General features: G+C 44.5%; 94 protein-coding genes, 2 tRNA genes and 2 pseudogenes (1 of these 98 cut by a window edge). 64 read left to right on the top strand and 34 right to left on the bottom strand.

All coding sequences use genetic code 11. The features are described 5' to 3' along the window. Positions 1 to 1,257, bottom strand: a pseudogene (locus ICN10_RS10030) (hypothetical protein); the annotation flags it as partial. Positions 1,258 to 2,492: 1,235 nt separating this feature from the next. Between ICN10_RS10030 and ICN10_RS10025 the strand changes: the two are divergent. Both ICN10_RS10025 and ICN10_RS10020 read left to right on the top strand, forming a co-directional pair. After that, positions 2,493 to 3,452: a LysR family transcriptional regulator gene (locus ICN10_RS10025; RefSeq protein WP_216215060.1), complete on the top strand. Its 960-nt coding sequence runs from the start codon at positions 2,493 to 2,495 to the stop codon at positions 3,450 to 3,452. A 330-nt stretch (positions 3,453 to 3,782) separates the two neighbouring features. Continuing rightward, on the top strand, positions 3,783 to 4,379 hold the full coding sequence (locus ICN10_RS10020) for an HdeD family acid-resistance protein (protein WP_216215058.1): 597 nt from the start codon (positions 3,783 to 3,785) through the stop codon (positions 4,377 to 4,379). An 808-nt stretch (positions 4,380 to 5,187) separates the two neighbouring features. Here the strand turns inward: ICN10_RS10020 and ICN10_RS10015 are convergent. Beyond that, a complete protein-coding gene (locus ICN10_RS10015; protein WP_216215056.1) occupies positions 5,188 to 5,457 on the bottom strand; it encodes a hypothetical protein in 270 nt (89 codons plus the stop codon). A gap of 1 nt (position 5,458) precedes the next feature. After that, entirely contained in the window at positions 5,459 to 5,608 is a 150-nt protein-coding gene (locus ICN10_RS10010) for a hypothetical protein (RefSeq protein ID WP_216215054.1), read from the bottom strand. 415 nt (positions 5,609 to 6,023) lie between these two features. Here ICN10_RS10010 and ICN10_RS10005 point away from each other — a divergent pair, with 415 nt between their 5' ends. Continuing rightward, complete coding sequence (locus tag ICN10_RS10005; RefSeq protein ID WP_216215052.1) at positions 6,024 to 6,941, top strand: pirin family protein; 918 nt, start codon at positions 6,024 to 6,026, stop codon at positions 6,939 to 6,941. A gap of 211 nt (positions 6,942 to 7,152) precedes the next feature. On the opposite strand, the gene ICN10_RS10000 is transcribed toward ICN10_RS10005, so the two are convergent. The 4 genes from ICN10_RS10000 to ICN10_RS09985 form a co-directional block, all read right to left on the bottom strand. Next, complete coding sequence (locus ICN10_RS10000; protein WP_216215050.1) at positions 7,153 to 7,767, bottom strand: hypothetical protein; 615 nt, start codon at positions 7,765 to 7,767, stop codon at positions 7,153 to 7,155. 234 nt (positions 7,768 to 8,001) lie between these two features. Further along, on the bottom strand, positions 8,002 to 8,163 hold the full coding sequence (locus ICN10_RS09995) for a hypothetical protein (RefSeq protein WP_216215048.1): 162 nt from the start codon (positions 8,161 to 8,163) through the stop codon (positions 8,002 to 8,004). Between the two features lie 345 nt (positions 8,164 to 8,508). Then, the gene (locus ICN10_RS09990) at positions 8,509 to 9,045 is read right to left on the bottom strand and encodes an isochorismatase family protein (protein ID WP_216215046.1); all 537 of its coding nucleotides are present in this window, start codon (positions 9,043 to 9,045) and stop codon (positions 8,509 to 8,511) included. 60 nt (positions 9,046 to 9,105) lie between these two features. After that, the gene (locus ICN10_RS09985) at positions 9,106 to 9,471 is read right to left on the bottom strand and encodes a hypothetical protein (protein ID WP_216215044.1); all 366 of its coding nucleotides are present in this window, start codon (positions 9,469 to 9,471) and stop codon (positions 9,106 to 9,108) included. 497 nt (positions 9,472 to 9,968) lie between these two features. Here ICN10_RS09985 and katG point away from each other — a divergent pair, with 497 nt between their 5' ends. Beyond that, positions 9,969 to 12,143 carry a catalase/peroxidase HPI gene (gene katG, locus ICN10_RS09980; RefSeq protein ID WP_216215041.1) on the top strand — a complete coding sequence of 725 codons (2,175 nt, stop codon included), beginning with the start codon at positions 9,969 to 9,971 and terminating at the stop codon, positions 12,141 to 12,143. A gap of 223 nt (positions 12,144 to 12,366) precedes the next feature. Here katG and cls read toward each other — a convergent pair whose 3' ends face one another. After that, positions 12,367 to 13,842, bottom strand: coding sequence for a cardiolipin synthase (gene cls / locus ICN10_RS09975; protein WP_370626226.1), 1,476 nt, complete (start codon positions 13,840 to 13,842; stop codon positions 12,367 to 12,369). A gap of 582 nt (positions 13,843 to 14,424) precedes the next feature. Between cls and ICN10_RS09970 the strand changes: the two genes are divergently transcribed. The 3 genes and pseudogenes from ICN10_RS09970 to ICN10_RS09960 all read left to right on the top strand — a co-directional run bounded on the left by ICN10_RS09970 (position 14,425) and on the right by ICN10_RS09960 (position 17,883). Then, positions 14,425 to 15,012, top strand: a complete 588-nt coding sequence (locus ICN10_RS09970) for an HdeD family acid-resistance protein (RefSeq protein WP_216215040.1) — start codon at positions 14,425 to 14,427, stop codon at positions 15,010 to 15,012. A gap of 444 nt (positions 15,013 to 15,456) precedes the next feature. Beyond that, positions 15,457 to 16,317: pseudogene (locus ICN10_RS09965) on the top strand (pirin family protein). Positions 16,318 to 16,527: 210 nt separating this feature from the next. Then, positions 16,528 to 17,883: a hypothetical protein gene (locus ICN10_RS09960; RefSeq protein WP_216215038.1), complete on the top strand. Its 1,356-nt coding sequence runs from the start codon at positions 16,528 to 16,530 to the stop codon at positions 17,881 to 17,883. A 111-nt stretch (positions 17,884 to 17,994) separates the two neighbouring features. Here ICN10_RS09960 and ICN10_RS09955 read toward each other — a convergent pair whose 3' ends face one another. The 4 genes from ICN10_RS09955 to ICN10_RS09940 form a co-directional block, all read right to left on the bottom strand. Continuing rightward, the gene (locus tag ICN10_RS09955; protein ID WP_216215036.1) at positions 17,995 to 19,125 is read right to left on the bottom strand and encodes an NAD(P)/FAD-dependent oxidoreductase; all 1,131 of its coding nucleotides are present in this window, start codon (positions 19,123 to 19,125) and stop codon (positions 17,995 to 17,997) included. Continuing rightward, complete coding sequence (locus ICN10_RS09950) at positions 19,079 to 20,764, bottom strand: LodA/GoxA family CTQ-dependent oxidase (protein WP_216215034.1); 1,686 nt, start codon at positions 20,762 to 20,764, stop codon at positions 19,079 to 19,081. Before ICN10_RS09950 ends, ICN10_RS09955 begins: the two co-directional genes overlap by 47 nt. Before the next feature lie 130 nt (positions 20,765 to 20,894). Beyond that, a complete protein-coding gene (locus tag ICN10_RS09945) occupies positions 20,895 to 21,455 on the bottom strand; it encodes a flavodoxin family protein (RefSeq protein ID WP_216215032.1) in 561 nt (186 codons plus the stop codon). Between the two features lie 283 nt (positions 21,456 to 21,738). After that, the gene (locus ICN10_RS09940) at positions 21,739 to 21,966 is read right to left on the bottom strand and encodes a DUF2798 domain-containing protein (RefSeq protein WP_216215030.1); all 228 of its coding nucleotides are present in this window, start codon (positions 21,964 to 21,966) and stop codon (positions 21,739 to 21,741) included. A gap of 100 nt (positions 21,967 to 22,066) precedes the next feature. Between ICN10_RS09940 and ICN10_RS09935 the strand changes: the two genes are divergently transcribed. The 3 genes from ICN10_RS09935 (at position 22,067) to ICN10_RS09925 (ending at position 23,912) form a co-directional block, all read left to right on the top strand. Then, a complete protein-coding gene (locus ICN10_RS09935) occupies positions 22,067 to 22,447 on the top strand; it encodes a hypothetical protein (protein ID WP_216215028.1) in 381 nt (126 codons plus the stop codon). Between the two features lie 60 nt (positions 22,448 to 22,507). After that, complete coding sequence (locus tag ICN10_RS09930) at positions 22,508 to 22,936, top strand: hypothetical protein (RefSeq protein WP_216215026.1); 429 nt, start codon at positions 22,508 to 22,510, stop codon at positions 22,934 to 22,936. Positions 22,937 to 23,165: 229 nt separating this feature from the next. Further along, entirely contained in the window at positions 23,166 to 23,912 is a 747-nt protein-coding gene (locus ICN10_RS09925; protein ID WP_255536852.1) for an isochorismatase family protein, read from the top strand. 168 nt (positions 23,913 to 24,080) lie between these two features. Here ICN10_RS09925 and ICN10_RS10215 read toward each other — a convergent pair whose 3' ends face one another. Both ICN10_RS10215 and ICN10_RS09915 read right to left on the bottom strand, forming a co-directional pair. Further along, positions 24,081 to 24,212 carry a LuxR C-terminal-related transcriptional regulator gene (locus ICN10_RS10215; RefSeq protein ID WP_370626207.1) on the bottom strand — a complete coding sequence of 44 codons (132 nt, stop codon included), beginning with the start codon at positions 24,210 to 24,212 and terminating at the stop codon, positions 24,081 to 24,083. Further along, the gene (locus tag ICN10_RS09915; RefSeq protein WP_216215022.1) at positions 24,197 to 24,613 is read right to left on the bottom strand and encodes a hypothetical protein; all 417 of its coding nucleotides are present in this window, start codon (positions 24,611 to 24,613) and stop codon (positions 24,197 to 24,199) included. Before ICN10_RS09915 ends, ICN10_RS10215 begins: the two co-directional genes overlap by 16 nt. Before the next feature lie 252 nt (positions 24,614 to 24,865). On the opposite strand from ICN10_RS09915, the gene ICN10_RS09910 reads away from it, so the two are divergent. Next, positions 24,866 to 25,390: a hypothetical protein gene (locus tag ICN10_RS09910; RefSeq protein ID WP_216215021.1), complete on the top strand. Its 525-nt coding sequence runs from the start codon at positions 24,866 to 24,868 to the stop codon at positions 25,388 to 25,390. A 457-nt stretch (positions 25,391 to 25,847) separates the two neighbouring features. Here ICN10_RS09910 and ICN10_RS09905 read toward each other — a convergent pair whose 3' ends face one another. The 3 genes from ICN10_RS09905 to ICN10_RS09895 form a co-directional block, all read right to left on the bottom strand. Beyond that, entirely contained in the window at positions 25,848 to 27,374 is a 1,527-nt protein-coding gene (locus ICN10_RS09905) for a beta-1,3-glucanase family protein (RefSeq protein ID WP_216215019.1), read from the bottom strand. A gap of 282 nt (positions 27,375 to 27,656) precedes the next feature. Then, on the bottom strand, positions 27,657 to 28,238 hold the full coding sequence (locus ICN10_RS09900) for a hypothetical protein (protein WP_216215017.1): 582 nt from the start codon (positions 28,236 to 28,238) through the stop codon (positions 27,657 to 27,659). A 111-nt stretch (positions 28,239 to 28,349) separates the two neighbouring features. Further along, positions 28,350 to 29,303, bottom strand: a complete 954-nt coding sequence (locus ICN10_RS09895; protein ID WP_255536851.1) for an autotransporter domain-containing protein — start codon at positions 29,301 to 29,303, stop codon at positions 28,350 to 28,352. Between the two features lie 103 nt (positions 29,304 to 29,406). Between ICN10_RS09895 and ICN10_RS09890 the strand changes: the two genes are divergently transcribed. After that, on the top strand, positions 29,407 to 30,852 hold the full coding sequence (locus ICN10_RS09890; protein WP_216215015.1) for a sensor histidine kinase: 1,446 nt from the start codon (positions 29,407 to 29,409) through the stop codon (positions 30,850 to 30,852). Between the two features lie 102 nt (positions 30,853 to 30,954). After that, complete coding sequence (locus ICN10_RS09885) at positions 30,955 to 33,054, top strand: alkyl/aryl-sulfatase (protein ID WP_216215013.1); 2,100 nt, start codon at positions 30,955 to 30,957, stop codon at positions 33,052 to 33,054. Positions 33,055 to 33,127: 73 nt separating this feature from the next. On the opposite strand, the gene ICN10_RS09880 is transcribed toward ICN10_RS09885, so the two are convergent. Then, the gene (locus ICN10_RS09880; protein WP_216215011.1) at positions 33,128 to 34,378 is read right to left on the bottom strand and encodes a CaiB/BaiF CoA-transferase family protein; all 1,251 of its coding nucleotides are present in this window, start codon (positions 34,376 to 34,378) and stop codon (positions 33,128 to 33,130) included. A 76-nt stretch (positions 34,379 to 34,454) separates the two neighbouring features. Between ICN10_RS09880 and ICN10_RS09875 the strand changes: the two genes are divergently transcribed. Then, entirely contained in the window at positions 34,455 to 35,444 is a 990-nt protein-coding gene (locus ICN10_RS09875) for a tripartite tricarboxylate transporter substrate binding protein (RefSeq protein ID WP_216215009.1), read from the top strand. A 5-nt stretch (positions 35,445 to 35,449) separates the two neighbouring features. Then, the gene (locus tag ICN10_RS09870) at positions 35,450 to 36,247 is read left to right on the top strand and encodes an enoyl-CoA hydratase/isomerase family protein (protein WP_216215008.1); all 798 of its coding nucleotides are present in this window, start codon (positions 35,450 to 35,452) and stop codon (positions 36,245 to 36,247) included. Between the two features lie 22 nt (positions 36,248 to 36,269). On the opposite strand, the gene hemW is transcribed toward ICN10_RS09870, so the two are convergent. From hemW to rph, 3 genes are read right to left on the bottom strand one after another with little or no spacing between them, the layout of a single operon-like run. Then, positions 36,270 to 37,451, bottom strand: coding sequence for a radical SAM family heme chaperone HemW (gene hemW / locus ICN10_RS09865; protein WP_216215006.1), 1,182 nt, complete (start codon positions 37,449 to 37,451; stop codon positions 36,270 to 36,272). Next, entirely contained in the window at positions 37,444 to 38,034 is a 591-nt protein-coding gene (rdgB, locus tag ICN10_RS09860) for an RdgB/HAM1 family non-canonical purine NTP pyrophosphatase (protein WP_216215005.1), read from the bottom strand. Before rdgB ends, hemW begins: the two co-directional genes overlap by 8 nt. Before the next feature lie 8 nt (positions 38,035 to 38,042). After that, on the bottom strand, positions 38,043 to 38,783 hold the full coding sequence (rph, locus tag ICN10_RS09855; RefSeq protein ID WP_216215333.1) for a ribonuclease PH: 741 nt from the start codon (positions 38,781 to 38,783) through the stop codon (positions 38,043 to 38,045). A gap of 54 nt (positions 38,784 to 38,837) precedes the next feature. Here rph and ICN10_RS09850 point away from each other — a divergent pair, with 54 nt between their 5' ends. From ICN10_RS09850 to ICN10_RS09835, 4 genes are read left to right on the top strand one after another with little or no spacing between them, the layout of a single operon-like run. Next, positions 38,838 to 39,767: a YicC/YloC family endoribonuclease gene (locus tag ICN10_RS09850; RefSeq protein WP_216215004.1), complete on the top strand. Its 930-nt coding sequence runs from the start codon at positions 38,838 to 38,840 to the stop codon at positions 39,765 to 39,767. Between the two features lie 23 nt (positions 39,768 to 39,790). Continuing rightward, complete coding sequence (gene gmk / locus ICN10_RS09845) at positions 39,791 to 40,429, top strand: guanylate kinase (RefSeq protein WP_216215003.1); 639 nt, start codon at positions 39,791 to 39,793, stop codon at positions 40,427 to 40,429. A gap of 44 nt (positions 40,430 to 40,473) precedes the next feature. Then, positions 40,474 to 40,677, top strand: a complete 204-nt coding sequence (rpoZ, locus tag ICN10_RS09840; RefSeq protein ID WP_011902918.1) for a DNA-directed RNA polymerase subunit omega — start codon at positions 40,474 to 40,476, stop codon at positions 40,675 to 40,677. Between the two features lie 15 nt (positions 40,678 to 40,692). Beyond that, complete coding sequence (locus ICN10_RS09835) at positions 40,693 to 43,080, top strand: RelA/SpoT family protein (protein WP_216215002.1); 2,388 nt, start codon at positions 40,693 to 40,695, stop codon at positions 43,078 to 43,080. Between the two features lie 2 nt (positions 43,081 to 43,082). Here ICN10_RS09835 and greB read toward each other — a convergent pair whose 3' ends face one another. Next, the gene (gene greB / locus ICN10_RS09830) at positions 43,083 to 43,583 is read right to left on the bottom strand and encodes a transcription elongation factor GreB (protein WP_216215001.1); all 501 of its coding nucleotides are present in this window, start codon (positions 43,581 to 43,583) and stop codon (positions 43,083 to 43,085) included. A gap of 18 nt (positions 43,584 to 43,601) precedes the next feature. Here greB and ICN10_RS09825 point away from each other — a divergent pair. The 8 genes from ICN10_RS09825 to ICN10_RS09790 all read left to right on the top strand — a co-directional run bounded on the left by ICN10_RS09825 (position 43,602) and on the right by ICN10_RS09790 (position 51,561). Next, positions 43,602 to 43,678 (top strand) — tRNA-Arg (locus ICN10_RS09825). A gap of 89 nt (positions 43,679 to 43,767) precedes the next feature. Beyond that, the gene (locus ICN10_RS09820; RefSeq protein WP_216214999.1) at positions 43,768 to 44,940 is read left to right on the top strand and encodes an ABC transporter permease; all 1,173 of its coding nucleotides are present in this window, start codon (positions 43,768 to 43,770) and stop codon (positions 44,938 to 44,940) included. Continuing rightward, positions 44,940 to 45,725 (top strand): ABC transporter ATP-binding protein, encoded by a 786-nt coding sequence (locus tag ICN10_RS09815; RefSeq protein WP_216214995.1) that lies wholly within the window; start codon positions 44,940 to 44,942, stop codon positions 45,723 to 45,725. The genes ICN10_RS09820 and ICN10_RS09815 overlap by 1 nt, the downstream gene beginning before the upstream one ends. Further along, complete coding sequence (locus tag ICN10_RS09810) at positions 45,722 to 46,651, top strand: MlaD family protein (RefSeq protein ID WP_216214993.1); 930 nt, start codon at positions 45,722 to 45,724, stop codon at positions 46,649 to 46,651. Before ICN10_RS09815 ends, ICN10_RS09810 begins: the two co-directional genes overlap by 4 nt. After that, positions 46,648 to 47,274: a membrane integrity-associated transporter subunit PqiC gene (locus ICN10_RS09805; RefSeq protein WP_216214992.1), complete on the top strand. Its 627-nt coding sequence runs from the start codon at positions 46,648 to 46,650 to the stop codon at positions 47,272 to 47,274. Before ICN10_RS09810 ends, ICN10_RS09805 begins: the two co-directional genes overlap by 4 nt. Positions 47,275 to 47,278: 4 nt before the next feature. Continuing rightward, entirely contained in the window at positions 47,279 to 48,265 is a 987-nt protein-coding gene (locus ICN10_RS09800; protein WP_255536850.1) for a tripartite tricarboxylate transporter substrate binding protein BugE, read from the top strand. A 27-nt stretch (positions 48,266 to 48,292) separates the two neighbouring features. After that, positions 48,293 to 49,078: an SDR family oxidoreductase gene (locus ICN10_RS09795; protein WP_216214990.1), complete on the top strand. Its 786-nt coding sequence runs from the start codon at positions 48,293 to 48,295 to the stop codon at positions 49,076 to 49,078. Beyond that, positions 49,075 to 51,561 carry an ABC transporter permease gene (locus tag ICN10_RS09790; protein WP_216214988.1) on the top strand — a complete coding sequence of 829 codons (2,487 nt, stop codon included), beginning with the start codon at positions 49,075 to 49,077 and terminating at the stop codon, positions 51,559 to 51,561. The genes ICN10_RS09795 and ICN10_RS09790 overlap by 4 nt, the downstream gene beginning before the upstream one ends. A gap of 10 nt (positions 51,562 to 51,571) precedes the next feature. Here ICN10_RS09790 and ICN10_RS09785 read toward each other — a convergent pair whose 3' ends face one another. Genes ICN10_RS09785 through ICN10_RS09770 form a run of 4 tightly spaced genes read right to left on the bottom strand, consistent with a single transcriptional unit; the run spans position 51,572 to position 53,796 of the window. After that, entirely contained in the window at positions 51,572 to 52,108 is a 537-nt protein-coding gene (locus ICN10_RS09785; protein ID WP_216214985.1) for an RDD family protein, read from the bottom strand. A gap of 7 nt (positions 52,109 to 52,115) precedes the next feature. After that, entirely contained in the window at positions 52,116 to 52,745 is a 630-nt protein-coding gene (locus tag ICN10_RS09780; RefSeq protein ID WP_255536849.1) for a DUF3106 domain-containing protein, read from the bottom strand. 26 nt (positions 52,746 to 52,771) lie between these two features. Continuing rightward, on the bottom strand, positions 52,772 to 53,230 hold the full coding sequence (locus ICN10_RS09775) for a DUF3619 family protein (RefSeq protein WP_216214981.1): 459 nt from the start codon (positions 53,228 to 53,230) through the stop codon (positions 52,772 to 52,774). Continuing rightward, the gene (locus ICN10_RS09770) at positions 53,227 to 53,796 is read right to left on the bottom strand and encodes an RNA polymerase sigma factor (protein ID WP_068323083.1); all 570 of its coding nucleotides are present in this window, start codon (positions 53,794 to 53,796) and stop codon (positions 53,227 to 53,229) included. Before ICN10_RS09770 ends, ICN10_RS09775 begins: the two co-directional genes overlap by 4 nt. Before the next feature lie 193 nt (positions 53,797 to 53,989). Between ICN10_RS09770 and ICN10_RS09765 the strand changes: the two genes are divergently transcribed. The 7 genes from ICN10_RS09765 to rpsO all read left to right on the top strand — a co-directional run bounded on the left by ICN10_RS09765 (position 53,990) and on the right by rpsO (position 61,159). Next, positions 53,990 to 55,777, top strand: coding sequence for an acetolactate synthase 3 catalytic subunit (locus ICN10_RS09765; protein WP_216214980.1), 1,788 nt, complete (start codon positions 53,990 to 53,992; stop codon positions 55,775 to 55,777). Then, positions 55,777 to 56,268 carry an acetolactate synthase small subunit gene (gene ilvN, locus ICN10_RS09760; RefSeq protein ID WP_011902903.1) on the top strand — a complete coding sequence of 164 codons (492 nt, stop codon included), beginning with the start codon at positions 55,777 to 55,779 and terminating at the stop codon, positions 56,266 to 56,268. The genes ICN10_RS09765 and ilvN overlap by 1 nt, the downstream gene beginning before the upstream one ends. Positions 56,269 to 56,318: 50 nt before the next feature. Further along, complete coding sequence (gene ilvC, locus ICN10_RS09755; RefSeq protein ID WP_068323077.1) at positions 56,319 to 57,335, top strand: ketol-acid reductoisomerase; 1,017 nt, start codon at positions 56,319 to 56,321, stop codon at positions 57,333 to 57,335. 42 nt (positions 57,336 to 57,377) lie between these two features. Beyond that, a complete protein-coding gene (locus ICN10_RS09750; protein WP_216214978.1) occupies positions 57,378 to 58,025 on the top strand; it encodes a phosphatidylserine decarboxylase in 648 nt (215 codons plus the stop codon). Positions 58,026 to 58,053: 28 nt separating this feature from the next. After that, the gene (gene pssA / locus ICN10_RS09745) at positions 58,054 to 58,917 is read left to right on the top strand and encodes a CDP-diacylglycerol--serine O-phosphatidyltransferase (RefSeq protein ID WP_216214977.1); all 864 of its coding nucleotides are present in this window, start codon (positions 58,054 to 58,056) and stop codon (positions 58,915 to 58,917) included. A gap of 225 nt (positions 58,918 to 59,142) precedes the next feature. After that, a complete protein-coding gene (locus tag ICN10_RS09740) occupies positions 59,143 to 60,690 on the top strand; it encodes a 2-isopropylmalate synthase (protein ID WP_216214975.1) in 1,548 nt (515 codons plus the stop codon). A 199-nt stretch (positions 60,691 to 60,889) separates the two neighbouring features. Beyond that, the gene (gene rpsO / locus ICN10_RS09735; RefSeq protein ID WP_068323724.1) at positions 60,890 to 61,159 is read left to right on the top strand and encodes a 30S ribosomal protein S15; all 270 of its coding nucleotides are present in this window, start codon (positions 60,890 to 60,892) and stop codon (positions 61,157 to 61,159) included. Between the two features lie 3 nt (positions 61,160 to 61,162). Here rpsO and ICN10_RS09730 read toward each other — a convergent pair whose 3' ends face one another. Beyond that, complete coding sequence (locus ICN10_RS09730; protein ID WP_216214973.1) at positions 61,163 to 61,360, bottom strand: hypothetical protein; 198 nt, start codon at positions 61,358 to 61,360, stop codon at positions 61,163 to 61,165. A gap of 66 nt (positions 61,361 to 61,426) precedes the next feature. On the opposite strand from ICN10_RS09730, the gene pnp reads away from it, so the two are divergent. The 21 genes from pnp to ICN10_RS09625 all read left to right on the top strand — a co-directional run bounded on the left by pnp (position 61,427) and on the right by ICN10_RS09625 (position 81,800). Continuing rightward, positions 61,427 to 63,595: a polyribonucleotide nucleotidyltransferase gene (gene pnp, locus ICN10_RS09725; RefSeq protein ID WP_216214972.1), complete on the top strand. Its 2,169-nt coding sequence runs from the start codon at positions 61,427 to 61,429 to the stop codon at positions 63,593 to 63,595. Between the two features lie 24 nt (positions 63,596 to 63,619). Continuing rightward, positions 63,620 to 64,618 (top strand): NAD(P)H-quinone oxidoreductase, encoded by a 999-nt coding sequence (locus ICN10_RS09720; protein WP_216214971.1) that lies wholly within the window; start codon positions 63,620 to 63,622, stop codon positions 64,616 to 64,618. 16 nt (positions 64,619 to 64,634) lie between these two features. Next, positions 64,635 to 65,393, top strand: coding sequence for a triose-phosphate isomerase (gene tpiA / locus ICN10_RS09715; protein WP_216214970.1), 759 nt, complete (start codon positions 64,635 to 64,637; stop codon positions 65,391 to 65,393). 22 nt (positions 65,394 to 65,415) lie between these two features. Further along, positions 65,416 to 65,760 carry a preprotein translocase subunit SecG gene (gene secG, locus ICN10_RS09710; protein ID WP_216214969.1) on the top strand — a complete coding sequence of 115 codons (345 nt, stop codon included), beginning with the start codon at positions 65,416 to 65,418 and terminating at the stop codon, positions 65,758 to 65,760. An 86-nt stretch (positions 65,761 to 65,846) separates the two neighbouring features. Further along, positions 65,847 to 65,931, top strand: a tRNA-Leu gene (locus ICN10_RS09705). Positions 65,932 to 66,039: 108 nt separating this feature from the next. Then, on the top strand, positions 66,040 to 66,399 hold the full coding sequence (locus ICN10_RS09700) for an NADH-quinone oxidoreductase subunit A (protein ID WP_012357790.1): 360 nt from the start codon (positions 66,040 to 66,042) through the stop codon (positions 66,397 to 66,399). 5 nt (positions 66,400 to 66,404) lie between these two features. After that, positions 66,405 to 66,887: an NADH-quinone oxidoreductase subunit B family protein gene (locus tag ICN10_RS09695; protein ID WP_011902891.1), complete on the top strand. Its 483-nt coding sequence runs from the start codon at positions 66,405 to 66,407 to the stop codon at positions 66,885 to 66,887. Between the two features lie 3 nt (positions 66,888 to 66,890). Further along, entirely contained in the window at positions 66,891 to 67,490 is a 600-nt protein-coding gene (locus ICN10_RS09690) for an NADH-quinone oxidoreductase subunit C (RefSeq protein WP_216214968.1), read from the top strand. Positions 67,491 to 67,493: 3 nt separating this feature from the next. Continuing rightward, complete coding sequence (locus ICN10_RS09685; RefSeq protein ID WP_215350019.1) at positions 67,494 to 68,747, top strand: NADH-quinone oxidoreductase subunit D; 1,254 nt, start codon at positions 67,494 to 67,496, stop codon at positions 68,745 to 68,747. Positions 68,748 to 68,769: 22 nt separating this feature from the next. After that, positions 68,770 to 69,276, top strand: a complete 507-nt coding sequence (gene nuoE, locus ICN10_RS09680) for an NADH-quinone oxidoreductase subunit NuoE (RefSeq protein WP_216214966.1) — start codon at positions 68,770 to 68,772, stop codon at positions 69,274 to 69,276. Further along, positions 69,273 to 70,571, top strand: a complete 1,299-nt coding sequence (gene nuoF, locus ICN10_RS09675; RefSeq protein ID WP_216214964.1) for an NADH-quinone oxidoreductase subunit NuoF — start codon at positions 69,273 to 69,275, stop codon at positions 70,569 to 70,571. Before nuoE ends, nuoF begins: the two co-directional genes overlap by 4 nt. A gap of 32 nt (positions 70,572 to 70,603) precedes the next feature. Continuing rightward, the gene (nuoG, locus tag ICN10_RS09670) at positions 70,604 to 72,919 is read left to right on the top strand and encodes an NADH-quinone oxidoreductase subunit NuoG (RefSeq protein ID WP_216214962.1); all 2,316 of its coding nucleotides are present in this window, start codon (positions 70,604 to 70,606) and stop codon (positions 72,917 to 72,919) included. Positions 72,920 to 72,927: 8 nt separating this feature from the next. Then, positions 72,928 to 74,001: an NADH-quinone oxidoreductase subunit NuoH gene (nuoH, locus tag ICN10_RS09665; RefSeq protein WP_215350011.1), complete on the top strand. Its 1,074-nt coding sequence runs from the start codon at positions 72,928 to 72,930 to the stop codon at positions 73,999 to 74,001. A gap of 11 nt (positions 74,002 to 74,012) precedes the next feature. Then, on the top strand, positions 74,013 to 74,504 hold the full coding sequence (gene nuoI, locus ICN10_RS09660) for an NADH-quinone oxidoreductase subunit NuoI (RefSeq protein WP_215350009.1): 492 nt from the start codon (positions 74,013 to 74,015) through the stop codon (positions 74,502 to 74,504). Positions 74,505 to 74,525: 21 nt separating this feature from the next. Next, positions 74,526 to 75,173, top strand: a complete 648-nt coding sequence (locus tag ICN10_RS09655; RefSeq protein ID WP_068323033.1) for an NADH-quinone oxidoreductase subunit J — start codon at positions 74,526 to 74,528, stop codon at positions 75,171 to 75,173. Beyond that, the gene (gene nuoK / locus ICN10_RS09650; protein ID WP_114689749.1) at positions 75,170 to 75,478 is read left to right on the top strand and encodes an NADH-quinone oxidoreductase subunit NuoK; all 309 of its coding nucleotides are present in this window, start codon (positions 75,170 to 75,172) and stop codon (positions 75,476 to 75,478) included. The genes ICN10_RS09655 and nuoK overlap by 4 nt, the downstream gene beginning before the upstream one ends. Before the next feature lie 2 nt (positions 75,479 to 75,480). Next, the gene (gene nuoL / locus ICN10_RS09645; RefSeq protein ID WP_216214960.1) at positions 75,481 to 77,535 is read left to right on the top strand and encodes an NADH-quinone oxidoreductase subunit L; all 2,055 of its coding nucleotides are present in this window, start codon (positions 75,481 to 75,483) and stop codon (positions 77,533 to 77,535) included. A 24-nt stretch (positions 77,536 to 77,559) separates the two neighbouring features. Then, the gene (locus ICN10_RS09640; protein ID WP_216214959.1) at positions 77,560 to 79,026 is read left to right on the top strand and encodes an NADH-quinone oxidoreductase subunit M; all 1,467 of its coding nucleotides are present in this window, start codon (positions 77,560 to 77,562) and stop codon (positions 79,024 to 79,026) included. Positions 79,027 to 79,036: 10 nt separating this feature from the next. Next, complete coding sequence (gene nuoN / locus ICN10_RS09635; protein ID WP_216214957.1) at positions 79,037 to 80,536, top strand: NADH-quinone oxidoreductase subunit NuoN; 1,500 nt, start codon at positions 79,037 to 79,039, stop codon at positions 80,534 to 80,536. A gap of 113 nt (positions 80,537 to 80,649) precedes the next feature. Beyond that, the gene (locus ICN10_RS09630; protein ID WP_216214955.1) at positions 80,650 to 81,249 is read left to right on the top strand and encodes an NUDIX domain-containing protein; all 600 of its coding nucleotides are present in this window, start codon (positions 80,650 to 80,652) and stop codon (positions 81,247 to 81,249) included. A gap of 65 nt (positions 81,250 to 81,314) precedes the next feature. Continuing rightward, positions 81,315 to 81,800, top strand: a complete 486-nt coding sequence (locus tag ICN10_RS09625; RefSeq protein ID WP_216214954.1) for a DUF1178 family protein — start codon at positions 81,315 to 81,317, stop codon at positions 81,798 to 81,800. A gap of 72 nt (positions 81,801 to 81,872) precedes the next feature. Here ICN10_RS09625 and ICN10_RS09620 read toward each other — a convergent pair whose 3' ends face one another. After that, positions 81,873 to 83,393: a CoA-acylating methylmalonate-semialdehyde dehydrogenase gene (locus tag ICN10_RS09620; protein WP_216214952.1), complete on the bottom strand. Its 1,521-nt coding sequence runs from the start codon at positions 83,391 to 83,393 to the stop codon at positions 81,873 to 81,875. Positions 83,394 to 83,554: 161 nt separating this feature from the next. Here ICN10_RS09620 and ICN10_RS09615 point away from each other — a divergent pair, with 161 nt between their 5' ends. Further along, positions 83,555 to 84,676: an NADH:flavin oxidoreductase/NADH oxidase gene (locus ICN10_RS09615; protein ID WP_216214951.1), complete on the top strand. Its 1,122-nt coding sequence runs from the start codon at positions 83,555 to 83,557 to the stop codon at positions 84,674 to 84,676. Between the two features lie 29 nt (positions 84,677 to 84,705). Next, complete coding sequence (locus tag ICN10_RS09610) at positions 84,706 to 85,680, top strand: tripartite tricarboxylate transporter substrate binding protein (RefSeq protein ID WP_216214950.1); 975 nt, start codon at positions 84,706 to 84,708, stop codon at positions 85,678 to 85,680. A gap of 7 nt (positions 85,681 to 85,687) precedes the next feature. Here the strand turns inward: ICN10_RS09610 and ICN10_RS09605 are convergent, their stop codons facing one another. Beyond that, on the bottom strand, positions 85,688 to 86,998 hold the full coding sequence (locus ICN10_RS09605; RefSeq protein ID WP_216214949.1) for an amidase: 1,311 nt from the start codon (positions 86,996 to 86,998) through the stop codon (positions 85,688 to 85,690). A 78-nt stretch (positions 86,999 to 87,076) separates the two neighbouring features. On the opposite strand from ICN10_RS09605, the gene ICN10_RS09600 reads away from it, so the two are divergent. Both ICN10_RS09600 and ICN10_RS09595 read left to right on the top strand, forming a co-directional pair. After that, positions 87,077 to 87,739: a SprT family zinc-dependent metalloprotease gene (locus tag ICN10_RS09600; RefSeq protein ID WP_216214948.1), complete on the top strand. Its 663-nt coding sequence runs from the start codon at positions 87,077 to 87,079 to the stop codon at positions 87,737 to 87,739. Positions 87,740 to 87,788: 49 nt separating this feature from the next. Further along, positions 87,789 to 88,880 (top strand): tartrate dehydrogenase, encoded by a 1,092-nt coding sequence (locus ICN10_RS09595; protein WP_216861081.1) that lies wholly within the window; start codon positions 87,789 to 87,791, stop codon positions 88,878 to 88,880. 8 nt (positions 88,881 to 88,888) lie between these two features. Here the strand turns inward: ICN10_RS09595 and dnaQ are convergent, their stop codons facing one another. The 5 genes from dnaQ to ICN10_RS09570 all read right to left on the bottom strand — a co-directional run bounded on the left by dnaQ (position 88,889) and on the right by ICN10_RS09570 (position 95,398). Beyond that, the gene (gene dnaQ / locus ICN10_RS09590) at positions 88,889 to 89,599 is read right to left on the bottom strand and encodes a DNA polymerase III subunit epsilon (RefSeq protein WP_216214947.1); all 711 of its coding nucleotides are present in this window, start codon (positions 89,597 to 89,599) and stop codon (positions 88,889 to 88,891) included. Continuing rightward, positions 89,599 to 92,697, bottom strand: a complete 3,099-nt coding sequence (locus ICN10_RS09585; RefSeq protein WP_216214946.1) for an efflux RND transporter permease subunit — start codon at positions 92,695 to 92,697, stop codon at positions 89,599 to 89,601. The genes dnaQ and ICN10_RS09585 overlap by 1 nt, the downstream gene beginning before the upstream one ends. Beyond that, positions 92,694 to 94,007 (bottom strand): efflux RND transporter periplasmic adaptor subunit, encoded by a 1,314-nt coding sequence (locus ICN10_RS09580; protein ID WP_216214944.1) that lies wholly within the window; start codon positions 94,005 to 94,007, stop codon positions 92,694 to 92,696. The genes ICN10_RS09585 and ICN10_RS09580 overlap by 4 nt, the downstream gene beginning before the upstream one ends. Before the next feature lie 110 nt (positions 94,008 to 94,117). Next, a complete protein-coding gene (gene rnhA / locus ICN10_RS09575; protein WP_216214943.1) occupies positions 94,118 to 94,570 on the bottom strand; it encodes a ribonuclease HI in 453 nt (150 codons plus the stop codon). A 9-nt stretch (positions 94,571 to 94,579) separates the two neighbouring features. Next, positions 94,580 to 95,398 carry a class I SAM-dependent methyltransferase gene (locus ICN10_RS09570; protein ID WP_216214941.1) on the bottom strand — a complete coding sequence of 273 codons (819 nt, stop codon included), beginning with the start codon at positions 95,396 to 95,398 and terminating at the stop codon, positions 94,580 to 94,582. A gap of 6 nt (positions 95,399 to 95,404) precedes the next feature. On the opposite strand from ICN10_RS09570, the gene gloB reads away from it, so the two are divergent. The 5 genes from gloB to carB form a co-directional block, all read left to right on the top strand. Next, positions 95,405 to 96,214: a hydroxyacylglutathione hydrolase gene (gene gloB, locus ICN10_RS09565; protein ID WP_216214939.1), complete on the top strand. Its 810-nt coding sequence runs from the start codon at positions 95,405 to 95,407 to the stop codon at positions 96,212 to 96,214. Continuing rightward, positions 96,214 to 97,647, top strand: a complete 1,434-nt coding sequence (locus ICN10_RS09560; RefSeq protein WP_216214937.1) for a transglycosylase SLT domain-containing protein — start codon at positions 96,214 to 96,216, stop codon at positions 97,645 to 97,647. Before gloB ends, ICN10_RS09560 begins: the two co-directional genes overlap by 1 nt. Before the next feature lie 23 nt (positions 97,648 to 97,670). Beyond that, positions 97,671 to 99,566 carry a propionate--CoA ligase gene (locus ICN10_RS09555; protein ID WP_370626225.1) on the top strand — a complete coding sequence of 632 codons (1,896 nt, stop codon included), beginning with the start codon at positions 97,671 to 97,673 and terminating at the stop codon, positions 99,564 to 99,566. A 246-nt stretch (positions 99,567 to 99,812) separates the two neighbouring features. Then, positions 99,813 to 101,000 (top strand): glutamine-hydrolyzing carbamoyl-phosphate synthase small subunit, encoded by a 1,188-nt coding sequence (gene carA, locus ICN10_RS09550; RefSeq protein WP_216214933.1) that lies wholly within the window; start codon positions 99,813 to 99,815, stop codon positions 100,998 to 101,000. Beyond that, positions 101,000 to 101,729: the 5' portion of a carbamoyl-phosphate synthase large subunit gene (carB, locus tag ICN10_RS09545; protein WP_216214931.1), read on the top strand. It continues 2,534 nt past the right edge of the window; only the first 730 of its 3,264 coding nucleotides appear in the window; it begins with the start codon at positions 101,000 to 101,002; its stop codon lies off the right edge, out of view. Before carA ends, carB begins: the two co-directional genes overlap by 1 nt.

The raw sequence follows: 101,729 nt of genomic DNA, 5'->3' as shown, positions 1-101,729 counted from the left end.
GAGAACTGAATTGAGTTGATAACCTTGCTTAGCAACAGCGCTATAGGTGTTGAGAATATCGACTAGGGGTGGAGGTGTAGTACCGGGACTGCTTGGGGTGCTGGTGATATTGCGGTACATGAAGGCGCGAAGTCCACCGCTAGCATTATCGGCTTGCCCCACAATCACCGAACCATCGGCCGATACGGCGTTAGCGTATGAATAAGTTCCTCCGGCTAATGTTCCTAAACTTACCATGCCACCAGTCGCAGTGTATATGAAGGCTCTAGCAGATCCAGGCTCATACCAAGGGATGTTGAAACTACTGCCTACAATCACCGAGCCATCGGCGGATACTCCGTTTGCAACTGAAGAAGTAAACCCCGGAAGTGGGGCGCCCAAACTCACCATGCCACCACTGGTGGTGTATTTAAAGGCTGTTGCTATTACTGCTCCGGAAATGATATTGGTGCTAGTGCTGGCACCCACAATCACCGAGCCATCTGCAGATACTGCGGTGGCAGCCGAAGAGGCAAAGGGCCCAGAAAGAACACCCAAACTCACCATACCGCCACTGGTGGTGTATTTAAAGGCTCTTCCTGATCCTGGGGCAAAATCTTCACCAGCAGTACCAATACCGCTAGCGCCTACAATCACTGAGCCGTCAGATGATGCGGCACTGGCATATGAGCTCGTTCCCCCAGGAAGTGTACCCAAGAGCACCATGCCGCCGCTATCATTGTGTTTAAAGGCCCTTCTTCCAGTTCCATCGTTGATATTGATAAAGCCAACCGCCACTAAGCCGTCCGCAGACACACCAAGTCCGCGGGAGTAATTTACAGGAACACCAGATGGAGGGGTTAGGAGGACCCAACCACCGCCAGAGGTATATTTGTGAGCCCAATCAGTAAAATTATCAGTTGCATTTGGTGCTGCAGTGCCTACGATCACCGAGCCATCGGCTGATACTGCCATTGCGCTGGAAAAAAGCCCCCCAGTGGGCGTGCCTAAGCTGACCATACCACCAACAGTGTATTTAAAGGCCCTCATTTGGCCATAAGATAGATAGGGGCCATCGTAGCTATAACCGACAATCACCGAACCATTGGCTGCTACTGCAGTTGCAGTTGACCAGTCCCCTCGAGGCAATACACCTAAATCCGTCATCGTTGCTTGAGCATTGACATAGCCTGCATGCATCAGTGCACAGGTTAAAGCAGTCAATATCAAAGGCGATTTACTCAGATGGATTGATGGTTTTTTTGGTTGTTCACACATGCTTTTTAGTGCCGGGTTGAGTATAAATAAATTTGATAAAAGGGAATGTTGACGACTCTCTTTTTATTAATGATGGGGTGTCGCTGAGTTGAATATAGTTGAGCACACGTAATTCCAAAAGTAGATTTGGTGGGACGGTTAGTTCTATTTGTAAAAGCTTGACTTGGATGAAACATTTCTGAACAGCAGGTCTCGCTGGCCAAAAAAATATCAAAAATAGCGCATTTGTGAGCCTTCATTATTTTTATTAAATAGATTTTTGGGTAATTTTTTTATTAACTAATTCTATAAAGAGCTGAATACCGGTCCAATCAAAATATAATTTATCAGCGAAGTAGCTCCTGGTAATCGCTCTCTATAGCCAAAGTCACCAGAACTAAAATTTTTTCAATTAGAGAGAGGGGTTCTATATGAAGCGTTCCAAATTTACCGATAGTCAGATTATGGATAGCCTAAACGGGTAAGTGCTAGCTTAGCCATCCCAGAGGTCTGCCGGGTACCGGGCATTGGTTCTAACACCTTTTAAAAATTGCGTATGAAGTAGTATGTGGTGGTATGAAGGGTGATCAGGCTAAGAAAAGCAAGGGTATGGACATCAAAATACCCAACACAAGAAGCTGGTTGCCGATCTTCCTAGCGAAGTTTATTAAGGGAGGCTTCTTGCTTAGCGAAAAAATGCAGCCCAGTTAGCCCAGATGCCCATAGGATAAGTATCTTGCTTTTGAGCGAGCTGTTCAGTTTGATAAAAATGGGGGCTGCCCAGAGCACAGTGTCGCTACATGCTGTTACCCAAAATGATGAGGAGCCACTAGAGCCGAGGTTATCCGTATAGTCAGTACCTAGCGTCATGGCTTCGATTGATTACCAGCATGATGCGTAATGCTAGATGAGGACGAGGTGCAACAAGCAAAGTAGCTCGCATATGGTGGCAAGATCTGGGGCTCACCTTGATTGATGGGGTTCACCCGAAAATAATTAACCATCAATTGCGCTAGAAGTATTGGATTGGATCAGCAGACTGGGCAAGTGGCGAACGCTATGAGCGCTAATGGTATCCTGGAATGGGCATGCTTGGACAGCGGCCCAGCTATAGCACTTTGAATGGCGGGGGTTTGATTAATTAAAGTGCATTGCAAGTCATGGTTTAGCGCATAAGGGCCTGAATCTTATAAAAAATTCTATGTGTAATAAAATGTTCTCAAATTTTGTAATCTTTTGTGAAATGAAAAGAACTCATGGAAAAATTATCATATGATCTGAATGACCTTTACTTTTTTAATAAGGTAATTGAGCTTAACGGTTTTACAGCGGCCGCAAAGGCTTTAGGAGTCCCTAAATCAAAGATTTCTAGAAGGTTAACCATTCTAGAGGAATCGCTTGGGTTAAGGCTCATTCAAAGAAACTCTAGGTCTATTGGGCTAACAGATGCTGGCAAAAGGCTTTATGAGTTTAGCCAGCAAATTGTTCTTAATGCAGAAGAAGGTGAAATTGCTGTCCGTAATGGTATCGGCGAGCCAAATGGGGTGGTTAGGGTAAGTTTTCCTGATGAGATCACCAGGTCAGTGTTTTCAAAGATCATCCCAAAATTTTTAATGATGCATCCAAAGGTATCTCTTAATATTGAGGTCTCCAATAGGATTGTTAACTTAATTGAAGATGGTTTTGATCTTGTTATCCGAGGTGGTGTGAGTTCTCTTGAGGAGTCATCATCAATTATCTGCACCAAGATTTCTCATGTTGACTGGATTTTAGTCTGCTCCCCCGGGTATTTAAGGGTTCACGGGCAGCCTGCAAATATTGGTGAGCTAAGTAACTTAGCATTTTTAAATTACTCCTCAGAAAGTAAGAGTATTTTTACTGTTCGCTTTAATAACTCCGATGGAAGCAATAAGGTGGTCAATTTAAAATCTAGGCTTACTTGCAATAATCACAATGTGCTTAAAGAGGGGGCTAAATCGGGATTGGGAATAACTAGCTTGCCGCTCTACTCTTGTTATGAAGAGATCGCCAATGGCTCCTTGGTGCACGTATTGCCAGAGTGGACCACAACTACAGGCGACCTGTTTGCACTGTTTCCAACAAAGCTCGGATTGGCATCGGCAACAAGAGCTTTCTTAGATTTTATAAAGGCTGAGGGCGCTGCATTTATTGATGGCCATATTGCCGACTCAATTAAAAAGGCGGTTAAAGACTAGTCGTATAAATTGCAACACCCTCAATTTACCAATACATTTTAAATTCTTAAAATTTGAAGGTTTTGTATACATCCCAGGGCTAATTTAATTGCTGAGGGTCAGGCAATTAACTTGGATACAACTTAAATTGATCGCTTTCAGTGAATTATTTTTTGATGTGAGTCTATAGATTCTCAGTCCCCTTATCTTGATAACCTATACAAATAGAACGTAGGGTTCTATTTGTATAGGTTATGTTTTTTTGCTTGTTCAACTATAGTCAGGAATATTGAAAATATTGGTTATCCAATATTTTAGAAGTTCTGAGGCTAAATTTGAATAAGGCAAAAAATGAGCATTACTAATAATTTTAAAGATGGTTTAAATAGTATTCATTCATCCATTCTGGGTGATACAGTCAAAAGCTCAGGAACTCTTATAGCGCTTGGAGCTCTATTTGCTATTCTTGGTGTACTTGGGTTGTTTGGGCAAACCTTGGTTTCAGTTGTTTCGGTTAATGTATTAGGGATGGGTTTAGTAATTGCTGGTGGCTTACAATTTATTTATGCCATAAAAGCAAACGGTTGGAAGAGCGTTACTTTTCAGATTCTATTAGCCATAATCTATTTTATTGCTGGTATGAGTATTTGGGCTTTCCCTCTACCTGCATTAGAGGTGCTGACTTTGTGGCTTGGGTTTGCATTTTTTGCCACTGGAGTATTGCGCTTAATTGTGGCATTCCAGTATCGCCATTTTAAAGGGTGGATCTCGCTTCTGATCTCGTCACTCCTATCTATTTTGATGTCAATCCTCATCCTAAACAGCTACCCTAGCGTAAGTTTATGGTTGCCAGGATTCTTAATTTCCATCGAGATGTTAATGCAAGGCTGGGCATTGCTCTACATGGGTATAACTGCTCATAAAATTATGAAGGAAACTGGTTTATAGGGTAAGTAGCGTCTGTAAGTAGGGGGTAGTTTTAGTTTTCAAAATCTAAAGTTGATATTTGAGATCCCTGGCAGAATTTAACGTGACTTAAGTTCAGTTAAAGAACGCTAGGGAGTTTTTTTAATGGTAATAAGATATCTTTATGTGCATTAGGTTGCATTTAAAGTGTTGAAGAAAGCAGACCTTATTTAGTCATAGGTCTTTGGAAAATATGATCGCATGCATTTGAGTTCCGGACAATGATTAAAAAATCTACAAAAAATGATAACCACTCGATGCCGGATTCACGTAGTTGCTCTGAGTGCAAGACGAATTCTAGGAATGGTGGAAGTGTTGATCTTGGTGATTTGAAAAAGATAATTTCAGATAGTGATGGTGGCGCGATTCCGCTTCATACAATTCACGGTGATGTTACTTATCATTTTGTGACTAATATTTACCTGTGTCCGAGCGCGGCCGATAAGATTGAATCTTAAAAAAGCGATTTATTACCTCTATGAGGTTGTAGAGCTTAAATTTCTAAGCATCAGAGTGGGCTTGAGAGCGATAATAAAAAGTGCCGCTGTTAATCTAGCGAGATTTTTCTGAAGATGACAGGGTCAACTTGGAAAATTAAGTCTACTAAATGGCTCTGCAATGGTAGCTATTTTAAGCGGCCTAAATCTAACCAAAAGCAAATCCCGCCATCAGAATTTGATGTAAGTCGATTTATTCTGCGCACCCAGTATCCCCATATATAAGTCAGCCATGGTTAATCCGGATTGATGTGGCTATTCACTGCAATCAATTTCATCAATTGCTCACTAAATTAAGCGGCAGGAGACTTATTTCTTAAACCTTTATTTCTGGATTTCTCATCTGCCAATTGCTTTCTCTTTAACCATGCACCTTTAAGGGAGTTGGTAAGTCCAACCATTGCGGAAGTCGTCCAAGCGATGGAGAAAAGACCAGAGAATGAGATAAAAAGAGCTAGAGACTTCCAGCCAAATGGCAGAACATCACCGATGAAGCCCAATGTTAGATAGCAGCTGCCAGCAAAAAGAATGGCATTTATGGGTGAGGTAATTAATTCAAGCATGTTACAGGATCGCCGCCCAAATCAGAACGCCTGCCATATGCGATAGTGCAAATAGCGATAGGGTTTTGTAAACAGAAATAATTAATGTTGTATATTTTTTCTTCTCGACTAGCTTATTTTCCTTAATCTCAAATGTAGTAATGATCCTCATTACGCAAGAGCCATGAAACACCAAAACTAAAGATAGCCCAATAAGAAGATATCTAAATAAAATTGCGAAATTAATTATGTCTGGATTTATGTAAGTCATATCATTTATAGCATTGGCCAATATTATGCGTAAGGAATAATAGTTAGGACTCGTATTTTCAACGGAGGTAGATACAGTTTCAATTCCATAAAATGAGACTTATTGTTTTGGTTGGGAGGGCAGGAGTCTATCAAGCCCTGGGATGAAATAGTTTTTCGTTAAAGTTGCGCCCATACATCCATGGTCATCATGGGCCATATCAATTTAGAATTTGATACTCATCGTCCTATATTCACTATTGAAGTTTTCTAATTAATGTAGAAAATAAAGACTTCAGTGCTAGATGATGACTGATGTGATGCTCCTAAATCACGTAATGGCAGCGCTAAGACTGCACTGGATAACAGTGCAGTCTTTTCTATTTTTAAGTGCTTATATATTTAAAGATCTACTTAAAAAATTAATTAAAGGGAAATCTATGTCTAATTGCATTCAGTCAATTGAAAATACAGGTGCAAGAGCGATAAATTCATCCGGCTCTCCCTCAAAATTACCCCCAAAGATATCCTTATATCCAGATAGCGAAACTGCATTTTATGACTTTGGATGGCGCACCATGCGACCAATGTTTCGTGGCGGACAATATGATTCTCCACACAGACATAATTTTGGAGTATTGCATGTATTTAATCAGGGTACTATACAGCCGAGTGGTGGCTATCCAATGCACCCCCATGAAAACATGGAAATTGTTACTATTCCAATCAAGGGCCGTTGGGAGCATAAAGATACTGACGGTAATTTGATTCACTTTGGCGATGGAGAGGTGCAAATTATGTCTGCGGGAACTGGTATGGCACATAGTGAATTTAATGCTAGCAATACAGATATCCTCACTACAATGCAATTTTGGCTACATACTAACGAACCAAATGCAGCGCCGAGATATGAGTGGTATCGGTATGCCGATAAGCTCCAGCAAAATCGACTAATGACTATAGTACAGCCACTGCGGAGTGAGGCTGGGGAAAATAACGTTGCACAAGGCGCAAGAATTCTTCAGGAGGCGTGGTTTAGTATTGGCTGTTTTGATCAAAATGCTAATGTGTCCTATGTATTGCAAGGCAAAAACCATGGAGTGTTTGTTTATGTAATGCGAGGAAAATTCTTAATCGAGGGGAATACATTGGGCCCAAATGATGCTATCGGCATCGAAAATATTCATCATGTAGTGGGTAGGGCGCTTAATCCCGATGCGCAATTGCTATTGGTAGAGGTCCCAGTTAATCATTAATCTCATGATTTGGATTGGGTCAACCGATTGTGTTGTAACGTAGTGCTCCCACCTCTACCAATATATATATCGATAAAAATGGGGCAATACATCGCACATTCTTTTGAAATTGGATGCATGTTCCAATCTCTAGAAATTATCTGGGGATGTATTAGACATTTTTATATCGACTTTCGTTTCTTTCCGCTTTAGGAAAATCAACAGATTACACCTAATTTTCACCCAATTTTTTTGCCTTTTCATTCAGATTTTTATGCCAAGCTTCATAGAGCTCCTTGTATGCACGCAAGTCTGAAATGTTTTTTGATAGTGGTCGGGCAAGGATTGCATAGTATGCGACTGGAATCACCAGTGTTGCGATAATTGCCTCAATAATGGTGGGTATTTTGTTTTGCATAATGTCTGCAATGTGCCATATAAAATATAGGGGCGGAAAAAGGATGATTAATTGGATTAGGATCAATGCAATCAAATAGCCCCAATAATGGACCTCAAGGCGACTTATTCCATAAAACAGAATTTTGGGTTTAATGCTGGTCGATGTAATGTTGAAGAAGTGACTTCCTTGAATGAGTCTATTTGTATCAAGAAAACCATCCTTATTAACTGTAAAAATATTTTTTATAAGTTGACCAGTTAGTCGCATCTTTTTTGTAGAAGGGTAAATTCTCTGACTATATAGCTCTACCGCCTGATAGTCATGATTAGCAAGGGCTTCTTTTAATTTTTGATATGCACTTTCCATATCATCTAGAGACAATGTGCTAGGTTTGAGAAGTGAAAAAAATGGGATAAAGAATTTAAGGAGTAGCGGGACCGCAGTCATGATTAAAACCCAAGATTGAGGATGTAAGGATTCCATTTATTGGCTTTGATGATGTATGGCTTTATTGAATTTTAAGAATTAAAACCCGTAAGTTGTTTTAGAAAGCCTATGGTCTGTACCGCTTAATCCAAATTGAAACAATCAGCACAAGATATCCTCAATTAATCAATTTCTCTGTAGTTGATGATTCCTTCAAACTCCAACAGGAAATTAGATGGTAAGAATTGATACTTTTTATTTTCTAAATATGTTGTTAAATGCAGTTTCTACAAGATCATTCATAAGATCTACCGGTCCTGCTGCAGTCTTATCTGCCGCAACGTCCTTCGCAAGATAAATAGTTCCACAGGCATCGCAAGTAACTTGGCTTTCAGACTCCTTATTCCCTTGCTGCATAAAAGGGATCCCCCCACATTTTGGGCAGTTGTTAGCACGGTTTATGTTGCATGGTGTCATAAAAAAATACTCGTATAAAAAATAATTTAGGGGTGATCTATTTTCTCAGGGAGATTCTTTTTTGTAGGTTATTCATGTCCTATAAATAGAACTCTATAAACTGAAATTCTCAAATTTTTCCGAAGTTGATATTTATTTTATGAGCGGCAGTAATTAAACCAGTCCTCTTAAAAATAGGCTAATTGGCGTAATATTTGTTATCACCCAGTAGACTAGAGCAACATAAATCAGTATGCCAAATGTTCTCCTGATAAGTTCAGTAAATTTCATTAAGAGATCCTTGGTTTATTTAACCTTAACCAACCCTAAAACCTCCTTAAAGGATTTATTTTTTGCGGACCTAAGCCATTCATAGGAGATCATTTCAGCCGTAGATAAAATTGCTCCCGACTTCTCTAGTCTTTTAAGGGCGATATCACCATCGAAAGCATTGCGTGATCCCACTGCATCAACAATGATCGTTACAGAGTAATCAGCATCAATTAGGCCTAGTGCAGTTTGCATTACGCAAATATGTGTCTCGCATCCAGCCAGGATGATTTCTGGTCTATTTAAAGGCAATGAGCCAATGAGTCCGTCGAAACACGCATTAAAGTGCTCTTTTTGAATAGTCTTTTCGCAATATCTGGAGACTTCTTCTATGTAAGGCCCAATTTTTTTGGGGCTCTGCTGCGTTCCAATGATGGGTATTTCAAGAATTTTTGCAATTTCTGAAATTCTGACGCACTGATTAATGACGCTATTAGCTTGATGGATTGAAGGCATTAAGCGCTGTTGTAGATCAACAAGCACAAGGGTGGAAGAGTCTTGATCGATTAACATTTGGCTTTACTTTATAAGTTTGATTGAATTCTCAATCTTTTCAATACTTAATACGTTGGGCTACGTATTACATGAGACCTTTTTAGCTACACTTTTTGAATACTGCACTACGCTTGACTTCATTATTTCTTCGTTATAGAGCCTCTGAATCGCATTCATCACTTCTGGACTATTCAATAATTTTTCAGATGGAGGCTTTCCGCACCGTGCTTGTATTGCTGCCGATACAATTAATTTCGCATAACCCAATCTTTGTTCGTAGTTGTCTACTGCAGCTGTTTCTTTTTTCCTAAAGCCATCGGCAAAAAGGGTATTGACCCCATAGATAGCAATGACACCTATAGCCACTGACCCTATCCATAGCTTTAATGCTTTTACCGCGTATATCGGTATAGTTTTTTCATTTTCGCCAATTTTGGTAACCATTTTTTAGCTGTGTAGACAATTAAGTTCAAAACCAATACGCATCAATTTTTGACATCTATTCATCTATTAATTAGTTAGTTGTATTTTTTTTAAATGTGTCCATGATACGAACTATATGAACCAATTTGAATTCCATTTATAAAACTTTTTGTCCTATTTTTAGTGCTGAAATAACGTTCACCTACTAAATATATTGCTCGATGAGGTTTTCAAGATTTATTCCCCTGGGATACGCGCACTGATTGTGAGATTCTGCATATTTTGATGCATTCAATCTGCCCAATAGACTTAACGGGTCAATATTCAATTTTGTTGCATTGCTTTTTTAACGCCACCTTTTTAGCAAAACTTTTTTCTTAAGCTACTTGGATGTGGGGTTCAGTGACTATGTCCCGTAGGCGATCTCTCAACTGCAACAATCCGTCCTGTTAATTACAGCTAAATTTGATATTTATCATGATATTTTATTAATTCCTTAACTATCAATGGAATGTTGTATGTCAAAAAATATCAATTCAGACTCTGTCGGTGGTTGTCCAGTTATTCATGGCGCGAATACAGAAGTTTCTAATAACGTTATGGCTTGGTGGCCAAAGTCACTCAATCTAGATATTTTGCACCAACACGACACCAAGACCGACCCGATGGGACCGTCTTTTAATTACCGTGATGAGTTAGAAAAACTGGATGTAGATGCTCTTAAGGCAGATCTCAAAGCATTGATGGTTAATAGCCAGTCTTGGTGGCCGGCTGATTGGGGTCACTATGGTGGATTAATGATTCGTATGACTTGGCATGCAGCTGGAACATATCGTATTGCCGATGGTCGTGGCGGTGCTGGTACTGGCAACCAACGCTTTGCACCTTTAAATTCTTGGCCAGATAACGCCAATCTTGATAAAGCACGTCGTTTACTTTGGCCTATTAAAAAGAAATATGGCAATAAGCTTAGTTGGGCGGATTTGATTGTATTGGCAGGCAACATGGCATATGAATCGATGGGCTTAAAGCCGTTTGGCTTTGGTTTCGGCCGCGAAGATATTTGGCATCCAGAAAAAGATATTTACTGGGGCTCGGAAAAGGAGTGGTTGCAAAAGTCTGGCGGTGAGGGTAGTCGCTACTCTGGAGGGCGCGACCTAGAAAACCCATTGGCAGCCGTAATGATGGGTCTTATTTATGTAAATCCAGAAGGTGTTGATGGCGTACCTGACCCAATTAAGACTGCGCACGATATGCGCGTGACATTTGCTCGTATGGCAATGGATGATGAGGAGACGGTTGCCCTTACTGCTGGTGGGCATACTGTTGGTAAAGCCCACGGTAACGGAAATCCTGCAAACCTAGGCCCAGCTCCTGAAGGTGCACCTATTGATGAGCAGGGCCTTGGTTGGATAAACCACAAAACTAGAGGAATTGGTCGCGATACCGTAACGAGCGGTATTGAGGGTGCATGGACTTCCCATCCAACCCAATGGGATAACGGCTATTTTGATATGCTTTTGAATCATGATTGGGAGCTCAAAAAGAGCCCGGCTGGTGCATGGCAATGGGAGCCTGTCAGCATTAAAGAAGAAGATAAACCGGTTGATGTTGAGGATTCTGCGATTCGCTGCAATCCAATCATGACTGATGCTGACATGGCCATGAAAATGGATCCGGATTATTTAAAAATTTGTGAGCGTTTTCATAAAGATCCAGCATATTTTTCAGAAGTGTTTGCAAGGGCATGGTTCAAGCTTACCCATCGCGATATGGGCCCCAAAGCAAGATATATTGGGCCAGATGTTCCAGCGGAGGATTTAATTTGGCAAGATCCTGTACCAGCTGGTCGCAAGGATTATGACGTTGCTGCTATTAAGAGCATGATTGCAGTAAGCAATCTTTCCATTTCAGACATGATCAGTACCGCATGGGATAGCGCTAGAACTTTCCGTGGTTCTGACAAGCGCGGCGGGGCAAATGGTGCGCGTATTCGCTTGACACCACAAAAGGGTTGGGAGGGTAATGAGCCTGAACGCTTGGCAAGAGTCTTGGCGGTATATGAATCTTTTGCAAAAGAGACCGGAGTAAGCGTAGCGGACATCATTGTATTGGGTGGAAATGTTGGTATTGAACTGGCTGCGCAAGCGGGTGGCTTTAAAGTTGATGTTCCATTCTTGCCTGGTCGCGGTGATGCCACTCAAGAGATGACAGATATTGAATCATTTGCTGTTCTTGAGCCTTTAGCGGATGGGTACCGTAACTGGTTGAAGCAAAATTATGTTGTCACACCTGAAGAGTTGCTTTTGGATAGAACCCAGTTGATGGGGCTTACAGCACAGGAAATGACGGTCTTAATTGGTGGAATGCGTGTATTGGGTACAAATTATGCCCAAACAAAACACGGAGTCTTCACGGATCGTGAAGGCGTTTTGAGTAATGATTTCTTTGTGAATCTCACTGATATGTCGTATGAATGGAAGCCAACAGGCCGAAATAGCTATGACATAGTTGAGCGTTCGAGCGGTAATAAACGCTGGACAGCCACAAGGGTTGATCTTGTATTTGGCTCTAATTCCATTTTGCGTGCATATGCTGAACTCTATGCTCAAGATGACAATCAAGAGAAATTCGTAAATGACTTTGTTGCTGCGTGGACAAAAGTGATGAATGCTGATCGCTTTGATGTATAAGCTCTAGGGGTATTGCCTAAAGGGGGAATACCCCCCTTTAGGTCTTGTTACTGATTTAGGTAAAAATAATAATTTAAAGTACGGCAAACGCAAACCTATTCATGGTTGTTTTAAAAAATCCTCTATTTCTATTATTGGCTAAATGAGAATCCAATAAGTGCCCCTAAACAGTGTCTCCATATGTAAAGATGACCGAATAAATTTAGAAATTAATTTAATTTTCCTACAAAATGGGCGAAGTCATTTGCGCAGCATTTTCCAAGTAGCGTCGCCAGCATGCTCTCTTAGCCCATTCGTTTGGATTAACAAAATTAGATTGGCTTAAATAAGAATTGATAAGGGTCTGGATCTGACTTGCAAAATCTTTGTTGTAAACGATGAGACTAATTTCAAAATTCAGACGCAAACTGCGTTGATCAAAATTAACTGATCCAAAGATCGTCGCATTATTATCAATTAACATGCATTTAGTGTGTAGTAGACCGCCATGGAACTCTGCAATTCGTACCCCTGAATTCATCAAGCTGGAGTAGTAGCTTTTACTGCTCCAGGCAACAAGAGTAGAGTCATTTAACTTGGGGATTATTAGGGTGACTTTGACGCCCTTTCTTGCGGCACCCATTAGAGCCTGAAACAATCCAACATCTGGGCCAAAGTACGGCGTGGTAATGATGAGCTCTTCTCGAGCATTCATAATCGCCGATAAAAGGGTTTGGTATAAAACATTGTCACGGTAGACTGGACCAGAAGAAAATTCTTGCGCCAAAATAGGGCCTTGATTATCGCTATTGGGTGAATCGTTCCTTGGGTCGCTAAAGTCTTTAAAGTTCTTAATACTAGAGTTGCCAACGGACCAGTCAACGGAGAAGGTTAAGTCAAATTGCCTTACAACTGGACCCTCAATCCTCACCATAGCGTCAACCCATTGACCTACGCCGGCATCCCGCTTAAAGAGACGTGGGTCAACTAAGTTCATGCTTCCAGTCCAAGCAATCGTACCATCGATAACCAAGATTTTTCTATGAAGACGCAAGTCAACACGACGAAACTGGAATCGACCAAACTGAATTGGGAGTGCTTTGGTAACTTGGATCCCAGCCTCTTTGAAGCGTGAAGGCCATTCTGATTTAAACCAATCATTACTGCCAAAGGCGTCTAACAAAACCAAGCAAGAGATGCCTCGTTTGGAGGCTGCAATTAATGCCTCTCCAACTCGGTCCGCATCTCCACCAAGAGCCCAAATATAGAATTCAAGATGAAGGCTTTTCTTGGCCTGGTTTATCTCATCAATCAGTAGCTGCAGAATTTTTAGTGATTCTGTGTGGAGCTCGATTTTGTTTCCACCTATTACCGGCGAACCATTTCTGGATTCTGCCAGTAGGCTCAAGGCTTGACTTTCAGGGCAGAGGCTTTCTCTGGTAGCAATGAATTGCTTTTGCAGAGAGGATGCAATTTTTCCATAGCCATCATTAATATGGACGATTTTCTTGGAGAGATCTCGACCTACCGAGCGTTCGCCAATCAGAATATAGAGAAGGGCCCCAATAAAGGGTAGCGCTGCAATCACCAACATCCATGCAAGGACTACGCCAGGGGATTTGGGGGTAGAAAGTAACCTAAGCCCAAAAAAAATGACAATAACAATATGGGCAAGCGCTAACCAGGCGAGTGGTGGTGCGCTATGTAAGTGTTGCGGGATGTGAGTAAAAATGATGATGACCTTTAAGGTAACTTGGGACTAAGTTTGTGTATATTTAGCAGTAAATAGTTGCTAGCTGAAAGGGTAAAAAATACAATATTTTTATACCTTGGTGGTGTTTTATTGATGCTATAAATAGAACGTTATGTTTCAAAAATTGATTGTAGTAATAAATAATAAAAATAAATATTGGTGAAAGAATTTTTATGCCACAACCTAATGTGGTGTGCCGTTTGCGCAGCTCTCCTTAGAGCTTACAAAATACTGTGAGTAGATGGGGTGAAGATGTAGTCACCAATGAAAAGCGATAAATTTTAAAGACGCGAGTACTGGCGGAGTATTTTTAATATCCACAACTTAGATCGCATGCATGGCTAATGCGCGAGATGCTTATTTGACTAGCATTAACAAATGAATAGAGCTTGCAGCAAGGTTTTAAATTTAGAACATCTCGTTCTGTTTATGCAAAGAAAATTTAGTAAATATTGGCTGATAATTTATTCAAGAAGAAGGTGAATAAGCCATTGTGGTGTTCATCTTTAGAAATGAAATTTTATTAATCCTTACTAGGAGCTATTTTACATGTTGAATAAATTTTCGGAAAATCAAAGTCAGGGCATTAGCAGTATCGATGCTAGTATTTTTGGAAGTACTGCAAAGTCTCCTGGAATGCTAATGGGGCTGGGAGTATTGCTGGTTATTTTGGGTGGAATCGTAGTCGCCGGTGGTGCCAAATCATCTTTACTCTCCGTTGACATGCTTGGCTTATTGCTCTGCTTTGGCGGTTGGCTCCAAGCAATTTTTGCTTTCATGTCCTCAGGTTGGAAAAGTAAAACCATTCAACTAATTCTTGCAATTTTTTATATTGTTGCCGGTTTTTACATATGGGCTTATCCGGTACCAGCATTGGGAATGATTACCCTGTGGTTTGCTGCAGTGTATTTTGTAAGCGGCTTAATGCGCATGGCAGTTTCATTCCATTATCGTTCATTTGGTAACTGGCTTTGGATTTTCTTATCTGGTGCAGTTTCAATTTTATTGGGCACCATGATTTTTAATGACTTTCCATCTGACAGCTTCTGGTTTCCAGGTCTAATCATTTCTGTTGAGCTCCTAATGCAAGGCGCCTCATTATTTATGATGGGTCTTATGGCAAAAGAAGTTTCGTGATTTAGCGAATTACGGGGGTCGTGCTGGTTTCACAGGCGCAACCCTCAATTCATAATGCCTGGAGCGGCTATGAGATTTGCACTTTTTGAAGCGATTGGGGAAAAATCAAATTGTTACCGGTACGGTGGCTTTCTATCGTGTGCGCAAACAATTCTTACAAGGTACGGACGACTAACGACGCCATTCTCAGGAATTATTTTATGTTCCTTGTCAAGTGATACCGCTCTTTTTGGCGAGCTTGTATCTGAGGCTGGTTTGCATGAAATCGCATACAAAGTTCACTATTTTCAAGGGGAACCATTAATTTTCCAGAGCCACCCATTTGATTGAGCCAATATGGTCTAGTTATTGTTATTGCGATAGGAGTGGCTGATTGAGTACCAGAGTTAACTTTAATTTTGCAGCCAAAAAATATTAACGCATCTCTAATCCAGCGAGAGGATTATGAAAAAAGTTGCCTTTATCAAGCGCGCCGGTGATTCTCACTGGGTCGGAAACGGCTTCCCAGTAAAAAACCTCTTTTCTTATAGTGATATTGCCCATCAAATATCCCCATTTTACATCTAGATTATGTCGAGCCTATAACTTTCCCGCCAACTAATGACAGGCTTGGTGTTGGTGAGCATCCCCATCGAGGTTTTGAGACGGTAACCTATAGTGTATGAAGGTGGCGTTACGCATCGAGATTCATCTGGCAATGGCAGCACCATTGGTGCGGGTGATGTTCAATGGATGACTGCTGGCGGCGGAATTACTCATGAGGAATACCATAGCCCTGAATATGCCTCCCGTGGGGGCATGTTTCAGATGATTCAATTGTGGGTTAATCTGCCCGCAAAAGACAAGATGGTTAACCCGAGTTATCAGGCTCTCGATAAGAACCGTATTCCATTGGTCGAGCTTGCCCAATCTCTCGGAGTAGTTCGTGTAATCGCTGGAACTTTTCAAAATGTAAGTGGACCTGCAAAGACTTTTAGCCCAATTAATCTTTGGGATATTGGACTAAAGAAGGGGGCTTGTTGGAACACTCCGGTGTCAGAGGGTTATACCACTGCGATATTCGTTTTAAAGGGCTCTATTGAATTTGAGGATGGACAGATAGTTAATGGGGTTGAGCTTGCGATTATGGAGTCTCAAGGATCGCATTTGAGATTTACTGCGCTAGAGGACACAGTTTTATTGTTTCTTAATGGTCAGCCTTTAAATGAACCAATCGTGGGATATGGACCTTTTGTTATGAATACAGAGGAGCAGATCACTCAGGCGATTAATGATTTTAAATCCGGTAACTTTGGACGCATTTAGTAATAAGCATATAAGTTTTAAGGCTTATGGTCTAAACAGAATCATGAGTTGATGGATGGCTAGATTAGTAAGTGCCACAAGTTACATTGGCCTGTTGTAGCAAGAATAGTCATTTTTGCAGCGGCTCTGCGGTGGATTTGAAGGCTCTATGAATATGAGTTTTTAAAAATTAGTCATTTATATGCTTATAAATTTTAAGGGAGGGGAAATATGAACCAGGGGACTTGCATCGAGGTTACATCAATCGATGGATTGTTAAATGCATTAAGTGATTCACGTAATTGTGTTATTGAATTAGCAAGCACCGTAGTTTCACCTCATGATATTTTTCTGCCGAGTGGGGTAACTTTGCGGGGTAAGAAAGATGCCTATGCTACTTTGGCATTTTCAGAGGGTGGTGGAGTTGGGCTCATGGGTGATAACGTGATTGACAATTTAACTATTCTCTCCGCTGCAACCTCCCGTGCTATTTTTTTAACGGCTGGTGTTAAGGACTATGGCACCCTTAAATTAAGTGGGTTGCATGTAACGGGGCAAGTTGGTTTGATTATGCGGGTTGGGTCTGAAAAAGCAGTTATATATGCTGAATCGGTGCATGTAGCTGCTTGTGATTCTCGCGCATACACGGAGCAACCCCAGAAGTATGGTGTGAACGTGCTTCAAGGGGCGTTTACTGTTTATAACTTTAACCCTAGCCCAACAAGCAAAATTAGCCTTAGCCTTAATAATATAAGCGTCGGCTCTAAACGGGCACCAGTTTTTGGTTCAGGACTATTTGTATCTGGATTTAGGGATGAGCTGGGTTTGGTTGATGTAGAAAAAATGACTACGGGAGCTATTTATTCAACGGGTCTATTAACTGCAGGAACTGCAGACTTTATTACTGGCGGAGTATTTTTGGTTTACGGAGCACATGCAACGTTAATCGAAAACTATTCTGAAGTTGTAACGTACGGCACCAATGATATGGTCTTAGATAATTGGGGTACGGTAGATCAGTGGATTTGCCATAAACCAGTTATATCCTATGGCCCCAGCGGGATTGGATTTGTTAATTTCGGGGTAGTGGGAAGCTTTTTGGCCAAGGATGCTGTAATTACATATGGTCAAGGCGCGCGAGGCTTTAATCAATACGATGGAACTGTAAATAATATCCGTTTCAAACAAATAACCACATATGGCAATGGTTCGATAGGCATTCAAATTAGCAAGCCGATTGGGGCAATCTCTATAGACGAAAATGTAGAAACTTTTGGCGGTGTAGGCAATTCTTTAGTCAAGGGCGTTAATTTGGTTTTGCATGCCGTGGCAATCTCTATTAAACCAGGTGGAGTGGTTGATGCGATTCAGGTTGGCGGTGACGTTGTAACACATGCTGATGGAGTTTCTGCTTTAACTGTAGAAGGCGACGGACTCGTAAAATCACTTAGCGTTGGTGGGGCTATCAAGGCTTTAGGAGGTAACGCAAGCGCAGTCATTCTTCAAAATTCAAAATCTTGCCCTCTTGGTGGGGTAAGTGTCACGTCATCAGGTGGCGCTGTAATTGAGACTGTAGATGGCGCTTAGAACCAGTTTTACTGATATTTATGGGGGCCTTTATTTCTGACATAAATTGCAGTTGGCCGATAAATACTGCAATTTATGTCCTTAAGGGAAAGTAGGCGCCCCAATAAATTTCTAAAGAGTAATTTTAGAGTTTAAATATACCTGCTGCCGCTCATGGATATATTTCTGAAAAAACTGATTTGTCATTTTTGAATAGCTCTCTAAATCATTGAAATTTCCATTTAAGGAATTTTTAATGGCCCTAGCGCCTTTGCAAGCACTTCTAATGGCATGTAAAAGGCCTGAGCTTGACAGGGGATCTAAAGTGCAAGCTGCATCGCCAATCGCTACCCAATGCCTATTAGCTACCGGCCATGTGCTGCTAGAAGTTGCCGAACGGAGGGTGGGCCGCTGGTCCTTGAGTATATTCTCAATGCCATAAATTTCCATTTTATGTCCTAGCACTTTGAGAATGTCTTTAATCTGAGAATTAGAAGTCATCTTGTTGACTGCCATTCTATTTGATGTCTTGTGGGAAGCCTCTTGCCCGCTATGATGTGCAGAAAATAAGCTGATTGAATGACCGCTGTGTGCGCTCGTTGCAGCGTATATCCACCCCTTCGAATGAGAGAGCGTAAAGCTCCAAGGTTTGGTGGATATCTTTGGGGTGCTGATATTCCAAATTTGCGCAGTTTGGTGGAATATGCATTTACGCTCCGCATTCAATTGCCTTGCTGCACTTGCGCGATGGCCGCTTGCGTCTATGATGGCATTTGCCAGTATGGAGTGGGGCGGTTCATCTATTTCAACGCTGTAAATGGATTTTTCATCGCCAGGGCTATGATTTTGTACTTTGTTCCAGCGACACCAGCTTACATGGACGCCATATTTTTTTGCATGTTCATGCAAGAGATTAATAAAGTTTATCTTGGGAATGATCCAATCAGAACCATAAGGGGATGGAAGTGAAGATTTTGAGTAGGCGCCGCCTCCCCAAAGTGATTGAGACGCGACCAGCGGAAGTGCGCCAATTTTCTTAAAGTCAGTCCAGATATCGAGATGCTCAAGCCATGGCTTTGCTGCGCTTGATAGGGTTTCTGCGCTATCTAATACCTTGGCGTTAGCGGGTTCACCTAGTAAGGCAACCCTCAATCCTGATCGGGCAAGCTCAACAGCTGCGCAGGCTCCTGATATGCCTGCGCCAAGAACGGCGACATCAAACCTCATTTGGCCAGCTGATTTTATTGCGCTCTTGTTCAACATATACAACATCCTGGTTCTTATCATTGGTTGGGACGATAAAACCAAGATCTGCCCAGTACTTCACCATGTCGTTGTTGCCTTGAGGTGATTTTTCACCAAGACCTCTTGCCCAGCTATGGCGCTCACCAACCAATTGCTTAGAAAAGCTCTCTTCTGTGAGTACGGTATCAGGTCTTTGAATGGGCCACCAGTGTAGTGTGCATTCATAAAAATCAGATTGCCATGGTACTGCCATCCATTTTGTGATGTCTCCCGGTTGCCATTGAGAGTTAATGCGATATGGCGCTCTCCATGTTGAGGGATCCGTGGCAATGAAGGTGACTTCAATGCCTGGATAAAAAGGGCCGCCAGCGCAGAATTGCAAGGCTGAACGGTCAAGCATATTGGGTTGCTCGCTCACAGGGTAATGTTCTAGTGGCCGGGGTTCTATCGGGTTATCAAGGGTAAATAAACCTTCAGCCCACGCTTTCATTCGCGCATATTGACCTGGCAGTATTGAAAACCAATTACGAGGCTTTTCATTTGAATCAATCCCTTTTGAGCCATAAAGCAATGGCATTAAACCACCGCTTATTGGATTTCCACTCTGATGATCGGCCATCTCAGGGGGTCGTAGTATGGAAAACAATCTTTCACGTTTCCCCTTTGAATTGCTGGAGGCGTCGCTATAAATCGATATATGTTTTGAGTCTGTAAAGCTGCCATAAGCCCCAGCTCCATGACCGCGATAGGCTGCTCCGCTAACCCAAGCTAAATTACTCGAGCGAAGCAATATTGGGTAAACATCACGATAAAAAAGAACTTCATCAGATTCCAGCGTTATCCATCCTTGCGATTGCGATAACTCTTGCATTTGATCATCCAGCGTTACGAGGCTATGAAGATCGGGGGCAAAAGAAGGTGGAGCAATAATGACCGAGGCTCGATCAGCTATGCAAGAACATCCATCAGAGAGATAAATTGTTGCCTCAACCCAGCCGTCGGCAATATTGTCATACCATCCATCATTATTAGCAAAATCGCTAACAGGATTGTTGGGCTGAATACTCGCAGCACTGCCATCGCCACCAAGAACTAATAAGCGACCAAGTACATCGGTACGTATTTCCCCCAAACAAACGGTTTTTCCAAGAAATAACCCGTCATTAAACTCAATAGGTTTGGCGCTTTCTCCCTCAATACTCTTTTGAGCAGGGGTGATATTGAGGGATTTTCTCTGATCTGGTTCAAGATTTGATTCAATTGTGGGGTTGCGGAGGACTCTACTAGATTCATCTGCCCACGCGTCTTCACCTTTAAATTGATACCAGCCACCCTTTTTATTGGCAATTGTTACGGTCCATACAATGCGAGCAATCTTTGAGTGAATTTCTTGAATCACATTTCCGCTTGAATCGTACTCGTAAACTCTAAAACGAGCTGCTTGCCTTTTAATGAGGCCATCGGCATCTTTGTAATGGTTATCTGCTGGTGGTAGTATCCAGTTTGGTGATTCTGGACCTATATAGAATTCATTTGGGCTATTGCCCACACGTGCAATGCCTAATCCAGGGTGAACGCGAAAGTAACCACCATTTATCTTTGCGGATTCATCATACAAAGAATTGGTGGGTATGTCCTGGGGTACGTTAGCGTTCATGTGTCTTAATAATTAAAGTATGGAGTGAGGGTTCTTTTAGTCGCGAGAACGAAAAAATTCAGCTAAGAGCTACATTTCTAAGTCTTATGTCGATAGTTCATTCGTTCGGATAAATATGAAAATAGCTAAATTAGGCCAATTTCAATCTTGCGGCAACGGCAGCAATTCTTTGTCCATACAGGTGCGCCGTTTCCAAATCACCTAACGGTATCGCGCTAGCTGGATCTTGTGGTGGGCACTGAGCCATTAACCCCAAGGATGACCCAAGTCGGTTAATGCCATCAATGACCTTGTGTTCGTTTGCTTCAGCTTGACCGACCCAGATCAAGCCGTTTTGCATACCTAGAGTAAGCATATAGAGCAGGGTGGAGAACTTGTCACCGCTATATCCTGCGGAGATAGTAAATGCACCGCCAACCTTATTTTTCCATCTGCCAGCAAACCATCGCTTACTTGTCGCATCAGCAAATTTTTTAAATTGCCAGCTTACGCCCCCCATATATGTAGGGCTACCCATAATGATGGCATCAGCATGATCTAAAAACTCCCAATCTTGTTCGTCAATATTTCCATCCTGACCAATTGTAATCAATAACGCGCCATTCGCACCCTCAGCAATTGATTTGGCAATTGCTTCGGTATGACCATATCCAGAGTGGTATATAACTGCAATATTTGAAGGTATTGCCATTGCTTCTCCTTAAGAAAATTAAGATATCCCCGATGATCTTAATCTCAATTGCAGAAAAATTCTTGCTGAAAAGGCGGATCAAATTTTTTGCACTAGAGTGGTAGTTAACTCGTAAGTGATTGATGTTTTTGGGATTTAAGTTCAAATGAAATTGACTAGAAATTAAAGATCGCACCAAACTCAACTATGAAACAAATCGTTCTATTTTCCATCCAAAATAATTGTCAGTGTATTGATGCTATTGCCCTAGACTTAAAATAGGAGACATTATTCATTGACGAAATTAATGCTCAGTTACTTTGGAGGTAACCCACCGCACAAAGGGCGCAACAATAAAAATAATGATAAAAGAGGTGGGCCATACGTGAGCAAAGCTATCGAGCCATTCTTTAAAAAAATTACTATTGAAGCCTGATATGGTGAGGAGGGATACAGCTGACATTGCTGCTGACATGATGCATGACATCAATGCGGCAGAAAAAAATGGCAAATATTTTTTTGATAGTTTCATCGGTATTTTTTAGGAATAGAAATCAAAACAAAGTTTTTCTTATATCTTAAATTAATGCTTCAGGCTGTTACCGAAAAATATTTTATCGAATGGAAAAATAATGCTTAAGAAAGCAAAAAATATACTCGCTTTTTTATGCCTACTTGCTATAGTTTTTTCGGTGGGATATGCGTACTTATGGTTTGACTGGAATCCCGTATTTTCTTACCAAGAAGGTTACTTACAAAAATTATCTAAAAAAGGCTTTATATGTAAGACATGGGAAGGGGAAGTGGTCATCGAGCCAGATTTAGGAATTCAGAGAAAATTCCAATTTTCGATTCGAGATGACGATGTTGCCAGAAAAGTGCAGGAGCATCTTGGATCGCCCGTTCACTTGGAATATCAAATACACCATGGGATAACATTTTTTGGTTGCCTTGGAGATACCCTCAATTTTGCAACGGGTGTTACAAGAAAGTCTGAGAATAAACAAGAATAGTAGTTAGGAGCCAAAAAAATATGAATCAACTATCGCTAATTGGTCAATATTGGGTAAAAGATGCTAAATGATGATTTGATTTCTAGCTCATACTTTAGAAGAAACTTTGAGCGCCAAGAGTGGGTGCATGAGTGGATTCGCCCCACAGTGAATTTTTTTGAAACTACAGCATTGGGCTATTCAGTCAATATGCCAATAGTCATCATGCTGGAGATGAAAGGTGGAATTGATGGCTATTTGTTATTGGAGCAGTGTACGATTTCATACAAAACAAGAGCCCCAATACCGGTTGAGAGTGATCCTCGGTTCTGGAAGTGGCTGGCTATGAATTCCATATGGATTACACCTAGCTTAGCAATGAGGAAGAAATTGGGTGTCTATTTAGACCTGCCTGATAAGCTGGTAAACGGGGTTGATCTTGGAGATCGCATTCCCTCTAACTTTCATGAGTTTTCAATTCAACTTGCGGATGCAACATCCAGGGCATAAAACCACTCGACTTTTGCATGGGAAGTGCAAAGTTCTCCGATTATCTTATCGACTAGAGATCTACTCTTTTGGATATTTCTATTGAATTATTGATGCCAATTAGAAACATAGCGTTCTCTTTTTGCCATAGTAATTTATTTAAGTGGTTGTTAGACTAGCTCGAGTACATCAGATGTATTGGTGAATTGCAACAGCATTGATGTTGCTAAATTGGCAAAGTAGAAAAATTATGCTTAATAAAAAAACTTTTGTTGCAAGCATTGTTGCGATGGTTTTAGGCTTCGGATCGACTGGAACGGTATTCAGTCAGTCAATTGATTACAAAAATACAAAAGGAGGAAGTACAAAAATGACTAATAGTTTGATTTTAAAACGGTCCGATACAGTTCTTTTATTGGTTGATCACCAGGTTGGTCTTTTGAGTGGGGTCCGTGATATTGGCACTGCTGAACTCTCGAATAATGTTGCTGCATTAGCTAAAGCCGCAAAAATATTGGGCATACCGGTAATTGTTACCAATGTTGGTCCTGGCGATATGTGGGGTCCGCTTATTCCTGAATTAGCAAAAGAATTACCTGGTGTAAACATTATTCAAAGAACAGCAGTAAATGCATGGGATGACCCCAAGGTCGTCGAGGCGGTGAAGGCTACAGGCCGCAAGCAAATTCTGGTTGCCGGTATTTCTTTGGAGGTTTGCGCTGCGTTGCCGGCCATGTCTGCGTACGAGCAAGGTTACGATACCCGAGTAGTACTTGATGCTTCAGGTACATTTAATCAAGCAAAACGTCAGTCAGGTATTCAGCGTTTAACAGTTGCAGGTATTCCTCTAACTGACTATGCAACTGCGTCGGTTGAGTTGCTGGGTGATAATGCTGATCCGAAGTCTGGAGAGGTATATGGCGCTATGAATATGTCTTTTGCAAATATTGTTTGGCAATTAAATACTGCAGCCAAAGCAAGTGTTGCGAACAAGTAAGATTCATGACTTTTAAAAAAAGGGGCTCTGATGCCCCTTTTTTTAACTGAATTCATGTTGGAGGATTGCATTAAAAACACTGAAATAAGAAAGAGGGTGGGGTGGACTGATTTGAGATTTTTCACACACTTCATTAATGTAGTCATGTTAAATGAGAACTTTTCTCATTTAATCTGAAATGGTTTTCACACTCAGCTTGTTGAACAATCTGGATTTGTAAACCTTGACGGTTGCGGGTGTTAAATTCAGATATTCAGCAATTTCCTTGCTTATCAATCCTTTTGTCAACAAATTGCACACCTGAATTTCCCTGGTAGTAACTTGTAGTGTTCTGGGTCAAACCTCAGCACCTTCATCCTTAAGCAAATTCTTTCAACTGAATCATCAATATCTTCCTGTGTTACTGGTTGAGTCAGGTAATCACTTAGACCTACTCGCATCAATTCAATCGGCAGCTTAAATGTAATTTTGTGCCCTATGTATACAACAGCCATTTCAGGCCATTTTAATTTTATTTGGATTATCGCGTTTAGCGGGTTGGAATCTCTTTTATCCAAATAAACCAAGGCAATAGATGCATTATTTAGCGAAGGTTTAGATGTTTTAATTTCCCTTCTTGAGGCTTGTTTAACTCTCTTGAGTTCAGTGGAAAGTTTGCTGGCTGGAATTGTGGATGAGGTGAGTACATATATATTTTCCATAGAGCTTTAGTCTATTTATGAAGGCATTATTTTCTTCGATACACTTTAATATACGTAGCGTACCCACCGCTAGGCAACTTACCGTTCTAAATTTGATACTTGTTATTCATGTGGTTCTAATTAAGAATGGGCGCTCTCCGTGTGAAATTGATTGCTCTCAATTTAGAGCCATCTAAAAATTAAAGATTGCGCAGGTTACCCTGCGCAATCTTTTTTTATTCTTTAAGTTAAATCTTGGCCTGTTGGGGTTGCATGTTATCCATACTAATTTTGATTTTTTCTTCTTTATTGCTTCTTGCTTTAGGCTTTGTATTTTATTTTTCTACTAGTTATAAAAAACCAGAAAGTGCAGGGTTTCTTGCAATATCTGAGGACCAATTAAATATTCGCGGATACGATAAATTTCTATTTTCCGAGTTTTCAGTCTCACTATTAGATGGCCCGGGATATCAAAATAATATTTCTGATGTATTAAAGTTTAAGGATAGTACTGATAGAAACCTTATTGGAGTCGCTAATTTGCGCGTAATGAAAGGGCATATATTTGCATTTATGAGCAATAAAATTATTTGCAGGCTGTCTGCGTGTGATGCCAATAATTTTCTACTAACTGCTGACATTGAAAACTTAAGTAGAGCTATTTTTCTAGCTCCAATTCTCGTGGTACGAATACTAAATTGTTTTAGTGATCGTGATACTTGCGAGGTCAGATTAATGCCTTGTGATTTGGCTCAAATGTCTCGTGACGAGGGTGTTGAGGGCGCTGTGTTTGCCTGAGTTTGCCAGCTACTTGCTCCTTTTTAAGATGTATGCGCAGACGTCAGGCACACAATTGCAGTTAAATTCTTGATTATTACTAGGTACCCATTTAAGCTTAAAGTTATTTTCCCTCTTGAATGCTTTGAAATATAGACTCTAGTGCGTATAGGTAGGGGTGGGTATTGGATCTCATGATTAACCCAATAATTTGCGTAGTTGAGCTCTTTATTTACCTTCTTCTAGGCCCTAAACTCTGGATCTCTACCCACCACTCTACCCACCACAAATGCGTAGATTTCAGTGGCGTTGAGTGGACTAGTTGGATACGTTGTACATTTCTAACTTCTTAAATCTAAAGGATTTTTAGTTAATAGTGGAGTGCATTGGAGGGGGAAAATCTAGACACCTCTTCCGCCAAATACAAAAAAGAGGCCTAAGGCCTCTTTTTTATTTCTCCAGAATTAATCGATCGCAATTAAGCAAATAATCCTACTTGAATAGTGAGCGATGTTGTGCCGGAAGTAGTTGTAACGGTTGGCTGAAGACTACCCACATCATCATACGGAAATCCATAAGCAAGACCATTAGTATTAAATTGATGAAACTTCTGAGCCCAGGTATTTGATATGGAACTTGTATAGTTTCCACTCAGTGGTGGTGAGAAGCTGGCGCCATTAGTGTCATTCAATGAATAGTTAGCATTAGCCATCGTGCCTCGTTGAAATGCTGCAGCAAGCATCTTTTGTGCGTTTAATTGAGCCGCGCTTGCGCCATCGGTTGCTAATGAGTTAGCGCACTGCCAAACATCATAAGAGGTAATTTGGGTGTTAGTAAATGCGACGCTACCGCCGCTATTCCAACTTGAGGCGCTTGCTAGATTTCCTGATTTGAAGGAAAGGACGCCACCGACAACCATTCCTGAATAGTAGCCAGATGATGCGTCATAAGTAACTACAGGGGTGGTTCCCCAGTTGTTATACCAAGTTTCAATCGTGCTGGTAAAGAAGGTATCGCTTGAAGTGGCAACCGTTTTTGGTGATACAGCGCGCAATGTATTCGCTGTATAAACACTGGATGGATATGCGTCTGCATTAACGCCATTAGTAGGGACACTAACAGAGCTATTGAATAGCGAGTTAGATAGTCCTGCCAAATTGGTCATGATGCCAGTGCGGCTTGTATTCAGAACACCTTGTTCTCCAGCAGTCATGCCGGTACCCGTTGCGGACATCGAGATTGGGAAGCCGAATTGATCTACTTGAGTAGTATTGATGTTGAGCGCTTGATTACTGTCGAATGAAAATTCCAGCCAGTCATATAAGCAGAGGGAGCCAGGAGTTCCTGAAGCCAGGGCGGGGGCTGTATAGCCTGTTGCTGGAAAACCGCTAGTTTGATTTGCATTTACGCCCGCAAGAGGAGTAAATGGGAGAAGCGGTTGTCCGACAGAAATATAAATACGACCACTAAAGGCATTGGTGCCTGTGCCAAGACCAGGCAAATTGGTTCCGTTAAAGCTAGCAAGATCAGCCACTAAAGTAGCGCAACTGCGATCAAGGGGGATTGAGTAATCGGCCCAAACGGTTGGACAATTTGTCAGCGCGCTAACACCTCCAGTGGTCATGCCGGCACATGTGCCTGCTGCATTAGTGTTGTCAGCGGTTGGATTCATGGCCACAGGCTTTTTCTGGCCAGTGGCTGGGTTATAGCGGTAGTAGGTGTCTCCGCCCGCAGCGGTTAGGCCTACTATGTATGCATACATAGGCACAGATGCTGGAATACCAGTAGCACCAACGCTTGCATCAATTACCAGTGGAATTGTGGCCGATGATCCGGCGCAGACGGCAGCACTAGTCCCTTTTGAGGAAGTTCCACCAGTTGAAGATGATCCTCCAGAGCTGCTGCTGCTCGAGGAGCCGCCACCGCAGGCAATTAAGATAGAGCTAGTTCCCAGTGCACCAACACCTTTAAGGATAAGGCGGCGATTTTCATTAATTTTATGCATGTGATTTCTCCTTAGGGCGAGCAGACGCTCAATAAATTAGCTCTATAGCTAATCTTGATCATTCTCTCGTTGGATGAGGAGGTCAATGAATGATTTGATTTAGATCAAATCCCCGCACCTTTTTGGGGAGATTCGATGCTAGCAGCTAAGCCAATGCAGGTTTCATGGATATTGCGACTAAATTAATATCCAAAGACATCTACTTCATGAGGTCAAATGAAAAAAAGCCCAGCAATTACTTGCTGGGCTTTTGTCTTTAAAGTTACTTAAAGAACTATTGCATTACTTCTTCGCAGCTGGTGCGCTTACTACTGCAGCAATTGCTTCTGTGTAAACCACTTTAACTTGATCATTTACAGCGATATCTTTCAATAGGTCAGCATTTTTAACTTTTACCTTGAAGATGTTTCCTTGAGGACCTTTTAAAGAAACAATGCTTTTAGCTGCATCAATCGCTTCAACGTTAGCAGTTGCAGTCACAGTATTAGTAGTGATCATGCCTGGCTTATCACCTTGTGGAGCAGTTACAGTGCTGGTGCTAACTTGTTCACCAACTGCGCCTGGATTTTTAACCTTAACCAACTCAACAGCAATAGCCATTTCATAAACAACGTCAAAACGGTCACCAACTTTAATTTCTGCAAAGTTCTTCACTTCAGGGCCGGCTACGATAGAAGTTTCGCCGTCTTGATTTTTGAGGGTAACAGTGCGAGTTGCGGCATCAATCTTAGTTACTTCGCCGTCATAGATCAGTGCAGCTTCTTGAGCGGCTACACCAGCTACAGGAGCTTTAGGTTTTGTGAGCATGAAGTAGGCGCCGACCGCGATAGCTGCGATAACAACAGCGATGATAATTTTTTTCATAATATTTTGATCCTTAAGGTAAATAAAGCGCACCAGCATTCGGAGGTGATGCGGCAATGTATAAATACTAGTTTGTTAGTTTTAGTATCTATAGTTATTGTATTGCTCTTATTAGAAGCTGGCAGCTAGTCCAATAGAGGTACCGTGCACGTTTTGGCCAAATTGATAGCGAAAAACGACTCTTACGCGGCTAAATATGGGGTCTGAGGCACTTCGATCCAGTTCAATGCCTGTGCCTACCGAGGAGAGTGAGTTAAATCCTAGAGCTCCTCGTAAGTCACCCAAAAACTCAGTATGGGCGAGCTCAAAGACTGCACGCAGAGGTCGATCTAATAATGTGATGGGCGTTGGAATGCGACTTCGAGCCCAAAGCGCCAAACTTTGAGAGTCAGCTGATCCTTGTACGGCAGTAGAGCTATCAAAAGTCTGGACGGGAATATTGGTGTAACGCAATTCCACATCAATCTCTTGATTAGGTTTGTAGTTCTCATAGTCGAGCATGACTGAGCCACCTAAACCATAGGAGTTCATACGACCGCCATTCAGAAATTGCAGATCAACCCCTTTGCGGTTTTCAATTACGCGAGAGGCGATTGAGAGATCGCTTTCTAAATGCCCAAGCATGACGTTCGCAATTGGTCTAAAGCGTAATTCATCGGTAATTGGAAAATCCCAGCCAACACCTCCGGTACCGGTAACACTATTCCAGTGGACGGGAACGGTAACCGAGCTGTTGCCTATGCCATCTGAAAAGGTGGGGTTGTAGCGGTTAACCGCAAGAGTGCCTTCTAAGTAGAGGGGAAAATTAGCACTTATCCGATCGCCGCCACCCAAAGAGATCATTTGTAAATCAGAGTTGTCGCCATCTTTATTGCGGATTGATAGGGAGCCGGTTGTGACATCCGGTGTAAGCGAGTAGCCGGTAATCGTCATGAAGGCATCCGCACGCTTTTTCAGATAATTGTTTGCTGCGTTAGATAAAGCAGATTGTGCGTATGCACCCCTGGTAGAGCCAATCATGAGGCAGAGGGCAACCAACAGGTATGGGGTGAATTGAAGGCGCATGCCAAAAACTATCAATGAAAATCAGAAGGAATTCATTTTAAGCGACATAAGTGCTAGCCCTTGGGGCAATGCTTACTAATTAGTAACATGTACCATAGAGGCTATGAAGCTCATGCTCGCCCTCTATTTCTTTATATTGGCCATTATTCAGATGGGCTTGCTCTTCGGTATTTATCACTATTACCGCTCGCAAAATTTGGCGCGTCCGAATATTTATTGGATGAGCTCGCTGACGCTAAGCGTTTTGGCTTTGCTAGTTTTTGGAGGGGGCATTGTCTCCATTGAAGATATCGCAAGACCCGAATTTAATTTCACCATTGCGAATACTTTTTTTTATGCAGCTGCAGTATTGCAAGCCTTCTTTTGTCAATCCCTTAATAGAGAGGTGGGTAAGCCTTTAAAAATATCCCTTGCCATCTCCATTTTGTTTTTTATAGTCGTTTTTGAGTGGCTGCGTAATGAGTCGACTTTCGAGGTTCGTACAGTATTTATATGTGTCTTAACTGGATTGTTTTATGTATGGCAGATTATTGAGGTACGGATCAAGCGAAAAAAATCACCTTCAAGTCAGCTGATCTATTTGCAATATGCCAGCGTTGCAGAATTATTTTTTGCATTAGGGCGACTTACTATTCTCATCGTCGGTTCGCTAACCATTAGACAGGTAGAGCAGATTCCACAAATTCTGATTCTATTTACGATAGCTCAATTGGTCATGAATACGCTTTCGTATATTGCGATTGGTAGTTACTGGGCTGAGCAAATTGCCTTCTCAAACTTTAGATCAAACCAAGAAAATCAAGAGATTAAAGCGTTGCTGAAAGAGCGTGAGACCTTGATAGGCTCATTGCTTAAGGCCAATAAGACTGCCAGCACCGGCGCTTTGTCTGCTGCTATTGCCCATGAATTAAATCAACCGCTTGGTGCGTCAAGCCTGAATATTCAATTTTTACAAAAGAAGCTTTCAGAAGGGCAATTAAATCCGGCTCTTGAGAAGGAAATTTTCGCAACCTTACTTTCTGATAATCAGCGAGCTGCAGGAATCATTCGCTCCTTAAGATCTATTTTTTCTGATGAAAAAGTGGGCCCCTCTAAGATTGATCTTGCAGAGTTAATTGAAGCGGTTCTCAGTATTGCAAAACCAGAGATCACGGCAAAATCGATTCAGATAGTGTTAACCGTCCAACCCCATTTAATGATTCAGGCTAACCGCGGAGAGATTCAGCAGGTCTTATTAAATTTAGTGAATAACGCAATCGACGCCTTGGTAACTTCCTCTCAGAGAGTTAAAAAGTTGAGTATTGATGCTCAACACATTGAGGGTGGTGTTTTATTAACTGTTGCAGACAACGGCGATGGCATACCCGAAGCATCCCAGAAGCAACTATTTGAACTGCTTTCTAGTAGTAAGTCTTCCGGTATGGGTCTGGGTCTATGGCTTTGCAAGCACATCATTACGCGACACGGTGGCTCCATTAAATATGAGTCCAACTCTGGTGGTGGCGCCAAGTTTGCAGTGCGCTTACCAACAAACATCAACCCGGTTTAAGTATTGTCGTTATTAGCTCTTAGGCTAATTGCCTAGGATGTAGCGCACCATATCATTCGTTATACAGGTATTTTTAAAGATATTTCCCATTTGGACAAAGATATGAAAACCAAACTTTCTCAAATTGCCTTGCTGGCATCTTTTATGACTTCTAGTTTGGCCTTAGCGGCTGGTGGAGGAGGTGTAGTTGCCGACCCTGGCGCCATGCAAGGTAAACACTTTGATACCAAAGGCAAGATGCCATCAAGCTATACGGTTGAACTCCAAAATGGTTTGCGCAAAACACTGCCATTTGAAGATAAGCGGGATTTTGAGGAATCTAAAAGAGGCTTCATGGCAGCGCCAGCCTACAAAACCATTATGGCTGATGCGGGCAACGTTGCTTGGGATATGGGCAGTTACGAATTCCTCTTGCAGGGCAAAGATTTTGATAGCGTACATCCATCCTTGCAACGCCAAGCGATTCTCAATATGGGCTATGGCTTATATGAAGTAGTGCCGGGCAAGATTTATCAAGTACGCGGCTTTGACTTATCGAATATTAGTTTTGTTAAAACGAATACTGGTTGGATTGTCTTTGACCCATTGACCTCAAAAGAAACTGCTAGTGCGGCTATGGAGTTGGTTAATGAAAAACTAGGCAAGCGCCCAGTCGTTGCTGTTGTGTATTCCCATTCACATGCCGACCACTTTGGAGGTGTTCGTGGTGTAGTGGAAGAGGCTGATGTGAAGAGCGGTAAAGTGAAAATCATTGCTCCAGCAGGCTTTATGGATCATGCCGTAGCAGAGAACGTATACGCTGGTAATGCTATGACTCGCCGCTTGTATTTCCAGTATGGCGTCTTATTGCCACGCAGCCCATTTGGTCACGTTGATCAATCGATTGGTAAAAATACTGCAGCCGGTAATTTGGGCTTAATTGAGCCAACCATTTTGATTAATGAGCCATTTGAAAAAATGACTGTAGACGGTGTAGAGATGGAGTTTCAAAATACACCAGGAACAGAAGCACCGGCCGAGATGAATACCTATTTCCCGCAGTTCAAGGCATTCTGGGCGGCTGAAAATATTACTGGCACCATTCATAACATCTACACATTACGTGGCGCTCTAGTGCGTGATGCTTTGGCATGGTCCAAGAACATTAACAATGCTTTGTATCGTTATGGCAATGAAGCGCAGGTAATGTTTGCTTCGCATTCTTGGCCGCGTTGGGGTAATGAGCGTGTTCAAGAAGTCATGCGCACTCAGCGTGATAGCTATGCGCACTTGAATAACGAGGTGCTTCATTTAGCGAACAATGGCGTAACGATTAATGAAGTGCATAACGTCTACAAACAGCCTGAGAGCTTGAAAAAACAATGGGCAGCGCATAGCTACCACGGTTCAGAAGAGCACAACAGTCGTGCTGTGATCAATCGCTACTTGGGCTACTGGGATGCCAATCCTGCCACCTTGATTCCTCTGTCACCAAAAGATTCTGCGCCGCTATATGTAGAGATGATGGGCGGCTCTGCCAAGATCATGGCAAAGGGTAAGCAACTCTATCAGCAGGGTAAATATCGCGAAGCGATGGAAATTGTGAACAAGTTGGTTTATGCAGAACCTAACAATTCTGCCGCTAAAGACTTGCTAGCAGACATTTTTGAGCAAATTGGTTATCAAAAAGAAAGTCCCAGCGTACGTAATAGCTTCCTGGGTGCTGCATATGAATTGCGTCATGGCATGCCTTCTGGTGCGTCACCGAAGACTAATGGTCCTGACATGATTAGAGCAATGACTACAGAGCTGTGGCTCAATGCTCTAGCAATCAGCATGGATAGTAAAAAAGCTGCCGGCATGAAGTTCACTATCAATCTAAGCACTCCAGATAATGGTGAGAAGTTTGTTGTGGAGATGAGTAATTCTGCGCTGACCAATATCAAGGGTTATCAGGATAAAAATCCAAACCTCACTATCACTGTGAATCGGAGCGACTTAGAAAAAGTCATGGGTGGTCAAACTACCTTTGAAAAACTTCAGGCCGAAGGTAAAGCAAAGTTTGAAGGTGATCGTAAAGTCTTTGATCAGCTGCGTAGCACTATGACGACCTTTACCCCAGACTTTGAATTAATGCCTGGCACCAAGGCTAAAGCACCACCAGCCAAACCTAGCAAGGATCCGTTTGAAGCTCCTCCAATTGCTAATTCTGATGGCGCGTAAGCCAATCAGCGGGTAGGTAATAAAAAATGGGCTCCTAGGAGCCCATTTCTTTTATCCGAAACAGAGGAATTTCTCAGGCCGTAAATGCGCCACCAGCTTCCAAAGACTTCAGTTCTTCGCCGGCAATACCCAATTCCGCAAGAAGTTCGCTGGTATGTTCGCCCAGTAAAGGAGGGTGGCGATAAACCTGCTGAGGAGTGCCATTCATCTTGACGGCAAAGCCTATATTGGGAACTTTGCCCTCAATCGGGTGATCAATTTCCATGCGCATCTTTCGATGACGTCCATGTTCACTATCAAATGCCTCTGGGTAAGTGTTGATTGGTCCAGCTGGTATTCCTGCTGCCAGAAGTGCATCAACCCATTCATCACTGGTTTTCTTGACAAATGATTTTTCCAATTCAGCGGCGAGTTCTAGGCGATTTGCTAAGCGAAGAGGGTTTGTTTTAAACCGTGCATCTTCAAATAGTTCTGGACGCTCAATCTTGTCACAAAGAAGCTTCCACAATTTTTGATTCGTAGCACCCATCACAAAATAACCATCTGATGCTTTCATGGCTTGATAGGGTGCGCTCATATGATTTGCTGTGCCCAGTTTATATGGCTCAACACCAGTGCCCCAGTATTGCGCTGTATCCCATATAGAAAATGCCAATGCAGAGTCAAAAAGTGAGGCATCAATAAACTGACCTTCACCTGTTTTAGTTTTGCCAATATAAGCAGATAAAATTCCGTAGACTGCAAACAATGCGCAGCCAATGTCGGCGACCGGTACGCCAGCTTTGACTGGTGGCCCATCAGGGTATCCGGTAACACTCATAACGCCAGACATAGCTTGCGCCATTAAATCAAAGCCAGGGCGATCAGCCCAAGGACCCGTTTGTCCGAAACCGGAGATGCTGGCATAGACCAATCCAGGATTAATCGCTTTTAATGAAGGGTAGTCAATGCCCAATTTTTTCATCACGCCTGGACGGTAATTTTCAACCAAGATATCAGCCGTTTTGACCAACTCAAAGAAAACTTTTTTGCCTGCTTCGGTTTTGAGATTGAGAGTGAGGCTGCGTTTATTGCGATTCATATTCAGAAAGCCCATGCTGTCTGAACCTTTCATCTTGAATCCCATTGCGCCACGAGTTTGGTCACCAGTACCTGGAGGTTCAATTTTGATGACATCGGCACCAAGGTCAGCCAAGAGCATGCAGCAGTAGGGACCCGCCATTACTTGACTTACGTCAAGAACACGCACTCCTGATAGGGGTAATGGCTTGTTAGATCCATGATGTGCGCCATCTAAAGCGCCATTTATAGGTGTTTTCGTCATTGTCTCAATTGTTTTTATATGTTTAGAATTACTCTGCAATAGTAACAAACACAATTAAAACAATTTTGGAGACTTTATGTTGGTTAAAACGCCTAAATGGGCTATGCGTAGCTTGCTCGCAATCACGCTGGCCACAAGTTCATTTTTTGCGGTAGGTCAGCAGGCCTACCCATCAAAACCGATTCGCCTCATTGTTGGTTTCGCGCCTGGTGGCGGTACTGACATTGTTGCGCGTGCAATTGCGCCGAAGATGAGTGAAATCTTGGGTCAAAGCGTCATTATTGAAAATAAATCAGGCGCAGCCGGCACCATTGGCGCTGATTTGGTTGCAAAGTCTAATCCTGACGGCTACACCTTGCTGATGGGGCACTCTAATTCGAATGCGATTTCTCCATTTGTATTAACCAATGTGCCGTATAACCCAGCAACAGATTTCACGCCGATTACCTATTTGGGCTACGTACCAAATGTATTGGTTGTGAAATCTTCATTGCCTGTTAATTCAGTTGCGCAATTAATTTCTCTTGCCAAGCAAAATCCAGGTCAGATGACTTACGGATCATCGGGCATTGGTAGTACTCAGCATTTGGCTGGTGCTTTGTTCTCCAAGATTGCTGGCATCCAAATGAACCATGTCCCTTACAAAGGCAGTGGTCAGGCGATTGTTGACTTGCTTGGCGGTCAAATCACGATGAACTTTGATACTTTGCCACCAAACTTGCAGCAAATTCGTCAAGGGAATTTAAAGGCGTTGGCAATCTCAACGCCAAAACGCTTATCACTCTTGCCTAATGTGCCAACATTTGCAGAAGTAGGTATTGTTGGTTTTGATGTTACTAATTGGTACTCCGTGATGGGTCCAAAATCAATGGATCCAGCCGTAGTTAATAAGATCGATCAAGCAGTTAAAGCTGCTATGAATGATCCAGAAATCAAAAAGACATTGGATGCCCAAGGATTACAGCCGGAAGGTCCTGCTACACCTGCAGCATTTAGTTTGTTCTTGGCCGGTGAGCTTGCTAAATATCAGCGTCTTGTGAAGAGCTTAAACATCAAAGCTGAATAAATTGCATGAGTGAGTCTGGTAAAGGGGGTAATGTTGCGCAGGTCGTATTAGAGATACGCGACAACATTGCCCACATTACCTTTGATCATGTGGCGGCGCGCAATGCGATGACCGTCAGCATGTATCAATCTTTAAAGTCTATATGTGAAGATCTTGCCAATGACCCAAAGGTTCGGGTGGCTATCTTTCGTGGCGCTGGTGGCAAGTCCTTTGTCTCTGGCAGTGATATTGCGCAGTTTGCTGGATTTAAGAGCGGTGATGATGGCGTTCGCTACGAAGAAGGTATTGATAGCTATCTCGCTCCTCTTGCCGCCTTACCATTCCCAACCATCGCCGTGATTGACGGCATGGCAGTAGGCGGTGGTTTGGCTATTGCTAGCTGCTGTGATTTTCGGCTTTCTTCACCGGGTGCCAAATTTGGCGTACCCATAGCTAAAACCCTTGGCAATTGTTTATCAGCGGGCAATATCGCTTGGCTCGTAGCACACCTAGGTATCAATATTGTGAAACGGATGTTGCTCTTAGCGGAAATGATTTCTGCTGAAGAGTTAGTAAAGCAAGGTTATGTTCTAGCTATCCATGATCAGGAGCAGTTGGGCAAAGAGGCTGACATGCTTGCTGAGCGCCTTAGTAAATTAGCGCCCATTACACAAAAGTCGAGCAAGCTCGTTCTTGCAAGACTAATTAAAAACAATCTGCCAGATTGCAACGATCTCATTAGCAAAACTTATGGCAGCGCTGACTTTAAGAATGGTGTTACTGCATTTTTAAAAGGTGAGCCACCAACCTGGATTGGTAAGTAGATGTCTAAAGCCGCAGACTCAATCAATCCAAAAACATCTCTTGCAGATTATTAAGGTAGCGAATCCCTAGTTCAGTTGCTTTTAGTCTGCTAGGATTTTCATCTAACAATCCTTTTTTGCTTGCCTCATCTAAGCCTTTGCTAATCACGCTCAAAGGCAAGCCAGTGCGCTCACTAAAGGTACTGGTATCTACACCATCAGTCAGCCTTAAGGTATTGAGCATAAATTCAAAGGGAAGGTCTTTAGCTGCTATCTCACGGTTTTCAATGAGCGCATTACCTTTGGATTCCATCGCAGTCATGTAGGCCTCAGGTTGGCGCTCTCGGACTTGCCGCGTAATTCGATCTGGGTAGGAAACTTTGCCATGTGCTCCTGCGCCTATTCCAATGTAATCGCCAAAACGCCAGTAGTTCAGATTGTGTTTGCACTCTTGATTCTTCTGGGCATATGCAGAGACTTCATAGCGTTGATAGCCTGCCTTAGTGAGTAAATCTAAATTCTGCTCATAGATCGCATCAATTTCATCTTCGCTAGGAAGGTTGGGTGGAAAGCTAGCAAAGTAGGTATTAGGTTCTAAGGTGAGGTTATAGAAAGACAAGTGGGGCGTCTTGAATGACAGGGCGGTTTCTATATCCGCCTTTGCTGCTTCAAGGGTTTGCTTGGGTAATCCGTACATTAAATCTAGATTCACTGATTTAAAGTGTTTTAAAGCGATCTCAATTGCTCGCTTCGCTTCTTCAGCATTGTGAATGCGACCCAAAGCTTTAAGTTGCTCATCTTGAAAGCTCTGAATACCCAAAGAAACCCGATTGATACCGGCCTTGGCAAAACCGGCAAATTTTTCTGCCTCAACCGATCCAGGATTGGCCTCCATCGTGATCTCAGCATCCGGCTCTAGGTTGACTCTGGCACGTATAGCGCAAAGCAACTGATCCATGCCTTCTGCGGAGAGCAGGCTAGGTGTGCCGCCACCAATAAAAATACTGTGAACTTGACGTCCCCAAGTATTTGGTAATTCCGTTTCTAGGTCAGCAATCAGTGCATTGATATACCGAGCCTCATCAAAACCCGCTTTACCTTCTTTAATTTGATGCGAATTGAAGTCGCAATAAGGGCATTTCTTCTCACACCAAGGAAAGTGGATATACAAAGCCAATGGTGGCAATGCACTCAGACTCACTTTATTGGGATTGGAATTAAGCACGAGCTTTGAGTTGTGTAATCAGTTCGCGTAGAGCTTGACCGCGATGGCTTATTAAATTCTTTTGGACAGGATCTAGCTCAGCAGCTGTGCAGTTTTGATTCTTCAAAAAGAAATGAGGGTCATACCCAAAGCCATTGCTACCGGTTGCTTGGTCAACAATTTGCCCGTACCAGCGAGTCTGGACGATGAGGGGCTCAGGATCATCTGCACTATTGACAAAGACAAGGGCGCAAACATAATGCGCACCTCGATCATCTTGATCTTTTAATTCTTGAATCAGTTTTTGATTATTCGCCGCATCATCGCCTTGCTCGCCTGCAAAGCGGGCTGATAAAACACCAGGCTTGCCATTTAAAGCGTGGGCGCAAATGCCGGAGTCATCGGCTAGGGCAGGGAGACCAGATGCAGCGCTAGCATGACGCGCTTTGGCTAATGCGTTTTCTACAAAAGTGCAGTGAGGCTCTTCTGCAGAAGGAATGCCCAATTCACCTTGGGGAATAACCTGAAAATTCAGGGGAGCTAAAAGCGCCTGAAACTCCTTTACCTTGCCAGCATTATTGGAGGCGAGAACTATTTTTTGCATTGCGATCTTTATTTCAATGCATCGATTTGCATTTGAGTGAGCTCACGAATGCCTTGCTCAGCAAGATCCAAAAGTGCATTGAGTTCATTTCTAGAAAAAGCAGCGCCCTCAGCGGTGCCTTGTACCTCAATCATTCCGCCTTTACCTGTCATGACGACATTCATGTCGGTATCGCAAGAAGAGTCTTCTGGGTAATCCAAGTCAAGCACAGGCGTTCCTTGGTAAATGCCGACAGAGATGGCAGCTACGCTATCAATTATTGGATCCTTGGTCAGCACACCACTTTTTAGAAGTTGGTTAACCGCATCTCTTGCGGCGACGTATGCGCCAGTAATAGAAGCTGTGCGCGTACCGCCGTCAGCTTGCAACACATCGCAATCCAGATGAATCGTTCTTTCGCCTAAAACTTTTAAGTCAAAGACGCTACGCATTGCACGTCCAATCAGGCGCTGAATTTCTTGGGTGCGACCAGATTGTTTGCCGCGGGCAGCTTCACGATCGCTGCGGGTGTGGGTAGAGCGGGGTAGCATGCCGTATTCAGCGGTTACCCAACCTTCGCCTGACCCTTTTTTGTGGGGCGGCACCTTTTCTAGGATGCTGGCGGTGCAAAGAACCTTGGTGTCCCCAAAAGCAATCAATACCGAACCTTCGGCATGCTTTGTAAAGGCCCTAGAGATGGTTACTGGGCGCAAGTCTTTAGGCTGACGGCCGCTCGGACGTGCAATATTGGCTGGATTGGCAGTGCTCATGGAAAGGGGTCCTGTTGTTTTGGTCTGGATCAATAATGAATCTACAATGTCCATATGATATCGAGCATGACTGGTTATGGCAGCGCTTCTCGCCAAGTCTCCCTGGGAGCTGGTGTAGTTGCTGATCTGCAGGTGGAATGTCGGGCTGTAAATAGCCGCTTTCTGGATCTTGGATTTCGTCTTCCGGACGAATGCCGTGGGGCTGAACCTGCCTTACGAGAAATGGCTACCCAAAGCCTCTCTCGTGGCAAGGTAGAGTTCCGGGCTGCATGGCGAGTCAATGCGGGGGCGGCTAATTCAGCCAAATCCAATCCCCACGCTCTAGGCGCTATCAATAAAGATCGCCTGGATGCCTTGTATACCCTGCAAGAAAAAGCTCAGGATGCATTTCCAAAGGCGCAAGAGCTGAGCATTGCTGAAGTATTGCGTTGGCCTGGCGTTGTCTCTGAGCCTCGCGGCGAAGAAGATAGCTGGATTACTGCTGCCGTTGAAGCTGGACGAGCAGCTCTAGCAGCTCTCATGGAAAGTCGTCATGCTGAAGGAAAAGCCTTAGTTGGCGTTCTCACCAATATTACCGGCAAGATGCGTGACATCGTTAAGGTGATTGAACCTAAAGTTCCTGAATACGTAGCGCAATATCAAGAGAAGTTAACTGAACGATTATCAGAAGCTCTAGCGGCACAAGAGCAGGCCAAAGCTGGTGCTGAGCTCATGGAGCGCATCCGCCAAGAGGTTGTTCTGTACGCTGTTCGTATCGACGTTGCTGAAGAGTTTGCGCGTTTAAAAACCCATCTGCAGGCTGTAGATACAGCACTTGCAGGCAAAGGTCCGGTAGGTAAGCGTTTAGATTTTTTGATGCAAGAGCTTAATCGCGAAGCCAATACCTTGAGCTCCAAGTCTGTTTCGGAAGAATGCACGCAAGCAGCGCTAGAACTTAAATTGTTTATTGAGCAAATGCGTGAGCAAGTTCAAAATCTTGAGTAAACCCCTGAGTAATTAATTCATTCATGACTAACTCTACTTCGACCCAATCCTACCAAGGCAGTATGTTGATGATTGTGGCGCCTTCTGGTGCCGGCAAATCTTCACTGGTTAATGCTTTATTAAAAGATGATCAGGGATTGAAATTATCTTTATCAACCACCACTCGTGCACCAAGACCTGGTGAAGTGGATGGCAAAGACTATCGTTTTTTGGCTAAAGAAGATTTTTTGCAAGAGCGCGATCAAGGTCACTTTTTAGAGTGGGCGGAAGTGCATGGCCATTTTTATGGCACATCAAAACCGTGGATTGAGTCTCAAATGCAAGCTGGCAGTGATGTCATGCTGGAAATCGATTGGCAGGGTGCCCAACAGATTCGCAAGTTAATTCCTTCTGTGCAGTGGATCTTCATTTTTCCACCATCTATTGAAGCCCTGGAAGAGCGCTTACGCAAGCGTGGTCAGGATGATGAGGCAACCATTGAGCGCCGTTTAGCAGCTGCCCATATCGAGCTCACGCACGCCCACGAGGCGGATTACATCGTTGTGAACGATTCCTTTGATCAGGCTTTGGTGGATTTAAAGCATATTTTGGCTTCCAGCCGCCTGCGCTCCGGGCCCAGTATGGCCAGAAATCCAGCGCTTTTGAAGCGTCTCGGGGTCTAATCAGTTATCCTATAGGTATTGAAGCTAAATTAAGTGAGTTCAGCATGGCCCGTATTACTGTAGAAGATTGCCTTAAAACGATTCCAAACCGATTTGAATTGGTTTTGGCTGCCACTTATCGTGCACGCCAATTGGTGCAAGGTCACTCCCCACGTGTTGAGTCCAGAGATAAAGCTACTGTAGTTGCATTGCGCGAAGTAGCTGCTGGTGTAACCGACCGTGACATGTTGACCAAAGTACCTCTGTAATTAAGGAGTTCCGGTGTGGAGCTCCCTTTAGGAATAGTCAAAACATCGGAAAAAGTAGGAAGCGGCTTGCCTAAAGACGCTTCGCTTGACTCAGCTCAAGCGCAATTGTTGGATACAGATTCCAACTCATCCCAAAGCGGTAAGAAATCGATCATTGCGAGTTTGTTGGCGCAATCGAGTCGCCATTTGTTTGGGCCTACCTCAGCACCTAATCTTCCTCTCAAACATCAGGTAGTTTCGATTGAGGGATTGCTATCGAAACTCTCTTATCTCAAGCCAGAAGAGATCGCGCAAATTAAGAAAGCATTTCAGTTTTCTGATGCTGCGCATTTAGGTCAATACCGCCATAGTGGCGAACCATATATCACCCACCCAGTAGCTGTAGCAGAGCTCTGCGCAACCTGGCGCTTGGACGCTCCCTCAATCATGGCTGCGTTAATGCATGATGTGATCGAGGATACGGGCTGCACCAAAGCAGATCTAGTAGAAAAGTTTGGCAACAAAGTAGCTGAGCTGGTTGAGGGCTTAACTAAACTCGATAAGTTGGAGTTTCAGAGTCATGCAGAGGCGCAAGCGGAAAGCTTTCGCAAAATGTTCATGGCAATGGCACGCGATGTCCGTGTCATCTTAGTTAAGTTGGCTGACCGCACGCACAATATGCGTACTCTCGATGCAGTGCCGATGGAGAAGCGTCGCCGTGTGGCCGCCGAAACAATCGAAATCTACGCACCCATTGCCCACCGTCTCGGTTTGAACGTCATTTACCGTGATCTACAGGATCTGAGCTTCCGTTATTCAATGCCAATGCGTTTTAGGGTTATTGAAGGAGCGGTCAAGCGGGCGCGTGGCAATCGTAAGGAAATGGTTGAGAAGATTTTGCAGGCTTCTCGCATGGCATTTGCCAAGGCCAACTTAGAAGTTGATCTTCGTGGCCGTGAAAAGACGCTCTTTAGTATCTATAACAAGATGCGTGCTAAGCATTTGAGTTTTTCACAAGTGTTGGATGTATATGCTTTCCGTGTAACAGTCCATTCCATTGATGAATGCTATCGCGCTCTAGGCATTTTGCATTCCTTGTATAAGCCCATGCCTGGTAAGTTTAAGGATTACATTGCCATTCCAAAATTAAATGGCTATCAATCTTTACACACCACCTTATTGGGTCCATCAGGTGTGCCAGTAGAGTTTCAAATTCGCACGACTGATATGCATGCAGTTGCCGAAGCTGGCGTAGCTGCGCATTGGGCATATAAAGATGGTTCGCCTGATATGAGCGAAGTACAAAATCGTGCTCATCAATGGCTGCAATCATTGATTGATATACAAGATAGTAGTGGCGACTCGCAAGAATTTTTAGAGCACGTCAAAATCGATTTGTTCCCAGATGCGGTTTATGTGTTTACGCCAACTGGACAGATTAGGGCGCTCCCAAGAGGCGCCACTGCACTTGATTTTGCATATTCCATTCATAGCGATCTCGGTAATACTTGCGTAGCCGTCAAGATCAATGGCCTGCAATTACCACTACGTAGTGAGTTAAAAAACAGTGACATTGTTGAAGTCATTACTTCTGCAAGCTCGCAGCCCAACCCGGGATGGCTAGCTTTTGTTCGCACCGGCAAGGCCCGTGCTTCTATCCGCCATTCATTAAAGACTAAGCATTATGCAGAGTCACTGCAGCTTGGAGAGCGCCTGTTAGCAAATGCATTACGTCAGCAGGGCGTAGATGCTGCCTTGCTTAGCCCAGAGATCTGGGAAAAGCTGACCCATTGGACTGGTGATAAAACCAGAGAAGAGGCTTGCGTCAACATTGCGCTAGGTAGACGATCTCCACAAGAATTAGCAATTCGTCTAAAGATTTTGATTGATGACGAAGGTGGTTCAGAGCAGATGCGCTTAGGCGCTTCTGATTGGGTTGCACCAAATCAAGATATTAACCATCATCAACGCCAGGCGATTCTGGTGGATGGTCGTGAGGGTAATTCAATTCACTTCCAGGGTTGTTGCCATCCGATTCCAGGCGACAACATCATTGGCTACCTCGGTAAAGGCGAGGGCCTTCAAGTTCACACCAACGATTGTCCAGTGGCATTGCGTATGCTTTCTAAAGACAGTGACAAATGGGTTGAGGTGGAATGGGGCAAAGAGCTCAATCGTGAATTTGAGTTGGATCTAGCAATTGATACTCGCCAAGGTAAGGGTGTATTAGCAAGAGTTGCTAGCAGTGTGACTGCTGCCGATTCCAACATCATGAATGTTTCGATGGAGGATCGCTTCAAGGAAGATTCTGTGACAATCCGCTTTACGATCCAGGTTTACGATCGTCTGCACCTCTCTAAAGTGATGCGTAGCTTGCGTGCTAATCCGGATGTTATGCGGGTCACTCGTACCCGCGCTATTTAGTTCTAAAGATACTGAACGTCTAGGATTTCAATTTCAGCAGGTCCAGTTGGCGTTTGAATAAAAACGCAATCACCGATTCGAGACTTAATGAGCGCTTTAGCAATCGGTGATACCCAGCTAACATGACCTTTATCTAAATCAACCTCATCTACCCCAACAATCGTAATAATTGTCTCCTTGCCTACTTGGGGCCCCTCTAGGGCGGAATAGGTGACGGTTGCCCCAAAGAAGACCTGGTCGGCGTCATTTTCCCCGGATTTTCGGGCTAAATTGTCCACAACTACGGCAAATTCAAGGCGTTTATTGAGGAATCGAATCCGCCTATCTATCTCTCTGAGGCGCTTTTTTCCATAAATGTAGTCCCCATTTTCGGACCGGTCACCATTGCTGGCAGCCCAGTGCACAACCTTGACAACCTCCGGTCTATCAAGGTTTAAGAGCTGTAGGAGCTCGGTCTTGATGCGTTCGTGACCAGCGGGGGTGATGTAGTTCTTCTCTTCCATGGCATAATTATGGCTGTTGCGGCTGTAGCTCAGCTGGATAGAGTACTTGGCTACGAACCAAGGGGTCGTGGGTTCAATTCCTGCCAGCCGCACCAACTTATATGAGGGCCTAGTTGCAAAACTGGGCCCTTTTCATTTTTCAGCGTTTTATCAAACTTAAACGTGTATCCCTTATAGTTGGGTTATGAGCATTTCTGACACCATTTCTGCCGTTTCTGAGGCCCCAGTTGCTGTTTGGTCGCAGGTAGACGCCAATTCAGCAAAGGTGTCGCTCAGCGGGATTGTGAACGCCTATTCTTTAGGTGGAGTTTGGACTCAGATTCGTGATTCTCAAGATGCATGGTTAAAGCAGGGCGACGTCAAAACCAAAACACTCACTGTCGATTCTGCAACGGTAGGTTCCTTAGATGGTGCTGGCATTGGTTTTTTGATTGCCATGCAGGAAGCGCAGCTAGTGGCTGGTGCTAAATATGAGTTATCAGGTTTAGACCCTCGCTACCAACCTCTGCTTAAAGAGTTTGATCCAATCAGTAATTTATTTCCAGTGCCAGCAGTAAATCCTAAGAGAAGTTTTGTAGTTAGCACGGGAATGGCAGTTCAAAATTTAATAGATGACACAGTAGGGCTGATTACTTTCACAGGGCATCTATTTTCTGATTTAGTGTGGTCAGTTAGAAATCCAAAGCAAGTCCGTTGGGGTGACTTTATTAATGCTGCAGTCGAGGCAGGTATCGCAGCGCTCCCAATCGTTGGCTTGGTAGCCTTTTTGATCGGCGTGATTTTGTCATTCCAGGCTGCTATTGGTATGCAGCAGTTTGGCGCAGTCTCTTTTGTTGGTCCCTTGGCTGCCCTGGGTATTGTGCGAGAAATGGGCCCGTTAATTACTGCTATTTTGTTGGCGGGTCGTTCTTCGGCTGCCTTTGCTGCTGAGATTGGCACGATGACAGTCAATAGTGAAGTCGATGCTTTGGTTTCTGGCGGTTTAAGTCCGATTCGTTTTTTAGTAGTGCCACGCGTTTTAGCTGGCATTCTTGTGGCACCAATTTTGACTTTGTTCGCTGATATCGTCAGTATTTTTTCTTCGATGTTGACGATGTTGATTTACGGTATTCCGTTTGTGAATTTTTATAACGGAATGCTATCTGCTGTAGACGTAGAAGATATTCTTTCCGGCCTATTGAAGGCAACTCTGTTTGGTGTGGTTGTATCAGCGATGGGCTGTTTGCGCGGTATGCAAACGGGTACTGGTGCAGCCGCTGTTGGTATCTCTGCAACTCGTGCAGTGGTTAGTAGTATTGTGATGATCGTCATTGTTGACGGTATATTTGCCTTCATCTCCTATAAAACAGGCTTCTGATGGACGCGTCAATTACTCCGAATAATTCTCCTTATGCAATTGATGTCCAGAACCTCACTGTAGGCTACGGATCTAAGGTGCTTATGCAGAACTTGAATTTCACCGTTAACAATGGTGAAATTTTTGTAATTCTTGGCGGTTCAGGCTGTGGAAAATCCAGCCTTCTAAAAAACTTATTCGGCTTGTATCAACCGTTAGCTGGCAATGTTTTGATTGAGGGGCAAAACATCACCACCGCAACCGGTGCGGAACGTCAAAAGATCATGACTAGTTTTGGTGTGATGTATCAGCAGGGCGCGTTATTTGGATCTATGAATCTCCTGGATAACGTCACCTTGTTTATGCAGGAATATACCCAGCTGACGCAGGCGCAAATGGATCTCTTAGCGCGTTGTAAGCTTGATTTGGTTGGTCTCTTGCCTTACGAGACTTATATGCCTAGCGAAATCAGCGGTGGCATGCAAAAACGTGCAGCTATCGCAAGAGCGATGGCGCTTGATCCTAAAATTTTATTTTTGGATGAACCTTCAGCAGGTCTTGATCCAATAACCTCAGCAGATCTCGATAGCACTATCCAAGATTTATCAAAAAACTTGGGCATTACCTTCGTAATCGTTTCTCATGAGTTGGCAAGTATTTATGCAATCGCCGACAAAGTCATCATGTTAGATAAGGACGCTAAAGGCATCATCGCCGAGGGTGATCCAAAAGTGTTAAGAGATACCAGTAAGGATCCTAGAGTGCATCAATTCTTTAATCGCATTATGAGCAAGGACGCAGCATGAGCAATAACTCAAATCCGAATTATTTCCGCCTAGGCGTTTTTGTTCTGGCCGCAATTGGGGTGCTATTGGCGGTAATTTTGATCTTTGGCTCTGGTCAGATCTTTAAAAAATCGTTCTACGTTGAGACTTATATCAAACAGTCCGTTACCGGTTTGGACGCGGGCGCATCGGTGCGCTTCAGGGGCGTCAAGATTGGTCAGGTAACGATGATTGGTCTTTCTGGTGACATGTATGAAGAAAAATTGCCTTTTCATGACCGTCGCCAATATGTGGTGGTCAGAATGCAGATATTTGGCGAGAAAGTGAATGAGGATCAGATTGGAGAGTTTGTAAAAAATAATTTACGGGCACGCGTTAAGTCAATGGGTATTACCGGAGTGAACTACGTTGAATTTGACTTCGTTAGCAATGCCGCTGACTCACCGCAACTTCCATATTCATGGAAGCCTGAGTATCCAGTAATTCCTTCTTTGCCAAATCAGGCAGATGAAATCATCTCTGGTATTCAAAAGCTCATTGGTGCACTCAATGAAATGAATATTGATGGCACTCAGAAAAAGCTCGATGCTTTATTGGGTAATCTGAATGTCATGATGGCTGGTGATGGCAAAGGCAATGAGGGTGTGATTGAGTCTGTTAAGCAGCTCAACGTGATCATGGCTCGTATTGCTAAGGTAACTGATAAAGATGAGCTCAACATCTTGATGCGAGAGCTGGTTGGTACGATGGTTGCATTACGTCAAACCGTTACTAGTATTCAGGGTGATACTAGCGCCACTATTGAGAATCTGAAGCAGACCAGCGAGAATCTTAATGAATTTAGTCGCATTGCAAGTCAATCACCATCTAGCTTGATATGGGGTGAACCGCCAGCGAAAATTACACCGCCGCTAAATGGTTCAAGCAGTTCTGGAGCACAAAAATGATTAAACGAATTCTCTTTTTTATAGCAATTTTGGGTTTAGTTTCTTGTTCCCTTCCAACCCGGGCTCCCGTAGCTCCCGCAAGTTGGATGGTTGCACCTGAACGAACTGCCGCACCTCTTAAAACCCGCTCTGATGTTTGGTTAAAGATCGGCGCAGTCTCTGTAGCGCCACCATTTGATGCAAAGTCTTTGGTTTACCGCTTGGGTGATCAACGTTATGAAAAAGATTTCTATAACGTGTATACCGTCATCCCATCAGAGATGATCGCAAATGCAGAGCGCAAGTGGTTTAACCAGGCGAATATCTTTGCTGCAACCGTTGGTCAGAGCAATAGTTTTTTCCCTTATTACACGCTGCAATTATCGGTAAATGAGTTTTACGGGGATTACCGTATTAAGCCCGAAGCAGTGGTGAGCGTTGAATTTTTCTTAACCGTAACCAATGCGGGCAAGAATAATCCCTTGATTGGTGCTAATCGTTATACAAAACGAGTAGCGCTTAAAGACAATACTCCAGAGGCGCTTGTATTGGGTCAGCAGCAAGCCTTAGCTGAAATCTTCCAGGAGTATGAAGTGCAGCTTTCTAAATATGCAGCCAATTTACCCAAACCTATAGGTCAGTAAGTTTATGAAATTCACTAAATTAAATCTTATTAAATTCATTAGCGCGACTACTCTTTTGGTAGCGGGCTCTGTTGCTTTCGCTCAGGCGCAAAATTTCCCTGTGAAGCCAATTCGCTTGGTGGTTCCATTTGCGCCAGGTGGAAGCACTGACATCATCGCTCGTGCAGTGGGCGATGCCCTAGGTCGTCAATTGGGTCAACCGGTAATTGTTGAGAATAAGGCTGGCGGTGGCGGCTCTATCGGTGCATTGGAAGTTATGCGTGCACCCAAGGATGGCTACACCATCGGAATGGCTACCGTATCTACGACAGCTGCTAATCCGGCTATCAATCCAAAGATTGGTTACGATCCAATTACTGATTTCACGGCTATTAGCAATATTGCGGCAACACCAAACATTATTGCGGTGAATCCATCCTTCCCAGCTAAAGACTTTAAAACCTTTATGGAGGTATTGAAGGCTAATCCTGGTAAGTACTCCTACTCAAGTTCTGGAACAGGCGGCATTGGTCATCTGCAAACGGAATTATTTAAAAGCTTGACTGGTGTGTTTATCGTGCACATTCCTTATCGCGGTGCTGGTCCAGCATTGGCTGACACGGTTGGTGGACAAGTGTCGATGATTTTTGATAATTTACCTTCATCATTGCCGTTTATTAAAGATGGCAAGCTAGTGCCGATTGTTGTTGCGGCTCCTAAGCGTTTGGCTCAACTGCCTAATGTCCCAACTTTTGCTGAAGTTGGTTTGGCGCCAGTCAATCGCATGGCTTACTACGGCTTGTTGGGCCCCGCTGGTATTCCAAAAGAAGTGGTGGATAAATACAACGCAGCGCTACAAAAAGTAGTTGCCGATCCAGCTGTGAAAAAGCGTATTGAAGATACGGGATCCATCATTAACGTGAATGGATCCGAGGCCTTTGCAAAAGAAATTAAGGCGGAATACTCGGTTTATAAAGAAGTGGTTGCTAAGCAAAAATTGCAGTTAGATTAATTATAAAAATTAGCTTTTGGAGACAAAATGGATTTAGGAATTCAGGGTAAGGTTGCCCTAGTAATGGCATCTAGTCGTGGCTTGGGACAAGCCATGGCCGTATCCTTAGCACGTGAGGGCGTTAAAGTCGCCGTTACTGGTCGCAACGCGGATGGCTTGAAAGAGTCTGTCAAGTTAATTGAGGCGGCCGGAGGAAAAGCATTGGCGCTGAATTGGGATTTATCAGACCCATCAGTTATTGATGGCTTAATCTCAAAAGTTGAAAAAGAGCTAGGCCCAATTGATATCTTGATTAACAACACTGGTGGTCCGCCGCCAACTCCTGCAGCCGGTCAAGACCCAGCGCTTTGGCAAAAAAGCTTTAACGATATGGTGCTATCACTTATCGCCATTACGGATCGTGTTTTGCCAGGCATGCGCGAGCGTAAATGGGGTCGCATTATTACCAGCACCACTTCAGGCGCTATTGCCCCCATTAAAAACTTAGCCATTTCTAATACTTTGCGCGCGGCACTATTGGCCTGGTCAAAAACCTTGGCATCAGAGGTTGCTGCTGATGGAATTACCGTCAATATCATCATGCCGGGTAGGGTCGCAACAGATCGCTTGCGTCAGCTTGATGAGGCCCGCGCAAATCGCGAAGGCAAAAGCTATGAGGATGTGGTCAAGCTAAGTTTAGGTCAAATTCCGATGGGGCGATATGGAGATCCAAGAGAATATGGCGATACAGCTGCATTCTTGGCAAGTCAAAATGCCTCCTTTATTACCGGTACCGTCACGCGCGTTGATGGCGGTCAAATTCAGGCAATTTGAGTCAATTGATCTTTCGCTTCTTTGGTAGTCTGAAGCGCGATTTTCGCTCTACTGAGTTAGCTTGGCTTTTTATTGCGCTAACACTTTCTGTTACAGCGCTTTCCAGCGTGAGTTTCTTGGCAGACCGAATGCAAAGGGCTTTTGCATTCGATGCCAGGCAACTCTTAGCATCAGACTTGCTGATTGTTTCTGACCAGCCATTACCAAGCTCATTTTTAAATGAAGCGCAAAGCAAAGAATTAAAAATAGCGCAGACGGTAGTATTCCCAAGTATGGCTACCGTTGGTTCTAACAGTAAGCTTGCATCACTTAAAGCGGTAAGCTCTCAATATCCTTTACGCGGTTCATTACGCGTTCAGACAAGCTCCGAAGGTAAGGTGCTAAGTAGTGGGCCTGAACAGGGTTCTGTTTGGGTTGATCCGGCCATGTTAGCAAGCTTGTCTGCCAAAGAGGGTGACTCCATACGGCTGGGTGATAAGACCTTTCTGATTACTGGCGTTCTTGAGCGCGAACTTGATCGCGGCGCTGGTTTTATGAACTTCGCCCCACGCGTCATGATGTCCTTGGATGATTTAAGTTCAACAGGTTTGATTGGGTTAGGTAGTCGAGTAACTTATCGCTTGTTACTTGCAGGTTCAGACCAGCAAATTTCAGTCTATGGCACATGGGCAAATCAATATATTGAAAAAGAGGGTCTCAAGGGTGTTCGGATTGAAACACTTGAGAATGCTCAGCCCATGATGCGAAAAACACTTGAGCGGGCAGATCGATTTCTATCTTTGATTGCGTTGTTGACGGCCATGGTGGCTGCTGTTGCAATTGCTTTGTCTGCGCATCGTTATACGCGCAAGCAGGCAGATGCTTGTGCAGTTCTAAAGTGCTTAGGGGCTAAATCAAATGCAATACTGATCCGACAGGGTCAAACACTTTTAACGCTTGGCCTGATTGCAGCCTTTTTGGGTTCTCTATTGGGTTATCTTGGTCAAAATGTCTTAACGCTTCTGTTAGGTAATCTTGTGATGTCAGATCTGCCGCAGGTATCTATATGGCCAGTGCTCTGGAGTGTTTTGGTTGCCTGGAGCTTGTTGTTTGGCTTTGCTGGCCCAGCTATTTTCAGATTGGTGAAGGTTTCACCAATTCGTTTGATCCGCAAAGAATTTGATGGTGTAGATGTCTCAACATTTTGGACTGTTGCTTGTGGGCTGGTAACCGCGCTTGGTTTAATCATGATTGCTGCACGTGATTGGAAATTGACTTTATGGACTAGCCTCAGTTTTACCGCTGCAATTGCTATCTTTGCTTTTGTCTCTTGGGGATTTTTAAGGCTCGTTTGTTCTGTGCCAACCAGGCGATTCGCACTTGGTTTTGTGATCCTTTCGCAAGGTCGAAGAACCGGTCTTGCCATCGTCCAAATTACAGCTTTAGGTATAGCGCTCATGGCTTTACTGTTGGTGCTTTTGTTGCGTGCGGACTTTTTGAATGCGTGGCAAGGCAATATACCGAGCGATGCACCTAATCGCTTCATGATCAATGTTCAAGAGGATCAAAAGCAAGGGCTTACGCATTCTTTGCAAAATGCAGGCGTGTCTGCGCCGCAGTTTTACCCAATGATTAGAGGTCGATTAACCGAAATTAACGGCAAAGATATAACGCCAAATAATTATGCTGAAGAAAATGCTCGTCGCCTTGTGGATCGTGAATTTAATTTATCGTATACAGAGCAATTACCGTTAGGCAATCAACTATTGGCGGGTAAGTGGATCGAGGGTGATAAGCCGCAGATCTCCATGGAAACGGGCATAGCTAAAACCTTGAAGCTGAAAATGGGCGACCAACTCACTTTTGAGGTGGCAGGGGAAAAAATTACCGCCCCAATCACCTCATTGCGTAAATTGGATTGGGGTTCAATGCGGGTGAACTTTTTTGTGATCATGCCTGCTGCTCAGTTGCAGTCATTGCCGCAGTCATGGATTACTTCTTACTATCAATCGCCGAAACAGGAATCCTTGGATTTTCAGCTGAGTCAAACTTATCCCAATTTAACGATTGTGGATGTATCGGCTTCCTTGCAACAAATTCAAGAGGTGTTGAATAAGCTTTCATCGGTCTTGGGCTTGCTACTAGCATTCACTATCGTTGCCGCTATCTTGGTTTTAATGTCCGCAATAGCTGCCACGCAGGATGAGCGTTATAAAAACGCAGCCCTTTTAAAGGCATTGGGCGCCTCTCGCAATACATTGTCGAATATTGCCAACATCGAGTTGTTAATGATTGGGCTGGTATCGGGAGTATTAGCCGGTCTTGCTTCTGGGGTTGCTGCCTGGGCTTTAGGTCGTTACGTAATGGAAATTCAATTTAATGCGTTTGGTGAGGCACTACTCATGGGCGTTACCTTTGGCGTAGTTGCTTGTCTAGCTTCTGGATATCGCTTCCAAAAGAGGATTCAAAAGGCTACAGCGATTGAATGTCTACGTGAGGCTTAAGACGAGGCGATCACTTCAGGGTCACGAGATTTTTAGGCAGCTCGACTAAGCGGGTTCCTGCAAAGCGATCGGGCAGGCTTTGACGATGTAGACGGTTACGGCGATCTAAGTAAGTAGTAAATGGCCAAATAAATAACGCTACCGCAAAAAGCATTTCAATGATTTGCCATTTCTCTAAATGAAAAGCCCATTGCAATAAGACGCATGGAATTAGCCATAGAGAGCCATAGATATAGCGCCAAAAGGCTTGTCGTTTAGTGAGGGTGTATCCACCTGTACCGATGATACGAACGCGCCATGTTTGCATGGCAAGTGTCTGGCCAGACTTGGTCCAATACCAAACAAAATAAATTCCTAAGACGGCGTATAGGTACAAAAATGTAAGCCAACTTGGCAATGAAATACCGAAGAGAATTCCTAAGCCAAGATTTGGAACCAAAAACGTAAATGCAATTACACCCAGTAATACAAGTTGCTCATAGAGGCAGCATGAAACACGACGCCAAAATTGAGGAGAGGGTAATGCGTTTAGTTCAGCAGGCGTCATAGGCTGCTTAATTATTTGGTGAATTGCTTGATGAGCCAGCAGGTGTGCTGCTCTCTGCGGCAGATCCCGAGCCTTCTGTTGACGCTGGTGCGCTTGGGGCTATGACAGCGGGTGGTAGAGCTGCTTTTGGAGATAGTGGATGTTGTTGTAGTGTTGGCGCACTAGCAGCAGTTGGTTTTTTCTTTGCTTCGGAATCCGCCAACTTCTTTTTTTGCTCATCACTGAGTTTTTGGTAAGCAGTCCACGCCTCAGCTTTTTTCTCCGCAGGGAATTTAAGGCTAGCGAGATAGTTTTCACGTGCGAGGCGACGCTCTTTTTGAGAGAGGTTCGACCAGCTGGTCATACGAGATTGAAGGCGCTCTTGATCCTGAACGCTCATCTTTGGGTAAATGTTGGCAACTTGAATCCATTTCTTGCGGCTATCGGGCAACATGTAATCCCAATCGCTTTCAAGTGGCGCAAGTATTTTTTGTTGAGCTGGCTTTAAGCCTTCCCATGTCCCATCAGGCTTTTTTTCGGGAATGGTTGTTACCTTACCGTTCGAAGTGCTTGGTGGTAACTGTGCAATTGCTGGGCTAACAATGAGTGCGCACATCAAAGCGCAAAGCGCTAGTCCACAAGCCTTTTGCGTTCTCATTTTTAATGACATCGAATGAGTCGGAATTATTTGCTTTGAATTGAGTCTGATGAGCCATCTGACTCAGAGAGAGGGCCGTTTTTAAGAAAGGCCATAAATCCGCTATCAGCATAGGCATCTGGTGGTACGTCATCAGACAATAGTGCCGCATCTACTTCAGCAATGTCATTGATGCGTGAATCATCTTGCCACTGGGCAATGCCAATCAAGCCAAATACCAAGACCACAAGTGGAGCAATCCAGCCCAAGGTGTCCCAAGTGCCGTTTGATCCAGATGTCCAGTTACGGGCAGATCCAGCCAAAACTTGCTTTTGAATGCGTACTTTTTCAGGTTTTTTAACAGATAGCGCCTTCATGCGAGCTGCGTATAGGCGATCTTTAATGTTCTGGGGAATGGTGTGAGCACCTTGACGGAGCAGGGCAGCGCTAGCCTGGCCAAATTGGTCTGCTTGGGTCTGGTTTAGTTGGTCAACTAAGTGTTTCACAGCGTAATTCCTTTTAATTTCAATGCTTTAGCTAATGTTTGGGTGGCTCTAGAACAGTGAGTTTTGACGCTACCTTCGCTACAACTCATTGCCAGTGCCGTCTCAGTAATACTTAGCTCATCCCAATAACGCATCAGGAAGGCTTCTCGTTGACGTACAGGCAATTTAGATATTTCTGACTCCAAAGCCTGTAAAAGCTGACTTTTTTCAAGCTTTTGAGCCCCATCTTGGTGAATTTCACTGTCATCAGGGGCTGAAAGGGACTCTAAGGGGTCAAAATCATCGCTTTCATCGGCCTTTTTGCCCATATTGGAAAAAAGGGTGACCCAGGTATTTCTGACTTTTTGCCTTCTAAACCAGTCATGAATTCGATTTTGCAAAATTCTGGTGAAAACTAAGGGCAGCTCTGCTGCCGGCCTATCACCATATTTTTCAGCCAGTTTGATCATGGCATCTTGAACAATATCTAATGCTGCGTCGTCGTCACGCACGGCATATACCGCCTGCTTAAAGGCGCGCTGCTCAACACTGCTGAGAAAGTCAGATAGTTCTTGGGCTGATGCCATGCAATGGATTAGACCTGAATCGGTAAGAATTCAGCCATTTTAGGGGATTGCTATAGAATATAGGGCTTACTACCTAGAATCTCATTCAAGAAGTGGTTTTTTCCGGTAGCAGCGCCGTTCGAACTCAGGCCATAAGCAGGAGATAGAACAGACCAATCAATTTTTTGCCGAAAATTGCAAAGGACGAAAGAAAATGAATACAAGCAGCGCCGAATTTTTAGCTAGCAAAGCTAACAAAGACTCAGCAAATACAAACAATGATGCAGCGCCTCCAGAAATGATTGGCGCAGAGATGCTCGTTCATGCATTGCACAAAGAGGGTGTTGAATTCGTTTGGGGTTACCCAGGCGGCTCCGTTCTCTTTATCTATGACGAAATTTTTAAGCAGGACAAGTTTGAACATATTCTTGTTCGTCATGAGCAGGCAGCAGTTCATGCGGCTGATGGCTATGCTCGCGCAACCGGTAAGGTTGGTGTAGCACTAGTTACCTCAGGCCCCGGTGTTACCAATGCGGTTACTGGTATTGCGACTGCTTACACTGATTCGATCCCCATGGTGATCATCAGCGGTAACGTTCCTACTTATGCTATCGGTGAAGATGCTTTCCAAGAGGCTGACACTGTTGGTATTACACGCCCAGTCGTAAAACACAATTTCCTCGTGAAAGACGTTAAAGATCTTCCGCTGGTTTTGAAGAAAGCTTTTCACATCGCGCAGACTGGTCGTCCAGGTCCTGTGTTGATCGATATACCTAAAGATGTTTCAGCGGCTAAAGGGCCGTTTGTTTATCCAGATACATTGGAGATGCGCTCCTACAACCCTGTAGTAAAGGGTCATAGCGGTCAGATACGTAAAGCGGTTGCCTTGTTGCAAGAAGCTGAGCGTCCATATATCTACACCGGTGGTGGCGTGATTTTGTCAGACGCTGCTCCTGAGTTAAAAGAGTTCGCGGATCTTTTGGGTTATCCAGTTACCAATACCTTGATGGGCTTGGGTGGATTTCCTGGAACAAGCCCCCAATTTGTGGGCATGCTCGGTATGCATGGAACGTACGAAGCCAATATGGCTATGCAGCACAGTGATGTGTTGATTGCGATTGGCGCGCGTTTTGATGATCGCGTGATCGGTAATACTGCGCACTTTGCAAGTCATCCACGCAAAATCATTCACATTGACATCGATCCTTCTGTGATTTCTAAGCGCGTGAAGGTGGATGTTCCTATCGTTGGCAACCTCAAAGAAGTACTGGTTGAGATGACTGCTCAAATCAAGGCAGCTGGCCCACGTAAGAATGGCGATAAGGTTGCCGCCTGGTGGGATCAGATTAATGAGTGGCGCAAAAAAGATTGCTTGAAGTACGACGAAGCCTCTCAAATTGTTAAGCCACAGTATGTTGTACAAAAATTGTGGGAACTCACAGGTGGTGATGCATTTATTTGCTCCGACGTAGGTCAGCATCAAATGTGGGCTGCTCAGTTCTATAAGTTTGATAAGCCACGTCGTTGGATTAATTCTGGTGGTCTTGGCACCATGGGTGTTGGCTTGCCATACGCCATGGGTATCAAAAAAGCATTCCCAGAAAAAGATGTGTTCACCATTACTGGTGAAGGCTCTATTCAGATGTGTATTCAAGAGCTGTCGACTTGTAAGCAGTACGACACTCCTGTGAAGATCGTGTCCTTAAATAACCGTTACCTAGGTATGGTTCGCCAGTGGCAAGAGCTCACATATAACAAGCGCTACTCCAGCTCATACATGGATTCCTTGCCTGACTTTGTGAAGTTGGCTGAAGCCTATGGTCACGTTGGTATGCGTATTGAAAAGAAATCCGATGTTGAGGGTGCTCTTAAAGAAGCTATTCGCTTAAAAGATCGCACTGTATTCATGGATTTCCAGACTGACCCAGAAGAAAACGTTTGGCCTATGGTTCAAGCAGGTAAGGGTATTACTGAAATGCTTTTGGGTAGTGAGGATCTCTAATGCGCCATATTATTTCTGTACTGATTGAGAACGAGCCGGGTGCCTTATCACGCGTAGTAGGTCTTTTTTCTGCTCGCGGCTACAACATTGATACGTTAAGTGTTGCGCCTACTGAAGACCCATCCTTATCTCGCATGACAATTGTTACCTTTGGTTCCGATGATGTCATTGAGCAAATCACTAAACACTTAAACCGTTTGGTTGAAGTCGTTAAGGTATTTGATTTGAGTGAGGGTCCTCATATTGAGCGCGAGCTCATGATGATCAAGGTTCGTGCTGTTGGAAAAGAGCGTGAAGAGCTCAAACGCACTACTGATATCTTCCGCGGTCGCATCATTGATGTGACTGACAAGAGTTACACCATCGAGTTGACTGGCGATGGTGCCAAGCTGGATGCCTTTATTGATTCGATCGATCGCGCATCGATTTTGGAAACTGTCCGCTCGGGTGGTTCTGGAATTGGTCGCGGAGAGCGCATCCTCAAGGTTTAATTTTTTAACTAATTACTGCATTAATTACATTTTCAATACAAGGAAAGAGCATGAAAGTTTTTTACGATAAAGACGCTGATTTGTCCCTCATTAAGGGCAAGAAAGTCACCATCATTGGTTATGGTTCACAAGGTCACGCGCACGCATTGAACCTCAAAGATTCTGGCGTTAACGTTACTGTTGGTTTGCGTAAAGATGGCGCTTCCTGGAGCAAGGCAGCGAATGCTGGCTTGACAGTTAAAGAAGTTGGCGAGGCTGTTAAAGATGCAGACGTAGTAATGATGCTCTTGCCTGATGAGCAAATCGCTGATGTGTACAACAAAGAAGTTCACGGCAATATCAAGCAGGGCGCAGCCCTTGCTTTTGCTCACGGTTTTAACGTTCACTACGGTCAAGTTCAGCCACGCGCTGACTTGGACGTGATCATGATCGCTCCTAAGGCTCCTGGCCACACAGTACGCGGTACTTACGCACAAGGCGGCGGCGTACCTCATTTGATCGCTGTGTACCAAGACAAGTCTGGCTCTGCACGTGATGTTGCTTTGTCATACGCAACTGCAAACGGCGGCGGTCGTGCCGGCATCATCGAAACAAACTTCCGCGAAGAAACTGAAACTGACTTGTTCGGTGAGCAGGCTGTTCTCTGTGGTGGCGCAGTTGAGTTGATCAAAGCTGGTTTTGAAACTTTGGTTGAGGCTGGTTACGCTCCTGAGATGGCTTACTTCGAGTGCTTACATGAGCTCAAGTTAATCGTTGACTTGATCTACGAAGGTGGTATCGCCAACATGAACTACTCAATCTCTAACAATGCTGAGTATGGTGAGTATGTAACTGGCCCACGCGTAGTTACTGAAGATACTAAAAATGCAATGCGTCAGTGCTTGAAAGATATTCAAACTGGTGAATACGCTAAGAGCTTCATCTTGGAAAACAAAGCTGGTGCACCTACTTTGATTTCTCGTCGTCGCTTGAACGCAGAACATGACATCGAAGTTGTGGGCGCTAAATTGCGTGCCATGATGCCTTGGATTGCTAAGAACAAGTTGGTTGACCAGACTAAAAACTAAGAAACTAACCAATAGAAGTAAATAAAAAGGCTCAGAACAAAGATGATGTATCCACACCCCATTATTGCGAAAGAAGGTTGGCCGTATTTAGCGTTAGTGGGGGCGGTGACTTTACTTGTCCACTATCTCGGTGGCATTGCTTGGTCATGGCCGCTTTGGATCATCTTTATCTTTGTTCTGCAGTTCTTCCGCGATCCGCAGCGCATTCCTGCGATGGGTCGTGATTTAGTTTTGTCTCCAGCTGATGGTCGCATTGTGGTTGTTGAGAAAACCAATGATCCTTATGCTGGTCGTGAAGCGCTCAAAATTAGCGTATTCATGAATGTATTCAATGTTCACTCTAACCGTAGCGCAGTTAATGGCTTGGTGAAAGAGGTTCAGTATTTCCCTGGTAAGTTCGTAAACGCAGATTTAGATAAAGCATCCACTGAGAATGAGCGTAATGCCGTTGTGATTGACGCCAATGGTCAAATCGTGACTTTGGTTCAGGTTGCTGGTTTGATTGCACGCCGCATTCTTTGCTATATACACGTTGGTGACCGTCTCAAGGCGGGTGAGCGTTATGGATTTATTCGCTTTGGTTCACGCGTGGATGTGTATTTACCGCTGACTGCTGAGCCATTAGTGAGCGTTGGTGATAAAGTATTTGCAACAAATACAGCCTTGGCACGTTTGCCTGGCTTAGATTGATTCGAAATATTATTCACTAGGATATTTTTTGACAACATTTCGCCGTCGTGGTCGCATAGACCGGAGTCGTCTCTCCCATAGACATACTGCCAATTCTGATCAGCAGTGGGCAGAGGAGTTGGGCGATGAGATTGATTACGAAGTAGAGGAGTTGCATCCTCAAAAGCCCCGCTTACGTAGCAAGGGCATTTATCTCCTACCAAACGCATTTACTACCGCCGCTTTGTTTTGCGGTTTCTTCGCCATTGTTAATGCGATGAACCATCAGTTTGAAATGGCTGCTATTGCGATCTTTGCATCTCTAGTCTTGGATGGAATGGATGGTCGTGTAGCGCGCATGACTAACACTCAGAGCGCTTTTGGCGAGCAATACGATTCATTGGCTGATATGGTTTCCTTTGGTGTTGCGCCTGCATTGGTTGCTTACGAATGGGCTCTAAAAGATTTGGGTAAATGGGGTTGGTTGGCTGCATTTACTTACTGCGCTGGCGCTGCTTTGCGTTTAGCTCGCTTTAACGTAAACACGGGCGTAGTGGATAAGAAGTTTTTCCAAGGCCTGCCAAGTCCAGCAGCTGGCGCCTTAATGGCTGGTTTCATTTGGTTAGCCGATGACAACAAGATTCCGGTGCGAGATACGGCGATTCCATGGGTAACCTTCTTTATCGCTGTTTATGCCGGTCTCACCATGGTTTCTAATGCCCGTTTTTATAGTGGCAAGGCCTTAGATGTTCGCTACCGCGTGCCTTTTGGCGTCATGGTTCTGATGATCCTCACTTTTGTTTTGATCTCATCGAATCCGCCGTTGACTCTATTTGGCTTGTTCGTGGTTTATTCCATATCCGGCTATGTCATTTGGGCCTGGGAACGACTCAGTGGAAAGCGTTTTAGCTAATTCCACAATTTTGGGGTATAGTAATTCCATGACTATGAATTTCTCATTTTTATCTAGCCTTCTTCTGCTAGCACTAAGCCTAAAGCTTGGGGCGGGTAAGGCCTGAGTTAATGAGATAAAAGAAATTCATTAGCCACCAGATACCAGCCCCAGCAAATTGCTGGGGTTTTTGTTTTATAAGAATGTATTAATGAGTTCAGCAGTATTTAAAACCGGAGAGTAGTAATGAGCGACAAAGTAATCATTTTTGATACCACCTTACGTGATGGCGAGCAGTCACCAGGCGCATCGATGACTAAAGACGAAAAAGTACGGATTGCCCGTCAGCTAGAGCGTCTTAAGGTTGATGTGATCGAAGCTGGTTTTGCAGCTAGCTCTGAAGGTGACTTCCAGGCTATTTCTGCTGTGGCAGCTGCTGTCAAAGATTCGATTGTTTGCTCGCTCGCCAGAGCAAATGACAAAGACATTACCCGTGCTGCTGATGCCTTGCAAGCAGCTAACGCTAAGCGCATTCATGCATTCTTGGCCACAAGTCCATTGCATATGGCCGTGAAGTTGCGCATGTCTCCAGAAGAGGTTTTGGAGCAGGCTAAGCGTTCTATTCGTTTTGCGCGTAACTTGGCTGCCGATATTGAGTTCTCAGCAGAAGATGGTTATCGCTCAGAGATGGACTTCTTATGCAGAGTCGTTGAGGCCGTAATTAATGAGGGCGCATCCACCATCAACATTCCAGATACGGTTGGTTACGCAACCCCTGAGTTGTATGGTGAGTTTATTAAGACCTTGCGCACACGAGTACCTAACTCAGATAAAGCGGTGTGGTCAGTGCATTGCCATAATGACTTGGGCATGGCTGTTGCGAACTCTTTGGCTGGCGTCAAGATCGGCGGAGCTCGGCAAATCGAGTGTACGATTAATGGCTTGGGCGAACGCGCAGGTAATACTGCATTAGAAGAAATTGTGATGTCATTGCGTACCCGCAAGGATTACTTTGATATGGTTTGCGGTATTGATGCTACCCAAATCGTGCCAGCGTCAAAGTTGGTTTCCCAAATTACGGGTTTTGTCGTTCAGCCCAACAAAGCAGTCGTTGGGGCTAACGCCTTTGCACACACATCAGGCATTCATCAGGATGGCATTTTGAAAAACCGTGACACCTATGAAATCATGCGCGCAGAAGATGTAGGTTGGTCAGCAAACAAGATTGTTTTGGGCAAGTTATCAGGTCGCAATGCTTTCAAGCAACGCTTGCAAGAATTGGGCATTACAGTTGAAGCTGAGGCTGATTTGAATGAAGCGTTTACTCGTTTTAAGTCCTTGGCAGATCAGAAGTCTGAGATTTTTGATGAAGATATTATTGCCATCATGTCTGATTCAGCTGCAGCAGAAGAGGGCGAGCATTACAAATTTATCTCCTTAAGCCAGCATTCTGAGACTGGTGAGCGACCTAAGTCACGTGTGACTTTCCGTATGGGTGACAAAGAGATTAGTTCAGAAGCAGAGGGTAACGGTCCAGTTGATGCCAGCTTGAATGCGATTGAAGGTATTGCTAAGAGTGGAGCAGAGCAATTGCTTTATTCAGTTAATGCAATTACCTCTGGAACACAATCTCAAGGTGAAGTGACTGTTCGTTTGGCTAAAGGCGGTCGCATTGTGAATGGTGTGGGTACCGATCCGGACATCATTGCAGCCTCTGCGAAAGCCTACTTGTCAGCCTTAAACAAGCTGCATGATCCGAGCCAGGCCAAGTTAAACGCTCAAATGACCCCTTAAAAATCCATAAGTTATTGTTTTATATATGTATTTTTATCAAACCGCCTCTTTGGCGGTTTTTTTACACGTACTTTAGCCTTGATTCATCTGCTACAATTCGAGGGCTTTGATTTATAAAGCTTTTTTGTTTTATTTTGTTAAACACGCACGACACTTATTGGGTGAAAGCTCAGGTGTTCGCAAGTTAGGAGTATTAAAAATGGCAGTTGCTGATATTAAAACGGCGGAAATCGTCAAAGAAAACGCGCGCAGCGCAAACGATACGGGTAGCCCTGAAGTTCAAGTTTCATTGCTCACAGCCCGTATCAATGAATTAACCCCCCATTTCAAGGCTAACGCTAAAGATCATCACAGCCGTCGTGGTTTGTTGAAGATGGTTTCACGTCGCCGTCGCCTCTTGGATTACCTCAAAGGCAAAGATTTGGATCGCTATCGCGCATTGATTGAGAAATTAGGTCTCCGTAAGTAATTCTTATCGGTATGCAATGCCATCTTTCTTAGGGTTGTTTCTTCGCAGAATCAGTCTTAAGCAGATGGCATGTTTTTTTGGGCGCTTTAGATCATTTGTGTAGGGGATTGTGTCATTCCAATGAGTTTCTGGGTTGTATGCAGAGCCTCCCTGGAATGGCATCCCTTGTGATCCGAAATCGCTCCAGTGTTGTCGTGACACTGCTTTATCCCACGACAAGCGTAACGCTCATGTGAGTCTTGCGTGAACAATTTGGAGAAGATCAGAATGACAATGTTTAAAAAAGCAGTAAAAAGTTTTCAATGGGGCAACCATCAAGTAACATTGGAAACAGGCGAGATTGCTCGTCAAGCCGGTGGTGCCGTTATCGTTAACGTAGATGACACAGTAGTAATGGGTACAGTTGTAGCCTCTAAGTCTGCAAAGCCAGGCCAATCATTTTTCCCATTGACTGTTGATTACTTAGAAAAAACTTACGCAGCAGGCAAGATCCCTGGCGGCTTCTTCCGCCGCGAAGGTCGTCCATCTGAAGGCGAGACATTGATCTCCCGTTTGATTGACCGCCCATTGCGTCCTTTATTCCCAGAAGGTTTCTTGAACGAAGTTCAGGTTGTGGTGCACGTGTTGTCCATCAACCCAGATGTACCTGCCGATATTCCTGCTTTGATCGCTGCATCTGCAGCCTTAGCTGTTTCAGGCATCCCATTTGCCGGCCCAGTTGGCGCAGCACGTGTTGGTTATGCTAATGGCCAATACCTCTTGAATCCAACGCGTACAGAACAAGCTACTAGCGAACTCGATTTGATCGTTGCTGGTACACAAGCTGCTGTATTGATGGTTGAGTCAGAAGCAAACCAATTATCTGAAGAAGTAATGTTGGGCGCAGTTGTATACGGCCATGACCAAATGCAAACAGCGATCAACGCTATTAATGATTTAGTTCGTGAAGCTGGCAAACCTGAGTGGGATTGGACTGCAGCTCCTAAAGATGAGCCATTTATCGCTAAGGTAACTGCATTGGCTGAAGCGCCATTGCGTGAGGCTTATCAGATTCGTCAAAAAGGCGCTCGTTCAGACAAGCTCAAAGAAATTTCTAAAGAAGTAATGGCTAAGTTATCCGAAGAGGGTGATGTTGATGCTGTTGCTGTGAGCGACATCATGTTTGAAATCGAAGCGAAGATTGTTCGTAGTCAGATTTTGAATGGTGAGCCACGTATCGATGGTCGTGATACACGCACAGTTCGCCCAATCGAAATTCGCAACGGTGTATTGCCACGTACACACGGTTCAGCATTGTTTACTCGTGGTGAAACTCAAGCATTGGTTGTTGCAACATTGGGTACTGCACGTGACGAGCAAATTATTGATGCGCTCGAAGGTGAATACCGCGATCGTTTCATGTTCCACTACAACATGCCTCCGTTTGCTACTGGCGAAACAGGTCGCGTAGGTAGCCCTAAGCGTCGTGAAATTGGTCACGGTCGTTTGGCTAAACGTGCATTGATTCCAGTATTGCCAAGTGCAGAAGATTTTGCATATAGCATTCGTGTGGTTTCAGAGATTACTGAGTCCAATGGCTCATCCTCAATGGCTTCTGTTTGCGGTGGCTGTTTGGCAATGATGGACGCTGGTGTTCCAGTTAAAGCGCACGTTGCTGGCGTAGCAATGGGCTTGATCCTTGATGGCAATCGCTTTGCTGTGTTGACAGACATCTTGGGTGACGAAGATCACTTAGGCGATATGGACTTTAAAGTTGCTGGTACAGCGAATGGTATTACTGCTTTGCAGATGGACATCAAAGTACAAGGCATCACTAAAGAAATTATGCAAGTAGCTTTGGCGCAAGCTAAAGAAGGCCGCTTGCACATCTTGAGCAAAATGCAAGAAGCGATGGGTTCAGTTCGTACAGAATTGTCAGCACACGCTCCACGCATGGTTTCTTTCAAGATTCATCCAGACAAGATTCGTGAAGTAATCGGTAAAGGCGGCGCAACAATTCAAGCGTTGACTAAAGAAACTGGTTGCAGCATCGACATTAAGGATGACGGCACTGTAACTATTGCTTCTACATCTGCTGAAGGCATGGCAGAAGCAAAAGCACGTATCGAAGGCATTACTGCTGAAGCTGAAGTAGGCAAGATCTACGAAGGTCCAGTTGTGAAGTTGCTCGAATTCGGTGCTTTGGTAAACATTCTTCCAGGTAAAGATGGTCTCTTGCACATCTCTGAAATTTCCAATGAGCGTGTAAAAGAAGTTAAAGACTATTTGGCAGAAGGCCAAGTAGTTCGTGTGAAGTTGTTAGCTGCTGATGAGCGCGGTCGTTTACGTTTGTCACTAAAGGCTGCGATGGCTGATGAGGGTGGCACGATTGCTCCTTTAGCTGGTGCTGCTGAAGTGGCTACAGAAGCTGCTCCAGCGACTGGCGAATCCGCTTAATTGCTTTAGCAAGCAGGAATACTCATGCGCGTAGTTGAAATCAAAGAATTTGGCGCACCAGAAATGCTGGTGCCGGCAAGTCGCCCAGATCCAGTGGCTCCTGCTGCTGGTACTGGCGAAATTTTGATCAAAGTTTTAGCCGCTGGAATTAATCGCCCTGACGTTTTGCAACGTAAAGGGCATTACCCAGTTCCTGCGGGCGCATCCGATATTCCTGGTCTTGAAGTGGCTGGTGAGATTGTTGGCGGTGATTTATCTCATTCTGACAATGTGTTTGGATTGAAACTTGGCGATAAGGTGTGTGCATTAGTTCAAGGTGGTGGCTATGCAGAACTATGTACCGCACCCGTTGCTCAGTGCCTTCCATACCCCAAAGGATTTAGCGACCAAGAAGCCGCTGCTTTGCCAGAAACTTTCTACACTGTTTGGAGCAATGTCTTCATGCGTGGTGAGTTGACTGAAGGCGAGACTTTATTGGTTCAGGGTGGTTCTAGTGGCATTGGGGTTACTGCAATCTTAATTGCCAAAGCTTTGGGTCATAAGGTATTTGTTACTGCTGGTACAGATGAAAAGTGTGCTGCTTGCGTGGCTTTAGGTGCCGACCTTGCTATCAATTACAAGACACAAGATTTTGTTGAAGAAGTCAAAAAAGCTACAGATGGCAAAGGTGTCAACGTCATTCTGGATATGGTTACCGGCGCTTATGTGCAAAAGGAAATCGATTGCTTGGCTGACGATGGCCGTATTGTCATTATTGCAATTATGGGCGGCTCCAAAGCTGAAGTGAATACTGGCCAAATTCTGCGTCGTCGTTTAACGATCACTGGTTCAACGCTGCGTCCACGTCCAGTTTCTTTTAAGAAGCAGATTACCAAACAGTTATTTGAAATTGTTTGGCCTTTGCTTAATGCAGGCAAACTCAAACCGGTTATCTATAAAACATTTACGCTAGATCAGGCGGCTGATGCTCATGCATTAATGGAGTCATCTGAACATGTTGGCAAAATCGTTTTAACTGTCTAGATAATTCAATACCCCTATGCGACCACTCATCGTTATCGGCAATTGGAAAATGAATGGCAGTCTTGCAAGTAATCAAGACTGGATCAAGACCGTTGCTCGTGGCATGGAGAGCGGAATGCCATCAGGTCGTAGATATGCTGTATGTCCACCATTTCCCTATTTGCCACAGTGTGCTGAGTTAATCAAAGCACATTCAATGGCTTTTTTAAGTCTGGGTGCACAAGATGCCTCAGCTTTTGGTTCCGGAGCATATACCGGTGAGGTAGCGGCATCAATGCTCAAAGAAGTAGGTTGTACTTACGTCATTGTTGGCCACTCAGAACGTCGTCAAATGCATCATGAGGTTGATGAGCTTGTAGCTGCTAAAGCTCTTCAGGTTTTAGATAACGGCATGACCCCGGTCATTTGTGTTGGCGAGACGGCTGATGAAAGAAATTCTGGTAGAGCAGAAGAGATCGTTTGCTCTCAAGTTGCTAAGCAGGTCAGCGTGCTGCAGGATCGCTTAGCAGACTGTCTGATTGCCTATGAGCCTGTTTGGGCGATTGGCACTGGTAAGGTTGCTAGCGCTCAGGTGGCGCAGGACATGCATCACGCTATTCGTCAGCAATTAGCCGAATTTAACGAAGATGTAGCGTCTCATGTTGGAATTTTGTATGGCGGCAGTGTCAAACCTGACAATGCCGTTGAATTGTTTGCCATGCCGGATATTGATGGTGGATTGGTTGGGGGTGCTTCACTGAATCCTCAAGACTTTCTAGCTATCTGCCAGGCATAGATTTTTTATTTGGAGATAAGCTGTGGAATGGTTTAAGACTTTATTGATCGTATTGCAGGTAATTTCAGCCTTGGCTGTGATTCTTTTGGTTCTGTTGCAGCAGGGCAAAGGCGCCGATATGGGTGCAGCCTTTGGTTCTGGCTCTTCTGGCAGCCTCTTTGGTGCTAGTGGCTCAGCCAACTTCCTTTCCCATGCAACAGCTATTTTTGCTGCTGTTTTCTTTATCAGCACCCTGGGTATTACCTGGATTGGTAATAAGAAAGAAGTGAGCCCTGGTGTGCTTTCTGGAACGGTAGCCCCAGCGGCGGCGCCAGCAGCTCCTGTTGCTCCAGTTCAAGATCCAAGCAAGCCAGCAGTTCCTAAGTAAAAAAGTAGGTTTTTACGTATTTAAAAGCCCCAAAAATGGGGTAGTGCAGTGGTGCAATGCAGTAGAATTGATGGGTTTTGCAAGATGCCGACGTGGTGAAATTGGTAGACACGCTATCTTGAGGGGGTAGTGGCTTAGGCTGTGCGAGTTCGAGTCTCGCCGTCGGCACCAAAAATGAGTATTGATAAGGGTTTTTGCTCTGAATCAATGCTTTATGTAGTGGAATAATTAATAATTTGCTGCTTTTAGGATTTACCAGACAAACGAATCAGGGCTATTTTGAATCTCGCTAATTACTTTCCTGTTCTGCTTTTTATCCTCGTAGGTATTGGGGTGGGATTAGTCCCCATGTTCCTCGGAAAAATTTTGGCTCCTTCGAAGCCTGACGCTGAAAAACTCTCTCCTTATGAGTGCGGTTTTGAAGCTTTCGAAGATGCGCGTATGAAGTTCGACGTGCGCTACTACTTAATCGCCATTCTCTTCATTCTGTTTGACTTAGAAACTGCATTCCTATTCCCATGGGGTGTCGCTCTTCGTGATATCGGATGGCTTGGCTACGCCTCTATGGTGATTTTCTTGTTGGAATTCATTGTGGGATTTGTATATATCTGGAAAAAGGGCGCTCTCGACTGGGAGTGATAGATATGGCATTAGAAGGCGTTCTCAAAGAAGGTTTTGTTACCACTACAGCTGACCAGTTGATTAACTGGACTCGTAATGGTTCTTTATGGCCTATGACCTTCGGTCTGGCCTGCTGCGCGGTAGAGATGATGCATGCTGGCGCATCCCGTTATGACTTAGACCGTTTTGGCGTGGTATTCCGCCCATCTCCGCGTCAATCGGACTTGATGATTGTGGCTGGTACTTTATGTAACAAGATGGCTCCAGCTTTGCGTAAGGTTTATGACCAAATGCCTGAACCACGTTGGGTAATCTCAATGGGTTCTTGTGCAAATGGCGGCGGCTACTACCATAACTCGTATTCAGTTGTTCGCGGTTGTGACCGCATCGTGCCAGTCGATATTTATGTTCCTGGTTGCCCTCCAACTGCGGAAGCGTTGATCTACGGAATTATTCAGTTGCAATCCAAGATCGCGCGTACCAGCACGATTGCGCGGAAGGCTTAAATCATGTCAGATCGTTTAAATCAATTAGCTGCCAATTTAGAAAAAGTTTTAGGTAAGCGCGTTCAATCAATTGAGATTGCATTAGGTGAAGTTACTGTTGTTGTTAACGCAGATACCTATTTTGAATCCGCCATGTTGTTGCGTGATGATCCATCTCTTGCCTTTGAGCAATTGATTGATTTATGTGGCGTGGATTATCAAGACTTCCGTGAAGGTGCGTGGGGCGGTCAACGCTTTGGTGTTGTGAGCCATTTGCTTTCTATTGCGCATAACTGGCGTTTGCGTGTGCGTGTATTTGCGCCAGACGATAGCTATCCATTGGTTGCTTCAATTACGCCAGTTTGGAATTCTGCTAACTGGTTTGAACGTGAAGCGTTTGACCTCTACGGTATTTTGTTTGATGGTCATGACGACTTACGTCGCATCTTGACTGACTATGGCTTTATTGGTCATCCATTTAGAAAAGATTTCCCAATTAGTGGCAATGTGGAAATGCGTTATGACCCAGAGTTAAAGCGCGTTGTCTATCAGCCCGTCACGATTGAGGCTCGCGAAATTACTCCACGCATTGTTCGTGAAGAGCAGTACGGAGGTCCGGTTTAAGTCATGGCACAAATTAAGAACTACACCCTCAATTTTGGCCCTCAGCATCCTGCTGCGCACGGCGTATTGCGTTTAGTGCTTGAGCTTGACGGCGAGGTGATCCAACGCGCCGATCCGCATATTGGTTTGTTGCACCGCGCTACAGAAAAATTAGCCGAAACTCGTACATGGATTCAAAACGTTCCATATATGGATCGCTTGGATTATGTTTCGATGATGTCCAATGAGCATGCCTATGTCATGGCCATTGAAAAGTTATTGCAAGTGGATGTTCCTTTGCGTGCTCAGTACATTCGTGTGATGTATGACGAGCTAACTCGCTTATTGAATCACTTGCTTTGGATCGGTTGTCACGGCCTTGACGTTGGCGCTATGGCAGTGTTCCTTTATGCCTTCCGCGATCGTGAAGATATCTTTGACATGTATGAAGCAGTATCTGGCGCACGTATGCATGCTGCTTACTATCGTCCAGGTGGTGTATATCGTGATTTGCCAGATCAAATGGCTCAATACGATAAATCTAAGATTCGCAGTGCTTCTGCAGTAAAACGTTTGAATGAAAACCGCAGCGGTACCTTGTTAGATTTCATTGAGCAATTTACCAATGGCTTCGATGCCAATGTCGACGAGTATTGCAATCTATTAACGGATAACCGTATTTGGAAGCAGCGCTTAGTCAATATCGGTATTGTGACTCCTGAGCGCGCATTACAACTGGGCTTCACTGGTCCAATGTTGCGCGGTTCCGGCATCGAATGGGATTTGCGTAAGAAACAGCCATACGAAGTGTATGACCGTCTCGACTTTGATATTCCGGTTGGCGTGAATGGCGACTCTTATGATCGTTATTTAGTGCGCATGGAAGAAATGCGCCAATCGAATCGCATCATTAAACAATGTGTGGCTTGGTTGAAAGCAAATCCAGGTCCTGTAATGAGCGATAACCATAAGGTTTCACCACCGAAGCGTGTGGATATGAAAACCAATATGGAAGAATTGATTCACCATTTCAAACTCTTTACTGAAGGTATCCACGTTCCTGATGGCGAGGCTTACTCTGCTGTTGAGCATCCAAAAGGTGAGTTTGGAATTTACTTGATTTCAGATGGTGCCAATAAGCCATACCGCATGAAGATTCGTGCACCAGGTTTCGTGCATTTATCTGCAATGGATGAGATGTCACGTGGCCATATGTTGGCTGATGCGGTAACGATCATCGGTACCCAAGATATCGTGTTCGGGGAGATTGACCGCTAATTAGCGTGCCAAGGATTATTTAATGACTACAACTCTTCAACTATCCGATAAAACAATGGCTGATATTCATCGCAATATCGCTAAATACCCACCAGAGCACAAGCAATCAGCGGTAATGGCTTGCTTAATTGCTGCTCAAACAGAGGTGGGTTGGGTTTCTCCTGAGGTGATCGAGACTATTGCTCAGATCTTAGAAATGCCAAGCATTGCAGTTGATGAAGTGGCTACTTTCTACAACATGTACAACACCAAAAAAATTGGTAAGTACAAATTGGTAATTTGCACAAACTTGCCATGCCAGTTAACGCATGGTGAAACTGCTGCCACATACCTCAAAGAAACACTCGGCATTGGTTACAACGAAACAACTCCGTGCGGTACGTTTACCCTAAAAGAGGGTGAGTGCATGGGTTCATGCGGTGATTCACCAGTAATGCTCGTGAATGACAAGCGTATGTGCAGCTTCATGAGCAAAGAAAAGATTGATGCATTGTTAAATGAATTACGTGCAGAAGGGAAAGCAGCATGACCAGCTTGCACGATCGTCATATCAAGCCTTTGATCCTCGCTGGATTAAATGGTGATAACTGGCGTCTAAAAGATTACGAAAGCCGCGGCGGTTATCAGCAATTACGTCGTTTAATCAACGATAAAGTTGCGCCTGATGCCATCATTGCTGAATTGAAAGCTTCATCACTGCGTGGACGTGGCGGTGCAGGCTTCCCGACTGGTTTGAAGTGGAGCTTTATGCCACGTCAATTCCCGGGGCAAAAATATTTAGTTTGTAATAGTGACGAAGGTGAGCCTGGTACTTTTAAAGACCGCGACATCATGCGCTACAACCCACATGCTTTGATTGAAGGCATGATTATTGGTGCGTACACCATGGGCATTACAACTGGTTACAACTATATCCACGGCGAAATCTGGGAAGTGTATTCACGCTTTGAAGAGGCTTTGGAAGAAGCGCGCGCTGCAGGTTATCTAGGCGACAAAATTTTAGGTAGTGATTTTTCATTCCAATTGCATGCATCTCCAGGTTGGGGTGCTTACATTTGCGGCGAAGAAACTGCGCTGTTGGAGTCTTTGGAAGGCAAGAAGGGTCAACCACGATTTAAGCCTCCTTTCCCAGCAAGTTTTGGTTTGTATGGAAAGCCAACAACAATTAACAATACCGAAACATTCGCTGCCGTGCCATTCATTTTGGCAATTGGTGGTCAGGCTTACTTAGATCTTGGTAAGCCCAATAATGGCGGAACAAAAATCTTCTCTATCTCCGGGGATGTAGTTCACCCAGGTAACTATGAGATTCCTTTAGGCACTCCATTTGCTGAGCTATTGAAGCTTGCTGGCGGTATGCGTGACGGTAAAGCGTTAAAAGCGGTTATCCCTGGTGGTTCATCTTCGCCTGTTGTACCTGGCGCGCAAATGATGGAGCTCACAATGGATTACGACAGCATTGCTAAAGCTGGTTCGATGCTGGGTTCTGGTGCCGTGATTGTGATGAATGAAACGCGTTGCATGGTTCGCGCATTAGAGCGTTTGTCTTACTTCTATCACGAAGAGTCATGTGGTCAGTGCACTCCTTGTCGTGAAGGTACTGGTTGGTTGTGGCGCATTGTTCACCGTATTGAGCATGGAGAAGGGCGTCCAGAGGATTTAGATTTGCTGAATGACGTAGCGGCCAATATTCAGGGCCGTACGATTTGCGCTTTAGGTGATGCAGCGGCGATGCCAGTACGTGGCATGTTGAAGCATTACATGGATGAATTTGCGTATCACGTAGAACATAAGCGCTGCTTAGATTCTGCGAAACCTTTATAAAGATTTAGAGCACGGGATATCTAAAAGTGAGCATGGTAGAAATCGAATTAGATGGTAAGGCAGTAGAAGTTCCGCAAGGTTCGATGGTGATGCACGCCGCGAACAAGCTCGGCACCTACGTTCCTCACTTCTGCTATCACAAGAAATTATCAATCGCTGCTAACTGCCGTATGTGCTTGGTTGAAGTTGAAAAAGCACCAAAACCTTTGCCTGCATGTGCAACACCAGTTACTCAAGGTATGAAGGTATTTACGCATTCAGCTAAGGCGGTCGAAGCACAGCGTTCTGTAATGGAATTCTTGCTCATTAATCACCCATTGGATTGCCCAATTTGTGATCAAGGTGGTGAGTGCCAGTTACAAGATTTGGCGGTAGGCTACGGTAAATCCAATTCTCGCTACGACGAAGAAAAGCGTGTTGTATTCCATAAGAATGTTGGACCATTAATCTCCATGCAGGAGATGACTCGTTGCATTCACTGCACACGTTGCGTTCGCTTCGGTCAAGAAGTTGCTGGAGTAATGGAATTAGGCATGGTCAACCGAGGTGAGCATTCAGAAATTACTACTTTCGTAGGTCAGACAGTGGATTCAGAGCTCTCTGGAAACATGATTGACTTATGCCCAGTAGGCGCATTGACTAGTAAGCCATTCCGCTATGCTGCTCGTACCTGGGAATTAGGTCGCAAGCGTTCTGTAAGTCCGCATGACAGCTTAGGCGCAAACACTACAGTTCAAACTAAAGCCAATAAAGTGATGCGCGTTGTTGCTTTAGAAAATGAAGCAATTAATGAATGCTGGATTAGCGATCGCGATCGCTTCTCTTATGAAGGTTTAAACAGTGCTGACCGTGTCACCACACCAATGGTGAAGCAGGGCGGTCAATGGTTAGAAACAGATTGGCAATCAGCACTTGATTATGTTGCGCATTCATTGAAGACTATTTCAGCAGAAAGTGGTCCTGAGGCAATCGGTGCTTTAGCTCACCCAATTTCCAGCACAGAAGAATTGCATCTCTTGCAAAAAATGGTTCGCGGTTTAGGTTCAAAACAAGTAGAAACTCGTTTGCGCCAATCTGATGTTGCTGCTTCTGCAAGCGCGCCATGGCTCGGAATGCCGATTGCCAAAATCAATGAATTAGATCGCGTTTTAGTTGTTGGCAGCTTCTTGCGTAAAGATCAGCCAGTGTTGGCTGCTCGTATTCGTACTGCAAGCAAACGTGGATTACAAGTAACTCGTATTGATGCTGGTGGTGACGACTGGTTAATCCCAAGTAATGGCATTGTTGCTGCTCCAAGCACATGGCTTAATGCATTAAGTGAAGTTGCTCAAGCAGTAGCCAAAGCAAAATCAGTCAGCGCACCAGCTGGCACAGCTAACTTAGCAGCCTCACCTGCAGCCCAAAAAATTGCAGACAGTCTGATTTCCGGTGAATCAGTAGCCGTATTGCTTGGTTCTGCTGCTATTGCGCACCAACATGCATCTGATTTACATGTACTGGCTCAATTTATTGCAGAGCAAACAGGTGCAACTTTGGGCTTCTTGCCTTTTGGTGGCAATTCAGTTGGCGCTTCATTGGTTAACGCTAACGGAGCTGGTGTTGAATCAGTTCTGTCTGGTGAGCGCCGTGCAGTGATCTTGATGAATATCGAGCCTGATGCAGACCTTCCAAACCCAACTGCAGCGCGCGCTGCTTTGGCTAAGGCAAACACAGTCATCGCATTGAGTGCTTATAAGAGTGCAGATTTGCTTGAGGTGGCTGACGTCATTCTGCCAATTTCTACATTCTCTGAAACAGTTTCTACTTTTGTAAACCTAGAGGGTAGAGCCCAAACTGTTCAACCTTCAGTAAAACCATTGGGCGATTCACGTCCAGCGTGGAAAGTCATTCGTGTGCTCGGCGGTCTTTTGGGTCTCGATGGTTTCTTGTTTAATCTCCCTGAAGAGGTTTTGGGAGAGGCGTTACCTGAAAACTATTGCACTCGTCTGAGTAATAAAACGTCAGCTACTTCTATTGCCAATGGAAATGCGGCTCCTGTGAATGGCCTTGAGCGCTTGGCTGATGTCAATATTTATGCCGGAGATCAAATTGTTCGTCGTTCATCAGCGCTGCAAGTGACGCGCGATGCAAAACGTGGCAATCAAGCTGGCTTAAATCAAAAGACATTTTCTGAATTAGGCTTGAAGGAGGGTGATGCTGTGCGCGTTACTCAAGACAACCAGACAGTAGATATGCCAGCAACATTAGAAGTAAATCTAGCGCCAGGCGCCGTCAGAATTTCTGCTGGCACTATGGCTAGTGCGAAATTGGGCTCTATGTTTGGCCCTGTAACTGTTAGTAAGGCATAAGGTCAGAGATGGATAATTTCTTGAACCTCGTTACCACCCAAGGTGAAGCTATTTTTGGTTCTTTGTGGCCATTGGTTTGGGCTTTGGTGCGCATCGTCATCATCGTATTGCCAATGTTTGGTTGCGTAGCTTACTTAACTCTCTGGGAAAGAAAGCTCATCGGTTGGATGCATATTCGTCTTGGACCAAACCGTGTTGGTCCATTAGGTTTGTTGCAGCCGATTGCAGATGCATTAAAGCTTTTGATGAAGGAGATTATTGCTCCTGCACAAGCAAGCAAAGTTCTTTATTTCATAGCGCCAATTATGGTGATCATGCCTGCGTTTGCAGCATGGGCAGTGATTCCATTTCAAGCCAAGATGGTTTTGGCTGATGTTAATGCTGGTTTGCTTTACATCATGGCCATTTCATCGATCGGTGTTTATGGTGTGATTTTGGCTGGTTGGTCATCTAACTCCAAATATCCATTCCTTGGCGCCATGCGCGCATCAGCCCAAATGATTTCATATGAAATTGCGATGGGCTTTGCATTGGTAACCGTGTTGCTGACTTCTGGTTCTCTAAACTTAAGCGCAATCGTTGCATCCCAAGAGCAGGGTGTATTTGCAGATATGGGATTGAATTTCCTATCTTGGAATTGGCTCCCATTGCTACCGATGTTTTTGATTTACTTTATTTCCGGCGTTGCTGAAACTAACCGTCATCCATTTGACGTGGTTGAGGGTGAGTCTGAGATTGTTGCTGGACACATGGTTGAGTACTCAGGCATGTCTTTTGCGATGTTCTTCTTGGCTGAATACGCCAACATGATTTTGATTGCTGCTGTTGCTTCAATCATGTTCCTAGGCGGTTGGTTGCCGATTGTTGATTTGCCAATCTTGCGCGATATTCCAGGTTTCTTCTGGTTATTTGGCAAGACTTTCTTCCTCTTGTCTTGTGTGATCTGGTTACGTGCCACATTGCCGCGCTATCGCTATGACCAAATCATGCGTTTGGGCTGGAAGATTTTTATTCCCATCTCCGTATTCTGGGTGGTTGTTATCGGCGCATGGGTTGTATCCCCATGGAATATTTGGAAATAAGTTGACCAATCATGTTTAAGAAAATTTCCCAATTCCTCGATAGCTTGATGCTCAAAGACATCCTTACTGGTATGTCGATTACCGGTCGCTATCTTTTCAAGCCAAAAATCACTGTTCAGTATCCAGATGAAAAGACGCCATTGTCTAATCGTTTCCGCGGTTTACATGCACTTCGTCGTTACGAAAATGGTGAAGAGCGCTGTATTGGTTGCAAACTCTGTGAAGCAGTATGTCCAGCCTATGCAATCACTATTGAAACCGCTGAACGTGATGATGGCACTCGTCGTACCAGTCGTTATGACATTGACTTAACAAAGTGTATTTTCTGCGGCTTCTGCGAAGAGGCGTGCCCAGTTGACGCGATTGTTGAAACCAATATTTTTGAATATTTCGGCGATAAGCGTGGCGACCTGTACTTCACTAAAGATATGCTTTTAGCTGTTGGCGATAAGTATGAAAAAGATATCGCCGCTAACCGTGCAGCTGATGCACCTTACCGTTAATCGAATCGAGCTGAACTGAATATGACATTCGATCCATCTACTTTGTTTGCTGTTTTCTTCTACGGCTTTGCGGGCTTACTTGTTATTTCTGCATTGCGCGTGATCACAGCTCGAAATCCAGTCCATGCAGCTTTATTTTTAGTCTTGGCTTTCTTCTGCGCCTCTGGCCTTTGGATGTTGCTTAAAGCCGAGTTTTTAAGTCTCGCCTTGATCTTGGTTTATGTTGGTGCAGTGATGGTTTTATTCCTTTTCGTGGTCATGATGCTCGATTTGGATTTAGAGCACTTGCGTCGTGACTTCAAAAAGTTCCTGCCAGTTGCCTTCTTGATGGGTGCTGTGATTGTTCTTGAGCTCTCTATAGTGATCATTCGTAGCTTCATCGGTACAAATGCGCCTGTGCAGCCGATGCCAGAAGAAATGATGGCAAACAATACGCAAGCTTTGGGCATGCTGATCTTTGTTGATTATGTTTATGCGTTTGAAGTTGCTGGAGTGATCTTGTTGGTAGCAATTATTGCTGCCGTTGCTTTGACCTTGCGTAATCGTAAGGACTCTAAGTCACAAAATATTCACGAACAAGTCAATGTGGTTGCGGCAGACCGTATGCGCATTGTGAAGATGGGTTCAGACATGGCTGCAAAGCAAGATACAAGAGGAGAGAAGAAATGAACATTACTCTCGCTCACTACTTAGTATTAAGTGCAATTCTCTTTGCAACTAGCGTGATTGGAATTTTCTTAAATCGTAAGAATGTGATCGTATTGCTGATGGCAATCGAATTGATGCTTCTTGCGGTCAACATGAACTTTGTTGCCTTCTCTCATTACTTGGGAGATATGGCAGGTCAAGTATTCGTATTCTTTATTTTGACAGTGGCAGCTGCTGAAGCGGCTATCGGCTTGGCAATTTTGGTTGTGCTCTTCCGTAAGGTTGACACCATTAATGCCGAAGATCTTGACCACCTTAAAGGCTAGTCATGCAATTGACCTTAAATATTCCCGTACTCTGCGCAATTCCTTTGGCGCCATTGGTTGGCTCCATCATTGCCGGATTCTTTGGCACTAAATTAGGTGGCAATCGCATCGGACACGGCGCAAGTCAATTTGTAACCATCTTGGGTGTCACAATTGCATTTGTTTTGTCTTGTAATGTTTTAGTTCAAGTGATGGATGGTTTCTATTTCAATGGAACCGTTTACCGCTGGATGCAATTGGGTGAGCTTAATCTGGATATCGGTTTCTTAATTGATCCGCTTACTGCGACGATGATGTGCGTAGTGACCTTTGTGTCGCTGATGGTTCACATTTACACCATTGGTTATATGCATGGTGAAGAGGGTTACAACCGCTTCTTCTCCTATATTTCCTTGTTTACCTTTGCCATGTTGATGTTGGTAATGAGTAATAACCTATTGCAGCTTTTCTTTGGTTGGGAAGCAGTTGGCGTAGTTTCTTATTTATTGATTGGCTTCTACTTTGAACGTCAGTCTGCAGTATTTGCCAATATGAAAGCTTTCTTGGTAAACCGCGTTGGTGACTTTGGTTTCATCCTTGGCATCGGTATTTTGTTAGCCAGCACAGGCTCGATGCAATATGACGTTATCTTTGCTCAGAATTCTGCTTTAGCAGCGCAAACGCTACCAGGTACAAGTTGGAATTTAATGACTGTTGCTTGCGTTTGCTTGTTCATTGGCGCCATGGGTAAATCAGCTCAATTTCCATTGCATGTTTGGTTGCCGGATTCAATGGAAGGCCCAACACCAATTTCTGCATTGATTCACGCTGCAACGATGGTTACCGCTGGCATCTTTATGGTGTCACGCATGTCGCCTTTATTTGAGTTGTCAGATGCTGCATTGAGCTTCATCTTAGTGATTGGTTCTATCACAGCACTCTTTATGGGCTTCCTTGGCATTGTCCAAAATGATATTAAGCGCGTAGTTGCTTATTCCACTTTGTCTCAATTGGGTTACATGACTGTTGCTCTGGGCGTTTCTGCTTACCCAGTAGCCATCTTCCACTTGATGACTCATGCATTCTTTAAGGCTTTATTGTTCCTTGCTGCTGGTAGCGTAATTCTTGGCATGCACCATGAACAAGACATGCGTAAGATGGGCGGCCTCTGGAAATACATGCCGATTACTTGCCTCATGATGTTGCTTGGCAACTTAGCGCTTGTAGGTACGCCATTCTTCTCAGGCTTTTATTCAAAAGACTCCATTATTGAAGCTGTGGCTGCAAGTCATATTCCTGGTTCTGGATTTGCATACTTTGCGGTTATGGCAAGCGTATTTGTCACTGCCTTGTATTCATTCCGTTTGTATTTCTATGTATTCCACGGCAAAGCACGCTGGGGTCACGATGATGCACACGCGCATGACCATCATCATGCAGAGCAGGGTGACGATCATGCGCACCACGGATTAGCTCCAGGTCAAAAGCCGCATGAGTCACCGTTTGTTGTGACCCTACCGTTGATCCTCTTGGCTATTCCTTCCGTGATCATTGGTTTCTACACAATCTCACCGTTGTTGTTCGGAACATTCTTTGGCGATTCAATCTTTATCGATTTGGCTCGCCATCCAGTGATGAAAGAATTGGAAGATGAATTCCACGGTCCAGTTGCTATGGCGATTCATGCATTTACTACGCCTGTATTGTTGTTGGTTGTGTTGGGTGTATTAACTGCTGCCATCGGCTACTTGTGGGCACCAAAGTTGCCAGGCAAGGTTGCAGAAGCATTTGCACCGATCAAGAAATTATTTGATAACAAATACTATCTCGATGAAATCAATCAAGCTGTATTTGCTAAGGGCCTCATTTGGATCGGTGGCTTCCTATGGCATCGCGGTGACCAAAAGGTTATCGATGGTTTCTTCGTTAACGGCAGTGCGCATGCAGTAGGGCGCTTTGCTGGAGTTATTCGCCATTTGCAATCCGGTTATCTGTATCACTATGCTTTCGCAATGATTGCGGGCCTAGCGGTATTGTTAGCTTGGGTTTTGTACGCTTATCTGCCTTTTGTTCGCTAGGCCTTTGTTACTTAAGTAGCCACTATGATTCTTTCTTACGCCATCTGGACCCCGATTGTCTTTGGACTCATTATTTTGTTTTATGGGTCTGAGAAGCCAACTGCCGGCGTACGCTGGTTAGCTCTTATCGGTGCCGTACTCGGCTTTATTGCAACCCTGCCTTTGATCTTGCAATTTGATATTGCAAATCCTGGCATGCAGTTTGTTGAAAAGATTAGCTGGATTCCGCGCTACGACATTAACTATTACCTGGGTATCGACGGTATCTCTGTTTGGTTTATCGTTCTCACTGCTTTCATCAACATCATTGTGGTGATTGCAGCATGGGAAGTCATTGAAACCAAAGTGTCTCAATACATGGCTTCTTTCATGATCCTATCTGGATTAATGATTGGCGTATTTTGTGCCCTTGATGCCTTATTGTTTTACGTATTCTTTGAAGCAACGTTGATACCTATGTACATCATTATTGGTGTGTGGGGCGGCCATAATCGTATTTACGCTGCATTCAAGTTCTTCTTGTACACATTGCTTGGCTCTTTGCTTACATTGATTGCCATGCTGTACCTGTACAACGTAACCAATACCTTTGATATCTTGGCATGGCAAAACGCACGCTTAGACATCGTTGAGCAGATTCTATTATTTGCTGCGTTCTTTATGGCGTTTGCTGTGAAAGTGCCAATGTGGCCATTGCACACTTGGTTGCCAGACGTACACGTAGAAGCTCCAACTGGTGGCTCCGTAGTCTTGGCTGCAATTATGTTGAAACTCGGTGCTTACGGCTTCCTGCGTTTCTCATTACCTATCGCACCTGATGCAAGCCAATATTTGGGGCCATTTGTAATCTTCCTATCCTTGGTTGCTGTGATCTATGTAGGTGCTGTTGCCTTAGTCCAGAAGGATATGAAAAAGCTGGTTGCATATTCCTCTGTAGCGCATATGGGTTTTGTAACCCTAGGCTTCTTCCTCTTTAGCCCTTTGGGTATTGAGGGTGGCATCGTGCAGATGATTTCACACGGCTTTGTTGCTGGCGCAATGTTCCTTTCTATTGGCGTGCTTTATGACCGTATGCACACCCGTCAGATCGCTGATTACGGTGGCGTTGTACACCGTATGCCTGCATTTACTGCATTTGCAGTATTGATGGCAATGGCTAACTGCGGCTTACCTGCAACCTCTGGTTTCGTAGGCGAGTTTATGGTTATTTTGGCTGCTGTTGATTATGACTTCGTCATTGGTATCTTGGCTGCAACAGCCTTGATCCTTGGTGCTGCGTATTCTTTATGGATGGTCAAGCGCGTATTTTTCGGCACGATCAATAACGCTCATGTAGAAGAATTGAAAGACTTAAACTGCCGTGAATATTTCTTGATGGCAGTTCTATCGATCTGCGTGATTGGTATGGGCGTTTATCCAAAACCATTCACCGACATCATTCATCCAGCTGTGATTAATCTACTACAGCATGTTGCTGTTAGCAAACTCTGAGTAAGCGCAAATGCAAGCATTCGACCTATACGCCATCCTGCCGGAACTTGTTTTACTGATTGCAACCTGTTTGCTGCTAGTTGCAAGTGTTTACGTTCCTGAAAGAGTGATATCAACTCCTGGTGTAGAGCAAGACGTTTTCCATACCCCGCGTGGCGTTGGATTTGTTTATTTCTTCACAATCATTTTGTTGGTTTACTTGGTCCTCGCTTTTGTGGGCCGTATGGGCGATCCAGCTTTAGTCGCAATGAATGGACTATTCCAGTCTGATCCTTTCTCAAACTTGCTTAAAGCGTGTTCTTGCATTGCTGTATTGGTAAGCTTGATTTATTCCAAGCAGTATTTGATGGACCGCGCTTTATTCCGTCCGGACTTCATCGTGTTGGCTTTACTTGCCTTGCTTGGCCAATTTGTATTGATCTCTGGCGCAAATCTGTTGACCTTGTATCTTGGTCTTGAGTTAATGGCTTTGCCAACATACGCTTTAGTGGCAATGCGACATAGTAGTGAGAAGAGTGTTGAGGCTGGTATTAAGTATTTCATCTTGGGTGCATTGGCGTCAGGCTTCTTGCTTTATGGCATGTCCATGCTCTATGGCGTTACTGGCTCTTTGGATCTCATTGAAATTTTCAAGGTAGTAGCCGATCCTAGAGTTAACCACTTGGTCATGGCATTCGGCTTGGTATTCATCGTAGCCGGCTTAGCATTTAAATTAGGTGTAGTGCCTTTTCATATGTGGGTACCTGATGTTTATCAAGGTGCGCCAACGGCTGTTACATTGATGATTGCCGCAGCTCCAAAGCTGGCTGCTTTTGCATTGCTATTCCGTTTACTGGTAAACACCTTATTGCCATTACTAGGCGACTGGCAGCCAATGTTGGTATTGCTGGCAGTCTTATCTCTTGTTGTAGGTAACGTTACTGCGATCGCTCAAACTAACGTGAAGCGTATGCTGGCTTACTCAGCTATTGCGCAAATGGGCTTTGTTCTTTTAGGTATGTTGTCTGTATTTGATGATCATGCTTTTAGTGCTGCAATGTTCTACGCCATTACTTATGTTTTGACTACTCTAGGCACCTTCGGTCTATTGATGGTGCTGTCACGTAAGGGTTATGACTGCGAAACCCTGGATGGCTTAAAAGGTCTTAATAAGAAGCACCCATGGTTTGCCTTCATTGGCCTTGTGATGATGTTCTCATTGGCTGGTATTCCACCTACAGTAGGCTTTGCCGCTAAGTTGGGTGTTCTTGAGGCCTTGGTTGATGCGGAGCATACATTCTTGGCTGTAATTGCTGTGATTGCATCCTTGATCGGCGCTTTCTACTACCTCAGAGTAGTCAAGGTAATGTACTTTGATGAGCCTGAGCATGAGATCACTGTTAGTGGCTCTGGTTTTGCTAAAGGCATCTTGGGTTTAAATAGCATTCTGGTATTGGCAATCGGTATTGTTCCTGCTGGATTAATGGGGCTATGCTTAGATGCTATGCGTCGCACTTTATTGGGCTCCTAATACAAGATCCAATGTAAATAAAGGCTCCTTAGGGAGCCTTTATTGTTTATGACATTGAAGTGTCATGGCTATTTTGTATGATGATGTCATCGATTTTCAAGAGGAATATGTAAATGACTGAGAAATCATTTAAAGATCTACCATCAGGAGATTCTCATTTGCGCGAAGAGCGCATTTCTGGCGAAGATATTTATGGTGGAATCTTCCTGAAAATGAAGCGTGACAAGATTGCCTTGCCGAATGGCGAAGAGGCTGTGCGCGAATACTTAACTCACCCGGGGGCTGTGGCTATTGTTGCAATTCTTGATGATGGTAGGGTACTGCTTGAGCGCCAATATCGCTACCCAATCGCAAAAGCTTGTAAAGAGATTCCAGCCGGTAAGCTAGAGGTTGGTGAAGATCATCTTCTGTGCGCTAAAAGAGAACTCGAGGAAGAGACGGGCTACACAGCCAGGAAGTGGAGTTACATTCGCCGTATTCATCCAGTCATATCGTACTCAACCGAATTTATTGATATTTATCTGGCTGAAAACTTGGTCCCCGGCAAGAGTCATCTTGACGATGAGGAATTCTTGGACGTCTTTGCGGCTCCCTTGGAGCAGTTAATCGGGTGGGTTGAGGATGGCGAGATTACGGACGTTAAAACAACGATTTCAGCCTATTGGCTCGATCGTTATCGCAGAGGCTTAGTCAAGCCAACCCCGATCGAATAGGACATTCCCAAACCCGATTAAAATAGGGGTATTGAATTAATCGTTTTTGCCCTTATATACGTTTTATGAAAGTCTATAACTTAGCTTGCCCGTTAGATCACCGTTTTGAAGGGTGGTTCGCTTCGGAAGAGGATTGTCTTGCCCAGCAAGACAAGGGGATGCTTGCTTGTCCGGTTTGTGACAGCACTGAAATTACCCGGATGCCTTCAGCACCGCATATTGGTAAATCATCTTCTACAGAACTGGCTATACCTAAAGTTGAATCTGAAAATCTGAGTGGAGGCGTAGTTGCTCTTACTGGTAGTGATCATTCCCAGCTAGAGGCGCAAGTCCAAGCAGCCTTCTTGAAGGGCATGAGAGAGCTGATGGGGCGCTCAGAAGATGTCGGCGATTCTTTTGCTGACGAAGCTAGAAAGATTCACTACAAAGAATCTCCCGAGAGAAGCATTCGCGGTCAGACAACTTTGGATGAGGCTGAGGCCTTAAGAGAAGAGGGTATCGATGTGCTATCAATGCCAATGATCCCAGCATTAAAAAATACCCTTCAGTAACAGTCTTTATAAAAAACCAGCAATTAAAAAAGCGATCCTAAGATCGCTTTTTATACTATTTACATCCAAGAATTACTTAGAGGTAGGCATCACAAACTCTGCGCCCTTAGCAATGCTTTCAGGCCAGCGTTGCATTACGCTCTTTTGCTTGGTGTAGAAACGGACACCTTCTTTGCCATATGCATGCATATCGCCAAAGATGGATTTTTTCCAGCCACCAAAACCATGCCACGCCATTGGCACTGGAATAGGTACGTTAATACCAACCATGCCAACTTGAACGCGACGCGCAAACTCACGAGCAATATTGCCATCACTAGTGAAGCAAGCAACACCATTGCCGAATTCGCAAGAATTCACTAGGTTGAGTGCATCTGTAAAGTTGGCAACACGCAGGCAAGACAATACTGGTCCAAAGATTTCCTCTAGGTAGATCTTCATATCGGGGGTGACATTGTCAAATAATGTGCCGCCAATGAAGAAGCCATTTTCATTACCAGGAACTTTGAGGCCGCGACCATCTACCAATAGTTTTGCGCCAGAAGCTACACCACTTTCGATATAGCCAGTAATGCGCTCAAGAGCTGCCTTAGAGACGATTGGACCCATTTCGGCATCAAGCTCCATGCCGTTCTTCACTTTTAACGTTTTAGTGCGTTCGATCAGTTTTGGCATGATCTTTTCAGCAACATCACCAACCAAGACTGCTACAGAGATCGCCATGCAGCGTTCGCCAGCTGAGCCGTAAGCGGCGCCAACCAATGCGTCAATCGCTTTTTCAATATCGGCGTCAGGCATGATGACCATGTGATTCTTAGCCCCACCTAATGCTTGTGAACGTTTGCCGAAATGAGCGCAGCGCTCATAAATGTAGTTGGCAATTGGGGTAGAGCCTACAAAGCTCACAGCCTTAACATCTGGATTTTCAATCAATGCATCAACTGCCTCTTTGTCGCCTTGGACCACGTTGAATACGCCATCAGGAAGACCGGCTTCCTTGAGGAGTTTAGCCATAAACAGAGATGCAGTTGGGTCGGTAGGGCTAGGCTTCAGAATGAATGTATTGCCGCAAGCAATTGCCATTGGGAACATCCACATTGGAACCATGACAGGGAAGTTAAATGGAGTGATACCAGCAACTACGCCTAATGGCTGACGCATTACCCAGTTATCAATGTCTGTAGAAACTTGTTCGGTGTAATCACCTTTGAGCAATTCTGGAATGCCAGTCGCAAATTCCACAATTTCAATTCCGCGAGTAACTTCGCCTTGGGCATCGGTAAATACTTTGCCATGCTCAGCTGTAATGATCGCAGCCAATTCATCGCGATTGGCGTTTAAGAGTTCTAAGTACTTAAACAAGATACGGGAACGGCGTAATGGGCTAGTTTGGCTCCAGGTCTCAAAAGCTTTTTGCGCAACCGCTACAGCTGCATCGACTTCCTTGCGACTAGCAAGGGCGACGCGGCGAGCTACAGACCCTTTGGTAGGGTTGTATACATCGGCAAAACGGCCATCTTTAGGATTAACTACATTGCCACCAACAAAGTGGCCAATATCTTCTTTTGATTCAAAGGCTTGAGGTGCGTTCATAGTCTCTTGTAGTGAGTGTTTATAGGATTATTGGTAAAAAAGACGCCCGGCTATATGGCCTGCACGACTTTGCTATCTCGTTTATTCTGCTTTTTAAGTATTTTATAGCTTTACGGCAATTTTCGTATTTTGACCCTTATTTGGGCTTTTTAAGGCATTCAATGAGTCTTTTATTCTCTAGTTACACCCTCAATTCGCCACGTGGACCCCTGGAGCTGGCTAATCGCATAGTAGTGGCTCCAATGTGCCAATACTCAGCTAGTAACGGCGAGGCAACAGACTGGCATCTAATGCATTGGGGTAATTTACTCAATAGCGGCGCAGCACTTTTCATTATTGAAGCAACGGGCGTTAGCCCGGAGGCTCGTATAACTCCTGCTTGCTTAGGTCTCTGGGATGACCGCACAGAAACGGCGCTAAAAGATAAATTAACTCGAGCGCGCACCTTGGCCCCCGCTGTACCAGTTTTTATCCAGCTAGCTCATGCAGGTCGTAAAGCCTCTAGCGCCACTCCTTGGAATGGTGGTCAACTGCTTTCCAAAGATCAAGGTGGCTGGGAAACGCTAGCGCCTTCAGCTATTCCGCAGTTAGACGGAGAGCGCCCACCTCATGAATTAAGCAAGGATGAGCTAAAGAAGTTGATTGCTGATTTTGTTGCATCAGCCAAGCGCGCAGATCGCATTGGTATTGATGGCATTGAACTTCATGGTGCACATGGTTATTTATTGCATCAATTTCTATCGCCGATTGCCAATCAACGTACCGATGAATACGGTGGTTCGTTTGAAAATCGGATTCGCTTTCCACTGGAGCTATTTGCAGCTGTAAGAGCTGCTTATCAAGGCGTTCTTGGCATCCGAATTTCCGCTAGCGATTGGATAGAGGGAGGGTGGACCCCCGAAGAGACTGCAGATTTTGCTAAACAACTGAAGCCATTGGGCTGTGATTTTGTTCATATCTCTTCAGGCGGTATTTCTCCTCAGCAGAAAATTGCGATTGGCCCAAACTATCAGGTGCCGTTTGCAAAGATTGTTAAGGATCAATCTGGTTTGCCAACCATGACAGTTGGTTTAATTACAGAGCCTCAGCAAGCCGAAGATATTTTGCAAGCGGGTGATGCGGATTTAATTGCATTAGCAAGGGCTTTTTTATATAAGCCACGTTGGGCTTGGGAGGCTGCTGCGGCTTTGGATGGAACGGTTACAGCAAATGAGCGTTATTGGCGCTGCTTGCCGCGTGAAGCGCAAGCGGTATTTGGTAGTGTAAAAATTGGGCAAAGATAAGTTTCAATAATTAAAATCTGGAGACACTGATGAATAAATATAAAGTTTTAGGAAATGTATTAGCGGTATTAAGCTTCGGCTTGGCAGGGTTGGCATCCGCTCAGTCATTTCCGGATAGGCCGATTACTTTGGTTGTTCCTAATCCACCAGGTGGATTGGTTGATACCTCAGCGCGTTTGTTGAGCGAGCCATTGACAAGAGTAATTGGTCAAACCGTAGTAGTCGATAACAAGCCAGGCGCTAGCGGAAATATTGCGTATCAATATGTCGCCAATGCAAAGCCTGATGGATACACTTTATTAATTTCTTACTCTGGATACCACGTAGGTAACCCTGCATTATTTGACAAGCTAGCCTGGGATCCCATTAAAGACTTTTCACCTGTAGCTTTGTTAACTGTCTCAACTAATGTGATTGCAGTGCACCCATCGGTGCCGGTTAATAACCTGAAGGAGTTCATTGCATACGCAAAAGCAAATCCAGGTAAATTAAATTACGCATCACAAGGTAACGGTTCGGTTTCTCATATTGGTACCGAGATCTTCAAGCAAACCACTGGCGTAGAAATGGTGCATGTTCCCTACAAGGGATCGGGGCCTGCAATTCAAGACGTATTGGCAGGGCAGGTTCAAGTATTTATTAGTACACCGCCTTCTTTGATGCAGCATGTGCAAAGTGGAAAGCTAAAAGGTTTGGCTGTTACTGGAAAAAATCGTCATCCCGGCATGCCTAATGTACCAACCGCTGCAGAAGCAGGCCTTCCTTCGTTTCAGCTAGAGTCTTGGGTTGCCTTATATGCGCCAGCAGGTACGCCAGCACCTGTTATTGCAAAACTGACGAACTCAGTAAAACAGAGTTTAGCGTTACCAGAGGTGAAAGAGCGTTCCGATGCAGCTGGAGTAGAGCTGCGTTATCTCAATCCAGCGCAAACTGATGCTTTGGTGAAGAAAGAAATTCCTTTCTGGGGTAAAGCAATTAAAGCGGCAAACATAACGCTTGACTGATCTTGCTCTATGCCTGGTCTCTTAAAGTGGGATCAGGCAGAGCATGTACGAAAGCTCTTGCTGCGCTTAAAAGAAAATGATCTTTGCCTGGCCCAGCTATGAGCTGCACGCCAACGGGTAATCCATTGGGACCGCTGGCTACATTGATGTTAATACAAGGCAATCCCAAGAGAGTCCATTCTCGACAGAAGACTGGATCGCCGGTCCCTTCTTTTAAATCGGGCGCTTCACCCGTAGCGCTGGGAGCTATTAATAGATCAACCTCATCATTGAATAATGCGTTGATGGATGATTTTGCATTGTCTGCAAACAGCAAATCTTTTGCGTACTGCTCATAACTAATTGCAGCGCCGTCAGTAAGTTGCTTGCTCAATATCAAACTTAATTTCTTTGGATAGTGGGTTCGCTCAAATAGAAAGCTACGAGACATTTCGGAGAGCATGATGCGAGTTTGTACTTGTGTGATGTCATCACAGGATTTGGGCAGCTTTAAGTCCACAACAGTGGATTTAGCAATGCGCTCCGCCGCATGCCGTGCTACCGCCATTGCAGTTGCAGTTTCCTGTTGGGCGAGAGACCAGTTTGAAGTCTTGCAAATGGCAATGCGGGGTTTGTTATGCAGCGTCTCAATCTTTGCAAGACGATGATCGCCGCTCATGGCTGCAACACCTAACCCTACATCCTCTACAGTCCTGCCAAAGCATCCCAAAGTATCCAACGTGACCGAAAGGCTCTTCACGCCTGCAATACTGACTTTACCCAAGCTCGGCTTAAAGCCTACTACGCCACAATAGGATGCTGGACGAATCACAGAGCCAGCTGTTTGACTGCCAGTCGCTAGTGGCACCATGAAGTCGGCAACCGCTGCGGCAGAACCGCTAGAGGATCCTCCGGGCGTGTGCCTTGAATTATGCGGATTTGTTGTTGGACCACTTTTAAAGGATGCCAACTCTGTAGTAACCGTTTTACCGAGAATGATGCCGCCTGCCTGTCGTATTAATGCAATTGAGACGGCATCGGCTACTGGATAGTGATTGGCGTAGATGGGAGAGCCGTAAGAGGTTGGCAAGTCATAGGTGTCATATAGATCTTTCACACCGATAGGCAGGCCATGCAAAATGCCCTTAAATGCCCCTTTATCAAGCTCTTTGGCACGCGTTAAGGCATTTTCCTTGCCAAGACTCGTCCAAGCCTTTACATGATTCTCCCGTTGTCCTATGCGGTCTAGGCAGGAGAGCAGCAAATCAGTGGCCTTTATCTCTCTTTTAGAGAGGGCTTTAATAGCTTGGGAGGCGCTGAGGCTTTCTAGATCTTTCATTGGTTCATTCTACTTATGGTGGCGTATGATCGCAATTTAAGCTTTTTTGTCCCAGAAATTCGATAGAAGATAAGTTAGATGAAGCAACATACAGTACGTGAAGCATGGCTTGAGGATGCAGTAAGGCATTTGGAGCCAGTATTTTCAAAAGCGGGTTACGCGATCCCTCCGGTCAGGGTTTCTTGTGGCTTTCCAGCCTCTAGCAGCCCCAGAACAACGCTCGGTCAGTGTTGGCCTCGCGAGCGATCTGGTGGTGGTGTTAATGAGATTTTTATCTCCCCTAAATTAGATGAGCCGGTACAGCTTTTGGATACCTTAGTGCATGAGCTTTGCCATGCTGTAGATGACTGTTTTAGTGGCCATGGCGAGGATTTCAAGGGAATTGCTCAGACGGTCGGTCTAGAAGGCCCAGCCCGAATGGCTCATGCTACTGAAGAATTAACGGTAAAGCTGATGATGATTAGCCAGGAATTAGGGCCATACCCACATCAAGCCATCGTCTTTCCGCCTCCTAGGCCGAGCAATGCTAGTCGTAGCAAAGCAAAATGCAGTCAGTGCGGTTACGAGGTTACATTGCTTAAAAAATGGGCTAGCTATGGCGCACCAATTTGCCCGAAAGATAATATTCGCATGCTAGAGGCCGTTCCAGAGACTATTGAAAATACCTCTGATTACGATACCGATTCTGTAGAAAAAGGTAGTAAAAAGGCGCCGGATGAGATCCGCCGCGCAATTAGCTAGAAATTTGTAAAATTCATATTCACCAAAAATAAAAAGAGACAAGCCACCCATGAACGCAAAGAAAATTTTTAAAAATCCAAAGATTGCCGTTATTCCTGGCGATGGTATTGGTAAAGAAGTTATGCCTGAGGGTGTTCGCGCACTTGAGGCTGCCAATCGTAAATTTAATCTCGGAATGCAGTTTGATCATTTTGACTTTGCAAGCTGTGATTACTACCTCAAGCACGGCAAAATGATGCCAGATGATTGGTTTGATACTTTAATGAAGTACGACGCAATCTTCTTTGGCGCAGTTGGAATGCCGGACATTCTTCCTGACCACGTTTCTTTGTGGGGCAGCTTAATTCAGTTCCGCCGCGGCTTTGATCAATATGTCAATTTACGTCCAGTGCGCTTGCTGCCGGGTGTTCCTTGTCCATTAGCTAATCGCAAGCCTGGTGATATTGATTTCTTTGTTGTGCGTGAGAATACTGAAGGCGAATACTCTAGTGTTGGTGGAAAAATGTTCCCTGATACGGATCGTGAAATTGTTATTCAGGAATCCGTTTTCACAAGACAAGGCGTAGATCGTATTTTGCAATACGCATTTGATCTTGCACAAAGTCGCCCTAAGAAGCACCTCACTTCAGCTACGAAATCAAACGGTATTGCTATTACGATGCCATATTGGGATGAGCGCGTAGAGGCAATGTCGAAGAAGTTTGCTGATGTTAGAGCAGACAAGTATCACATTGATATTCTGGCGGCACACTTTGTTATGAATCCAGATCGTTTCGATGTAGTTGTCGCAAGCAATTTATTTGGCGACATCCTTTCTGACTTAGGTCCTGCTTGTACCGGTACGATTGCTGTAGCACCATCGGGAAGTATTAATCCAGAAGGCAAGTTTCCATCATTGTTTGAACCTGTGCATGGATCTGCACCTGATATCTTTGGCAAGATGATTGCCAATCCGATTGGTCAAATTTGGAGCGGGGCGATGATGCTCGATCACCTTGGCTATCCAGAGGCTGGCAAAGCTATATTTACGGCGATTGAAAAGGTATTGGCTTCTGGCCCTAGAAATGCACCATTGACGCCTGATCTAGGCGGAACAGCTAAGACTGATGATTTAGGCAAGGCTATTGCCGCAGCAATCTAATTAGATACTCAACTTGCTGTACTTAAAGGGCTCCAAACGGAGTCCTTTTTACTTGCCTTGGCAATTTCAGCAAGGATCTTTTCATGGCTGAGTAGATCTTCCTCTGATGCAGAAAGAACTTTTAAATTGGTCGGCAAGGCTTTGGTGTGGCCGGAGGAGTCTGCGCCTACAGTGTAATCAATGAGATCAATGGACAAATCCTCTTGACCTCTAGTCATCGCTACATAGACTTCGGCCAAAAGCTGGGCATCAAGTAAAGCCCCGTGCAACGTACGGTGTTTATTGCTGATCGAAAAACGTTCACATAATGCATCCAAGGAATTTCTTTTGCCCGGAAACATTTGACGAGCATCGAGCAAGGTATCAGTAACTTTAGAGGCTAGGTTACGGAACGGTGGACGTTTTAAGAGGGCGAATTCATTATCTAAAAATCCCAAGTCAAAGGCTGCGTTATGAATCACGATTTCAGCGCCATCTACAAACTCAATAAGCTGCTCAACAATATTTGCAAAAATTGGCTTGTCAGACAAAAACTCTCTTGAGAGTCCGTGTACCGCAAAGGCTCCTGCATCAATATCGCGCTCTGGATTGATGTAGTAATGAAAGGTTCTATCCGTTAGGCGACGACCAACCATTTCAACGCAACCGATTTCAATAATACGGTCACCCGTAGCAGGATTTAAGCCTGTGGTTTCGGTATCGAGAATAACTTGACGCATTAGGTTCCCTCCAGAATGGCAGGTGGAATATCCATTGGACCATTGCCTGCATATTTATCCAGGTAAAGATAAATTACCGGAGTAATGATGAGCGTTACAAATTGAGAGAATATCAATCCACCGGCAACACTAATACCTAGGGGTTGACGTAACTCTGCTCCAGCACCAAGGCCGAGTGCAATTGGCAGTGCACCCATCAAAGCGGCAATCGTAGTCATCATGATGGGTCTAAAGCGCAAGATACAAGCCTCTCGGATTGCTTTCTCTGGACTCATGCCTTGATTACGCTGCGCATCTAAAGCAAAGTCAATCATCAAGATCGCATTCTTCTTAACAATACCAATCAGAAGTAGGATGCCAATAGAAGCAACAATGGTGAGCTCAAAACCAAAAATACGCAGGGCCAAGATGGCACCAATAGCAGCGGAAGGTAGTCCAGCCAAAATGGTGAGTGGATGTATGTAGCTCTCGTATAAAACGCCAAGCAGAATATAAATTACACCTAACGCTGCCAGCAACAAGATTACTTGGCCCGATTGATTGTCTTTAAAGACTGCGGCATCGCCGCCATAACTTGTAATGATAGAAGGTGGTAAGTCAACCTCTTTTACAAATCGGTCAATTGCTTTGGTTGCATCACCCAAAAAGACATCCGGTGCCAAGTTAAATGAAATCGTTACAGCAGGAATTTGACCTTGATGATTTACAGCAGTTGGTCCAACCGTTCTCACAAAGCTAGCTAAGCTAGATAGCGGTATGAGTTTGTCGGTAGCCCTGCCTCGTACATAAACTTTATTTAGGTCTGTTTCAAACTGCCTATCATCCTCTGCCGTTTCAAGAATGACATAGTAGGTATTAACTGGCGTGTAAATGGTAGACACTTGGCGCTCGCCAAATGAAGAGTAGAGGGCTGTTCGTATATCGGCAATGGATACACCGGCGCTTGCTGCTTTTTCACGGTCTATATCGATTTTGACGTTAAGGCCCTTGAGTTGTGAATCGCTGGTCACATCTCTAAAGATCGGATCAGTGCGCATCTTTTGTAATAACTTGTCAGCCCATTCATTTACACCCTCAAAGCCAACGCTTTGTAATGTGAACTGATAACGGCTCTTACTGCTTCGTCCGCCTAGTTGTAAATTCTGCACTGGGCTCATGTAAACCTGAATGCCAGGAATTTCTCTGAACTTGGTTCGTAGACCTTCCATTACCTTGCTCATTTTTTGACGCTCGCTTTTTGGCTTCAAAATAATGAAGAACCGACCGGTATTACGCCCTGAGCTTTGACCGCCACCCAAAATAGAAATCGATGTTGCAACGTTAGGGTCGCTATCAACGATTTTGGCCGCTTGATCTTGCAAGGCAATCATCGTTTTAAACGAAGTGTCCTCTGAGGCTTCAACCGTCACTCGCAATTGACCAATATCTTCTTCGGGGAAGAAGCCTTTGGGGCTATAGATAAATAGGGCAACTGTAATGACGCAGCTCGCAATCGCTCCCCACAATACCTTTTTGCGATTGACTAAGGCTAAATCTAAAAAGTGAACATATCCCTTTAGAGTCCAATCGAAGAGGCGATCAAATTTCTTTGTAATTTCATATTCTTTTGGTTTGTGGTCAGGCTTTGGTAAATAGCGACTGCAAAGCATTGGCACTACCGTCAGTGAAACAACGGCAGAAACCAAAATGGAGAGGGTAACGACAACCGCAAATTCCCTGAACAGGAGACCAATCGGTCCCGCCATAAAGAAGAGCGGAATAAAGACTGCCACCAAGGACAGGGAAATGGAAACGATAGTAAAGCCTACCTCTTTGCTTCCCTTAAGTGCGGCTTTAAGTGGATCCATGCCTTGTTCAACGTAACGCATGATGTTCTCTAAGACAACAATCGCATCGTCAACAACCAGGCCAACAGCTAGCGTGATACCCAATAGAGAGATGTTATCCAGGCTGTAGCCCAAGAAGTAGAAAACAAAAAAGGCGCCTATTAAGGAGATAGGAAGGCTAATTGATGGAATAACAGTTGCTGATACATGCTTGAGGAACAGGAATATCACCAGAATCACCAATGCAATAGTGAAAAGCAGGGTGATATTAACGTCATGGATGGACTCAATAATTGAGAGAGATCGATCGTTGATGAGTGTCAACTGAATCGAATCCGGCATCTGCGCCTTGAGCGAGGGCAATAAGCGTTTAATCGATTCAACTACTTCAACTGTATTGGCATTTGGTTGTCTATTAATGCCAATCGCAATCGATCTTTCACCTTTTGCTGAGGCAAAGGTTTTTACATCTTCGTAGCTCTCTTGTACATCTGCCACATCCTTAAGATAGATTGGATATCCACTGCGCTGTGCAATGATGAGGTTGCCAAACTCTTCTGCCTTAACTAATTGAGGATTTGCATAGATGGTAATGAGTTGTCGTGGTCCGTCTAGGGTACCAACAGGACTATTCGTATTGGCTTTATTGATTGCAGCAGCCACTTCATCCATCGTAATGTTGCGGTTGCCTAAGGCATCTGGTCTTACGCTGACACGAACTGCATAGCGCTTGGCGCCGTAAACAGAAACCTGCGACACGCCTGATATCGTCGATAAATTCGGTGCCATTAGATTCTCGGCATACGCATTCATTTCAGAGAGGCTTATAGATGGCGAGCTCATGCGGACAATTAATACTGGTGTGTCTGCAGGATTAATTTTTCGATAAGAAGGCGGTACCGTCATTTCAATAGGCAAGCGTCTTTGCGCGCGCAAGAGAGCTGCTTGCACATCTACCGCTGCCTTATCAATATCGCGATCATTATTGAATTCAAGGGTGATGCTAGTAGAGCCAAGGGAATTGGTTGAGCTAATGACCTTGATGCCATCAATTGTTGAGAATTCTTTCTCAAGCGGCAACGCAACTGCGGAGGCCATATTTTCTGGCGCTGCTCCTGGCAGACTTGCAGTAACCGAAATAATGGGTGTATTGAAGCTCGGTAGGGCGGCTACTGGAATTTTGAAATACGCCACGCTTCCAGCAATGACGGTTGCAATAGATAGCAACACCGTCATGACGGGGCGTCTAATGCATAACTCAGAAAGCGTCATTTTTGCTCTGTAGCAGAATTATTGTTTGCAGGAGCATCAGGAGCTGGGCCTTTGCCAGCCTTAGCCTCGCGCACTTTGCTGCCAGTTCGCAGATTCTGCTTGCCTTCCACAACAATGCGGTCACCAGCTTGAATGCCTGTAACTACTGAGGTACCCTGGTATTCGTATGTAACCTTTACCGGCTTCGCGGTTACTTTGTCATCCTTATCTACAACATATACAAGGCGACCGGTTGGGCTAATCACAATAGCTTGTGTTGGAACAGCAATTGCATCTTTTAATGTGTTGGCATTTAATGAGACTCGGGCAAATTGACCGGGCAGGAGCTCCATTTTTTCATTAGGAATTTGTGCCTTGACTCTCACTGCGGCAATCGCTGGATCTACTTGGTTGTCAATAACCAAGACCTGGCCTTCATAAGCAGTCTTACCAGAATTGCCAACAGTTACTTTAACTTTTAAGGGCTCATCGACCTTTTTGTTTTCCAGAATAATTGGAATATCTTTTTCTGGAATAACAAATTGAACATTAATTGGATTCAATTGCGTAATGGTGACCATGGATCCAGTGGTCGATGTAGCAGAAGCGTTGGTTGAGCTAATTACCGCATTGCTAGCCTGCACAAAGGAGCCTGGGAATACGTTAATAATGCCGGCACGACCATTTATAGGGGAGCGTATCGAATCAAAAGAGAGCTGCACCTCGGCTGAGCGAGCAGCCGCTTGTGCTGATTTTGCGTTTGCAAGAGAGGTTTCTAAACCTGCTTTTGATATGAAATTTTTGGCAACCAATTCCTTAGCGCGCAAATATTGTTTTTGCGCATCATCCGCTAAGGCCTTCTGTTTTTCGTAATTAGCTTTATCGTTGCGGTCATCTAGACTGAAAAGAAGTTGACCCTCTGTTACTTCTTGCCCATCCTTGATATGAATTTTGGTAACGGTGTTGGTCACCATCGGACGAATATCAACAATACTATTTGAGACAATGGTGCCGGTCGCCTCAATAATCAGTGGTACATCCTTTTTTTCAACCACAATGCTAGTAATCGTTTGGGGGCCGCCAGCTTTCTTGCCTGCTGGGAAAAAATAATCGTATGTTTTGGATCCCGCATACAGAAGTATCAAGACGATCAAAATGCGCCACTTAAAGCGTTTGACGAACGCCTTGATGGAGGCGTAATTAATGTCTTTAAGTCTATCAACCTGAGGCAAATATTTATTCCAAAGCGCGCATAAACGCGACTTGCCTGCATCCTTCAGTTGCACGAGCTTGCCTAACAACTTATCAAGGGAGGATTCGATTTTTGACACAGACTCGTTTTTCTTGGTTTTCTAGGGTTTATATGCTGTTTCTGGGGTATTTAAAGCAGGACCATTCTCTCATAAGATGCCTTAAAAGGTTGTTGCAGAAGGGCGTTGGCCTAGGGTAGAAATTCTTCAACGCCTTTATTAGCCAATTGGTCTGCCAGCTCATTCCCAGGGTGGCCGTTATGACCTCTTACCCAGTGCCAGGAGATGTCATGGCTCGGGAGCAGGGAGTCTAGCTCCTGCCAAAGATCCGCATTTTTAACTGGATCCTTGCTGGCTGTTTTCCAACCGCGCCTTTTCCATCCCTCAAGCCATTCCGTAACTCCCTTTTGGACATATTGGGAATCGGTCCAAAGCTCGACCGTACTGCGTTGTTTTAAGGCCTTTAGGGCAAAAATGACCGCACAAATCTCCATGCGGTTATTGGTGGTGAGTTTTTCACCACCATGGATATGTTTTTCGTGCCCGCCTGATTGCAAAACTGCTCCCCAACCGCCGGGTCCTGGGTTTCCTTTGCAGGCGCCATCGGTATAAATCACAATATGGGGATGTTTGGTATGCGGCATAGCAATAATTTACTGGTTATTGTTGCTCTTGAGACATTTTTGCAGATTACTTCTTTCCGCAGCGGGGCTTAATTGCTTAATTGCCGGAATTCGGACTAAAGAAGCTGGGCCGATGAGGCGCATTCCTTGCTGGCGCTTGATAGCTGAAACCAGGAAAACTGCCCCAAATATTGGCCACCAACGATTCCCCATTTTTTCAAGGAAATTCATCTTACCCATAACAGCCTCGCCCTGTAAGGGGAATTTGTAGCATCCAAAGTGGCCGCGATCGAGAGAGAAATTGAGTAGCTCAAGCCAATCTTTAATGCGAATGAGGCTGATGAATTGACCATCCCTTGGAAGATAAGGTGTGCCTATCAATCTACTGAGATATTGTCGAGCGCCCCACAAGCTAGCTGGATTGAAGCCGGAGATGATTAGGCGACCTTCTGGTCGCAGCACTCGATCTACTTCTCGAAGTATTTGATGGGGATCTGATGCAAATTCCAAAACATGAGGCAGAACAATTAAATCGAGACTCTCGCTAGCAAAAGGGAGTTCAGTAGAGTTGGCTTCAATTAAATGCCAGTCAAAGCGACCAGCAAGGGTACGGTTATCGTTTGAATGAATCAGGAGCGCCTGCATGGGCATCCGATTCTCACTAAGCGTGTTCATTTGTGGCAAGCCAATTTGGACAGCATGAAACCCAAAGACATCGGCAACGATTTGATCAAAGCATTGCTGCTCCCAATTAAGCACATAGCGACCTGGCGGGGATTGGAGCCACTTTTCCCAGGAGATCCAAGGGGGTGCAGGCATCTGAGAGGGGATGGGTGGGGTTGGTATCATGAGTACATGGATAAGAATACTTTATTGCAGGTCTGGCCCATACCGGCCTTTGATGATAACTACATTTGGTGCATTCACGATGGCAGCAATGCATTGGTTGTAGATCCGGGGGATGCTGAGCCGACCTTGGAATATCTAAAAGCTAATAAATTAGCTCTTAAGGGAATCTTAATTACACATCACCATGCAGACCATACAGGTGGAATTCTGACCTTATTGGAAAAGTTAGGTGCCAATATTCCTGTCTACGGGCCCGTGGGAGATAACATTCCCGGTCGAACAGTGGTTGCAATGCAAGACGACAAAATTGAAATTGTCGCTCCACGAATTAGCTTGAAAGTATTTGAAGTTCCTGGCCACACCCTCAGCCATATTGCCTATTTTGCCAACATGCAGGCTAACGTTGTAGAGCCTATGTTGTTCTGTGGGGATACTTTATTTGCCTCCGGTTGTGGAAGATTGTTTGAGGGCACACCTACGCAGATGAGTGAATCTTTAAGTAAGTTTGCAGCGTTGCCAAAAAATACTTTGGTTTACTGTACTCACGAATACACCTTATCTAATATTCGCTTTGCATTGGCTGTTGAACCCAATAACCACAATTTAGTTGCATGGGCAGAACAGGCGAAATCTTTGCGAGAGCAGGGGTTGCCAACGCTTCCCACTACGATTGGTCAAGAGCTGCAAGTTAACCCTTTTATGCGCTGTGATCAGCCTGAAGTCATTGCAATGGCAAAAGAGGTTTCAGGGCAGGCAGAGCTGCCAAGCCCCGCACACGTTTTAGCAGTTATCCGCGCCTGGAAAGATCGCTTCTGATGCGCATGCTTTATGCAGCATTGATTGTTGCTTTCTTAAGTGGCTGTGCTGGCACCGGTGATTGGTCATCTGATACCCCAACAAAGGCTAATCCAAAATCATCTAAAGCTACACGCGTAAATCTAAAAAACCAATCGGTTAGCAAGGTATACGCGCCTTCGGATAACTTATGGATACGCATCCGTGATGGCTTCCAAATGGAGCCCATGAATACGCCATTAGAAATTGAGCAAGTCCGCTGGCTCGCTGCTAGACCTGATTATGTCAATCGTTCAATGACGCGCTCTTCGCGCTATTTGTTTTACATTGTTCAAGAAGTCAATGCACGAAATATGCCAACTGAGATTGCGCTGCTCCCATTTGTAGAGAGCGCATTTGTTACGCACGCTAAGTCAAGCGCCAAAGCGGTGGGCTTATGGCAATTTATGCCGGCAACCGGTAAAGATTTTCGCTTAACGCAAAACGTATTTAGGGATGAACGACGAGACGTTGTTCAATCAACTGATGCAGCATTAGATTACTTGCAGCGCTTGAATAATCAATTTGGCAGCTGGGAGCTGGCGTTGGCTGCATATAACTGGGGTGCCGGGAATATTGCTAAAGCACAGAAGCGTAATGCTGCAGCTGGATTACCAACAAATTATGAGAGTCTGACCTTGCCTCGCGAGACCCGAAATTATGTGCCTAAGTTAATGGCGTATCGTCAAATTGTTTTGGATCCACAAGCGTATGGCATCGTGCTGCCTGAACTTGAGAACCACCCTTACTTTGTTGCAGTAGATGTGGGGAGTGATATTGACGTAGCCCTGGTAATTAAATTGGCTGAAATTCCATCGGATGAATTTCACAGTCTTAACCCCTCATTTAACAAGCCAGTCATTCTGAGTAATGCAAATCAGCAAATTCTCTTGCCATTTGCTCATGCCGAAATCTTTCAGGCTAACTTGAAGCAATACGACAAACCGCTTTCTTCATGGACGGCTGTTCAAGTATCTAGAACTGAAACCGTCGATCAAGCAGCGAAAACCTTGGGCGTAGATGTAGACACCCTAAGAGAAGTGAACGGCATACCGCGGGGAATGAGAATACGTTCAGGGTCTACGGTATTAATTCCTAAAACTAATCGCCGTCCTGGCGATGTATCGACGGCCATGGCAGAAAATGCCAGCTTAAGCTTAGAGAAGCCCGCGCCGCCTGCACCTAAGTGCCCAAAACCAGCAAATACTGGGAAAGGTGGCAAGACAGCAAAGTGCGCCCCAGCTACAACAAGCAAAACAACAGGAAAAACAGCCTCTAAGGGTAATTCTTCTGAAAAAAATGCTGCATCTCAGCATAAATCCGCATCGACAGGGCTTGCAAAATCTGCGAAAAATGGTAGTTCAGCCTCTACCAGCAGCAATAACGGCAGCAAAGGGGCGAGCAAAAGTCAGTAATTACAGTAACTTTTTTTAAAGAAATCAGGTTGACCATGTCCTATAAAGCACACCACGAACGCTCAATTAAAGACCCAGACGGATTTTGGGGTGAGCAAGCGCAGTTAATTCACTGGGAAAAGCCATTCGATAAGGTTCTGAACTACAACAACCCGCCATTTGCAAAATGGTTTGAGGGTGGACTTACGAATCTTTGCTACAACGCAGTAGATCGCCACCTAAAAGATCGCCCGGATCAAATCGCTCTGGTTGCTGTTTCAACAGAAACTAATCAAGAGAAAACTTACACATTTAAAGAGTTGTACGAAGAAGTTAATCGTATGGCTGCAATCTATAAAGCAAACGGCATTCAAAAGGGCGATCGTGTGCTCATTTATATGCCAATGATTGCTGAAGCATGTTTTGCAATGTTGGCCTGTGCTCGTATTGGCGCAATTCATTCTGTTGTATTTGGCGGCTTCGCATCACACAGCCTTGCTTCCCGAATTGATGATGCAAAACCAAAGCTCATTGTTACTGCAGAAGCTGGTGCTCGTGGTGGTAAAGCAGTTCCATATAAGCCATTGTTGGACGAGGCAATCACATTGGCTGAATACAAGCCAGCAAAAGTGTTGATTGTGAACCGTGGCTTAACTGAGTTCACGACTGTTGCTGGGCGTGATTTGGACTATGCAACTGAGCGTCAAAAGCATCTCAACGATGTCGTTCCAGTTGAATGGGTTGATGCAACTCATCCTTCCTATATTTTGTATACATCTGGTACAACAGGAAAACCAAAAGGTGTTCAACGCGATACCGGCGGTTATGCTGTTGCGCTCGCTGCTTCGATGAAGCATATTTTCACTGGCAATCCAGGCGAGACAATGTTCTGCACCTCTGACATTGGCTGGGTAGTGGGTCATAGCTACATCATTTATGCGCCATTACTTTCTGGTATGGCCACAATCATGTATGAAGGCACGCCTTTGCGTCCAGATGCTGGTATCTGGTGGGAGCTGGTAGATAAATATAAAGTTTCTGTCATGTTCTCTGCGCCAACTGCAGTTCGTGTTCTCAAGAAACAAGATCCTGCATTCTTGACTAAACATGATCTTTCTAAATTGCGTGCATTGTTCTTGGCCGGCGAGCCTTTGGATGAGCCAACTGCAAGTTGGATTCATGGTGCTATCAATAAGCCGATTGTGGATAACTACTGGCAAACAGAAACTGGCTGGCCGATGCTAGCAATTCAACGTGGCGTAGAAGTGATGCCGCATAAATTTGGCTCACCAGGCGTGCCATCATTTGGCTACAACATGAAGTTGCTTGATGACGCTACTTCTGAAGAGTTGGGTCCAGATCAAAAAGGAGTTATCGCCATCGAAGGGCCATTGCCTCCAGGCTGTATGCAAACGGTTTGGGGTGACGATAAGCGCTTTGTCAGCACCTACTGGGAAACTATTCCAGGCAAGTTGATTTATTCAACCTTTGACTGGGGCATCAAGGACAAGGATGGTTACTTCTTCATTCTTGGTCGAACAGATGACGTGATTAACGTTGCCGGACATCGTTTAGGCACTCGCGAAATTGAAGAGAGCATTTCTAGCCATCCCAATATTTCAGAGGTAGCTGTAGTTGGTATTGAGGACAAGCTTAAAGGTCAGGCTGCGATTGCATTCGTGATCCCTAAGGACGCCTCAAATACTGCTACCTTAGAAGCGGAGTGCATGAAAACCGTAGATACAACTCTAGGTGCTATTGCTCGCCCAGGTCGTGTTTACATTGTTACGGCACTGCCAAAAACGCGTTCAGGCAAGATTGTGCGTCGTGCGCTCCAGGCTGTTGCCGAGGGCCGCGATCCTGGTGATATCAGCACCATGGACGACCAGACAGTATTGGCTCAAATTAAGACCATTATTGAGCAAAGCGCTAAGGCTTAAATACCCTTAATTTTGGCTAAAAAAGCTCCGCCAGCCATCAGGTTGGAGGGGCTTTTTCCTTTGTAAGCCCCATTTGACTGGATATTCAAGGGTTTACGAGCAGAAATGGTATGATTGCAGGGTTCGAAACTAATTAAATACCCTAGCGCTTAAAGACACTCACCTCCCGCAAAAACATCCTCGGGTTGGTCTTTTTGAGGGTTTTGAGCGTCGGATGGAGCAGGGACTGGAGATGGTTTGTCACCCTTGCTTCCTTCTTTTCCCCCAGCCGTGTTGGCATTAGCCGACGGCACCTTATTTCCCGGATTTAGTATTGGCGCCCCAGGCGAAACTACCGGCGAAGTTGTTTTCAATACAGCGCTGACTGGATATCAAGAGATCATTACTGATCCTAGCTACTCACGGCAAATTGTTACTTTGACTTACCCGCACATTGGTAACGTCGGCGTGAACGCTCAGGATGCAGAATCCGATCAAATACATTCAGCGGGATTAGTCATTAAAGACCTCCCAAAGCGCGTATCTAACTTCCGCTCGGAAGATTCTCTAGATAGCTACCTCACTAAAGCCGGTGTTTTAGGCATTGCTGGAATCGATACTCGCAAGCTCACCAGAATTTTGCGAGATAAGGGCGCCCAATCAGGCGCAATTGTTGCTGGCAAGCTTGGTGATGATTATGAGTCTTTAGGTAAAAAGGCTCTTGAGCTTGCTAAGGCTTTCCCGGGTATGTCAGGGTTAGATCTTGCTAAAGTAGTTACAACCAATAAGTCTTATGAGTGGCGTGAAGCCGAATGGGATCTGCATGGTCCTAATGGCAAGCCTGCATACAGAGAATTAGATACAAACAAGCCAGTTAAGAAGGTTGTTGCTTATGACTTTGGTGTGAAGCGCAATATTCTTCGCATGCTTGCAGAGCGTGGCTGCCAACTGACGGTGGTGCCAGCGCAAACTAGTGCAGCTGATGTATTGGCCATGAACCCAGATGGCGTCTTCTTTTCGAATGGCCCTGGAGATCCTGGTCCATGTGATTACGCAATTACTGCTGCAAAAGAAATCATCGAAAAAGGTGTTCCAACTTTTGGTATCTGCTTAGGCCATCAAATTATGGGTCTTGCTGCTGGCGCAAAAACTTTGAAGATGAAGTTTGGTCACCATGGCGCAAACCACCCGGTTAAAGATTTAGACACTGGTCGTGTGGCAATTACTTCTCAGAATCATGGTTTTGCAGTTGATGCCAATACATTGCCAGACAATATTCGTGTAACCCATGTTTCTTTGTTTGATGGTTCTTTACAAGGTTTGGCTTGGAAAGATAAGCCAGCTCTATGTTTCCAAGGACATCCTGAGGCCTCGCCTGGACCTCATGACATTGCCTATTTATTTGATCGTTTTGTGGAGCTCATGAATGCTGCCAGCAAGAAGGAGGGCAAATAATGCCTAAGCGTAGCGACATTAAGAGCATTCTGATTATTGGTGCAGGACCGATCGTGATTGGTCAGGCCTGTGAGTTTGACTATTCTGGCGCGCAAGCATGTAAAGCGCTTCGTGACGAAGGTTACAAAGTCATATTAGTAAACAGTAATCCTGCAACCATCATGACTGATCCTGAGATGGCTGATGTAACTTACATTGAGCCGATTACTTGGGAAGTTGTAGAGCGCATTATTGCCACTGAAAAACCAGATGCGATATTGCCAACGATGGGTGGTCAAACAGCGCTGAACTGCGCATTAGATCTACATCGCCATGGTGTTTTGGAAAAATACGGATGCGAGCTTATTGGCGCGTCCCCTGAAGCGATCGACAAGGCGGAAGATCGTCAGAAGTTTAAAGAGGCTATGACTAAGATTGGTCTAGGCTCTGCCAAGTCAGGCATTGCTCACTCTATGGATGAAGCACACGAAGTGCAACAGCGCATCCAACAGGAAACGGGTAGTTCAGGATTCCCGGTTGTTATTCGCCCGTCATTCACCATGGGTGGATCTGGCGGTGGTATTGCTTATAACCGCGAAGAATTTGAAGAGATTTGCAAACGCGGTCTCGATTTATCACCAACCCGCGAACTTCTAATCGAAGAATCTTTGCTTGGTTGGAAAGAGTTTGAGATGGAAGTGGTGCGCGATCGCAATGACAACTGCATCATTGTTTGCTCGATTGAAAACT

The organism is Polynucleobacter sp. 86C-FISCH (assembly GCF_018882415.1).
Classification (GTDB): Bacteria; Pseudomonadota; Gammaproteobacteria; order Burkholderiales; family Burkholderiaceae; genus Polynucleobacter.
Note: the sequence above shows the minus strand (reverse complement) of the source record. Positions and strands in the feature narration are given on the sequence as shown.

Bases quoted from the DNA above. Each gene is read 5' to 3' on its own strand.
- ICN10_RS10025 (WP_216215060.1), top strand. From the start codon at position 2,493: ATGGAAAAATTATCATATGATCTGAATGACCTTTACTTTTTTAATAAG.
- ICN10_RS10020 (WP_216215058.1), top strand. From the start codon at position 3,783: ATGAGCATTACTAATAATTTTAAAGATGGTTTAAATAGTATTCATTCA.
- ICN10_RS10015 (WP_216215056.1), bottom strand. From the start codon at position 5,457: ATGCTTGAATTAATTACCTCACCCATAAATGCCATTCTTTTTGCTGGC.
- ICN10_RS10010 (WP_216215054.1), bottom strand. From the start codon at position 5,608: ATGAGGATCATTACTACATTTGAGATTAAGGAAAATAAGCTAGTCGAG.
- ICN10_RS10005 (WP_216215052.1), top strand. From the start codon at position 6,024: ATGGCAGCGCTAAGACTGCACTGGATAACAGTGCAGTCTTTTCTATTT.
- ICN10_RS10000 (WP_216215050.1), bottom strand. From the start codon at position 7,767: ATGACTGCGGTCCCGCTACTCCTTAAATTCTTTATCCCATTTTTTTCA.
- ICN10_RS09995 (WP_216215048.1), bottom strand. From the start codon at position 8,163: ATGCAGCAAGGGAATAAGGAGTCTGAAAGCCAAGTTACTTGCGATGCC.
- ICN10_RS09990 (WP_216215046.1), bottom strand. From the start codon at position 9,045: ATGTTAATCGATCAAGACTCTTCCACCCTTGTGCTTGTTGATCTACAA.
- ICN10_RS09985 (WP_216215044.1), bottom strand. From the start codon at position 9,471: ATGGTTACCAAAATTGGCGAAAATGAAAAAACTATACCGATATACGCG.
- katG (WP_216215041.1), top strand. From the start codon at position 9,969: ATGTCAAAAAATATCAATTCAGACTCTGTCGGTGGTTGTCCAGTTATT.
- ICN10_RS09970 (WP_216215040.1), top strand. From the start codon at position 14,425: ATGTTGAATAAATTTTCGGAAAATCAAAGTCAGGGCATTAGCAGTATC.
- ICN10_RS09960 (WP_216215038.1), top strand. From the start codon at position 16,528: ATGAACCAGGGGACTTGCATCGAGGTTACATCAATCGATGGATTGTTA.
- ICN10_RS09955 (WP_216215036.1), bottom strand. From the start codon at position 19,125: ATGTTGAACAAGAGCGCAATAAAATCAGCTGGCCAAATGAGGTTTGAT.
- ICN10_RS09950 (WP_216215034.1), bottom strand. From the start codon at position 20,764: ATGAACGCTAACGTACCCCAGGACATACCCACCAATTCTTTGTATGAT.
- ICN10_RS09945 (WP_216215032.1), bottom strand. From the start codon at position 21,455: ATGGCAATACCTTCAAATATTGCAGTTATATACCACTCTGGATATGGT.
- ICN10_RS09940 (WP_216215030.1), bottom strand. From the start codon at position 21,966: ATGAAACTATCAAAAAAATATTTGCCATTTTTTTCTGCCGCATTGATG.
- ICN10_RS09935 (WP_216215028.1), top strand. From the start codon at position 22,067: ATGCTTAAGAAAGCAAAAAATATACTCGCTTTTTTATGCCTACTTGCT.
- ICN10_RS09930 (WP_216215026.1), top strand. From the start codon at position 22,508: ATGCTAAATGATGATTTGATTTCTAGCTCATACTTTAGAAGAAACTTT.
- ICN10_RS09925 (WP_255536852.1), top strand. From the start codon at position 23,166: ATGCTTAATAAAAAAACTTTTGTTGCAAGCATTGTTGCGATGGTTTTA.
- ICN10_RS09915 (WP_216215022.1), bottom strand. From the start codon at position 24,613: ATGGAAAATATATATGTACTCACCTCATCCACAATTCCAGCCAGCAAA.
- ICN10_RS09910 (WP_216215021.1), top strand. From the start codon at position 24,866: ATGTTATCCATACTAATTTTGATTTTTTCTTCTTTATTGCTTCTTGCT.
- ICN10_RS09905 (WP_216215019.1), bottom strand. From the start codon at position 27,374: ATGCATAAAATTAATGAAAATCGCCGCCTTATCCTTAAAGGTGTTGGT.
- ICN10_RS09900 (WP_216215017.1), bottom strand. From the start codon at position 28,238: ATGAAAAAAATTATCATCGCTGTTGTTATCGCAGCTATCGCGGTCGGC.
- ICN10_RS09895 (WP_255536851.1), bottom strand. From the start codon at position 29,303: ATGCGCCTTCAATTCACCCCATACCTGTTGGTTGCCCTCTGCCTCATG.
- ICN10_RS09890 (WP_216215015.1), top strand. From the start codon at position 29,407: ATGAAGCTCATGCTCGCCCTCTATTTCTTTATATTGGCCATTATTCAG.
- ICN10_RS09885 (WP_216215013.1), top strand. From the start codon at position 30,955: ATGAAAACCAAACTTTCTCAAATTGCCTTGCTGGCATCTTTTATGACT.
- ICN10_RS09880 (WP_216215011.1), bottom strand. From the start codon at position 34,378: ATGACGAAAACACCTATAAATGGCGCTTTAGATGGCGCACATCATGGA.
- ICN10_RS09875 (WP_216215009.1), top strand. From the start codon at position 34,455: ATGTTGGTTAAAACGCCTAAATGGGCTATGCGTAGCTTGCTCGCAATC.
- ICN10_RS09870 (WP_216215008.1), top strand. From the start codon at position 35,450: ATGAGTGAGTCTGGTAAAGGGGGTAATGTTGCGCAGGTCGTATTAGAG.
- rdgB (WP_216215005.1), bottom strand. From the start codon at position 38,034: ATGCAAAAAATAGTTCTCGCCTCCAATAATGCTGGCAAGGTAAAGGAG.
- rph (WP_216215333.1), bottom strand. From the start codon at position 38,783: ATGAGCACTGCCAATCCAGCCAATATTGCACGTCCGAGCGGCCGTCAG.
- ICN10_RS09850 (WP_216215004.1), top strand. From the start codon at position 38,838: ATGATATCGAGCATGACTGGTTATGGCAGCGCTTCTCGCCAAGTCTCC.
- gmk (WP_216215003.1), top strand. From the start codon at position 39,791: ATGACTAACTCTACTTCGACCCAATCCTACCAAGGCAGTATGTTGATG.
- rpoZ (WP_011902918.1), top strand. From the start codon at position 40,474: ATGGCCCGTATTACTGTAGAAGATTGCCTTAAAACGATTCCAAACCGA.
- greB (WP_216215001.1), bottom strand. From the start codon at position 43,583: ATGGAAGAGAAGAACTACATCACCCCCGCTGGTCACGAACGCATCAAG.
- ICN10_RS09820 (WP_216214999.1), top strand. From the start codon at position 43,768: ATGAGCATTTCTGACACCATTTCTGCCGTTTCTGAGGCCCCAGTTGCT.
- ICN10_RS09815 (WP_216214995.1), top strand. From the start codon at position 44,940: ATGGACGCGTCAATTACTCCGAATAATTCTCCTTATGCAATTGATGTC.
- ICN10_RS09810 (WP_216214993.1), top strand. From the start codon at position 45,722: ATGAGCAATAACTCAAATCCGAATTATTTCCGCCTAGGCGTTTTTGTT.
- ICN10_RS09805 (WP_216214992.1), top strand. From the start codon at position 46,648: ATGATTAAACGAATTCTCTTTTTTATAGCAATTTTGGGTTTAGTTTCT.
- ICN10_RS09800 (WP_255536850.1), top strand. From the start codon at position 47,279: ATGAAATTCACTAAATTAAATCTTATTAAATTCATTAGCGCGACTACT.
- ICN10_RS09795 (WP_216214990.1), top strand. From the start codon at position 48,293: ATGGATTTAGGAATTCAGGGTAAGGTTGCCCTAGTAATGGCATCTAGT.
- ICN10_RS09785 (WP_216214985.1), bottom strand. From the start codon at position 52,108: ATGACGCCTGCTGAACTAAACGCATTACCCTCTCCTCAATTTTGGCGT.
- ICN10_RS09780 (WP_255536849.1), bottom strand. From the start codon at position 52,745: ATGAGAACGCAAAAGGCTTGTGGACTAGCGCTTTGCGCTTTGATGTGC.
- ICN10_RS09770 (WP_068323083.1), bottom strand. From the start codon at position 53,796: ATGGCATCAGCCCAAGAACTATCTGACTTTCTCAGCAGTGTTGAGCAG.
- ICN10_RS09765 (WP_216214980.1), top strand. From the start codon at position 53,990: ATGAATACAAGCAGCGCCGAATTTTTAGCTAGCAAAGCTAACAAAGAC.
- ilvN (WP_011902903.1), top strand. From the start codon at position 55,777: ATGCGCCATATTATTTCTGTACTGATTGAGAACGAGCCGGGTGCCTTA.
- ilvC (WP_068323077.1), top strand. From the start codon at position 56,319: ATGAAAGTTTTTTACGATAAAGACGCTGATTTGTCCCTCATTAAGGGC.
- ICN10_RS09750 (WP_216214978.1), top strand. From the start codon at position 57,378: ATGATGTATCCACACCCCATTATTGCGAAAGAAGGTTGGCCGTATTTA.
- ICN10_RS09740 (WP_216214975.1), top strand. From the start codon at position 59,143: ATGAGCGACAAAGTAATCATTTTTGATACCACCTTACGTGATGGCGAG.
- rpsO (WP_068323724.1), top strand. From the start codon at position 60,890: ATGGCAGTTGCTGATATTAAAACGGCGGAAATCGTCAAAGAAAACGCG.
- pnp (WP_216214972.1), top strand. From the start codon at position 61,427: ATGACAATGTTTAAAAAAGCAGTAAAAAGTTTTCAATGGGGCAACCAT.
- ICN10_RS09720 (WP_216214971.1), top strand. From the start codon at position 63,620: ATGCGCGTAGTTGAAATCAAAGAATTTGGCGCACCAGAAATGCTGGTG.
- tpiA (WP_216214970.1), top strand. From the start codon at position 64,635: ATGCGACCACTCATCGTTATCGGCAATTGGAAAATGAATGGCAGTCTT.
- ICN10_RS09695 (WP_011902891.1), top strand. From the start codon at position 66,405: ATGGCATTAGAAGGCGTTCTCAAAGAAGGTTTTGTTACCACTACAGCT.
- ICN10_RS09690 (WP_216214968.1), top strand. From the start codon at position 66,891: ATGTCAGATCGTTTAAATCAATTAGCTGCCAATTTAGAAAAAGTTTTA.
- ICN10_RS09685 (WP_215350019.1), top strand. From the start codon at position 67,494: ATGGCACAAATTAAGAACTACACCCTCAATTTTGGCCCTCAGCATCCT.
- nuoE (WP_216214966.1), top strand. From the start codon at position 68,770: ATGACTACAACTCTTCAACTATCCGATAAAACAATGGCTGATATTCAT.
- nuoF (WP_216214964.1), top strand. From the start codon at position 69,273: ATGACCAGCTTGCACGATCGTCATATCAAGCCTTTGATCCTCGCTGGA.
- nuoG (WP_216214962.1), top strand. From the start codon at position 70,604: ATGGTAGAAATCGAATTAGATGGTAAGGCAGTAGAAGTTCCGCAAGGT.
- nuoH (WP_215350011.1), top strand. From the start codon at position 72,928: ATGGATAATTTCTTGAACCTCGTTACCACCCAAGGTGAAGCTATTTTT.
- nuoI (WP_215350009.1), top strand. From the start codon at position 74,013: ATGTTTAAGAAAATTTCCCAATTCCTCGATAGCTTGATGCTCAAAGAC.
- ICN10_RS09655 (WP_068323033.1), top strand. From the start codon at position 74,526: ATGACATTCGATCCATCTACTTTGTTTGCTGTTTTCTTCTACGGCTTT.
- nuoK (WP_114689749.1), top strand. From the start codon at position 75,170: ATGAACATTACTCTCGCTCACTACTTAGTATTAAGTGCAATTCTCTTT.
- nuoL (WP_216214960.1), top strand. From the start codon at position 75,481: ATGCAATTGACCTTAAATATTCCCGTACTCTGCGCAATTCCTTTGGCG.
- ICN10_RS09640 (WP_216214959.1), top strand. From the start codon at position 77,560: ATGATTCTTTCTTACGCCATCTGGACCCCGATTGTCTTTGGACTCATT.
- nuoN (WP_216214957.1), top strand. From the start codon at position 79,037: ATGCAAGCATTCGACCTATACGCCATCCTGCCGGAACTTGTTTTACTG.
- ICN10_RS09630 (WP_216214955.1), top strand. From the start codon at position 80,650: ATGACTGAGAAATCATTTAAAGATCTACCATCAGGAGATTCTCATTTG.
- ICN10_RS09625 (WP_216214954.1), top strand. From the start codon at position 81,315: ATGAAAGTCTATAACTTAGCTTGCCCGTTAGATCACCGTTTTGAAGGG.
- ICN10_RS09620 (WP_216214952.1), bottom strand. From the start codon at position 83,393: ATGAACGCACCTCAAGCCTTTGAATCAAAAGAAGATATTGGCCACTTT.
- ICN10_RS09615 (WP_216214951.1), top strand. From the start codon at position 83,555: ATGAGTCTTTTATTCTCTAGTTACACCCTCAATTCGCCACGTGGACCC.
- ICN10_RS09610 (WP_216214950.1), top strand. From the start codon at position 84,706: ATGAATAAATATAAAGTTTTAGGAAATGTATTAGCGGTATTAAGCTTC.
- ICN10_RS09605 (WP_216214949.1), bottom strand. From the start codon at position 86,998: ATGAAAGATCTAGAAAGCCTCAGCGCCTCCCAAGCTATTAAAGCCCTC.
- ICN10_RS09600 (WP_216214948.1), top strand. From the start codon at position 87,077: ATGAAGCAACATACAGTACGTGAAGCATGGCTTGAGGATGCAGTAAGG.
- ICN10_RS09595 (WP_216861081.1), top strand. From the start codon at position 87,789: ATGAACGCAAAGAAAATTTTTAAAAATCCAAAGATTGCCGTTATTCCT.
- dnaQ (WP_216214947.1), bottom strand. From the start codon at position 89,599: ATGCGTCAAGTTATTCTCGATACCGAAACCACAGGCTTAAATCCTGCT.
- ICN10_RS09585 (WP_216214946.1), bottom strand. From the start codon at position 92,697: ATGACGCTTTCTGAGTTATGCATTAGACGCCCCGTCATGACGGTGTTG.
- rnhA (WP_216214943.1), bottom strand. From the start codon at position 94,570: ATGCCGCATACCAAACATCCCCATATTGTGATTTATACCGATGGCGCC.
- ICN10_RS09570 (WP_216214941.1), bottom strand. From the start codon at position 95,398: ATGATACCAACCCCACCCATCCCCTCTCAGATGCCTGCACCCCCTTGG.
- gloB (WP_216214939.1), top strand. From the start codon at position 95,405: ATGGATAAGAATACTTTATTGCAGGTCTGGCCCATACCGGCCTTTGAT.
- ICN10_RS09560 (WP_216214937.1), top strand. From the start codon at position 96,214: ATGCGCATGCTTTATGCAGCATTGATTGTTGCTTTCTTAAGTGGCTGT.